This window comes from Collinsella sp. AM31-2AC (genome assembly GCF_003469285.1).
Taxonomy (GTDB): domain Bacteria; phylum Actinomycetota; class Coriobacteriia; order Coriobacteriales; family Coriobacteriaceae; genus Collinsella; species Collinsella aerofaciens_AT.
Genome location: NZ_QSJB01000002.1, coordinates 1 through 115,343 on the forward strand (window position 1 = coordinate 1; position 115,343 = coordinate 115,343).

Sequence of the window (115,343 nt, forward strand, 5' to 3'; positions counted from 1 at the left end):
GTCCCGCGGGCCGCGAGGTGCGGTTCCGGAAGAGCTCGGGCGATTAGTGCGGCTCGGCTGAGGCTGTCGCCAGCCTTGCACCTGCCGTCTATCGACCAGGTAGTCTACCTGGGCCCTTACCGGAAGGAGAACTAATCCCTGGAACGGCTTCCCGCTTAGATGCCTTCAGCGGTTATCCGCGCCGCACGCGGCTACCCGGCCGTGCCGTTGGTCGACAACCGGTTCACCGGAGGTGCGTCCACCCCGGTCCTCTCGTACTGGGGGCAGCCTCCATCGATTCTCCTGCGCCCACGGAGGATAGGGACCGAACTGTCTCACGACGTTCTGAACCCAGCTCGCGTACCGCTTTAAACGGCGAACAGCCGTACCCTTGGGACCTGCTCCAGCCCCAGGATGCGATGAGCCGACATCGAGGTGCCAAACCTTGCCGTCGATGTGGACTCTTGGGCAAGATCAGCCTGTTATCCCCGGAGTACCTTTTATCCGTTGAGCGACGGCCCACCCACTCGGGGCCGCCGGATCACTAGAGCCTGCTTTCGCACCTGCTCGGCTTGTGGGCCTCGCAGTCAAGCCCGCTTGTACTCTTGCATTCAAAAGGACGGTTGCCGACCGTCCCGAGCGGACCTTCGCGCGCCTCCGTTACCCTTTAGGAGGCGACCGCCCCAGTCAAACTGCCCGCCTGGCACGGTCCCCGAGCCGGTTGACGGCCTCGGGTTAGGACGCCGGTCGCGCGAGGGCAGTATTCCAAGGGCGGCTCCCCGGGGGCTGGCGCCTCCGGATCTGTGCCTCCTGCCTATCCTCTACACGCGGGACCAGCGGCCAATGCCAAGCTGCAGTGAAGGTTCACGGGGTCTTTCCGTCCTTCCGCGGGTAAGTCGCATCTTCACGACCAGTGCAATTTCACCGGGTCCATGGTCGAGACAGCGCCCAAGTCGTTGCGCCTTTCGTGCAGGTCGGAACTTACCCGACAAGGAATTTCGCTACCTTAGGACCGTTATAGTTACGGCCGCCGTTTACCGGGGCTTGGCTTCGGGGCTTCGCGCGATGCGCTAACTCCTCCGCGTGACCTTCCGGCACCGGGCAGGCGTCAGACCCTATACGTCGCCTTGCGGCTTCTGCAGAGTCCTGTGTTTTTGGTAAACAGTCGCTTGGGCCTCTCCACTGCGGCCCGCCTCCGCTCCCGGAGCAAGTCCGTTCACGTACGCGCGGGCACCCCTTCTCCCGAAGTTACGGGGCCATTGTGCCGAGTTCCTTGACCATGGTTGACCCGATCGCCTCGGTATGTTCTACCCACCCACCTGTGTCGGTTTGCGGTACGGGCGCGCACGCGCCTGCCTAGGGGTTTTTCTAGGGACCTCGGGCTCACTCGCTTCGCTTGATCGCTTCGTCCGGAGCCTCGCCCTCGTGCGGACCGGATTTCCCTGGTCCGCGGGCCGCGCTCCATCACGGGGACGTCCAGAACCCCGCCGAGCCACCCCCATCCGTCGCCCCGTCGGTCGTAGCGCCGCGTGCGCGGTGCAGGAATGTCTGCCTGCTGCGCGTCGGCTACGCCTTCCGGCCTCGCCTTAGCCCCCGACTGACCCTGGGAGGATTAGCCTTGCCCAGGAAACCTCGGGTTCACGGCGGACGAGTTACTCTCTCGTCTCTCGCTACTCATGCCAGCATTCTCACTCCCATGCGCTCCACCGCCGGTCGCCCGGCGGCTTCACCGCCCATGGGAAGCTCCCCTACCGATTCTATATAGATAAAATCCCGCCGCTTCGGTGTCCAGCTTAGCCCCGTGTATTGTCGGCGCATGTCCACTCGACCAGTGAGCTGTTACGCACTCTTTGAATGCATGGCTGCTTCTAAGCCAACATCCTGGTTGTCTGGGCGGACGCACATCCTTTGCCACTCGGCTGGAACTTGGGGACCTTAGCGGGCGGTCCGGGCTGTTTCCCTCTCGAGCACACAGCTTAGCCCACATGCTCTGACTGCCGCGCTCTGGGCCGCCGGCATTCGGAGTTCGGTTGGATTCGGTAGGCGGCGAAGCCCCCTCGTCCATCCGGTGCTCTACCTCCGGCGGTGAACGCGCGACGCTAGCCCTAAAGCTATTTCGGGGAGAACGAGATATCTCCGGGTTTGATTGGCCTTTCACCCCTATCCGCAGGTCATCGCCGCCGTTTTCAACCGACGTGCGTTCGGCCCTCCACGGGGTCTTACCCCCGCTTCAGCCTGCCCACGGATAGCTCACCCGGCTTCGCGTCCGCGGCGCGGGACTCAAGTCGCCCTGTTAAGGCTCGCTTTCGCTACGGCTCCCTTTCGGTTAACCTCGCCCCGCGCCAGCGACTCGCTGGCTCATTCTACAAAAGGCACGCCGTCACACCATATAGGTGCTCCGACTGCTCGTGGGCGCACGGTTTCAGGTACTGTTTCACTCCCCTCCCGGGGTGCTTTTCACCTTTCCCTCACGGTACTGGTGCGCTATCGGTCACAGGGTAGTACTCAGGCTTGGATGGTGGTCCACCCAGGTTCGGACCGGGTTTCACGTGCCCGGCCCTACTCAGGGACCGCGTCGCGCCGTCCGGTCTGGGTTCGCGTACGGGGCTGTCACCCGCTGCGGCCGGCCCTCCCATGCCGTTCCGCTCCCCAGCCGGACCTGCGCCCGGGGGCGGCAGCCCCCGGATGCGCGGCCCTGCAACCCCGTCGGCGGAACCCCTGCCGGGTATGCCCGCTCGACGGTTTGGCCATCGGTCCCCTTTCGCTCGCCGCTACTCGGGGAGTCTCGAGATTGATTTCCTCTCCTCCGGGTACTTAGATGTTTCAGTTCCCCGGGTTGTCCTCCCGGCCCCTATGTGTTCGGGGTGGGGATATCCACACTGCTGTGGATGGGTTCGCCCATTCGGAGACCCCCGGGTCGAAGGATGTGTGCTCCTCGCCGGGGATTATCGCAGCTTGCCGCGTCCTTCATCGGCTCCCTGTGCCAAGGCATCCGCCGTGCGCCCGTGGTATCTTGCGGGACCGCATCGGGCCCGCGGGATATCCACGTGTCGCTAATTAAGTTAAATTAATCGATATCATGAATAGCGCTCGTATGTCGCAATTCGGGTATCTCATACCGCGGCACAGTGTCTTCACTGTGCTCGCGATCAGATGCTCCTCACTCATTAATAAGTGAATTCTTCTTGTTTGGATCGGATGAATGATTGCTATCATTCTGTCTGATAAATCGCAGAAAAGAATCGAGTCTGGAAGAATGATCTTCCATCTCTCTCCTATCGCTATGCGGCTCTCAAGGTACGCGGGTGCGACCCCGGGGACCGGGTGCTGCGGGGACTTCCCCCGGGCGACATCCACCGGACGGGCTCCTGCCCTCTATTCGAGTTAAAGTTTGTCTCTCTAAGAACTTATCTCCCTAGAAAGGAGGTGATCCAGCCGCACCTTCCGGTACGGCTACCTTGTTACGACTTCACCCCCCTCACCCTCCACACCTTCGGCGCCTCCCCCCTTGACGGTTGGGCCGGCGACTTCGGGTGCAGACGACTCGGGTGGTGTGACGGGCGGTGTGTACAAGGCCCGGGAACGCATTCACCGCGGCATGCTGATCCGCGATTACTAGCAACTCCGACTTCATGGGGGCGGGTTGCAGCCCCCAATCCGAACTGGGGCCGGCTTTCCGGGATCCGCTCCCCCTCGCGGGGTGGCATCCCTCTGTACCGGCCATTGTAGCACGTGTGCAGCCCAGGGCATAAGGGGCATGATGACTTGACGTCGTCCCCGCCCTCCTCCGCCTTGACGGCGGCGGTCCCGCGTGGGTTCCCGGCATCACCCGATGGCAACACGCGGCGGGGGTTGCGCTCGTTGCGGGACTTAACCCAACATCTCACGACACGAGCTGACGACAGCCATGCACCACCTGTATGGGCTCCTCTCGGCCACGGGGTCTCCCCCGCTTCACCCATATGTCAAGCCCTGGTAAGGTTCTTCGCGTTGCTTCGAATTAAGCCACATGCTCCGCTGCTTGTGCGGGCCCCCGTCAATTCCTTTGAGTTTTAGCCTTGCGGCCGTACTCCCCAGGCGGGACGCTTAATGCGTTGGCTGCGGCACGGGGGGATCGTCCCCCCACACCTAGCGTCCATCGTTTACGGCTGGGACTACCAGGGTATCTAATCCTGTTCGCTCCCCCAGCTTTCGCGCCTCAGCGTCGGTCTCGGCCCAGAGGGCCGCCTTCGCCACCGGTGTTCCACCCGATATCTGCGCATTCCACCGCTACACCGGGTGTTCCACCCTCCCCTACCGGACCCAAGCCGCGGAGGTTCCGGGGGCTTCGGGGGGTTGAGCCCCCCGCTTCGACCCCCGGCCTGCCGGGCCGCCTACGCGCGCTTTACGCCCAATGAATCCGGATAACGCTCGCCCCCTACGTATTACCGCGGCTGCTGGCACGTAGTTAGCCGGGGCTTCTTCTGCAGGTACAGTCTTGACTCTTCCCTGCTGAAAGCGGTTTACGACCCGAAGGCCTCCGTCCCGCACGCGGCGTCGCTGCGTCAGGGTTCCCCCCATTGCGCAAGATTCCCCACTGCTGCCTCCCGTAGGAGTCTGGGCCGTGTCTCAGTCCCAATCTGGCCGGTCGGTCTCTCAACCCGGCTACCCGTTGTCGGCACGGTGGGCCGTCACCCCGCCGTCTACCTGATGGGCCGCGGAGCCATCCCCTCCCGTCGGGGCTTTAGCCGGGGTGCCATGCGGCACCCCGGGGTATCCGGTATTACCCGTCCTTTCGGGCGGCTATCCCGGGGGAGGGGGCAGGTTCTCCACGTGTTACTCAGCCGTTCGCCACTCGCTTCCACCCGGAGGTGGGTGCCGTTCGACTTGCATGTGTTAGGCGCGCCGCCAGCGTTCATCCTGAGCCAGGATCGAACTCTCCGTCCAAAATATCTGGGCTTCGAGCCCGTCCGGTCCTCTCAGTTCATCGCTGATCGGTTCCGTTCGATTCATATGGTTCTGTATAGGAAAAGGAATTTCTCGGGGCCGCCTCTCGGCGGCCTTGCGAAAAACAAATCCAAGTTAGACCATTTCAAATGGTTCGATGTCTGCCCGGATGCGACACAACTGGTGTGTCCATCCTCGCAGTATCCGGTTCTCAAGGTGCACGCCTGGCGGCTGATCCGGTCCGACCGGCCCGCGCGGCAAGGAGATATATTGCCAGACCGGAGGGGAGCCGGGGTCGGGAATCGCGCACTCCATATTTTGTTCACAAATGAATAGGTCCCTCAGTCGCATCACTGAGGTTAAAACTGAAGCATTGGCTTCTGATATTGGCGATGACCAGCTGGTTTATAGGTGTTAAGGCATCGGTCATCTCTGGAGCGCCACTTTACTCCAAAAGCATCAGCTGTTTGTTTCCCGTCGGTAAAAGGCAGGTTTTGTTCGCCAAGCGTTCTTATATATAGAGAAGTTCGGGTTCGAACCCGTGGCGCGGCAACAAAAAAGCGACCAGCCGGAGCCGATCGCTTTCTATTCTATGCTGGATCATCCAGAGGGCGCTTCCGAACTCATTTTCTCGCTGCCATTCATGCTTTCGAAGCATCTTTCTACAGCCCTCGTTGTCTATCCTCGTATCTCACAGGTCTTCCGGAAATTCACAAGCAGTCCTAGGGTCAATTTAGTTCTGCTTTCAGAGACTTGTTTGAGAGTTTTTAAAGACAGTTCAAAACAATAAGTGAGACACCATAAAGCAGAGCAAGATGTGCCGGATAGAAAATGTAGAAGAAGTATTTCAGCCTCAGCCCTCGCTTGCCATTATAAAAATTGATAAGCAGCAACGAAACAACCGCGGCAGCAACATCAGGATTAAGTACATTAGCCGCAGCAAGCTCAAATCCGCCGCCAACTATATGGCATGACGAAAGGAGCACTGCGCATACTGCAGCAAAGAACATCTTGCCCTTGCTGTCGTGGAATAAATAGAATGCAGCCACAAGCAGAATGCCATACACACCGCCATCTAGTTTAGTGTATTCAGCTGCCAGTGCTGTCAAAACAATCAGAGCAATTTCTGCGATGCATCTCTTCCATTTTGAAAGGCTTCGTATCTTTTCCAGAATAATCAAAAAGACCAAGGAAAGCAGGAGCTCACACATAACATTTTGTTGCCGAAGGTCGAATAGTTGCCCGGTTTGAACGAAATCGTATATGGGCTCCGCAATGATTGCGAAGACAAGCATATTTCGCAGGTACTTCTTTATGTCATGAGTATGCAAAAATCCCTCAACTATCAAAAAGCAAAATAAGGGAAATGCAATTCTGCCAAGAACATGAAGCACATCCGAAGCCTCGCTTAGAATCGCCCACTGTTCGTCTGATATCTGACTGTACGATGCGTGAGTCATGATTCCATTGGTCAGGACGATCCTGCTTACATGATCGAGAACCATCGAAATGGCTGCTATTATCTTTAATGTGCTGCCGCTAATTCCGTATCTATTTGTTTTCATTTCGTATTCCTTACTTTGGGTGGGCCGTCAGGGGTTCAGCCTGCTCCGCAGGCGGCCGCTGCGGCGCTTTCGCGCCTTGCGCGCTGCGCTGGCAAACGCTCACGCGTTTACTCAGCTCCGCGCCCCGACGGGTTCGAACCCGTGGCGCGGCAACAAAAAAGCGGCCGGCGTCCACCAGTCGCTTTTCTATTCTATGGTGGGCCGTCAGGGGTTCGAACCCTGGACCTTGGGATTAAAAGTCCCCTGCTCTGCCAGCTGAGCTAACGGCCCGCGGGTGGCATTGTACCACGGTCTGGGACTATTCCCAACTCCATTGGCCGTTCTGGAAAATCACAACTTCACGTCCATCAGGCGTAATGCCCGTAATATCGATGTCGTCCGTACCGATCATAAAATCGACGTGCGTGCTCGAGACGTTAACTCCATGCTCCAGGAGCTCCTCCTTGGACATGTCATACCCACCCTCGATACATTCGGGGAAACCGACACCTAGCGCGAGATGGCAACTAGCGTTCTCGTCATAGAGCGTATCGTAGAACAGAACGCCACTTTCGCGAATCGGCGTGTTCTTGGAGATGAGCGCGACCTCGCCCAGACGAGCGGCGCCTTCGTCGGTGTCAATGATGCTCGCAAGCGTCGCCTTGCCCACGCGGGCATCGTAGTCCACTACGCGGCCGGCCTCGAACTTAATCCAAAAATCATCAACCTTGTTACCGTGGTGAATGAGCGGCATGGCCGAGTACACGATACCGTCGGCGCGCATACGATCAGGCGAGGTGAAGACTTCCTCGGTGGGAATGTTGGGGAAGAATGGGTGCCCATCGGGCGTCTCGCCCTTGCCGCCGGCCCACTCGTGACCCTTCGTCATGCCAATCGTCAGATCGGTTCCATTTGCCGCGGTGTAATGCAGGCGGTCAAAACGATTGTCGTTCAGGAAACGCAGGTTCTTTTCGAACGCCGCGTCATGAAGCTCCCAGTCGCTCTCCGGGTCCTGGCCATCGGCACGAGCGGTGTGTAGAATCGCATTCCATAGCTTATAGATCGCAACCTCATCCGCATCGCCCGAGAACACCTCGCAAGCCCAGGCAACGACCGGCGCGCCGGCGATGCACCACGGGTTGATGTTGTAGTCCAGCCCACGGCGGAAGACCTTGCACTGCGTATTCCTTGCCTTGGAAGCCGCGGCGGGCTTGGCGGGGTCAATGCCCTTCAGAGCCGCTGGGTCCGCACCCTCGATAAAGATAAAGCAGGCACCGTCCTGGGCCAGGGAATCCAACTGCAGGCGCTTCCACTCGGGCGTCTGCTCAAAATAGCTTTTATCGACATGCTCGTACGTAAGCCTTGTCACGGCGTCATCGGCCCAAATGACTGTCACGTGACCGGCACCGGCGGCATAAGCCTCCGCGACCACCACGCGGGCAAATGGCGCGCACTCGACCGGAGACTGAACGACAACCTCCTGGCCGGGCTTGACGTTTACGCCCTTGCGGACAACCAGACGCGCATAGTTTTTAATCTTGGGCTCCAGGGCCTTCATGCCCTCCAGAGCTTCTTCGACCGTCAGGGCAGCTCGAATCATGTGCCACTCCATCTATCTATAGAACAGTAAAAAGGCGCGCCGCAAAAACGACGCGCCTTATATCTTAGCGATAAGTATGCATGCAAACGCTACTTCTTCTTGGAGTCCTTTTTGTCCTCCTCGGCAGCTGCGCGCTCGATAAGAGCGTTGAGCTTATTCTCGGACATGCCTTCGGCCTGCGCGCGGTACATGTTGCGCAAGGGACGAATACGAGCGAAGTCATAGATAAAGTCACCCAGGATGATGACATAGGACACAACGATGCCAACCATCTGAACGGGACTGGACACCGTGCCGCCGGGAACGAAGTAGAACGAAACCCAAATTGCCACGATGAACACCATGCCGATAGCGAGCACGGCCCACCAAATACGGCGGCGCTTGGTGTAGTCCTCATCCTGCTTGAGAAGGATATTCGACACCGTGTAGATGCGATCCTCGCGGGCGCGCTGCTTGGCCTTGCGGGCGCGCTTTTCCTCCTTGGAAAGGCCTTCCAGGTTTTCGCCCTTCTCGAGCTCTTTACGGCGTGCCTTGGATGATGCCGGCACGACGTGAACAGAGCTCGCTGCCTGACGGGCGGGCTTAGCGGATGCGGCGGACTTGCGCGCAACCCCGGTAACCTCGCGGGATTGCGTGCGCTTGTTCGTGGCGCTGCGGGTACTCACTTACGCGTTCTCCTTCATACTTGTGAACTGGGAGCCCGTGATGATTTGGAAGGCCTCGCGATAGCGCTCGGACGTGCCATCGATGACCTCGGCGGGCAGGTGCGGGGTCTCCCCCGTCATATCCCAGTTGGCCTTGAGCCAATTGCGGACAAATTGTTTGTCGTAGCTGGGCTGAATCTTGCCCTCCTCGTAGCTGGCGGCAGGCCAGAAACGGCTGGAGTCGGGCGTGAGGCACTCGTCGATCAGCGTAACCTTACCATCGATGACACCAAACTCGAACTTGGTGTCGGCGATGATGATGCCTCGAGTCGCGGCATACTCGGCAGCGGCCTTGTAAATCTTGAGGGACAGGTCGCGAATCTGCGCGGCGATGTCCTCGCCCACGATCTCGCAGCAACGCTCGAACGAAATGTTCTCGTCGTGGTCGCCGATCTCGGCCTTCGTGGACGGCGTGAACAGCGGCTCGGGAAGCTTGGAGGCCTCGGTCAGACCCTCGGGCAGCTGAATGCCGCAGACGGTACCGTTCTCGTCATAGGTCTTCTTGCCCGAACCGGTCAGATAGCCGCGGACGATGCACTCGATAGGAATCGTCTGGGCCTTCTTGACCAGCATGGCGCGGCCTGCGAGGTAGTCACGATACTCGGCAAACTCCTCGGGGAAATCCGCCGGGTCGATGGAAACGAGGTGGTTGGGAACGATGTCGGCAAACTTATCGAACCAGAATGCCGAGATGCGGTTGAGCACCTCTCCCTTAAACGGAATCTCGTCGGGAAGAATGAAGTCGAACGCAGAAATGCGGTCGGTGGCGACCATCAGCAGGTTTTCACCGGCATCGTAGATATCACGAACCTTGCCACGGGAATCCGGACGACGCTCCATCGTTGTCACGTGAGTCACTCCTTACCAAAATACGACAGTAATGCGGGTTCTTTCCCGCACGTTTTCGCAAACTCGGAGCGGCAGGGACGAAACCCCTCCTTCACCGAATAGCGAAAAGCTAGTGCTCCATTGTAGTAGATGCCGCGTCCGCCGTGTGCTCGCGAGGCAGATGAATCGTAAAAGTCGTACCCTTTCCAAGCTCCGACTCCACGGAAATGTAGCCATGATGGCGCTCGACGATCTGTTTAGTCACGGCGAGACCCACGCCCAGGCCACCCGCTTCGCGGGCGCGGCTGGCGTCGGCACGCCAAAAACGACCGAAGATGCGCGACAAATCATCCTTGGCGATACCGATGCCCGTATCCGAAACCGCGATATCGACGTGTTTGCGGTCACTGAGCACCGACACCACGACCCAACCCCCCTCGGGGGTATAGCGCATGGCGTTACTCAAAAGGTTGATGACGCATTGCGTGATCATGTCGGGATCTGCCTCGACAACGTCATCGTGGCCCTGCGTCTCATCCGCAAAGCGCAAGCGCAGGTCACGATCGGCAAACAGTCGCTCCTGGCCATTCACAATCGAACGCACAAACGGCACCATGTCCACCGGCTCCAGGTTGAGCGGCGCGGTACTGTTTTCCATGCGCGACAGGTCGAGCATCTGCTGCACCAGACGGGCCAGGCGGCGCGTCTCGGAAGCGACCGTCTCCAGATGCTCGTCGTCGGTGGGATACACACCGTCTTGCATGGCCTCGACCGTTGCAAGCATGGCCATGAGCGGCGTGCGCAGCTCATGAGCCACATCGGAAGTCAGGCGCTTCTCGTGCTTCATATCCTTTTCGAGTGAGGTGGCCATCTCGTCGAAGGTCTCTCCCAGCTGATCGATCTCATCATCGCCGCGCAAGCCCGTACGAGCGGACAGGTCTCCATCGCGGATCTGCTTGGCGGTGCTGGTAATACGATGAATCGGCTTGGTGAGCATGCGCGACACGAGTGATCCGATAACGACCGAGATGCAGATTGCAACAACCGCGGCGAGGGCCATGGCGTTAAAGGTCTTCTCCCTAAATGCAGAATCCGCCTTGGTGAGCAAGGCATCGGAGCCGATGGCCCATAGCTTTACCTGTCCGACATGCTCGCCCGAAGACGTTATGATTTCGACGTTGGCAACGCTATCGGAGTCGGTTGGAGCAGACGAGACCGGGCTATGCGATGCTTTTTTACCGCTCGAGCTGCTCGACGCCGATTCGCTCTCGCGCACATCGGCGGTCGCGCTTGCCGAAGGCCATGAGTCGTCATAGACGACAACGCCCTTCTTGTTGACGACCTGCATACTCAGGTCGTCGGATACCAAACTCGATGTCGCGACCGTGCGCAGCTCGCCCGCAGTCCAGTTGCCGTTTTCCTCATACGACGTCGCAAGCTTTTCGGCAGCAGAATTGGCGATCTCGACGATATTGGAGCGCGTGTAATCCGAAAAGACCGTGCCCCACACAACAGAGACCACGCCCACCAGCACCAATACCGTCATGAGCGATGTCAGAGCAAAAGCAAGTGCCATGCGCGAGGGATAGCTCATCGTTGGCCGTGAATCGGAACGAGGCGTGTTCCAACTAGCCTTGGAACCCGCCTCGCTCTCCTGCTTGTGCTTTTGTCCGATTTCAAAGCGCGCAGGTGTCATATATGATTTCCCTATTTCTCGTCCGACTTATCGGTCTTGGCCGGAGCCTCGAAGCGATAGCCGACACCGTGGACGGTGTAGAGCCACTTGGGCTTCTTGGGATCATCGCCCAGCTTGGCGCGAAGGTTCTTCACGTGGCTATCGATGGTGCGCTCATAGCCCTCAAAGTCATACCCGAGCACTTTCTCGACCAGCTCCATGCGGTTATACACACGGCCGGGATGGCGGGCGAGCGTGGTGAGCAGCTTGAACTCGGAAGCCGTCAAATCGACTTCCTTGCCCTCGACCAAGATCTTGTGGCCCGAGATATCGATGACCAGATCGCCGAAGTCGAGTACCTCGACGGCGGGCTCGTCGGCCTGATGGGCACGGCGGAACAGAGCGCGAACGCGGGCGACGAGCTCGCGCGGCGAGAACGGCTTGATCAGATAGTCGTCGGCGCCGAGCTCAAGACCGATAATACGGTCCTCGATCTCACCCTTGGCGGTAAGCATGATAATGGGCACATCCGAGGTATCGCGGATAGTGCGGCAAACGCGCTCACCGGGGATCTTGGGGAGCATAAGGTCGAGCACAACCAGGTCGAACTGGTGCTTCTCGAACTCCTCGATCGCGGACTGGCCGTCGCCGACGCCCACAACCCAGTAGCCTTCGCGCTCGAGATAGGCAGCGACGGCGTCACGGATTGCCTTCTCATCCTCGACCAGCAGAATCTTTTTTGCATCTGAAGCCATAACACGGCCCCCCTGTCTCAATTAGCTAAGAACAAGCCCATTTTAACGCACCTGAGCCCGCCGGATGCCGCTATGAGGCGGCAGCTCGGCGGGCGGTACTCACAATTACAACGCGTTTATTCCCCTGTTGGCGCCTTTTTAACCCCTCTAAGCTTAAAGAGAGAATAGGCGTGCAGTGACCGTCTCGGGTATACCCTGGCTGTTGCGCACCGTGGCGTACGTAAGGAATGAGTCCGATTTTCCCGCCGTAGCTGGATAATCGCCATACTCCAAAGCGCGGTCGGGCGACAGCAGCGAGCCATAGGTCTTGGCAGAGGTGTCGATCAGGAAATGCGACGCCTGCACCTTAACAAGGTATTTATTCTTCTTGCCAGCCGCACATGCAAGCGGCTCGCGTGACAGGAAGAGGTACGGCCCTCCCTCATTACCGATATACGTGCCCATGTTGCCCAAGCTGCCCACGCCACTATAGGTCGCCTCGATAGAAAACACGAAGGTATCGCCCATATATACGGCCTCGAAAGGCGAGACTGACGAGGGAAGGACTAGCTGGGCACGTTTGGTGTTGTTGCCGTCGGTCAGATCGATTGCCGTTATGCCGTAGTAGACGCCCTCGTCGTTGCGGACACGCGGCGAGATGGTCAAAATGCCGTCGCTCGCACGCGGGGCCGATGCAAAGCGGCCCGTCGATTTCCAAATTGTCTCGGCCTTAGATTCATCAAGCGAGCGACGATAGCAAAACGAATCACTACTCGTTTTATTGCCGCCTGCCGAAGGCATTTTATACCAGATGACTGATGACCCGAACGCCGTAAACAGTGGCGGATCATAGTCCTTGCCACCCCGATCGAGCTCAACCACGTCGCCAGAGAGCGAAGCGCCCGACAGATTTTGAGCGTAGAGCTTCCACGATGAATTGGCAAAGTTCATCTCAACCCACGCAAACACGCCATCGCCGGCGCGGACATCGTAAAAAGCATATCCCGTGCCCTCGATAGGATTCTCAATTAATGTGGTAAGCGAGCCATCGCCCAGGTTGAGCACACCGAGTGTGTTGGCGTGCAGTGCCGATGCGGGCGCCATCATTGCCGCAGCATAGTCACCATCGCAGTAGTACAGCAACGTGCCCAGCGGCAGCGTCCACGATGCCGCCGGCTCAAGATCGATGTCAACTGCCTCGTACTCATCAGTGATCGAGACAATCTTCGAATCGTCCTTGATAACCTGCGGCTCGCCGGCGGCATCGTCGCTGGTGCCCGTTTTTTTCGAGCAACCGGCAAGCACCGTGGCAGCGCTCGCGGCAGCTCCACCGAGCACAAAGCCGCGGCGCGATATTCCGTTCTTGATGTGGTCGGCGATACCCATTAGGCGATCTCGGCGCGAGCGGCCTCGATAGCGCGCGTAAGCTGATCTGCGCAAGAGGTCTTCTTCATGCCGCAGGTATTGCCGGCAAGAACCTCGATCACACGGTCGGCAGGAGCGCCCTCGACCAGTTTGGAGATGGCCTTGAGGTTGCCATCGCAGCCGCCGGTAAACTCAACGCCCAGCACCTTGCTGCCGTCATCGGAAAGGTCAAGGTGGATATTGCGAGTGCATACGCCCTGAGGCTTGTAATCAAAACTAATCATTGCGTTCCCCTCTCGTAAAGCAATTTCAGACGTCTATTATCCCCGTCCGAACCGATAAAGTATCGCGGGCACCGATTCAACATTCCCCAATGCGCAAATCGGCGGTAGCAATACTAGCAATCTGCTTCCCGAGCGTGGACTTTTCGTTTCTCTTGATACATGTTGTGGTCAGCGATGTGGTAAATCTCGGTCAGTGTATAACCGGGTGCCTCTGCCGTCGCGACGCCAAACGACGCACTGACTGTCAGCACCTCATCGCTCGCAGCAGCAAGGCTGAGGCGAAGATCTTGCACTACTTCACATGCGGATTCGCGATCGGTGTGAGGGCAAATCAGCAAGAACTCGTCGCCACCAATGCGCATAGGCACAAATTTCTCGCCTGCCGCCCGCCTCAATACAGACGCCGTACGCCGCAGCAGCTCATCGCCCATTTCGTGACCGTAGAGATCGTTGGTACGCTTGAGGAAATTGCAGTCCATCATGATCACACTCACGGGCAGGGACTCGTTCACCAGGTCGTCGCCAAGGGACTCAAGGTAATTTCTATTGCGAAGCCCCGTCAGCTTGTCCTGGAAAGAAAGCTCCTCGGCGCGCTTTGTCATCGAGATGTTATGCGTTGCCACGACGACCGATTCCAGTCGACCCCGCTCATCGCGGCGCTGTGGAACAACCTGCAGCGAATACCACGTACCTCGGCAGTCTCGTACCTCGGCATCCAAGTACGGCACGCCCTCCATACGATCCCGAAGCGTCTTTATATCTAAGAGCTCCATGACCGCCTCGCGACTTTCGGGACTCACAATGTCTCGGCAAACCGTTGCAAAAAAGTCATATGCCTCGGAGTGCTCGGCAAATATCTTCGCCACCGATGGCGACATGTTAATCCCCTCGATCTCAAGCGTGTCGAGATGCAACAGGAGGGTCGACTCATACGTGGTACTGATGGCATTGATGATGCCGAGCTGCTTGTCCTTTTCGGCCAAATTGCGACGATCGGCGACGATACGCACCAACAGCACTACAACCAAAAACACCAGGAACGCCAGTACGCCGGCAGTGATAAATGAAATCCTGCCCGACATGACCTCAGATTTGGGATAGAGCGCAAACAGGCGATAGTCCTTATACGCCGCACGCACGGCATACCAGGTACTTCCCCGATATTCGACACGTGATAAGCCTTCGTCTTTCCAATCAATTCCGCTATCGGCAAGAAGCCGGGCGAGAGCTATATCGACGGTCGAATCGTTTGAAGAAACGATTTGTGCACCGCGCATCACGAACACCGTTGGGCTCTGATGGAATGTGTTGTTCACGAGCACGTCGGCGATCGTATACGAATAATCATCGGCGGGCTCGGGCGCAAGCGATCGATACCCCAGCGCTACGCCATCACCGTACGGAACAACACTCACGGCAAAGTCGACATCTCGACGCTCTACGACCGTCGAGTAGGACACCTTGGAGCCTCGGTACATCGATGCGACCGACGAACAGGCAAGCTCCTCTCGCCATAGCATCAGCGGATCGCGACCGTCGATATCGTAATGAGCGGCCATATGACCGTCGGCGTCCATGACCAACATTCCCGAAAGGTGCTCGGTATGGACGTACTCCTCGACGAGGTCATCGTTGACTTCTACGCAATCAGGCGGCAAGAACGTCGAAAACGACTCGAGCGCGGCATCCAAATTGTGCGTCGCCTCGGTTTTTCTTCCCTGTTCATATCGGTCATATTTTTCGCAGGCGTTTTTTAAAAACACCATGGTTTCCTGGCCAAACCCAAGCGTTTTATTGAGACAGCGATGCGTACCGACCACATACAGCAGACCCAACAAAACAGCGCTGGCCACAACGCAGATAGCCGCGGTGACTAATGCCTTTCGGCGCAAGCGGCGCTCATCATTTGTCATGATTCCGCTCCTTGCCCGTCCGTCGTCGCCCTTGCCTTGTACTTGCCCACAATGCGCTCAATCGTGCCATCTCGATCCATCTCGAACAGCACGGTATCGAGGTTTTTGACGTACTCCCCCTCATAGCCGTCCTTAAACGCGACGCCAAGGTCAACCGTCATAACGTTGTCGGCAAACACACGATAAACACCGGGATACTGCGCGACGAGCCGGTCGAGCGATTGGACGTCCGCCATCCAACAGTCAACATAACCTTTGACCAGGGCAGCTTTGCAGAGTTCGGCAGAGCCATATGATTTGATGTGCACATCCGGCGAGATCCCTAGGTCCCCGGCAAACAATCGGCGTTCACTCACCGAACCGGCAATCACCGCAACAGTCTTGCTGCCATCGAGATACGCCAAGGACTTGATACCACTCGTTTTCTTGGTGGCAACCGAAACCGTTATGGTTAGATACGGCTCAGTCCAGTAATACTCGTCTTCGCGATAACAGGGCGAGTAGTCGCACCACAGACAATCGATATCGCCATTTTTGAGCAGGCGGTCACGATCATTCCAAGATATGTCGATGAATTGCGGCTTGATTCCCGCGCGCTTGCAAGCCTCGCGAGCGATATCGATATCGATACCAGCGTAGTCGCCCGTGGTATCGATATACACATAGGGATCGTTATCCGTAACGCCGATTTTGAGCACCGGGAGATCCTTGTCGGCTTCACTCGAGGAGGAAGAACCGCTTCGAACGGTATACGTCAGGGCGCCCGCACAGACGGCAACAAGGAGGATGAGCGTAAACGAGACGATGGTGGCTCGTTTGATACGTCTGGGCACACGGCTCTTTTCATCGAAACAGCAGATGAGGTTCATTTTATTACCAGGGGGCAAGTACGACAGCGAAAAAAGCGCCTTGCCCAAGACGGGCAAGGCGCCAATGGTTGAAATGCATCCGCAGGCGGTCGAATTAGGTCAACCCTACTCGAAGCTCAGCTGCTCCAGACGATCGAAGACCGTGTCGATGCGGGTGAGGAAGTCCCACGGATCAAAGATCTCGTCGAGCTTCTCCTGGCTGACGGTGCAGCGCGGATCAGCCTCGAGACGCTCCTTAAAGGTGGGACCGGAGACGCAGTCCTGCACCTCGTGCCAGGTAGCCATGGCGTTTTCCTGCACGATCGCATAGGCATCCTCGCGGGTGATGCCCGTATCGACGAGGGCCAGCAGGACCTTAGAGGAGAAGATGAGACCGCGAGTCTTGTTGAGGTTGGCCATCATGCGAGCCGGATACAGCTGCAGGCCGTCGATAACGCGGATGAGACACTGGAACATGTGGTCGAGTGCGATAAAGCTATCGGCCTGGGCGACGCGCTCGGCAGAGGAGTGCGAAATGTCGCGCTCATGCCACAGGGCGACATTGTCGAAAGCGACCTGGGCATTGGACTTCACGATGCGCGACAGGCCACAGACCTTCTCCATGGTGATCGGGTTGCGCTTGTGCGGCATGGCGGAGCTGCCCTTTTGACCCTTGCGGAACGGCTCCTCGGCCTCGAGCGTATCGGTCTTCTGCAGATTGCGAACCTCGGTAGCGATGCGCTCGCAGGTGGCCGCCGTGGTGGCGAGGACTCCGGCGAGGTAGGCATGATGGTCGCGGGAGATGACCTGCGTGGACAGCGGGTCGTGGACCAGACCCAGGTGCTCGCAGACATATTCCTCGACAAACGGCTCGATGGAACTGTACGTGCCGACCGCGCCCGAGATGGCACCGAAGGCAACGTTCTTGCGGGCATCCTCAAGACGATCCAGATCGCGCTTGAGCTCCCAGGCCCAAGAGCCAAACTTCATGCCGAAGGTCATCGGCTCGGCATGGATGCCATGGGTGCGGCCAGCGCAAAGCGTGTTGCGCTCCTCGAAGGCGCGGCGCTTGCAGATCTCGCCGAGCTTCTTGACGTCCTCGATGATCAGATCGCAGGCCTGGGTGAGCTGGTAGCACAGAGCCGTATCGCCCAGATCGGAGCTGGTCATGCCATAGTGAACCCAGCGGCTGGGCTTGGGGTCGCCCTCGGGAACATCGGCGTCGATGTACTCCTTCATGTTGGTCAGGAAGGCAATAACGTCGTGGCGCGTGACTTCCTCGATCTCGTCGACCTTTGCCTTCTCAAAGTTGGCGTGGTCGCGGATCCACTGGGCTTCGTCTTTAGAAATGCCGATCTTGCCGAGCTCCGCCTGGGCCTCGCAGGCCAGGACCTCGATCTCCTGCCAAATGGCGTACTTGTTCTCGAGGGAGAAGATGTGTCCCATCTCCGGGCGGGTATAGCGATCGATCATAGCGGCTCCTTTTTGGTTATTGGCACGTTGGTCGTAACCCAACCATTGTACCGTGCGCAGGTGCAAGTATGGGCAGTAGGCATGAACCTAACATTTTGGAATTGGAGCGGGCAACGGGACGTCCGCGTATTTGCTTCGCAAATCCGCACCGGCTGCGGTCGCCTATCGGCGACCTTGCCTGCTCGCTATAAACGCTTCGCGTTTATTTACGCTCGCACCCTGTCGGGTTCGAGTCCCGGCACTTTATTGAAAAAAGCACGGCACCGTGATGGTGCCGTGCTTGTGCTCTTAACTGGAGCGGGCAACGGGACTCGAACCCGCGAGTGTCAGCTTGGGAAGCTGATGCCTTACCACTTGGCGATGCCCGCTTATGTGTTGGCTAGTATAACGCGGTTGTCTTGTTCGATACAAGGGTGGTGATGCTTGTTTTAGCTGTGGAGATTCGTTTGAAAATCGCGTCAATTGTGGAGATGAGGACCTTTGACCTCCTGTTCTCCCTATCTTCTACCTGCGCTTTTGCTTGGTTGTTGTATTTGAGCTCAATTTGTCAGGAATTGGGCAAGCTTTTGGTCAGGCTCCGGTACTTACCCGCATGAACCTCGGGGGTAGCCTCATCCTACGCGTCGCAACCTCCCCATGCGGCGCACGAGGGATAAGGAGCAGCCATGTCCAACGCACCCACGCACTCTGTCCACAGCGCAATCGCAACAGGTCCGCTGCTCCTGCTCCTCTTCCTGCTTTTCGGCTGCCTGGCTCCGGGAGTCGCATTTGCCATCGATGGCTACGACCAGCTCGGCTTCCGCACCATTAGCGATGATTGTGGACCCTTCTTCATCGGCAAATATGAAGCTCAGGACGCCTCGATTGCCTACTGCATGAACCAGGAACGCCCCGGGCCCACCAAGCCGGGCGGCCCATGGCTCAACTTTGATCAAGGCTGGGTGTGGCTCGACGACGAGTTCGCGGCAATCGTTTGTCACGGATATCCTACCGCCACGTCGTTTGGCGGTTACCATCTTTCACCCGATCGCGCCCGCGCCGCCACCCAGCTTGCCGTATGGATGCTCAACGGCACTACCCATGTCGACGGCACCTACTCCTACACGACCGCTCAGGGCAAAACCAAGAGCGGGCACTTTACCGCCGACAATGAAGTCGTGGCGGCTGCGCGGTGGCTCCACGACAGCGCAAAATCAGGAAGCATCAAAGCCGCTCCGCACCGCGCGCGGCGCTATCTAGGAACCGTATCGGGCGGCAGCAGACGTCAAGACATGCTCTATGTACTGCCGGCGGTCTCTGTTTCCTTCCAAAAGCAGTCTGCGAACACTGTTATTACCAGCGGAAACAATACCTATCAGTTTACCGGGGCAACATTCGATATTTTTGAGAGCGCCAGCGACGCACGTGTCGGCACCATCCAGATGGACGGCAACGGTCGAGCACAGGCAACACTCCTACCCAACACGGCATACTACCTAGTTGAAACGAAGGCGCCGGCCGGCTATGTCCCCCGCCCCGATCGCGTTGCCTTTACCACGGGGAATGACGGCGGGCAGGTCGCCATCGATGAACAACCCGGCGCCATCACCCTGCATGTCGTAAAACTCGATGCCGCGACGAATGCCGGCCCCCAGGTGGGATCTTCACTCGCAGGAGCAGAGTTCACGTGTGTGTCGCAATCAACCCCTGGATGGTCGCAAATTCTCACGACTGACGAAAGCGGTCGGGCCACCCTCACCGATGTCCCCCTGGGAACTTTTACCATCTATGAGTCAAAAGCCCCCGAGGGCTACCTGCCAACCAACGACAGCTGGTCCTATACCGTTGGAGCCGACCAGCTCGGTGATTCAGGCGTGGTCGAGATCGAATCGCGCGTTTCCGATATCCCCATTGCGTTTGACCTTGAGATTTCCAAATTCAAGGACTACGGCAATAGCGATCAATCCGGCCTGGAGCAGCCGGCAGGAGGTGTTGTCTTTGAGGTTGTCAGCAACAGCTCTCAGCAGGTTGTTGGCACACTGACCACAAACATCTATGGCTTTGCCTCCACCAAAGATCAGCCCGAAGCATGGTTCGGCACAGGCAAGCGACCCGCCGGTGTCCACGGAGCCGTCCCATACGACCGTGCCGGCTACACGGTTCGCGAGGTTCCGGAAACCGTCCCCGAGGGTTTTAAACGTGCGGGGGAATGGACCGTCGAGGCCAATCAGATTTCCGACGGCGCCGAGCTTCAATATATCGTGGACAACCACGCTCTGTCGACGCATCTCCAGATTGTAAAACGCGATGCCCAAACAGGCGCTTCTGTTCCCCTAGCCGGATTCACCTTCCAACTCCTCGACAGCAATCACAAACCTGTCTCACAAACATGCTGGTATCCAGCACATAACGTAATGGACACCTTTACGACTGACGCGACCGGCACCGTCACACTGCCCGAATCGCTCGTGCCGGGCACCTATTATGTACGCGAAACCTCGGCCAAAGAGCCCTATCTTGTCGGCGGAGAGATCGAGGTAAACATACCCGCCGATATAAACCTAACGCCCGTTGCAATCGCCTCGTATTATGACCACGCCGCGACCGGAAACATCAGGATCGTTAAAACCGATGCCGTAGACGGCAGCAGCCTCGCGGGCGCCATCTTTGAGATCCGTGCCTCAGGTGATATCGTGCGCCCCGACGGTAGCATTGCCGCGCTCGACGGTGAGACTGTCGCTACCGTCACGACGGATGAAACTGGAGAAGCACGCGCGGACGACCTCCCGTTGGGATCTGGCACCGCACGCTACGAGGTCGTCGAGACTCAGGCGCCGACTGGCTTCTTACTCGACCGAACGCACCATATCGTCGACCTTACCTATGCCGACCAGAAAACACCCGTTGTGGAAGCACGGCTTAACGTATCCGACGATTACACCAAGGTTGATATCTCCAAGGTCGATGCAAGCGGAGAGCAGGAAGTGAAAGGCGCACAGCTCACCTTATATGGTCCCGATAAAACCGAAATAGACTCCTGGACCTCATCCGACAAGCCGCACCGCATCGAACATCTTGCACCCGGCACCTACTCGTTGCGCGAAACGATGTCTCCGCGGACCTATGACCTTGCCGAGGAGATAACGTTTGAAATAAAGGATACGGGAGAAGTCCAATCCGTCGCGATGAAGGATGCGCCCATCGAGATCAAAGGGCAGGTCGACAAGCGTCAGGAACTTGTCCAACCTATCGGGAAGGATCTGTTGGCTAACGGCGATGGAAAAAACCGCGCCGCGATGCAAACCAATACGGATGGGCTTTTCTCCTATACCATCGATGCTCGAAACGATTCCGCTACTTGGGTTGATGAGTTTACGATTACCGATGATCTTGAGTGCGCCAAAGACGGCACGGCGAGATTCGTCTCAATCGAAACCCCCGTCGCCATCGGCGACCTCAACGGTCTGTGCAACGTGTGGTATCGCACGACGCCGTTGGACTCGACAGACGTCGATGAGCCGGCAAACGCGACGCTTGACGATGGGCACGAAAATCCTTGGCTTGAGTCCGACGAAGTAAAAGAGAGTCTGGGTGAAGATTGCCGCCTCGTCGATTACGACGGCTGGCACCTCTGGAAGGCGGATGTCTCGACCACGGAATCCGCCACACTCGAGGCGAAAGAACTCGACCTTGCATCCAATACCGTCGTGACGGGCATTCGCATTGAATACGGTGCGGTAGCCGCCGACTTTACGACTCGAAGCGATACGGATTCTTGGACCCGTGATGATCTCAAAGATGAGCACGACGACCTTGACGATGCCAAAGCAATCCTTGGCACAGATGCTCGGGGCGCAGTCGTGCACATGCAGGCAACGTCGGCTTACACACCCCAAACTGCACTCACCAACAGCGCACGCGTCGATCTTTGCCGCAACGGCGGCGGCGATAAACTTGAGTCACACGACGAGGACAGTGTCATTCAACGCTGTACCCTACCGCAGGACCTACCGGCAACAGGATCAGCTCCCATCGCCGCTTGCATCACCGCGCTCCTGACCTCGGGTGCCGCAGCCCTATGGTTCGCTCGCCTTAGGTCAATCCCAAAGAAGCGCTAGCGCGATGAAAAAGCGGGCGAGCCAGTCCCCCGGCTCGCCCGCTTTCAATCATTTAAATCGCCGCATCTACTCTGCAGACGAAGATCCACCATCAACGATTGCTTGCTCGGACTCAGGAATCCCATCGGCACCCGTGCTCTGTTCTTGCTCCACCTCTTCGCTGATTGCGGAGGCGGGGGTCGAGCCCTTCGCGCCCACGATGTAGGCAGCTCCAAACCCTAACGCAATGGCAATCAAGGTCAAAATCACGTAGACAGGCCAATGGCGCTTAATATACGAAAACACGTTGACTCCTTAGAGCTCCGTCTACGAACGGCGGATAACCTCGGTCACGACCTCGGATACCGTGGCAATGTTCGTCGGGTTGACATTGTGGGGCAGGTCGTCCTCGGTACGAGCGCAAGCCAGACGCGTGCCGTCCACGCCGGCGATGGTGAGGGCTCGGCGGCTCGCCTCGAGCGCGGCGTAGGCATCGGTCTTGGCATAGGGCATCTCGAGCGCGCCACAATCGACATGGAACGACTTGCACACCTTGCTGACCAGGTTCATGATGCGGCGATCGCCCTTGAGCAGCTGCTGTTCGCCCTCAACCGTCACCACCGAAAGCCTACCGGCGCCGACGGATTCAAGATTGATGAAGAAGACGCCGCGGAGCTTATCGCGATGCGAAGCCAAGAAGGCCTTCATACCGGAGCCATCACAATCCGAGGCGCCCGTTGCCACAAACCAGATATCGTGACCGAGCAGCTCATCGTCGCCCATAGAAGCGACAGCCGAGAGCATATCTTCGGAAGAAGCGCCGTCGGAAGACGTAGCGCCGCCCTTCCAGCCATCGTTATCGTCCTCGAAATTATCCCACGAACCGATGCCGCGACCGGACTTCTTGGCATCGTAATCGTCTTCGACGCCCAGCCAGTCACTCATGCTGTCCTGTTCGTTTTTCTTTTTACGACCGAACAGGCCGCCCAGGCCGCGCTTGCGAGACTTAGGTGCCGCAGGGGCGGGAGCCGAAATGGTCTCGATCGGCTGTGCGCCCGACGCAACGGGCCTAGGAGGCGCAACGGGTGCCGATGTGGGTTCGGGACCCTGAGCGGTAGCAAAGGGGTCGTTGACCTGTGCGGAGGGATCGGGAAGGTCGAACAGCGACGTGCGAGACGCAACGTTTGTCTGCTTCATCGACGGCAGCGACGGATCGGGGACCGAAGCCAGCGGAGACGAGGAGGGTGCAGGCGACGGTGCCGACGCCGGATCGGGAACATTCATCTGCGGACGCGGCGATGCTTGGGAGGAAATCTGGGCCATAAGGGAATCGACCGTTTCGTCCTGAGTGGGAGCGACATCGGCAACCGTGGCACCGGAACCACTCGGGATCGGCATGGTGAAAATCTGCGTGGAGTAAGGCCTCGACCCATCTGTCTCGGGAGCCTCGGAAACCGCAGGCACTTCCTCCTGCTCGACCTCGGTCGAATCACCTTGATCGGCTGCCGCGTATTGCTCTTCGTCACAGTTGACCTCGACGGGCTCGTGCCCGGCGACATCTTGGATTTCGGCAGCATCAATAGGCTCGTCATCGTCTGCCGCGTCGCCCTGCTCATCGGAAACAGGAAGGGGCTCGGCAATCGCGGTGCCTTGCTTTTCAAACGTTATCGTGGAATCGAACTGCGTGGCATCAAACGACATGGTGCTATCGACGTGCTGCTGAGCCTCAAAGGACGTTGTAGCTTCGGCGGCGTCGACAGGCACGGACCGCATAGCCTCGTTCTGCTCGAACTCTTGCGCCGCGCGCTCACGTGCCGCCTCGGCTGCCTGCTGCTGAGCGATAGCCTCCTGCTCGGCAGCCTCGCGTGCGGCAGTGCGCTTCCCCTCGAAATCGTCGACAAATTTCCTGCCCTTTGCAAGCGCACCCTTAAAGAAGTTGGAAGCGCTGGCGCCAATCGAAGAGAACGCGGATGCAATATCGGCATGGGGCGTTGCCGCGGGAATCTCGGCCGAGAAATCAGTATCGCTCTCGTAAGACACGCGCCTCGGCTGTTCAGCGTAATCGTCGTCAGGCTCGTCCGTAACGTCTTGCGCCGGCGCGGCGGGAGCCAAAATGTCCAGTCCTGCCGCGGGATCGATCGCGGACACCGCCTCGGGCTCGGCAACGGCAGCGGCAACCGCGGCAGACTCATCATCCACGGCGACAACGGGCGCAGATGCAGTCACGACGGGGGCAGGCTCGGGCTCAAACGTCGGCTCCTCGCCTTCCTCGTAATCGAGCGTGCAGGACTCGGGAAGCATTCCGAGCGCACGGATGGCATCCGAACCAAAGCGGATGTTGCCGGCGGCATTGCGATAGAGCCTGGGCTCGGGCTCGGCCGCGACAGGCTCCTCCGCCGGCTCGGCAGTGGGAACCTCGTCATTGAACTCTTCGGCCTGGACAGCCTGATTCTGATCCTCGGGCACGATGGCGCCAATCAGCGTCTCGTCGGCAGACGCACCCTCAAAGCCCTCGATCTGCTCGTCGAAAGCCTCGCCCTGTTCGGGCTCGGTCTGAGCGTCGGGAGCAATCGGCTGACCGAACTCGTCCTCGGCGTAGGTAGGCTCTTCATACTCGATGGTGTTGCCGTAGTCGTTTTGCTGTTGGGCCGCGGCATACTCCGCTGCTGCGCGCGCCATCTCCTCGGCACGACGCTTCTGCTCCCCAAAATAGGTATCGAACGGAACATCGTCGGGAAACTCGTTTTCGCCCTGGAAGGGAGCAACGTTGTCCATAACGCCGAGCATAGCGGCGACAGAAGACTTGTTGCACACTGCGCCGGACGTATAGGGAAGCACAAAACGGTTAGAAATGATGTTTGCCGCGTTGGCGAGCGCAACGAGGGAAGCGAGGATCGCGACAATCCACAGCAGAACCTTGAGCGCGCCGGGGAGCGGCAGGATACGCAAGATGGCAACGGCAGCAGGGGCAACCGTGGCAACGGGCAACAGCTTGGCGATGAGCGCACGATACGAAGCATAGGGCTCGCGGGCGAGCAGCTCAGCACGGGGAGAGTCGTAGTGTGCGACAACGACCACCGGGCGGTTGCGCGGAGACGCGAGCGGGCCCGAGGCCCTGTGGTAGGCGATGACATTTTGGCTCACGCCCGTCTTGCCCAGGCGCGAAACCACGGGATGGCCCGTGCGCTCGAGCACGTAAAGAACGGCACCGACAATGGCCAGCAAGGTGCCGACCAAGCCGATGCCGCCGCCGATGCCCATCAGCAGGGCGCCGGCAAACGCAAGAATACCGGTAACGGCAAATGCCAACCTGCTGGGCGCCGGGGCATTGAACTCCTGAACCTCGGGATCAAAGCCGTGGTTGCGGAAGATCTGAGCGATATCCTCGGCAGCCAAGCGCTCTTCTTCGCTGCATGCCGGCGTGATGCCGGTGTTCTGCAGCAGGTGGTTAATATAGTTCTGGGTGTTCGCCATGTGCGCTCCACATCCATAATCCGACAAATAGGCCCAATGCATGCACATTAGAACCGTATATAGTCGAAAGTATACCCCGAGCGAGCGCAAACGACCGAATTCGGGCCATCTTAACGCCCCGAGCGGACAAGGATATAGCCTAATCTCCATATCGGACTAAAATCATGGCAGCAAACCACCTTCTCATGCGAGGACTCTATGACGGCAAGCGACGCGACCGCGACAATTAAAAAGGGGAATTCGGAGCCCAGTTTCGATAAAACGGCTCAGCGCATCCTCAATCTTTTCTTTGTGCTCAACAGCTCCCCCGAACCGCTGACGACCGAGCAGATCGTCTTGGATTCTGACCTGGGATATGGCTCGGGCAATATCGACTCGGATAAGCGCAAGTTTCGGCGCGATCGTGACAAACTGCTCGAACGCGGCATCTTAATCAAGGAGGTTCGCCCCGCCGGCGCGCAGGAGACCGAGGAAAGCTCATGGACAATCGACCGCGAGCACACGTTTGCGGCAGGCGGCCTCATCACCGCAGACGACGCCGATATCCTGCTCAACGCTATCGACCAGACAATAGCGGCCGGCTCATCCACTTTTGCCGCGCCGCTTGCCGATATTCGTTCCAAGATTGCCTACCTCACCGGCAGGACGACGGCGGACGAAGCACCGATCCGCCGCTCTCCCACCGTCGATGCGGTATGGAGCGCCTTTGCCGAGCGATGCGCACTGCGATTTTTATATCAGAACGGACGCGGTGAGCAGAAAGAGCGTACCGTCTGCGTCTACGGCATGTTCGAGCGCGAGGGCGTTGCGTACTTCTGCGGCCTCGACAATGCCACCGACGACATCAGGACATTCCGCTGCGACCGTATCGTTCGCGCTTGGCGTCCTTCGAAGGCCTACGCCATCCCTGCAGACTTCAATCTCAACGACTACCTGTTCTTTGAATTCGATTTTGCCGCCCGCCCGCCCGTTGCGGCTACGTTCTCGTTCGCCCCGCAGACGCAGATCGATATGATCAACGGCCTCACGCGCGGGCGAGGTGAGCTCGCACACACCGATTCGGGATGGACTTGGACCGTTGACGTGCGCGATCTTGAAGCCGCCGCCTCATTTTGCATGGCCCACGCCATGGACGGCATGAGGCCCATGGCCCCCAAATCGCTCAAGCAGGCGTGGAACCACCTCATTGAAAGGACGGTGCACGAGCATGCCCGTGCGTAAACTCACCAGCGAGCAGAGGCTCTCGCGCGCCCTCGACATCATGGAGGCCCTCTACGCCGCCGGCGAGAGCGGCATGACACGAACCGAGATTTGCAGTCGCTTTGACATCACGGGGGCGTCGCTCGACGAGATTCTCGAGATCGTCTCGACGCTCGCGGACCGAGAATCGGGTGCGCGTATCATCTGCGAATGCCACGGCGAGCGCGTGGTCCTCACCGGTGACGCCGGGCGTGTACTACCGCTGCGCCTGAGTGCCGCCGAGGGCGCTGTGCTCAACCACGAACTTGAATCGTTGGGGATCGAGCCCCAGGCGGCGGCTCGAATTCGACATGCTCTTCTACCCGAAGAGCTCGGCTATAACCAGCACGTCTTTGACACCGTCAACCACGGGTCGCACTGGCAGCAGCTGAGCTGCGCCATTCAGGACGGCGTTCGCTGTCGTATCTCGTATCGCTCGATGGACGATGCGCGGCCACGCGAGCGTCTGGTCGACCCCTTGCGCATTACAGCAAACGGCGACCAAACATATCTGATTGCCTGGGACATCGCGGTCGATGAGCAGCGCACCTATCGCATGGATAAAATCGAGGGACTCGCCTTGACGGAAGACTCCGTCGTGCCTCACGCACCGGACGTTGCATCCCTCCACGATTCCCTTGCCCGGACGCAGCGTAGCGCAAAGCTCTTGATGCCATTCGATATGGCGGAGCATCTGGACTGGGCCGGCATCACCCTAATCGAGCGCAGCGGGACAGACATGGCAACGGTAACCGTACATTACGGCTCCGAGCGTTGGCTGCTGAGCCAGATAATCGCAGCGGGCGGAGCCATCCGCATCTTGGATGACCCCGCCCTGTCAAAGCGTCTGTGCGATATGGCAAAAACCCTCGTCTGTCCGCTTTAGCGCCGCCGCTCGTGGCGTGCACGCCACAGCTGTAGATAGTGCCCGATCTGCGCCGATTCGATGCGCTGGTAGGAGCTCGTGGGCAGCGACGTTAAGAACTTCTTGCCATAGCCCTTCGTCACCAGGCGAGGATCCGCCAAGATCAGCACGCCGCTATCGGTCGACGAGCGAATCAAACGCCCCGCGGCCTGCTTAACCTCGAGCACCGCCTCGGGCAGCGAATAGCGCGCCCATGCGCGGTCTTCGCGCAGGTTGCGCTCGCACGAGAGCGGGTCCGTGGGGCTCGAGAACGGCAACTTGGGAATGATGACGCAGCGCAGCGTCTCGCCGCTGGCATCAAACCCCTCCCAGAAGGCCTTGAGCGCAAAAAGCGACGAGGTCGGTTCGTTGATAAACCGGTCGCGCAGGCGACGAGGAGATGAGTTGCGCTGCTGGCAGTTGAGCTCCAGACCCGCACGGGCCATCTTGGGCTCAACGCGGGCGTATAGGTCCTCCATGTCGCGCCGATTGGTGAACAACGTGAGCACCGATCCGCCCATGGCAAGATGGGCGTCGACCAGTACGCGCTCGAGCGCCGTAAGATAGCTCTCACGATCGCGCGGATCGGGGATATCGCCCGCAACGACTACAGCCATGTTCGAATCGAAGTCGTAGCTCGAATCCAAGTGCAGCGATGACGACGTTGAAGCACCGATGCGATCAAGGCCGACCGCATGGTTAAAGTGCTCAAAGCTTTTGGACACCGTCATGGTCGCCGAGGCAAAGATAGCCGTGTGAACCTCGGGCAGCCACTCGGTTGCCAAGGCCTCGCCAATGTCGATGCGCTCTGCGGTCATTGACTCTCCGCCGGCACGCAGCCTGCGATTGACCTGCAGCGAATACACGTAGTGTTCATCGGTACCATCAATGATGAGTTTTAGGTTCTCGGCCAGCTCGTGCAGGCGGCGCGAGATATCACCCAGGTCGACAACAACCTCTGGCTTGTCGGCGGCGACGGCTTGCACCAGCGCGTCGACGCTCTTGTCAGCTTGTTCCAATGCGTCGATGCCAGTATAGGCCGACTGTAAGAAATCATGCCAGTCGTCAGATTCGCGCAGCTCGGGGCCAATCCATAGATTGGCATTGTCATAACCCCCACGCGCACGGCGGCCGAGCTCGCGAACGCCATCGAACACGCCGGCGATCGCCATGCTCGCGCGCGCAACTGTCGACGTCGCCTTGGCAGTAAGGCCCAGATAGAGCGTAGAGCCCTCGGAGGTTGCCAAATCACGGGAAACCTGGCTTAGCGCGCCGGTGCTCGAGCCACCCAGACGCTCAAACAGAACGCGTGATTCGTCCGCCGACACCACGCGCGCCCATTGACGGCGCGCCTCGCGCTCGATGGAATGGGCCTCGTCGATTACCCAATGACGAATCGGGGGCAAGATTCTGCCCTCGGCCGCAACATTGCGGAACAGCAGGGAATGGTTGGTGACCACCACATCGGCATGCGCCGCGCGACGGCGGGCGCCGTGGACTAGGCATTTATCGGGGAAAAACGGGCATAGGCGACGGGCGCACTCGCGCGACGCCGTCGTAAAGTCGGGACGGTTGACGCTGCGCCAGCGAATGCCGAGCGAGTCGAGGTCGCCATCGGCCGACTGACACACGTACGCCATGATGACCGCGACTGCCGTAAGCGTGTCGGCAGGATCACGCTTAGTCGTAATTTCGACTTGGCCGCGGCTCATGCGCTCAAGCTTGCGCAAGCATGGATAGTGGTCATAGCCCTTGAGGGCGCAAAACGATAGACCTCCGTCCAGCTGCTCAGCAAGTTTGGGCAGCTCGTGATACATGAGCTGGTCGGCAAGATTATTCGATTTAGTCGCGATACCCACCGTGATGTTGTTGCGGCGCGCGGCCTCGGCAAAAGGCACCAGGTAAGCCATCGATTTGCCGACGCCCGTCCCCGCCTCAATCACGCGATGCGTTCCCGTAACGAGCGCGTCACGGACCTCGAGCGCCATCGCGATCTGCTCATCGCGCGGCTCGTAGGTGGGATACATGCGATTGACCAGGCCGCCCGGGGCATAGTCCGCCTCGATTTCCTCGCGGCTCGGCATCTTAAGGACCGGTAGCTCGTCCGCATCAACGCGATCATCGGCCCGATCGGCCTTGAGAACGTCGGCGCGGGCGGCGCTGAGAGAGAAGATGGAACCGGGGTTCTGTCCCGCCAAGAAGGAGAAGATGGGACGATAGGACCAGGGTACGTCGGGGTACATGTCGGCCAGGCGCGCCATCAAGCCCTGAGGCAAGTCGGTGAGCGCCACGAGTAACACGCGCCACACACCACACAAGGCGTCGACATCGGCGTTGGCGCGATGCGACACCGAGTCGCAGCCAAACAGGTCGGCCATGAAAGACAGCTTATGCGAGGCCAGGCGCGGAAGCGCGATGCGCGACAGTGCCAACGAATCGATCCAGATGTCACTGACGTTGACGCCGCCCTTGACCGACTCGATAAACGAGCGGTCGAAGGTGGCGTTATGTGCGATCACCGGGCAGCCGCCGACAAAATCGGCGAGAGCGGCGACAGCCTCAACGGCCGACGGGGCATCTGCCACATCGGCGTTTGTAATGCTCGTGAGCTCGGTAATCTCGGCGGGAATCAGCTGCTTGGGATGCACGAAGGTATCGAAGCGATCGACAACCTCGCGGCCCGAAAGGCGAGCCGCCGATATCTCGATAAGCTCGTTGTCCTGCACCGAAAGACCCGTGGTCTCGGTATCGAGGACGATAACATCTTCCTCGATGAGACCAAACGCTTGGGTTTTGGCGCGCTCGGCAAGCGTGGCATAGGAATCGATGACAAACTGCGGCGTTCCCGACGAAACAGCGTCCTCGATTAGCATGCAACGCCCGCTCGACGAAGTCCCATGCGAATCAGGCTGTCACAGACCTGCGGGAACGTCATGTCATCGGTGTGGCGAATCTCATCCGGATACAGCGACGTATCGGTCATGCCGGGAATCGTGTTGGTCTCGAGGATAACGGGGCCGTCCTCGCTCACGATAAAATCGCTGCGCGAGATACCCAGGCAGCCGAGTGCCTTATGGGCAGCACAGGCAAGCTCCTGGGCACGAGCGTAGTTCTCGGGCGAAATCTGCGCCGGAATGCGATGGATGTCCGTAGGGTCGACATACTTCACGTCCAGATCGTAGAACTCGCAGTCCTCGGGCTTACGGATCTCGACAATCGGCAGGGCGCGCACGTCATCCTCGCCGTATACGCCGACGGTGATCTCGGTACCCTCGATACACTTCTCGACCAGCACTTTGTCGCCAAACTCAAACGCCTTGGCGATAGCCGCAGGCAGCTCGGAGGGCTCGTGGACCAGGGAAATGCCATAACTGGAACCGTTGACGGCCGGTTTCACAAAGCAACGCTCGCCACAGACCTCGACAACGTGATCGATATCGACTTCATCGCCCACTTCGAGCGCAAGGCCGGGGGCAATGGGAATGCCCGCCTTGGCGTACAGGAGCTTCGAGACCTCCTTGTCGGCACCGCAGGCGCTGGCAAGTACGCCCGAGGCCGTGTAGGGGATACCCAGGGTCTCCATGGCACCCTGCATGGCGCCATCCTCACCGCCGGCGCCGTGCATGGCGATAAATGCCACATCGAATCCGCCGGTCGCCATGGTTACCATAAAGTCATCAGCGGCCGTGTCAAGCAGCTCCACCGAGGTGTAGCCGGCTTCCTTCAGTGCCACCACAACGTTCTTTCCCGAATCGAGCGAGATCTCGCGCTCGGCGGAATGGCCGCCCGCCAAGACCGCTACGTGCATGTTCTCTAGGCTTTTACCCGGCATGGGCAGACTCCTCCTCTATAATTTCTGCAGCTGATACCATATTGTAGCGATACCCTCTACGTTTCCCCAAAATCGAAAGGCTTCCATGAATCCCAGGACTAAATCTCAGGACATTCGCGACTTGAGCCAAAACGATATTCGCGAGCTCGTGGCCGAACTTGGCCAGCCCGCCTTCCGCGCGAAGCAGCTCATCGAATGGGTCTTTGAGAAGAACGTTTGTTCGTTTGACGATATGACCAACCTTCCCAAGGCTTTCCGCGAGCAGCTTAAAGAGGCTTTTGCCTTTGATACGCCGACTGAACTCACCAAGCAGGTTTCCAAAGATGGCTCGCGCAAGTATCTTCTCGAGTACCACGATGGCATTTCCGTCGAGACTGTCGGCATGCCCCGTCGTAACAAGCTTTCCGTCTGCGTTTCCACCCAGGCAGGCTGCGGCATGGGCTGCGCCTTTTGCGCCACCGGTCTCAACGGCCTCAAGCGCTCTCTGACCGCTCAAGAGATCGTCGACCAGGTGCTTCATGTATCCAACGACTTTAGCGAGCGTGCCACAAGCGTTGTCTTCATGGGCCAGGGCGAGCCGTTTGCCAACTACGACGAGGTTCTCAAGGCACTGCGTATCCTCAACGACCCCGATGGCATCGGTATCGGCGCTCGTCACCTCACCGTCTCTACCAGCGGCGTTATTCCCGGTATTCGCAAATTTGCCGATATCCCCGAGCAGTTCACGCTTGCCGTTTCCCTGCATTCCGCCATCCAGTCGACGCGCAATAAGCTCATGCCCGGTGTTAAGAAATACACGCTGCTTCGCCTTCACGAAGCGCTTCAGCTCTACACCGAGAAGACTGGCCGCCGCCCGACCTATGAGTATGCCATGATCGAAGGCGTCAACGATACGAATCCCGAGATGCAGGCACTCTGCGACTTCTGCGAGGGAACGCTGTGCCACGTTAACCTGATTCAACTTAACGACATCGAGGGCAGCCCGCTCAAGCCGTCGCCGATTCATAAGGTTGAGGATCTTCAGCGTCGTCTTGAGTCCCGTGGCATCGAGACCACGATTCGTAACTCCCGTGGTAACGATATTGACGCCGCTTGCGGACAGCTGAAACAGCGCTTCAAAGTTCAGAAGAACGCATAGGGGAGTCGCACTCCAAAACGTTTCATGTGAAACATCGGACGGCCCCTGTTGCAGGATATGCAACAGGGGCCGTTTCATTTATTGACCTCAATTTTGGACCGCTGCTAGCTTCCCCATTGTTTACGGACAAAATAAGCGGCCCTTGTCTCATGAATCAGACAAGGGCCGCTCAAAATATGCAGGGTAATTGTTAGGTACCTAATAGCCTACATTTTCCCATTGGTTGCTAACCCAACCTTGATTAATCTTAGGATTTTTTGTTACCTGAGCAGTGCGCATGGCAACATCTTCTGTCATAACATCCATTTTCTTCTTGGAAGTATCGACAATATCTTGCGCACCACGAAGCAAACGACCTCGAAGTTCATCGTCTGTCGCGATCTTATAGCCAGCAAAGGCACCGGCCGCGACAGTCGTCACCAATGCAATCGCAGTTAAAATCTTATTCCTCATCTTGGCCTCCTTGATCAAACTGAATCATTTCACCAAGAATACGAGAGAGCTCTTCCTCGTCTTTAAACTCAATCTCAATCTTATTCTTTCCACGCGAGCTTTTCACGCGCACGTTGGTATTAAATACCTGACGAAGTACACGCGCAGCCTTTTTAAAAGACTGAGGCGTTGCAGGCCGCGGCGTCTTAGGTGTCTCTCCGGCAGAAAACAATGGAGCAAGATTTTCTGTCGCTCTTACAGAAAGGCCCTCCGCAACAACCTTCTCTGCAAGTCGAATTCGAGCATCCTCATAGGGAACTGCAAGAATCGCACGTGCGTGACCAGCAGTAAGTTTACCCTCAAAAATCATCTGCTGAACTACTTCGGGGAGATCGAGAAGGCGCAGCGAATTTGTAATTGCAGAGCGTGATTTGCTTACTGCCTTCGACAATGCCTCCTGGGTCATACCGCTAGCATCGATGAGCTGGCGATAGCCCTTAGCCTCTTCGACGGGATTCAGATCAGAACGCTGAAGGTTTTCGATAAGAGCAAGAGCCAGCATCTCTTCATCATTAACATCTTTAATGATGACAGGCAGCTCCTCAAGACCAGCAAGCTTTGACGCCTGGTAACGACGCTCACCAGCGATGATCTCATAGCCGTTTCCATGCTTGCGAACCAAAAGCGGCTGCAAAACGCCATGTTCTTGGATTGACTCGCTCAACTCGCGAAGTTCAGTTTCATTAAAGTGAATTCGCGGTTGATTAGGGTTGGGAACGATATCCTCAACCGGTAGTTTTGTTTCAGATGCTGTATTTGAAGCAGATGCAGCAGAACCACCGGTCTCATACTCAGCCTCTGAGACCAAAGCATTGAGTCCGCGTCCCAATCCACCGCGTTTCTTTGCACTAGGCACGCTTGATCACCTCTTTTGCAAGGTTCATATACGCTTTTGCACCCTTATTTTGAGGTGCATAGGTAATTACCGGTTCTCCAAAAGACGGAGCTTCAGAGATTTTAACCGTACGGGGGATCAGCGTCTTAAACGCCTTATCACCAAAGTACGATTGAACTTCCTCAACAACCTGATTCGACAAAGAAGTACGTGAGTCATACATGGTCATAAGCACGCCATAGGTGTCTAAGCCCTTGTTCAGACGTGATTTGACCATCTTCATTGACTCAAGCAGCTTCGTAACGCCCTCGAGTGCGTAATACTCACACTGGATTGGAATCAAAACGCTATCTGCTGCGGTCAAGGCATTGATTGTAAGCAGGCCGAGCGAAGGAGGACAGTCAATGAAAATAAAATCGAACTCGTCCTGAATCGGCTCAAGCAAGTCTTTGAGGCGGGTTTCACGAGCAATTGCGCTTACGAGCTCAATTTCGGCACCTGCAAGCTGAATCGTAGCTGGAATTACGAATACCTTTTTGCAATTTGTATCAAGAACAAGCGATTCTGCCGGCACATCATTCAACAATGCATCATAGATGCAGTGATCAAGGTCTTCTTTTTCAATTCCAAATCCACTGGTACTGTTTCCCTGCGGATCAAAATCGACAATCAGTGTCTTACGACCCTGCTCACCCAGTGCTGCCGCAAGGTTTACAGCCGTTGTTGACTTACCGACGCCGCCTTTTTGATTGATGATTGCAATGATACGCGTGTCTTTTGCGTTCTTAGAACGCTTAACGTCGCGAAATCCCACGGTCCCTCCTGGTGTGTATTAAAGCTGTCAAACGGAGGATGTTTCACGTGAAACATTCCGATTCGATATCAACTGCCATGTTTCACGTGAAACACTGCAAGTTGTTAGTATCCATTATGTTTCACGTGAAACATCTAGGCAAGCGGATTCTTCTTTGCCATGCCATTTGCACGAGGCAATGAAACAGATGCTGGATGACTCTTCTTAAGAACAATGAACTCCCTGTGGCCCAAGCCCTCAGGCAAATCGATTGCGTCATTCAGAAGCAAAGTGAAGCCACAAATCTTAGCTGCTGACATGCCAGAAGCAAGCTCCTCATCCGAAGGATTGCCCTTGGTGATAACAAATAGCCCTCCATCCTTGAGGAACGGAGCTGCATACTCAACAAGAATCGGTAGAGGAGCCAGTGCGCGGGCAGTTACGACAGAGAACTGCTTCTTATGGCTTCGAGCATATTCTTCAAGACGGTCATGGACCGCATGAGCATGTTTCAATCCAAGAGCATGAACAAAAGAATTGACAGCATCAACCTTCTTGCCAACAGAGTCAATATAAGTAGCTTTACGATGCGTGGTTATGGTTAAAGGAATACCTGGGAAGCCCGCACCTGTTCCCATATCGAGCAAAGCTCCCTCAGGAGCCTTATTGATATAGGGGAGCAACACAAGTGAGTCGAGGATATGAAGCACTGCAGCATCTTCTACGTTAAGAATACGTGTGAGATTGGTTGTCTTATTTGATTCCAGAACCAAATCCAAATGCTGAATACATTTCCTCAGCTCAACATCAGTTACGCTCAAGGAATACTCTTTGCAATAAGAAGTTAGACGACTCAACATCTTGTCAGCCTGCTGATCAGTAAGTACTAACAACGAAAGCTCCTTTCTGACAAAGATCAGTGTATCGAGAACTTTTGACAAAAAAAGGGGACGTGGAAACCACGTCCCCTTAGCATAAGCACGAGCAGATTATCGAGCAACAATCACCACATGGCGATCAGGGTCAGAACCCTCAGAATGAGTATCGACGGCATCATTGCCACGAAGTGCAATGTGAACCAGTCGACGCTCATAGGCATTCATGGGCGGAAGCGAAACACTCTTATGAGTGCGGATGGCACGCTCGGCTGCAGACTGAGCCATGGAGGCAACCTTGTCCTGACGGCGGCTCTTGTATCCCTCGACGTCCACTACAACCGGATACCTAAAGCCAAGCTTGCGGCTCACTAGCAAAGAGAACATAACCTGAAGGGCATCAAGGGTGCGACCATGACGGCCAATGAGAACAGCAAGGTCGGGAGCCGTTACATCCAGAATCAGCTCACCCTCGTCGCCCTCATACTCATCGATAGGAGAGTTGGCGGCATCGAAGTGCGAAAGGATGGAACGCAGGATGGAAATCGCGACATCGGCAATGGTGTCGAGCTCCTCGTCGGTCAGCTCTTCACCGGCCTTGTAGCGCTGTGCAATCTCGGGATAATCGCCCGCGACCTGCGGGGCAACCTCCTCAAGCATATCCTCGATGATCTCTTCAGACATAACGTACTCCAAAAGTTAGGTACCTAAATAAGATTGATATCCCGCTACTTCTTCTTGTGCGGGCGCGGCTTCTTCTCGCGACGAGTGACCTCAACCTGCAGCGGCGCGTTCTTAAGGCGCTCCTCCTCATCGGCCTTCGCCTTGTCGATGACCTTCTGCGTCACAAAAATCTGCTGGATAACCTGCCAAGCAGACGAGACGTCGTAGTACAGCAGAACACCAACGGGAAGGCTCCAGCCCATCCAAAGCATCATGACCGTCATGACAACGGCCATCATACGCATGCTCTGAGCCTGCTGGCCGGTCTGGTTGCGCGACATATAGAGTTGCGGAATCAGGGTCAGGACAGCGAACAGGATCAGGCAGACCAGCGCAGGCAGCGCGACCATAAAGCCATCGGCAAAGGAGGCACTCGGCGTGGTGGTCAGGTCGGGCAGAATATTAAAGAACGAGAACGTGCCGTCGTTAAAGTAGTCCGGCAGGTTACGCAGCAGCGTAAATAGGGCGAACAGGACAGGCATCTGAATCAACAGCGGCAGACAACCAGCCATCGGGTTGAACTTGTTCTCGCTGTAGAACTTCTGCATTTCCTCGGCCTGACGCTGGGGATCGTCGGCATAGCGCTCCTGGATCTCGAGCATCTTGGGCTGCAGCACCTGCATGCGTGCCGTCGACTTAGTCGACTTGAGCATAAGCGGCGTCAGCAGCAGACGGATGATGACCACCAGGATGATGATGGACAGGCCCCAGTCGACCGCAAAGGTCTGGATGAGCTTGAGCAGCTCGAAAAGGATGTTAACGATCCAATCCCACATGTAAGTTTTCCTCCGATAGCGAGTGCCCGCTAGGGCACAGGGTCATAACCGCCGACGTGCAGGGGATTGCAGCGAGCGATGCGCCTCACGGCAAGCCAGCAGCCTCTCAAAACACCGTACTTCTCAATCGCCTGGACGGCGTATTGCGAGCACGTTGGGTAATAAATGCAGGCGTCAGGCAATAAGGGCGAAATAACCTGTTGATATATGCGAATAGGAGCGATGGCAACACGTCGCAAAACGTGATTGCTCATCGCTCCTCCCCGGCAACGCCGGCGCGTTTCATAAGCGAACGCAATGCATTGTCCATCTCCTGAGGCGAAGAAACCCTCGTCTTGGGAGTTGCGAACAAGATGATGTCATAACCCGCAACGGGAAATCCACAGCTGCGGGCGGCCTCGCGCATCACACGCTTAGAACGGTTGCGCACGACAGCACAACCGAGCCGTTTAGCACCAACGAAGGCGACCCTTCCGGAGTCGCCTTCGCCAACCGATTCACATATGGTCATTCGAATCAGAGGGTGATTGAAACGACGCCCCTGACTGAACACATGCTCGAAATCTTGCCGAGACTTAATAGTCTTCATGCGAGATGTGTGTATCGCTGCTAGACAGTGAGACGCTTGCGGCCCTTGGCGCGACGACGGGCGAGCACGGCACGACCACCCTTAGTGGCCATACGGGCACGGAAGCCATGGGTCTTGGCACGCTTACGCTTATTAGGCTGATACGTACGCTTCATCTTAAGTTCCTCCTGCTGCATTTCGAGTGTCCGCGGGGGCGCGGACGCAGATATAGACACGTGAGCTTGAAGATTGTAGGGAAATCAATGTTCAAATGTCAAGAAATCAAAGGTAAAAGGTTGCAAAGAGTACACGGTTCCCCCATAAGCAGAACCGGCATTTGAGGCAGCAGGCAACTTTTCACGAAATTTCATCGAGTTTTCAACAGGTCGTGTTGGAAATGTTGAGAACTTTTCGTCCGTTTTCCAAAGTTTTCAACAGGTTTTGAAAACTTGTCGAAAGATGAGAAACATTGCGCGGTGAGCTACTATTTGTTCAAAACCTTTTGAAAGATTGCGAGCGGCATGTCTGACGACTTCTACACCATGGTCGATTCCGGTGATCCGGCACCCGACAACGAGCACATCACCGGCGTGCGCGAAAAACGCAACGAGGGTGAGCAGGTCATCGCACAAGCACCAAAGGCCATGTATGCAGCGCGCATCGCGGTCTACGACGACATGCTGTCGACACCGCGTGTCATCGTCATCGAACCGCAAGACGTCCGCACCTACTTGGAAGAGACAACCAACACCGTCTACCAGTGCATGAAAGAGCAGGGAGGACGCATCTCGCTGATGGTTATCCGCGAGATTGTCGAAAACTTCATCCACGCTCATTTTGCAGAGCCCATCATCTCGATTCTCGACGGTGGCGATACCATCCGCTTTGCCGATCAGGGTCCTGGCATCGACGACAAAGAGCGCGCCTTCGATTTTGGCGTAACCAGCGCAAACAGCAAGATGAAACGGTATATCCGCGGTACCGGCGCCGGGTTTCCCATGGTACAGGAGTACTTGGAAAACGCCGGCGGCGCCGTCTCCATCGAGGACAACATGGGCAACGGCACCGTCGTGACGGTAAGTCTGAACCCCAAGCGCGTGCAGGAAATCGAGCGTGCCGGCGGGCGCGGGGCAGCCGTGCGACCCGAAGCAGAGCAGCAGGCATATCCCCTAACCAACACGTTTGCACAGCAGCCTGCGGCGCAGCAGATGCAGCAGCCTGGAAGTTTCCCCATGCAAGACCCCCAGGCACCGCTGGGCAACGCAATGCAAAACATGCCGGAGAGCATAGGCTCGGCAGATCTGGACACAGGCACCGTGCAGCAGGCAGCGGCCATGCCAAACGCCCCGCAAATGGGCTATCAACCGTACCCGCAAGGGTATCCTCCCCAATATATGCCGCAGCAGGGATACGCCCAGCCGTATCCCCAACAGTATCCTCAGGGGTACCAGCAGCCGTACCAACAAATGCCCCAGGCGCAGTACAACCCATGGGCCCAGCAGATGCCTCCGCAGCCTTACCAACAGTGGCCGCAAAGTTTTCAACAACAGCCGCTGCCTATGCAGAGTTCTCAACAACCAGCAGCTCAAATGATGTATCCTAATGCGGCGAATCAATATGCACAGCCACAGCAAAACGTATTTGTGAGCGAGCGCGGCGAAGCGGCGCTGGGCTATCTGGCTCAAAACCAAGAGTGTGGCGCAACCGACCTGGCACGAGCGTTTGGAAACTCAGCGCCCACGTGGTCGCGAACGCTCAACGACTTGGCGCAGGCCGGCTTGGTAATCAAACATGGCCAGAAATATCATCTGACCGAAATAGGCAGCGCTCGCGTGCGAGCCCAAAGTTAAGGAACGGGAGAAACAGTGGACGAGGAAGCAAGCATCATCCTGGGAGATGCCATCGCCTTTTGTCAGCGCGACGGCCAAGATGCACGCCTCATCAATATGCTGGGACAATCGCACGCCGTGAGTTTAACCGAGGACACTCTGACGATTGAGGCCCCTTCGCGCTTTGCCATCGCTCAGCTCAAAAAGCATCAGCCGACCATCGAGGCCTATCTGGAAGAGATCGCCTTTGCACCGATTGCGCTCAATATCGTGGCACCGCAAGGTGCCTCGGCAAATACGGCCCCGGACACTCACCCGGTAGCGACCGCCACCGCAGCGGCGACGCCGGTGCCCGAGGCTCGACGCGACGATGTTTCCCGTGAAACCATGGCGCCGCAGCCGACCGCTTCGTTCGCACCGGCGGTAGAGTCAGCCCCCTCGCCCATCCCGACCGCAACGCATATGCCCGTCGCACACGAGGCGACACCCGGCGAGGAATCGGGCATTGCAATCAAAAACACGTTGTCCGCTGACGATTTCCGCCGCATGATGACCCAAATGAATGGCAGGCCACCGGCAAAAAGCGCGAGTTCGTCCGCAGCGCCGGCAGCACCTTCGGCGGCGGCACCGACGGCAGTCGAGAAAAACGCGGACGGGGCACCCCTCGCAGCGAATTCGAAATTCACGTTTGAAAACTTCGTCTTCGGACCGGAGAACAGCCTTGCCTACCGGTCGGCGCTCAAATTCGCCATGCTTGCAGACACGCCCGGTACCTGCACGTCGCTGTTCATCTACGGCAAATCGGGGCTGGGCAAGACACACCTGCTGCTCGCCATCAAAAATGAGCTGGCAGAGAAATCGCCCGAGATCAAGGTGAAGTACGCCAACTCGCAGGCATATCTGGACGACTTGATGACGGAATTCGACCGCCAAAAGAAGAGCAACGCCCCCATTATGCAGGCGTACCACGGCGTCGACGTGCTTATCATCGATGACATCCAGAACATCATCGGCAAGCGCGCGAGCGTGGATTACTTCTTCCAGTTGATGGACGAATTTATCCGTAACAACAAGAAGGTCGTGATTGCCGCCGACCGCGCTCCCAAGGACCTTAATATGGACGAGCGCCTGACCAGCCGCTTTAATGCCGGCCTGCTGTGCCTGGTGGCAGAGCCCAGCTACGAGATGAAGTACAAGATTTTGCAGCGTTATTACGAGAACACGATCGCCGCCGCACCCGAGGCGGGCAACGACTCGCTGCTGGCGGCCTACGGGGGCGACGGCGGACATCTGACCGACGCGCACTTTAAACACATGGCCGAGGTCTCGGGCACCAACATTCGCGAGCTCGAGAGCTTTTGCGAGCGTTGCGCCGGTGAAGCGGGCGATCGCGAACGCGAGGGCGGGGAGCTCACCTTTGACGACATCGACGCCATCGCCAACCAGTACTTCGACACATCGGCCAAGAAGATCAACGTGCAGACGGTCCAGTCCGTCATCGAGGAGCAATACGGTGTGACGCACGAGGAACTCATCGGGCCTCGCCGCAACGCCAATATCGCCAAGGCGCGCCATATCGCTATCTACCTGGCGATTGAGATGTGCGAGATGACGACGACGGCCGTGGGCGCCGAGTTTGGCAACCGCAACCACTCGACCGTCAGTACGAGCTATAAAAAGGTTCAGAAGATGATTCAGGAAGACCGGACTGTTACCGAAGACCTCAAGTCGCTGCGCGATAAAATTACACTGCGCTCGTAGGTAAATTGACACAGCTGTTGAAAACTTGTCGAAACGGCGGTTATAAGGTGTCGAAAACTCGAGCCGCGGTGATGAAAAGTTTTGCGCAGGTTTTGAACGTGGAAAACATACCCGATTGCACACAGGTTCCTGTCGATTCTCTTTTTAGGGCTGACCTGCACTTTTAGGAGTAATCAACAGTTTCGTCAGTACTATTACTATTATTAAGATATTTATATCTATAGAAAGGTATTAAAAGATGAAGTTCACCGTCAGCCAGAGCTCGCTTACGCAAGCCATCGGCGTCGTTATGAAAGGCGTCGCTTCGGCATCCACCCTTCCCATTCTGTCGGGCGTGCTCGTTAAGGCACAAGACGGCATCTTGGAATTCCAGACCTCCAACTACACCATCTCGATTCGTCACCGCATCGCGGCTCATGTCGAAGAGGAGGGCGAGATGGTGATTCCCTGTAAGATGCTCTCCAGCATCACCAAGACCCTTCCCGATGCACCGGTCACCTTTGAGCTGTCCGAGCGTCAGGTTTTGATTGGCTGCGAGAAGAGCTCTTTCCGCCTCAACACGCTCGATGCCAACGACTTTCCCGAGTTCCCGGCATACGCCATCGAGAGCGCCGTCGAGCTACCGACTGATATTCTGTCCGAAATGGTAAGTCGCGTATGGCGCGTCACCTCGACTGACAAGGCCCGCCCCATCCTGGGTGGCGTGCACATGAAGGTCGAGAACAACACCGTGCGCCTGGTCGCGACCGACTCCTTCCGACTGGCCGTGTGCGATACGCAGGTCGAGACCTCGACCCTCGAAGGTTCCTTTGAGCTCAACGTGCCTGCCGACGCCTTCAACGACGCGCTGAGCATCATGGCGAGTCAGGCTACCATCATGATCGGCGCCACCGACACCCAGGTTGTCTTTGAGGCCGGCAACACCACCTACGTGTCGCGCCGCATCGAGGGCGTATATCCCAATTACAAGCAGCTCATCCCCGATTCGTGCGTGACGAGCGTCAAGATCGACGTGGCCGCCTTTAACGCCGCCCTTAAGCGTGTGGCCGTTATCGCGAGCGCCAACCCCGCTGTCAAGTTTGAGATTGACGTCGAGAACGGCCAGATGGGCCTGTCCTCCATTTCCAACGACCAGGATCTGGCGCAGGAGACGATCGATGTCGAGGCCGAGGGCGAGTCGGGCACCATCGCCTTCAACTACCACTACATCTTTGGCTGCCTCAATGCCCTGTCCAAGGAGAAGGAGATCACGCTGGAGCTCAAGAGCTATTCGCAGGCTGGCATCTTCAAGTCCTATGACAAGATCAACTACCTGTACCTGGTCATGCCGGTACGCATCTAGCACTACCCATGACCATGTTCGCACGTGATCTTTCCGTTGCGCGCTATCGCAGCTTCGACAGTTACCGCCTTGCCCTGAGCGACGGTGTGACGGTGCTCGCAGGCCCCAATGCGGCGGGAAAGACCAACCTCATAGAGGCGCTGCAGCTGCTGACGAGTGGCGCCTCGTTTAGGCATCCGACCGCAACCGAGCTCGTGCACGACGGCGTGGGCTCATGCAAGGTCGAGCTGAGGCTCGAAGGTGATGGACGCGTGCTGGACATGGGTCTGAGCGTGGAAGATGGCAAGCGTTCGTTTAGCCGCAACGGCAAGCGCTGCGCTGCGTCCGGCGTGCGCGGGGTGCTGCCGAGCGTTCTGTTTTGCCCGGACCACTTGGATATGGTCAAGCGCGGTGCCAGCGTGCGCCGCACCGCGCTTGATGACTTTGGCGTTCAGCTGAGTGCGCGCTATGCCGATCTGGCTAGTGCCTACGGGCGCTGCGTGACCCAGCGCAATGCCTTGCTCAAGGAGACCTGGTGCTGCCGCGAGATGCTCGGCGCCTGGAACGAATCTATCGCCCGCGCCGGTTCGGCCCTGCTCGTGCATCGTCTGGCCCTGCTCGACCGGCTGTCGGGCCATGTGCGCGACGCCTATGGCCGCGTGGCATCTGGCGAGCCCGCCGGTGTGTCCTATGTGTCCACGCTTGGCGACCTGCCTGGCACCGAGGATCGCGACGAGCTCAGGGGCTGGGCGTATGAGCACATGCTCTCGGCGCTCGACGAGCGCGCCGACGAAGAGATCCGCCGCGGCGTGACGCTCGTGGGCCCGCATCGCGACGAGATCGAGTTTTCCGTCGCGGGTCGATCGGCCCGTTCATTTGCCAGCCAGGGCCAGCAGCGAACGCTGGTGCTTGCCTGGAAGGTGGCAGAAGTGGCCGTGGCGCGCGATATCCTGGGCACCGCGCCGCTGCTGCTTTTGGACGACGTGATGAGCGAGCTCGACGCCGGGCGCCGAGGCGCTTTTCTGCAGCTGATCGGTGATGATATCCAGACGGTCATAACCACCACCAATCTGGGGTATTTTACCGATGACCTGCTTGATCGAGCCAAGGTGGTGAGCATGGATGGGACGTGCTAATTACGAGCGCGAGAACGGAACGGTGGCCTTTGGCGGCTTTTTGGATGCCGAGCGTCAGCGCATCCTGGCGTCCGCGACACCTGAGCGCCGCGCGCAGATGGAGGCTGCAGAGGAGTCTCGTGCGGTCTATCGCGCCTGGAATGCGGTGTGCTCGGGCACGCGCGAGGGACGCCATGTGACGGGCCTGCGTTACCTGCCCGAGTCCAACGAACTGCTGGTGTACCTCGATTCGCCCTCATGGACGCAGGAAATGACACTTTTGCGCGAGATTATCCGCGCGCGCATGGAGCGCGCCGGCGCGCACGTCGACGGGCTGGTGTTCAAGACATCCGCACCCGGTCACACACCGCCCGCCGCCAAGGAGCGCCTGCGCCCGGCGACGACCGAGCGCCCGCCGGCCCCGCACGCCGACCTAAGTGAGGCCGAGCGCACCGAGATTGAGCGCCAAGTGGCGCCCATCGAAGACCAAAAACTTCGCGAGGCCCTCGAGAACGCCATGAGAGCCAGTGCCGAGTGGGCCAAGGGCGTGCAGGGCAAAAAAGAGCCTTAAATCGCATCTGGTGGCCTTGTAGAGCCAAATACCCTCGTTCCCGAGGGTATTTTTTTACGATAAACTAGTAAGGCTATACACATTTTCTTAACTGAAGGAGGACGTGTGGCAAACGAAAACGATTACGATGGCGGCGAGATTAAGATTCTCGAAGGTCTCGAGGCCGTTCGTAAGCGCCCGGGCATGTACATTGGCTCGACGAGCGCCAGCGGTCTTCATCACCTGGTGTGGGAGATCGTTGACAACTCCGTCGACGAGGCCATGGCCGGTTTCTGCACCGAGATTCAGGTGACGGTCCACGCCGACAACTCCATCACGGTCGTCGACAACGGGCGCGGCATCCCCGTCGACGAGCATCCTATCAAAAAGATCCCGACGCTCGAGGTCGTCATGACGATCCTGCACGCCGGCGGTAAGTTCGATAACTCGGCCTACAAGGTCTCGGGCGGCCTGCACGGCGTGGGCATCTCCGTCGTCAATGCCCTGTCCAAGCGTGTGGTCGTACAGGTATGCCGCGATGGCAACATCTACGAGATGGAGTTTTCGCGCGGCAAGACCGTCAAAAAGATGGAAGTCGTGGGCACTTCGGTGACGACGGGTACCACTGTCAGCTTCTGGCCCGACGACGAGATCTTCGAGACCTGCATCTACGATTTCGACACGCTGCACAACCGTCTGCAGGAGACGGCATTCCTCAACAAGAACCTCAAGATCGTGCTGACCGACGAGCGCGAGGCGACTCCCCATGTGGAGGAGTTTTGCTACGAGGGCGGCATCATCGACTTCGTCAAGTTCCTCAATGAGGGCAAGGATGTCCCCGAGGCCTTTAAGGAGCCCATCTACATCGAGGGCAAGTCGGACCCGGATGCTCCCGTGACCAAGATGGGCGAGGTCGAGGTGTCCCTGCAGTGGAATAGCGGCTACGGCGAGAACGTCATGTCGTTTGCCAACGACATCTACACCCCCGAGGGCGGCATGCACCTCGAGGGCTTCCGCACCGCGCTCACCCGCGTGATTAACGATTACGCTCGCAAGCAGAACCTGCTCAAGGAAAAAGACGCCAACCTGACCGGCGACGATGTGCGCGAGGGCCTTTCGGCCGTTATCTCGGTCAAACTGCCCGATCCGCAGTTTGAGGGCCAGACCAAGGCCAAGCTCGGCAGCTCCTATATGCGCGCGCTGACGCTCAAGATCGTGACCGACGGCCTTGCCGATTACCTCGAGGAGCATCCCAAGCCCGCTCGTGAGATCGTCAAGAAGGCCCAGCAGGCCTGCAAGGCGCGCAACGCCGCCCGCAAGGCGCGCGAGGCGACCCGCCGCAAGAGCCTGCTCGAGACGGCGTCGCTGCCCGGTAAGCTCGCTGACTGCTCGGTGCGCGATGCCGAGCTGACCGAGCTCTTCATCGTAGAGGGCGACTCGGCAGGCGGTTCGGCCAAGGACGGCCGTCGCCGAGACATCCAGGCGATTCTGCCCCTGCGCGGCAAGATTTTGAACGTCGAGCGCGTGGGCGATCATCGTGCGTTCTCGAGCGACACCATCCAGTCCCTCATCACCGCGATCGGCTGCGGCGTCACGACGAGCGCCGGCGACGGCGGCGACTTTGATATCACCAAGGCCCGCTACCACAAGATCATCATCATGACCGATGCAGATGTCGACGGTGCGCATATCCGCATTCTGCTGCTGACGTTCTTCTACAAGTACATGCGCCCGCTGATTGACGCCGGCTACGTGTACGTCGCGTGCCCGCCCATCTTTGGCATTAAGGTGCGCAACAAGATCCACTACGTGTATCCCAACGGCCGCCAGCCCGAAGACGAGATCCTGCGCGACACCATCCAGAGTCTGGGCCTGAACCCCGACGACAACGACGAGGACGGCAAGGCCAAGGACGGCAAGATCACCAAGAAGCGCAAGGGCTACACCGTCCAGCGCTACAAGGGCCTGGGCGAGATGGACCCCAAGCAGCTTGCCTCGACGACGATGGACCCCAAGACCCGCATTCTGCAGCGTGTGTCGATCGAGGACGCCGTGGTGGCGGACCGCGCCGTGCGCGAGCTGATGGGTTCCGAGGTCGGCTATCGCCGCGAATATATCGAGAAGCACGCCCACGACGCGCGTTTCCTTGACGCCTAGCTTTCCCAGGCACCCCATCTTGCCCTTCAGGATTTCGGGCGCCGCACGCAAGGCGTGCGCCCTCATCCTTCAGGGCAACCTGGGGCACCTGGAAAACCTAGGAGGGTTATCCGGCATTCCCGGTAATCCGTCTCCGTGGTAGGGAACTAATGGACCACGCAAACCATGAGGAGGTAACGTGGCAGACGATATCAACAATAACGAGGGTATGGACGAGGCCGGCGACGCCGGCATGCCCGATGATCTGAAGCGCCTGCTTGCCCGTGCTGAGCAGGGCGAGGACGGCGATCCGGACGCCTATAACCCCGATGCCGATGATGAGGAAGAGGACGACGACGCCGAGCTCGAGGAGAGCTTTGGCGAAGTCGACCGTGGCGCCTCGGCCGGCGAGGATATCAACGGCGGTCAGCTCCAGATTTCGGAGTTCGGCCGCGAGATGAAGCAGTCGTTCATCGAGTACTCGATGTCGGTCATCACGGCGCGCGCCCTGCCGGACGTGCGCGATGGCTTAAAGCCGGTGCACCGTCGCATCCTGTACGCCATGAACGAGAGCGGCATCTACCCCAACCGTCCGCACAAGAAGTCCGCTTGGACGGTCGGCGAAGTTATCGGTAAGTACCATCCGCACGGCGACTCCGCGGTCTATGAGGCAATGGTTCGCCTGGCACAGTGGTTCTCCATGCGCACGCCGCTCATTGACGGTCACGGCAACTTCGGCAATATCGACGGCGACGGCGCCGCCGCCATGCGTTACACCGAGAGCCGCCTGGCAAAGCCCGCCATGGAGCTCCTGCGCGACCTGCAGAAGGACACCGTCGACTGGCAGCCCAACTACGACGAGTCGCTCGCCGAGCCCCAGGCGCTGCCCGCGCGTTTCCCCAACCTGCTGGTCAACGGCAGCCAGGGCATCGCCGTCGGCATGGCCACCAACATCGCCCCGCACAACCTTACCGAGGCGATCGAAGCCACGTGCTACCTGATCGACAACCCCGACGCCAACGTCGACGAGCTCATGCAGATCATGCCCGGTCCGGACTTCCCCACCGGTGCCATCATCATGGGCAGTGCCGGCATTAGGCAGAGCTACGAGACCGGCCGCGGCTCCATCACCGTGCGCGCCAAGGCTCATGTGGAGTCCACCAAGACCGGCCGTAGCCGCCTGGTCTTTACCGAGATTCCCTACATGGTCAACAAAGGCACTCTGCAGGAGAAGATCGCCCAGCTCGTCAACGACAAGCGCATCGAGGGCATCTCGGATATGCGCGATGAGTCCAACCAGAAGGGTATCCGTCTGGTCATCGAACTCAAGAAGGGCGTCATTCCGCAGGTCGTGCTCAACAATCTGTATAAGTACACCTCGCTGCAGACGACCTTTGGCGCCAACAACCTGGCACTTGTCAACGGCGTTCCCAAATGTCTGAGCCTGCGCGAGATGCTGCAGCACTACATCGACCACCAGGTCGACGTAGTCACCCGCCGCACCCGCTTTGATCTCAAGAAGGCCCAGGCGCGTGCCCATATCCTCGAGGGCTACCTGATGGCTCTCGACCATATCGACGAGGTCATCAGCATCATTCGCTCCTCGCAGACCGACTCTGAGGCCAGCAGTCGCCTAATCGAGCGCTTCGGTTTTACGCCCGAGCAGACTACGGCCATCCTCGAGATGAAGCTGCGCCGCCTGACCGGCCTGGAGCGCGACAAGATTCAGGAAGAGCTGGACGGCTTGCGCCGCGCCATCGCCTACTACGAGGACCTGTTGGCGCACGAGGAGAAGATTCTGGGCGTCATCAAGGAAGAGATGCGCGAGATTTCCAAGAAGTTCGGCGACAAGCGCCGCACCGAGATCAGCCATGTCGAGAAGGACCTGGACGTCGAAGACCTGATTGCCGACGAGGACATGGTCGTGACCATCACCCACACCGGCTACGTCAAGCGCATCCCGGTGGCCGCCTATCGCGCCCAGAAGCGCGGCGGCAAGGGCGTATCGGGCGTCAACCTCAAAGAGGACGACGTTATCGACGAGATGTTTATCGCGTCCACGCACGAGTACGTGCTGTTCTTCTCGAGTAAGGGCAAGGTCTATCGCCTGAAGGTGCACGAGCTGCCGGTCGGCACGCGCCAGGCGCGCGGCACCGCGATCGTCAACCTGCTGCCCTTTGAGGAGGGCGAGAAGATCGCGAGCGTCATCAGCTGCCGCGAGTTCCCCGCCGACGAGTATCTGATGTTTGCCACCAAGAGCGGCATGGTCAAGAAGACCGTGATGAGCGCCTACGACCGTAGCCGCCGCGATGGCCTGATCGCCATCAACCTGAGGGACGACGACGCGCTGCTCGCTGTACGCCGCGTGCGCGAGGGTGACAAGATCATCATGGCAACCACCGCGGGCAAGGCGATTATGTTCCCCGAGGACCAGGTGCGCGCCACCGGTCGCGATACCAGCGGCGTCCGCGGCATTGGCATGAAGGATGGCGTGAGCGTTTTGGGTATGGAGGTTACCAACGGCAATGGTGACCTGTTTGTCATTACCGAGCGCGGCTACGGCAAGCGCACGCCGGTCGCGGACTACCCGGAGCAGAACCGCGGCGGCCAGGGCGTCTACACCATCCAGATGACCGAACGCAAGGGTAACCTCGCAGCCATGAAGACGGTGGGCCCGCAGCATGAGCTGTTCATCGTGACGGAGGGCGCGACGGTCATTCGCGTCAAGACCGACGAGATCAGCCAGACCGGCCGCGCCACCCAGGGTGTCAAGATGATGACCGTCGACGACAACGACCGCGTATGCGCCGTAGCCCGCATGACAGCAGCCAAGGAAAAGCCCGAAGGCGAAGGCGCAGAAGACAGCTATGTCCCCGAAGAAACCCCAGTCGACCTAGGCGACGGCAACGACATACCAGAAGATCTCCTAGACGAGTAAGAGGAACTAGCTGGTAGAAAATATCAGACCCCATATATCGGCGGTCGGCGCACTGCGCGCCGACCGCTTTTTTGACAATCTTGGGACCCCATGGTCGCTGGGCTGGCGGGGCGCTTTTGGTTTGTCGCGAGTTCCGCACGCAAAGAAGGCCACTTAATGTGGCCTTCGTCTTGCGCAGGACTGTCCGAGCAGCAAACCAAAACCATCCCGCCAGCCCAGCGACCACTCTCCCAAAGATTTTCAAAAAAGTTGTTGACGCGCGCGTAACGACTCGTCTAATATATCCCTTGCGCGATGGACCTGTAGCTCAGTTGGTTAGAGCGTCCGGCTGATAACCGGGAGGTCACAAGTTCGAATCTTGTCAGGTCCACCACTTTCTTTCGCAATAAACACCCCAGCGAGAGCCGAGTCGCCGCTGGGGTGTTTATTACTTTCTCCGTGGGGGTTTAGCTCAGCTGGGAGAGCGCGGGCTTTGCAAGCCTGAGGTCAGGGGTTCGATCCCCCTAACCTCCACCATGATGGACCTGTAGCTCAGTTGGTTAGAGCGTCCGGCTGATAACCGGGAGGTCACAAGTTCGAATCTTGTCAGGTCCACCATCAAAACGTTAAGAGCCCTGGGGCATTGCCTCGGGGCTTTTTTCTTATCCAACAAAAAGTAGTCAAAATAGCCCCGTCCCAAATTAACTACTTTGATTTTGTGTGCTGTGCGAAAGTTTGGGTAGTATAGCTATTCAATGCGGCGGGCTGCCGCGTGTTAACCGCTACGTACCGGAGGTGTTCCATGGTTCGTGTCGACATAGAGACCATCGTCATGGCCGCCGGTCCCGTGCCATCGCTTATCGTGCTTCGTGAGCGCAGCAGCAAATCGGACTCGCCCGCGCCGCTGCGTTCCCTTTCCATTCAGACTGGTTCGTTTGAAGCTGCTGCCATCAGCCGCGGCATCGATAGCGGTCGCGCCGAGCGCCCGATTACCCATGACCTGCTGCTCGATACCGTTGACGCCTTGGGCTCCAAGCTCGAGCGCATCGAGATCGTTCGCGCCGAGCCGCCGGTGTTCTACGCGACGATCGTCGTACTGGCCGATGGCGAGGAGCGCAAGATCGACGCCCGTCCCAGTGATGCCATTGCCCTTGCCGTGCGCAGCAATGCCCCCATGTTTGTGGAGGACGACATCATGAATCGCCTGGGCACTGTTTCTACCCACGCCGAGGAAGTCGACGACGAGCAGGAGTTCGAGAAGTTCGACGAGTTCGTCCATACGCTCTCCCCCGATGACTTCTAAATGCGGGGCGGCAGGGTTGCGGAGTGTTCGCTGATGGCCAGCGGTATGTCGGCTGAGGCGGCGGCCATTGCGCGCGAGGCCCAGATGCGCTCGGAGGCTTCTGAGGCGGCTCGCATTGCCTATGTGACGCAGGCCCGCACGCTTCGCGAGCGCCGCGGCTCGTTTATCAAGATGGTTGTCGTCTCCGCCCTTGTCGCGGCAATCTGCTCGCGCCTTCGTGGTACAGTTGGTGCGCTTGGGTTTTCGATTTCAACAGGCTTGGTAATCTGGGGTGTGGTCGATGCAGTAATGCTGACCAACCAGATCAAGGTACTCGACAAGCGCGCGATGGATATGATGCGCGTCCGCGACGCTGCCGCCAAGATCGCTGCCGAGGCACAAGAACTGTAACGACGCCAGACTCGATGGGAAGGTCTAAAGATGGTACAGGATATGCAGGACGCCGGTAACGTCTCCGCCGAGCTCGACGCCATGGTGTGTGACCTGATTGGTGCGTTCTTGGACGACCTTGCCGCCGGCGAGAACCCGGGCGTAGTTGTGGCGATCGAGGACGCTGCTTCCAACCGATATCTGGCGGCGCTCGACGAGGACGGCGAAGAGGCATGCCTCGAGGCGGCCACCAACTTTATCTCCGAGCACAAGATGGGTCTTAAGGACGAGGGCCTGGGCCGCATCGCCCGCTATGCCATCGGCTACACCGGTTGTGTCGAAATTGACGGCGGCTATCACGACGCCCTGCTCGTGAGCTTCTTCGAAACCACGCTCGAGAGCGGTTTTTCGGCATACGTGCTGTATGAGGGCATGGGTGCCGGCGATGGTTTTATGTGGAGCGACCCTGAACCTGCAGGTGAGGAAACCCCTCTTATCTAAAATCGCTAAAATAAACGAGTTTTCGGTAAAAGGCTCAATATTCCCGCTGAGCGTTGTATCGCTGGGCGGGCCGCATACGCGTGCCGTTTGTATATGGATAGAAGATAGGGGAACTACATGCGCGTAGACAATCTGAGGAACATCGCCATCATCGCCCACGTCGACCACGGCAAGACGACGATGGTCGACAAGCTCCTGCGTGCCACGGACGCCTTCCGTGCCAACCAGCAGGTCGAGGACCGCGTCCTGGACTCTAACGACCAGGAGCGCGAGCGCGGCATTACGATTCTCGCCAAGAACATCTCTATCGAGTACAAGGACGTCAAGATCAACGTCATCGACACCCCGGGCCACGCCGACTTTGGCGGTGAGGTCGAGCGCGTGCTGCGTATGGCCGACGGCGCCCTGCTGCTGGTCGACGCTTTTGAGGGCCCCATGCCCCAGACCCGCTTCGTGCTGCGTCACGCTATCGACACCGGCCTCAAGATCATGATCGTTATCAACAAGATCGATCGTCCGGGCGCCAACCCCGAGAAGGCCTACAACGACTGCCTGGACCTTATGGCCGACCTGGGTGCCACCGACGACCAGCTCGAGTTCGCCATGGAGCACGTGGTCTACGCCAGCGCCATGAATGGCTTTGCCCGTCTTGACCCCAACGACGGCAACATGGACATGTATCCGCTGCTCGATATGATCATCGACGACATGCCCGCTCCCGAGGTTGACGAGAATGCCCCGCTGGCCATGCAGTGCGTGACCATTGACCACTCCAACTTCGTTGGCCGCATCGGCATCGGTCGCGTGTACTCCGGCACCATCCATCAGGGCGATCAGATCCTGGTCGTCAAGAACGACGGCTCCAGCGCCACCGCTACCGTCAAGCAGCTCTTTACCTTCGACTACTTGGGCCGCACCGAATGCCAGGAAGTCGGCGCCGGCGACATCGCTGCCGTCGTGGGCATCGACCGCACCGATATCGGCGATGTCTACACCGATCCCGAGAACCCCGTTGAGCTCGAGCCCATCGAGATCGACCCGCCGACTCTGTCCATCGTCTTTGAGGCTTCGACCTCCCCGCTCGTCGGTCGCGACGGCGACATCGTGGGCGCCCGTCAGCTCAAGGAGCGCCTGTTCAATGAGGCCGAGAACAACGTGACGATGAAGATCGAGGAGCTCGAGGACAAGAGCGGCGTCGAGGTCTCGGGCCGCGGCATCCTGCACCTGTCCGTTCTGATGGAGTCCATGCGTCGCGAGGGCTTTGAGTTCCAGGTTGGCCGTCCCCGCGTTCTGTTTAAGAAGGACGAGAACGGCAACAAGATGGAGCCCGTCGAGCAGGCCGTCGTCGAGTGCCCGGACGAGTACTCGGGCAAGGTCGTTGAGGTCTTCGGTACCTCCGGCGGCATCATGACGAGCATGGATACCTCGGGTATCGTGACGCACCTCGAGTTTAAGATCCCGACCCGCGGCATCATGGGTCTTAAGAACCGCATTATGAACGTCACCCACGGCGAGGGCGTGTTCTACCACACCTTCTTGGAGTATGGCCCCTACGCCGGCGAGATCGGTAACCGTCAGAACGGCGCCATGATCTCCATGACCACCGAGAAGGCCGTTGCCTACGCTCTGGGTACGCTGCAGGAGCGCGGCCAGCTGTTCGTTGAGCCGGGTACCGAGTGCTACGAGGGCATGATCGTGGGCGAGCGCAGCAAGGCCGGCGACATGGTCGTCAACATCGCTCGTACCAAGAACCTGGGCAACCAGCGTTCCTCGACTTCCGATATCTCCGTCCAGCTGGTGCCGCCTCGCACCTTCTCGCTGGAGGAGGCGCTGGAGTACATTGCCGACGACGAGCTGGTGGAGATCACTCCCAAGAACATCCGCCTGCGCAAGCGTCTGCTCAACGCTACCGACCGTAAGAAGGCTGCTGTCCGCGCCGGTCAGGTCAACAAATAAGCACTGGGGCTTATAACCGCCAATAAGAAAGGGCGTCGACCGCAATGGTCGGCGCCCTTTTTGGTGCAAGGGGACAGGTTACTTTGCATCACGGTGGAGGAGGTTATCCCCCGAGTGGCTTTTCAGGCAAAGTTAAGTTGTTTAAACATATACATAATTCCACAGAATATAACTGCTTTAATGCAAAACCGTTAACAGGTAAATATCAACTGGTATTAAATTAAAAGACCTCTTTACCTGCGGTTTACATGATTGGTATCTATATTGTATTTTATGCATTGTGGCATAGACGAACCGTCTTAGAAGTTGCTCCCCAATGGGTTCTTGCAATGCGCTAGGTAGGTTCTCGTTGATGTTGGGGTTTGTGGTCGATCCGACGATTCGCCGTATTCCACACTGTGTTGTAGGAATTAGGGGACAACTATGGACGCACACCGTTCGCGGTCGCTGGGTATGGCGGCCCTGATTTCATTTTAATTAGCCTCACCGCCGCAGTTTTTCACGGCGCAGCTCCAGTGCGCGCCGAGGATGCGACGACGCCGACGCCGATTGTGATCGATGAGAAGACGGCGAAGGTTGATGTCAAGCTGTTTACCGACGAGAACCATACTCAAGACCTCAATGGTGCCGTAACGTCTACTTCGAAGCTCTATGGGGCTTTTTCGGCACAATTCAAAAGCGGCGAGGCGCCTTCGCCCGAGAACTATATCGCTGTCTATGAGCTTCCCGGCACCATCGTCGTTGACGATAACGCCGGTGGCAACCTCATGGAGGGCCCGGAGGCGACCGCTGACAAGGCTGGCACGTGGAAAATCGAGGACAATAAGATCATCTTTACGTTTGATAAGAGCTGGCTTGACAAAAACCCTGCGGAAATTTTTGTCGGAGCCAATTTTTCATTTGAGTTAGCAAATAAGAACGCTGGCTCGGACAGCAGTACACCTATCAAGTTCCCCGGTGCGGGATCAATCAATATTCCAACTACGGATGGCGCCGTCAAAGGGGAGAAATCGGGAGCCTTCTCCCAGGGAGCCGACGGCGTGGCCAAGGTCACCTGGTCTGTTAAGCTCACCGTCGAGTCGTACGCTACGAACGTCAAGTTTACTGACAGCCTAGGCGACAACTTTGAGTTTGTGGACGGCAGCTTCACGCTCGATGGCAAGAAGCTCGGCCCGCAGCCAACGATCAACGGTCAGATTGCGACTCTCGACACCTTAGGCAACGTTTCCCAGGGGGAGCACACGATTGCCTATGAGACGAAGCTAAAGAGCGGCGTTTCAGCAAGCAACGGCGAGTGGATAAACGACCAAGAAGCATCCAAGAACACGGCAACGTGGGAGTGGGGCGGCTTGAGCAATCGCCAGAGCGGCTCCATGACTGCTGCTCCCAGCAAGTTTCGTTACGACATGATCAACAAGTCCAACGGCTCGGGTACACCGTCCGACATCACGTGGACGGTCACGCTCAACCAAGGCGAGATCAAGGCCGACATGAGCGGCTACAAGTTCACCGATACGCTTGACGATAAGCAGGCCTATATGGGGAGCTACACGGTTTACAAGGGCAGCTCGGGGTCGGAGGTTCTTCCGGGCGGCGTGCTTGACTCGTCGCAGAGCTCGTTTACCTACACATTCCCGACCGATCTTGTCGACAAGTACGCCACCTACCGCATCGTCTATCACGCAAAGATGAACGATACGAGCTCGTACGATACCGTGCATAACGACGCGGCCATCGAGCGCGAAGGCTCCGTTTCCGGTGCCGATGAAGGCAGTTTCACGCCGCAGCTGACGGGTGTTGTGCCGATCACCAAGAGGCTCGTGAGATCCGATGAGGCGGCGACGACGGGCAGGGCGACATGGGAGACGAAGGTCGCGCTGAAGGCGATCGTCAATGCGGTCCATCCAGGCGAGGTGACGGTGAAGGACACGTTTCAGTCGGCATGGTCGCAGAAACTCGGTGTCGACGAAAGCTCCATTACCATTAAAATCGGCAATACCGAGCTGGTTCCGGGCACCGACTGGAGACCAACGACCAGCTATCCGGGTAATGAAACAAAGAAAAACTACGACCTCAAAATCATCGTTACCGACAAAGTGAAAGCCGCTCTCGAGAACGAGGACTACGCCGTTATCACCTACAACACCACATCAGAAGCGCTGTCGGGCTGGTACTCAAACTTTGCGTCGGTCAGCGCGCCGGGCCTGAAATTACAGCGGTCGTTCACCGAACCCGTCAAGTACGTTGTCAACCAAGAAACGAAGCCTGCGGTCGAGAAGCCGAAAGCGGAGTCGAAGGTGTCTTGGGTTGAGAACTTCGATTGGCATACCGTTAACGGCTCGGATGAGAAGGGCGCCTGGATCGTCGACTGGACGGTGTATGCAAACCGCCAAAAGGGTAATAAGGGCGCAAATGGCGAGTTCGAATGCTTTGGAGCTGGAAAGCTGGGCGGGAAACCGCTGAATATCGTTGATAGCCTTCCGGATGGTATGAGCTATGTCGCGAATTCCGCAAAGTTCACGCTCGTGCAGAATCCCTACGAAGAGCATACGGGGCTTGGTCGCGGAAGTGAGGCCAAGACGGTCGTTGACAATCAACAGCTTGCCACCGACAACGTCAGCAGCGCCGGCAATACGGTCACTTTCTCCATCCCCACAACTGGGCTTGGCGACTATGCCGGCTATGCGAAGCTCACATACAAAACAGCGGTCAAGCGCAGCGAGCTCGATGTCTCTAAGAATGAGGTGAAGTTCACCAACTCGGCAAGCGCCGAGTCGGGAGACAAGAAATTCGATACCGGTAGCGGCACCGTCACCATTAAGAACAACGTCATCAAAAAGACTGGTGAGCAAGTCAGTAATAGCAACCGTATTAAGTACACCATTCTTGTTAACGAGTCTGGCGTTGCCCTTAAGAATGGCACTGACTTCCTCGAGCTCGTCGATACCATGGATGCCAAGTGCACGCTGGTGCCGTCGACGCTTAAGGTCTATGAGTGCGTGAACGGTGCCTGGTCACCGCTGACTGATAAGGACTATTCGTCGAAGATGGAACAAGTCAAGGATGAATCTGGCTCGCGTACGAAGTTGACTCTTGAGGTGCCCGACGAGAAATACCTCAAGGTCGAGTACGAAGTTATCCCGACCGGAAACCCCGGTGAAGAGGTGTCTCTTTCCAATACCGCCGAGCTTACGGGTGTGACGGAAGGCTCGGCGATCGACGAGCAAAAATGGACCATCCAGAGCGCTTCTGCCAGTGCGGGCGGCAACGGCTACGATATCACGATGACCAAATACGATGCGCAGCAGGTCGGTGCTACGCTCAAAGGGGCGGAGTTCACGCTCTACAGCGTGAATATGGACCAGGTTGCGGATGACGGAAATGTAGAGAACGCCAGAACGCCGTTTTACGAGGCCGCGACCGACGACAACGGCAAAATCTCGTTCGGCACAAGCGACAAGAAGATGAGTAATTGCGTGCTCTACCAGCTCGTGGAGACCAAGGCGCCTGTTGGCTATGCCAAGGCCGATCCCACGTGGATCATGCTCAAGGGCAGCGCGAGCGAAGAGGATTATCAGGCTGCGCTAACTAAGGCAAAGGACATCGTCGACGGTGCGGAGATCATCGACGATACAAAGAAGGACGAGATCTGGGTCTACGACAACCGCATGACGGGCAAGGCGGTCATTAACGCAAAGAAGGTGCTCAAAGGTGGAACGTTCAAGGAGGGGCAGTTCTCGTTTGCGCTTAAGGATGGCGACGACAGGGTGCTCCAGACGGTGACCAATGATGCCGCGGGCAACGTCTCCTTCAACGTCGACTACAACAAGGCCGGCACCTATACTTACACCATCTCCGAGGTTGTTCCCGAGGGCGCCGACGAGAACAACGTCAAGGACCACATCACCTACGACACAGTCGGGCACAATGTCACGGTTAATGTGACTATCGACAATAAAAATGAGCAGCTCGACACCGTCGTCAAGTATGATGATGACTCCCAGGTGCCGCCGACTTTTATCAACAAGTATTCGACCACGCTTCCTGAGGCGGGCGGGGCTGGCTTGACTATGACGTATCTGGCTGGTGCATCGCTGCTGTGTTTTGCTGCGACATGGATGCATGCTCGTCGCCATCGCGATCGGGATCGAGGTGGTAGCCGTGAGTAGGCTTAACCGCCGCTTGTTAGCTGCCGCGACGATAATCATGGTCGCTATTCTGTCTTTCGCGATTGCCCCTGGGACGGTTCATGCTGCCGATACTGGTGCCATTACGGTGGACGGTACGGTTGCGACGCGGTATGACGCGTACCGGCTCTTTTTGGCGACCGTTGCCGACGATGACGATGCTGGCCAAAAAATTGCAACTGACGTAACGTGGGCGAATGACACGGTTCGTCAAACTGCTCTTTCGGTGCTACATGATGCGGGGCTCGATAGCTCGACATCGACGGCGCAAGAGGCTGCCGAATGGATGAATGCCGACGGGCACATGACGACCACGCTGACAGCAAAACTTGCCAGAGCAATTTGCAAAGTCGGCGTCCCTTCTGTGACCCTTAACGCGGGCACGACGGCCGAGCTGCCCTGCGGCTACTGGCTCATCGTCGCCGACGACGAGGCCATTTCCCAGAACGAGGCCGGCACCGCGCCGATCATGGCCCTGGTCGGCGGCGCCGCCGTCACCGTCAAGCCCAAGGCGGCGACCCCCAAGGTGTCCAAGCATGTGCTGGAGGACAGCACCGCCGCTTGGCAGAAGGCCGCCGACGCCACGGTCGCCGACGACCTGTACTGGCGCCTCTCTGCCACGGTCCCGGCGGGCCTTGCCGCCTACGACACCTATACGGTGCGGTTCGTCGACACCATGGGCGCGGGGCTCGACCCCTCCAAGGTGGCCGCGAGCATGCGCGTGTACGCGGCGGCGGGCACGGACGGCGGCTTCGACGCCGTCTCGGCCGGTAAGGACGACCGTGTCGGCACCGAGCCCGCGAAGGGCTGGACCGATATCACGGCCCAGTGCGCCACCAAGGTAGCGGCGGACGGTAAGACCTTCACCGTGCGCACCGGCGACCTGATCGCCGCGCTCGGCGGGGCCGACGCCTTCACCGCGGGCGCCCGCGTGGTTGCTGTCTACAATGCGCCGTTGGGGGCCAACTGCAATCGAGGCGCCACCAAGGGCAACCCCAACGAGGTCTACCTGCGCTACCCGCGCTCTCCCCTCGCCGACCAGTCCGGCGACGTCGGATTCACCCGCACGCCGAGCGATGACGCGTGCGCCTACACCTGGGGTCTCAGTCTGATCAAGCGCTCAAGCTCGGACGATAAACCGATCGCGGGCGCCAAGCTGCGCATCATCGATGACCGCGGGCGCATCCTAACGACTGACGGCTCGTGGTCGACGGATGCCGACGCTTGTGTCACCACGGGCGCGGACGGCCATGTGGAATTGACCGGTGCGGACGCGGACGTCTACACCGTCGAGGAAATCGCGGCACCCAAGGGCTACACCGCCTTTGGGGGCAAGCGTACGGTGACGGTTACGGCCGAGGGTCTGGACGTTAAACAGGTGGCGGCCGCGAAGCCCAAGGTGACTGTATCGGTCGAAAGCCCTCTGCGGGTTGATGCAGCCGATGCCGGGACGGGTTCGATTGAACTGTCAGTGCTCAACACCCCAAGCAAAGAAGTTAGTCGAGGCTTTATGCCCTCGACGGGAGATAGAACGTTGGTGCTGGTGGCGGCTTTGGCTGCCATCGGAGTGGCGGCTATTGTCGCCGCGTTCGTCATCAAGCGAGGAGGAGGTCGCCGTGAAAAATAATTGTCCCCCCCCCTTGCTCAATGGCGTACTGCCTCCGTAGCGAGTGACGAGCAGGTCTACCGACCTGATGATCATTGGTTTTGAAAAAGTTACTAGAGAACCCTCCAAGAAAGAGGACCAAACATGAAGATAACCAAGAACATCGCCCGCCTGGCAGTAACCGCCGGCCTCACAGCAGCGCTGAGCTTCGGCTGCGTGATGGCCCCGGTGACCATGGCGTTCGCGGTTGAGGGTGCGACGACTGCGAACGGTTCGGTGACTATCGAGAACGTTGAGGGTAACACTACCGAGTTCAAGGGCTATCAGATTTTCAGGGCCGATGTTGCCACCAATGGAACCGTCAGCAACATTACGTGGGCAAACATTAATGTGCAGAATGCTGTCGAGAGCTTTATCCAGGTGGAGGACGAGTCCTATGCGGGAAGGACCGCCCAAGACGCCGCGGACTGGATCACGAAAAAGGTAGAGGGAGCCGGTAAGACAACCCGCGTTGAGTTCGGTTCCATTCCATACAAGATTGCCGACAGAGTGGACGGTCTTACCGAAAGCGTGACGACGACCGGCAAAACCGTTTCCGGTCTTGAACATGGTTACTGGCTCTTCGTAACCGATCCCGGCACCATCGAGACTGGTGACGCGGGTACGTCCCCCATCTTCACTGTCGTGGGAAGCGCGCCTGTTAAAATTACCGAGAAAACGGGCGTCCCCACTGTCGAGAAGAAGATCGTGAGCGACGCCGACGGTATGGAGCACGACGCTGCTGACTCTCAGATCGGCCAGGACGTGACGTACAACCTTTATGGCACCGTCGCCGAGAACTTCGACAAGTACGGCACGTATTTCTACCAGTTCTCCGACCAGATCTCCAAGGGTCTGACGCTGCAGGAGGGCGCCAAGGTCTATCTGTATAAGAACAGGAACGACGCTAAGGCCGATCTCGCCCGCAAGAAGGGTACGGATATTACTACCAACTTCATTAAATCGACCGACACGGCCGCCGAGGATGGCAGCATGACGACGAAGTGGACCTGCGATAACCTGAAGACCGTCAAGGGCGTCACTAAGGACTCCTATATCGTTGTCTCTTATACGGCACGGATTAACGAGCACGCTATTGTTGCTGGCACTGAGAGTAACAACAACGCCGTGATACTTAAGTACTCCAACAATCCCATGGACAAGGATAGCAAAGGCCAGACCCCGCCCGATACGGTCAAGGACTACACCTACGGTCTCAGGATCAATAAGGTCGACCTGGGTACCGAGACGAAACTTCCAAATGCTCAGTTCACCATTACGACCAATGGAGACGAGAAAAACGAACAAGTAAAGTATGTCGATGATAAGGGCAAATTGAGCACCAACGAGGTTATTCTTAAGACGAACGGCGATGGTGTCATTACGCTTACCGGTCTCGATGCTGGCGTCTACACCGTCAAGGAGGTTTCTGCTCCCGATGGCTACACCGCAGTCGACCCCTTCACCTTCGAGATCAGGCCGACCATGACCGACGATGGCCCGGCCGCTGGCCTCACCAGAGTCACTGGTGAGCTTAAAACCAGCCAGGAAACCAAGGTCATCGCTGGCCTCAACGATACAAGTGCCAGAAAGGTTGGCGATAATAAGCTTGATTTCAAAGAAGGCACCCTTATTAACACCGATGATGGCACCTTCAACATCACCGTCGGCGATACCAAGCAGATTAACCTCCCGCTGACCGGTCTTAACGGTGTGACTTTCACTTGGATCGCTGGTGGCGCGGTGCTGTGCATTGGCGTGGCGCACCTCATCCGTAGTCGTAAGCGCGACGACGGCTCTGAGGAGTAATTGCTCGTCTCGAATATCAACACGAGATATGAAAAAGCGGGGCACCCGGTTGATGCGATCGGGTGCCCCGCCTCGTTTGTTGGTGCAAAGAAACCTGATCCTCTTGCACCACCATAAAGGTGCCTGTCCCCTTTGTGGTGGTTGGCGGCTAAGCGGTGGGGAGTCCTGGCGTGTTAGCCGGCTGCTGCGGCTTGAGGCGGGCGTTTCGCCAGATGATCTGGATAACGTAGCCGAGCATAAAGACAAAGGCCACGCCGCTGATGAAGTCACCTACGAGGGGAAGCCCCGTGAGCGCGCCTGCGATTATGCCGCCCACGGCTGCCATAGCGTAGCGGTTCTGGTTGTGTCCGACCATGCGGGCGAGCGCGCACCCCGCAAAGGCACTCGACACCAATGCGATGCCGATAACGCCGCATAAGAGGGTTCCGGCAAGCGGCAGGCCAGCGATAGAGATAATTAGCAGTAGGACGGCGGGGACGATAGCAATCGTGCCCAGAAGACCGCTCACCCACAGGGGCATGGGGCGCTGGTGGAGCATACCGGCGGCGCTGGCAGTCGCACGCGGAAAGACGAGCTCGAGCAGCAGGGCGACAAAGCAGGTCGAGAGTGCCGCGGCGACGATACCGCCGATGACATCGTTAACGGTGGAAGTATCCTCGTTCTCGGTGCGGTCGATCTTGAGTGCGCCGACCTCGGCTCCCGCGGCGCGCTCGGGGTCCTCGGAGACGTGCGCGTTCACGGTGCCGGTGATGTGGGCGTTCTTGCCCAGGATGAGCTTGTCGGCCCAAACCTCGACATCGCCATCGACGGTGCCGTCGATGGTTACCGTATCGCCCGCGAGCGCTGCCGACTTGGTGGAGCCTCGCAAGGCGACCGTCTCGCCTATCGCGTAGAAACAGTTGGCGGTGCTGTCGGAATTGAGAACGACATGCTGGCCAGCAACGGTCACGCTGCCATCAACCGTGGTCTTGGCAATGTCGATGGTGCGTGCCGCCAGACGGACGGCGCCGCCCACCGTGCAGTCGCGAATTGAGAGGGTATCGCCCGCGGCAATGATATCGCGGTCGATGGAGACATCGTCCAGTTCGAGACTCTGACCGGCCCAATACAGGTCGCCCTCGACACCGGACGGATTAGAGTCGTTGTCGGTTGCAAGTACGTTGCCTGCCGTGTCCGTGCCGGCAAATGACGCCGTGGGAAGTGCGGTGAGCGCCAGCGCGATGAGCGCGAATAGGATGGTGATGCGGCCCCACGCTTTACGGCGCTGGGTCGACGGGAATTGATTGCGGGACATAGTGAATCCTTCGTCAGATGCTCGATATGTACTTAACAGGGTACCCAACGCGCGGGCGCTCTAAAAGAACCTCTCGGTTGCATTTCGAAGGATGAGCCCGCGCTACCTACTTTTTGCGATGCAAAAAGCGCGCGATGTCCTCTTCGGTGGGGCTTTTGATGTCAAAGCGCAGCGAGAGCCAGCGCAGACCCATGGTCACGACAACGCATACGATCAGCGCGGCGACATTGCTCATGATGCCGCTCATAACGAGACACACGTAGCTTGTCGATCCGGCGATGGCCGCGATGGCATAAAAGTTAGTGCGTTGAAAAATGCCCGGAACCACGCCCATAAAGCCGTCGCGCAGCATGCCGCCACCTACTGCGGTGAAGAAGCCCATCATGATGCAAACGACGGGCGCAAAGCCGTAGACCAGCGCCTTGTCTGCGCCGGTTGCCGCATAGATGCCGACCGAGATGATATCGAGCAAGGGGATGAGTTTTTCGGGCTTGTCGACGATTGCCGGGAAAATGTAGATGATGGCTGCCGTGGCGATGGAAAGTGGGAGTGCCATCGGCTGGTTGAGGATGTAGACGTTGCCCACCTGCAGCGTCATGTCGCGCAAGAGACCGCCGCCCAGGCCACAGACCACGGCGAGTGCGACCGCGCCCACCAGGTCGAGCTTATGCTCGCGCGCGACCAACACGCCCGAGATCGATGCAGCGACAACAGCGAACATCTCGAGCCAAAACGGAATGGCGACCATAGCATCCGATGCATGTGAGGTAATGGTCATAGCGGCGACGACGGGCAAGATGGGGTCCTTTGGATCGTGGGTTTAGACAATGCCCGTACATAGTACATGCTTGACGGGCGTGGCGACCCTATTGCTCGGTAAACGGTCGGGACTGGGCACGGTCATAAGTTCCAAACATGTACATCAGCCTCCAAAGATGTTGAAAAATGTCGGTTTTGGAGGGTGATGTACATGTTTTGGCGCGGGGTGTGCGGGTCGACGTTACTCGGAGGGCGTCTCAATGTCCTTCATGCCCTTCCAGTTGCGGATAAGCGTCTTGCGCAGTTCGTTTTGCTTTCGCTGATACTCGGCATCAGTGCAGCGAGGCATACCGAGGGCTTCGCGAATGCTATTCATGGCACGGTGAAAGGCGAGCTGGTTCGCAAACTGTGCCGAGGTGAGCGTAACGATTCGATATCCCATTTGGGCGAGCGCGGCCTCTCGTTCCGCGTCCGCTCCCTTGCGTTCGACCTCGTCGTGGAAGCCGCCCTTATATTCGATGCCGAGTTCCTTGCGCTTATAGGTAATGAGGGCATCGATTTTGAGTGTTCGGGCTTTTGTGCAATGCCAGAGACGTTGAGGGATCTCGAGTGGTTGGTTGAGCTCGATACCTCGAATGCCAACGCCGCCTTCGCTCGCTGGGAGCGAAAGGGCAATTGCCGATGCAGTCTCCATGGGCGAGGCCGAGTGGTCGTAGATGTGTCTGAGCGCGAGACGTGCGCGCGTGGCGCCGGGTTTGCCAGGGTGCCGATCGAGTAGCTCGACAATTTCGTCCTTGGAGGTGGTTGCTGATTGCTCGGTATAAGGGTCAGAGGGATTGGGGCCCATGCGATAGTTGCCGCAAACTTCGTAGCCATACTCGAGGTATTCGATCCTATCCATCCATTCGGCAGCGAGCACGAAGGTGAAGGCTTCGTCGGTGATAAAGATGCCGGGCGTCAACTCGTCAATGTGGTTGTAGGGTAGGTTTTGGCCGAGAACATGGCAAGTGACACCGTTGGTGCGAATTCGCTCGAAAGCAAATACTACGGAGATGTCGATAGTCTTGAGCATATCGGGCGGAATGCCGCAGTCGGTGAGGGCCTGTCGTATGCGAGCGATGCGTTGCTGGGTGGAGAGGCCTCGCGCACCTATCTGGTAGTCGCGTTGTGCGACGGCTTGCACCAAGTCCCACGGAGCATGATGGACAAGCCACGCAGTTTTATGCGAAACGAGAACAGGGGTATCCATTGGGGGCCTCTCACTCTGAGTCGATACCCAACTCTTATGTCCGTTGAGGTGGGGAAATATACCGGATGCGAGTAAGTCGACTCGTGCACAGTGTGTGTCATATGCAAACGTGTACATCACCCTCCAAAAACGACATTTTTTGACATCTTTGGAGGGTGGTGTACGCGTTTGAGATTTGGGCTGGAATCGACCGCGATGGGGGCGTGGCTGAATAGGAGGGATGTCCAAATTTTGAGCGGAGCTCAAAATTTATGCGGTCGGCTTGCACCGACCGCACTGCGCTAAAAACGCGCCACTGGCGCGTTTTCTTTACGCTCCGCGTCCTGACGGGTTCGAATCCCTCCTCCTCCGCCGTATTTGCTTGTAAGGGACTCTAAACAAAAAAAGCCCCCGTTTTCGGGAGCTTTCTCAACCAAAATGGCGGAGGAGGAGGGATTCGAACCCTCGTGACCTTATACAGGCCAAACGGTTTTCGAGACCGCCGCATTCAACCACTCTGCCACCCCTCCGCGTGGGGTAAAAACAAAGCAGGCTCGAAGGCCTGCTTTGGAATTAACTGGCGGAGAGTCAGGGATTTGAACCCTGGAGACGCTTTTGACGCCTACACGATTTCCAATCGTGCTCCTTCGGCCACTCGGACAACTCTCCGTTAAATGCGAGAGTCAGTATACACGAGGAATCGCAAAGTGCAAACAGAAAAGTTGGCATTTTTTAAAACGCCTTGCCGCGCTTGACGTTGCAGTGGGGTTTAAGGTGCCAAAAAACGGCTTCCGACCAGCGTGGTTGATCAACTCAATTGTTCAAAAAAGGGTATTCATAAGCGACTTGGCAATGAATTTAAAAATCTTTGGGTGGTGCTGTGGGCCACTGGTATGCATTTTGCGACCACAGCCTTGTGCCCGTTGACCTGCGGCTTGGCTCAGCTTGTCCCCACGGCACCGTATCTTGTCAACAGATCCGTCAAGCTTTTGGTCAGCATTTGGTTGGAATGCGCATGAAACGTCGTGTGAGTATGGGCATATGTGGAGGTCATGAGGTTGTAGCTGCATATTCTTGCAGCCTAGGAGGTTGAAAGATATTATTACCAAGTCTTTTCCTGCTTCAGGCGCACCTTCACGACCTGAAGCCACATTTGCCCAGAGGAGGTGACAATATGAAGGCTTATGAACTGCTGTTCTTTGTTGACCCGTCGCTCGACCCCGAGACTCGTCTCGCTGTTATGAAGCGTATCGATACCACGATCGCTGAGGGCGCTGGCAAGGTCGACTCCGTTGACGAGTGGGGCAAGCGCAAGCTCGCCTACGAGATCAACGACCTCACCGATGGTGACTACACCCTCATCAACTTCCACGCAGATCCTACCCAGATCGCCGAGCTTGATCGCGTCCTGCGCATCACCGACGCTGTGGTCCGCCACATGATCGTCCGTCGCGACGACCAGGAGTAAGACTGTCGTTTTGGACTGGGCTTGTGCCCCAAGAGGAAGTAGTGAGTTATGAGCATCAATCGAGTGAACATCACCGGTAACCTCACCCGCGATCCCGAGCTGCGCGCCACCGCCGGCGGAACCCAGGTTCTGTCCTTTGGCGTCGCCGTGAACGATCGTCGCCGCAACGCGCAGACTGGCGAGTGGGAGGACTATCCCAACTTTGTCGACTGCACCATGTTCGGCACCCGCGCCGAGGCCGTGAGCCGTTTCCTGGCAAAGGGAAACAAGGTCGCGATCGAGGGCAAGCTGCGCTACAGCTCTTGGGAGCGCGACGGCCAGCGCCGGAGCAAGCTTGAGGTCATCGTCGATGAGATCGAGTTTATGAGCTCCCGTGGTGGCCAGGGTGGCTACGATCAGGGTGGTTACGCCCCCGCAGCTCCCGCGCCCGCAGCACGTCCTGCCGCACCGGTGGCTACGCCGCCCGCGGTCGACGTCTACGATGAGGACATCCCGTTCTAAGGGTTGTTCACCTATTTTTGAGTGAGAGGCGGCTTCGGTTCGCCGAAGTTGCCAAATGAAAGGTATTTTGACATGGCTAATGATTTTTCTGCACGTCAGCCGCGTCGTAAGTACTGCCAGTTCTGCAAGGAGAACACTGAGTTCATCGACTATAAGGACACTCAGCTTCTCCGTAAGTACATGACCGACCGTGGCAAGATCAAGCCCCGTCGCGTCACTGGCGCTTGCACGCAGCATCAGCATGACATCGCCAATGCCATCAAGCGCGCCCGCGAGATGGCACTCCTGCCGTACACCGTCCCCGTGGTTTCCTCTCGTGGCAACCGCGACCGCGGCTAAGAAGGGAGACGCATCATGAAGGTTATTCTTCTCGATGAGATCAAGGGCAAGGGCGGCGAGGGTGACGTCGTAGAGGTCGCTCAGGGTTACGCTGAGAACTTCCTGTTCCCCAAGAAGCTCGCTGTTGCCGCCACCAAGGGCAACCTCAAGCAGCTTGACGAGCGTCGCAACAACATCGCCAAGCGCGAGGCCGTCCGTCTGGCTACCGCCAACGAGACCAAGGCTGCCTTCGAGGGCAAGACGGTCACCGTTGACGTCAAGGTCGGCGACGAGGGCATCCTCTTTGGCTCCGTTACCGCCGCTATGATCGCTGACGCCATCAAGGCTCAGCTCGGTATGGACATCGACCGCAAGCGCGTCGAGCTCGGTAAGCCCATCAAGGTTGCCGGTGCCCACACCGTTGCCATCTCGCTGTACCGCGAGATCAAGGCCGAGGTTGTCGTTCTCGTCGGCGTTACCGCCGAGGAGCTCGCTGCCGAGGCTGAGGTCGAGGAGGCCGCTGAGGTCGCCGAGGCCGAGACCGCCGAGGTCGAGACTGAGGCTGCTGCCGAGTAGCATTTGCTGCAACGCAACAATCTTGTTCTAAGAAGGGCGCTCTGGGAAACCAGGGCGCCCTTTTGTTTTTTGCGCTGAGTGAGTTTCATGGTGAACGTTGCGTCGAAGTCCTATATACAGGACCGTTCATCCGTTTGGTTCGGTGATGATTGGCGGCGCGCGGCGCGTTTTGGGACCGTGGCTGATACTATGGATGCTCGCAAGCGATATGAATGAGGATGCTCATGGCATATGACGATAGGGAGACCGGGCTGACGGTTGAGGACCGCGGCTCCAAGTTGGGTCTTCCCCAAAACCAAGATGCAGAGGCCAATGTACTGGCCGCTATGCTGCTATCGCCCGAGGTGGTCGAAGAGGCCCAGGTCGAGCTGCAGCCCGATGACTTCTACCGGCCCATTCATAAGACCATCTATACCGCGATGGTCGATATGTACAACAGCCGCATTCCCATCGACTCCATCTCGCTGATCGATTACCTGCGAAGCATCAATAAGCTCGATGCCGTGGGCGGCGAAGCGTACATTTTGGAGTTGATGGGTCAGACCCTGTCGCTCGTCAACTGGCAGCATCATGCCGCCATCGTTCGCCGCGATTCGATGCTGCGCGAGCTGATCGGCGCCACCAACGAGATCAACGCGCTGGCATATAACGCCCCCACCGATACCAAAGAGGTCGTGGAGCTGGCCGAGAGTAAGCTGCTCAAGGTCACGGCACGCGAGGTCAAGTCGAGCTACAAGACGCTGACCGAGTTTATGGTCGAGGCCTATAACGAGGCCGAGGAAGTGTGCCAGGCCGGTGGCCAGGCTGCGGGCGTGCCCACGGGCTTCCCGTCGCTCGACCGCATGCTCATGGGTTTTCGCGAGGGCCAGCTCATCATCATCGGCGCCCGCCCTGCTGTGGGTAAGACGTCGTTCGCTCTGAATCTGGCGCTCAACGCTGCCGCTGCCGGTTATACCGTCGGCTTCTTCTCGCTGGAGATGTCGGGCAAGGAAATTGCCCAGCGCCTGATTTGCGCCTACGCCATGATCTCGATCAGTGACTTCCGCATGGGCCGCATTAGCCCCGAGCAGTGGGCCAATATCAACGAGGCCACGCAGACCTTGTCCAAGCTCGATATTCTGATTGACGATACGCCCGGCACCACGGTGACCGAGATTCGCGCCAAGAGCCGCCGCATGCTCCACAACAAGGAGAAGGCCATCATCATCCTGGACTACCTGCAGCTGGTGAGTCCTCCGCCGGGACGCCGCTCCGAGAGCCGTACCGTCGAGGTCTCCGAGATGTCGCGTGGTCTGAAGATCATGGCCAAGGAGCTCAAGATCCCGCTCATCGCGCTATCGCAGCTCTCGCGTCAGGTCGAATCCCGTACCGGCAAGCGCCCGCAGCTGTCCGACCTGCGTGAATCGGGCTCCATCGAGCAGGACGCCGATATCGTTATGTTCTTGGACCGATCCGCCGACGAGGCCGAGGCCTCGCGCGACGATCGACCCGACGAGGGCGTTACGCGTATCGTCGTGGCCAAGAACCGTTCGGGCCCGATCGGCGACGTCGACCTGATGTTCCTGCCGGCATCCACCAAGTTCTATGAGCTTGATGGGGCACATGCCGAGGAGTAGGACAGGCGCCCGTTGCACGGGTATACTGGGAATGTTTTGTGCTTCTGCGTGCCGGCGTGGCGCGTAGACAGTCCATGAATGTAAGGAGTAAACATGCCGTCAACCGTTTTGGTCGGTGCCCAGTGGGGCGATGAGGGCAAGGGTAAGATCTGCGACCTGGTCGCCGGTGACTTCGATGCCGTCGTGCGCTACTCGGGCGGCAACAACGCCGGCCACACCATCGTCGTCAACGGCAAGAAGTACGGCCTGCACCAGGTGCCCTCCGGCATCATGTATTCCGACCATGTGTCGGTGATCGGTAACGGCTGCGTCGTCAACCCCAAGGTTGTCCTTGAGGAGATCGACATGTTCGAGGCCGACGGCATCACCACCAAGAACCTCAAGATTAGCGGCAACGCGCATGTCATCATGCCGTACCACATCGACCTGGATGGCGCCTTTGAGCAGAAGCTCGGCAAGAAGAACATCGGTACCACCAAGCGCGGTATCGGTCCGTGCTATCAGGACAAGATGGCCCGCATTGGCCTGCGCATGCAGGATATGCTGGACGAGGCGCTGTTCCGCGACAAGCTGGAGACCGCTCTCGCCCGCGTGAACCCCGAGCTTGAGCTCATCTACAACCTGCCCACCTACACCGTGGACCAGATTTGCGACGAGTACCTGCCCATGGCCGAGCGCCTGCGTCCCTACATCACCGAGACGAGCCTGCTGCTCAACAACATGATCGATGAGGACAAGGACCTGCTGTTTGAGGGCGCCCAGGCGACGTTGCTCGACATCGACCACGGCACCTATCCGTACGTGACGTCTTCCAACTGCACCGCCGGCGGCGCCATCACCGGCTCCGGCGTGGGCATGAAGAACGTCGACCGCGTGCTGGGCGTCATGAAGGCCTATATCACCCGCGTCGGTTCGGGCCCCATGCCCACCGAGCTTTCCTATGAGTCCGAGGCCGGCCACACGCTGACCGAGGAGGGCTATGAGTACGGTGTGACCACCGGTCGCCGTCGTCGCTGCGGCTGGTTCGACGGCCCCATCGCCAACTACGCCTCACGCGTCAACGGCCTCACCGATATCGCCCTGACTAAGCTCGACGTGCTTTCGGCCTTCGACACCATCAAGGTGTGCGTGGCCTACGACGTCGATGGCGAGCGCTACACCAGCGTGCCCGAGCATCAGGTGCGCTTTGAGCATGCCAAGCCCATCTACGAGGAGCTCCCCGGCTGGAAGTGCGACATCACCGGTTGCCGCAGCTTTGATGAGCTGCCGCAGGAGGCTCAGGACTACGTGGCGTTTATCGAGGATCTGGCACACACCCGCGTGACGTTCATTGGCGTCGGCGCCGGTCGCGAGCAGATCATCAACCGATTCTGGAAGTAATCGGGACTATTTGGTTATTGCGATATACCCCTTTGCAGCCCAAGCGGGCGGCCGAGGGGTATATTTGCTTGCAAAGGGCTCGCGCGGAGCGGGCCATTCATCCATAGAGGAGGCACCCTTGAAGGCGGACACTCAAACCATCGACATCCTGTTGTTGGGCAGCGGCGGCCGTGAGCATGCTTTGGCAGCTAAGCTCGCAGCATCACCGCGCGCCGGCAAGCTCTACATCGCGCCGGGCAACGGCGGCACCGCGAGCTGCGGCGAGAACGTTGTTCTCGACGACTGCGATCCTGCGGCCGTGGCGGCGTTTGCGCAGAGCCACGGATGCGGACTCGTGGTAATTGGCCCCGAGGCTCCGCTCGTGGCGGGCGTGGCCGACGCCGTGCGCGCGGCGGGTATTCCCTGCTTTGGCCCGGGTGCCGAGGGTGCCCAGATGGAGGGCTCCAAGCTGTTCTCCAAGCAGCTCATGGAGCGCGCCGGTATCCCGACGGCAGCCTACGGCTCGTTCACCGACGAGGCTTCGGCTCTCGCCTACGTGCGCGAGCAGGGCGCCCCGCTGGTCGTCAAGGCCGACGGCCTTGCCGCGGGCAAGGGCGTCATCGTGGCGATCGAACTTGAGCAGGCCGAGGAGGCCGTGCGCGAGTGCTTTGGCGGCACCTTTGGCGATGCCGGCAATACTGTGGTCATCGAGGAGATGCTCGTTGGTCCCGAGTGCTCGCTGCTCGCCTTTACCGACGGCAAGACCGTGCGCCCCATGGCCACCTCGCAGGACCACAAGCGCGCCCTCGAGGGCGACAAGGGCCCCAACACCGGCGGCATGGGCGTCTACAGCCCGGTGCCCATCGTGACCGACGAGGAACACGCCACCATGGTGGCGGTCATGGAGCAGACCGTTGCCGAGCTTGCTGCCGAGGGCATCGACTACCGCGGCTGCCTGTATGGCGGCTTTATGCTCACGCCTGCCGGCCCCAAGGTGCTGGAGTTCAATGCCCGCTTTGGCGACCCCGAGACGCAGGTCGTGCTGCCGCGCCTTAAGAACGACCTGGTTGAGGTCATGCTCGCCTGCGCCAACTGCGAGCTCGATCAGATTGAGCTCGACTGGCGTGACGAGTGGGCTGTGGCCGTTGTCCTGACGAGCGCGGGCTATCCCGGCAGCTACGAGAAGGGCAAGGTCATCACCGGTATCGCCGACGCCGAGGCCATGGAGAACGTGACCGTGTACCACGCGGGCACCGCCGTGGTGGACGGCCAGCTCGTGACCAATGGTGGCCGCGTGCTTGCCGTGACCGCTCTGGGCGACACGTTCGAGAACGCTCGCAACCTTGCCTACGAGGCCTGCGAGAAGATTGATTTTGAAGGCAAGACCCTGCGCCACGACATCGGCCTGCGCGCGCTGCGCGGCCGCGACGCCTGGGATGCCTAAAATCCGAGAGGAATGAGACGGATGGACGAGAAGAACGAAGAGCTCGTGGACGCACAGATCGTCGAGGAGGACAGCCGCATGTATGGGCACGCCGAGGGCGAACCTGGTGGCGAGGTCGCTGACGAGCCGGCGCTGGTGCTGGGCGACGACGACCCGCACGATGCCGAGCTGCACGAGAAGATTCTTTCGGAGGAGTGCGCCTGGAAGGGCAAGATCCTCGACGTCCACCGTCTTGAGGTTGAGCTGCCTAACGGTCGCCGCAGCGCCCGCGATATCGTTCGCCATCCGGGTGCGGCGGCCGTTGTGGCGCTGACCGAGAGCGGCAAGATTGTGCTGGTGCGTCAGTACCGCACCGCCATCGACCGTGTGACGGTCGAGATTCCCGCCGGCAAGCTCGATCCAGGCGAGGACCCGCTCGATTGCGCCAAACGCGAGCTGCATGAGGAGACGGGCTTTAGGGCTGGTCGCATTCGCTTTTTGACGTCGATTGTCACGTCCTGTGGTTTTTGCGACGAGATCATTCACATCTACTTGGCTACCAAGCTGGAGTTTGATGCGCCCAACCCCGATGATGACGAGTTTGTCAACGTGGACCTGGTGCCGCTGCCCGAGTTGATCGACGCCGTACTCGACGGCAAGATCGAAGACGCCAAGACCGTCGTGGGCGCGCTTGCTTGCGACAGCATCGCGCACCGACTAGGCGGGGCCGATCTTTAACGAGCGGGAATGATCCCGCAGGTTTGTATAAGTCAGCGAAAGTGCTCCATTTGAGACAAGGTGGCCTAAAAGAGGAGGGAAGCGTATGGATATACGCGACCGACGATTGAAGGCCAGATTGTCCAAATGGAGCACTTGCAGCGTCGAGACGAAACGCGGTTTGGTAAAACCGCGTAAGGTGATTATGTTTAAAAGGTTTCTCTCGTATTACGAGCCCCAGATGGGGCTTTTTGTTGCCGATACTGTTTGCGCTCTGGTGCTTGCTGCCATTGACCTTGCGTTTCCTATTATTCTGCGCAATCTGACCGGCGGGTTGTTTACCCAGGGTCAGGCTGCCATTATGCAGGCGCTCGGTATGATCGCGGTGGGTTTGGTGCTGATGTATATCATCCGTTGCGCCTGCCGCTACTTTGTGAGCTACTGGGGCCACGTGATGGGCGCGCGCATGGAGTCCAAGATGCGCGAGGACCTGTTTGACCAGTACGAGCGCTTTAGCTTTGCGTACTTCGACCGTAACAGCTCGGGTGACATGATGAGTCGCGTGGTCAACGACCTGTTCGATATCTGCGAGGCGGCGCATCACGTGCCCGAGTGGATCATCATCTGCGGCATCGAGATTATCGGCTCGTTTGTGATCCTCTTTACCATCGCCCCGGTGCTGGCGCTTGCCATGGCTGTGGTGACAGCAGCGTTTGCGGTCATCATGTTTTGGCAGAACATGCGCATGCGCGAGGTTTTTAGCGACAACCGCAAAAAGATCAGCGGCATCAATGCGCAGCTGCAGGATTCGCTGGCGGGCATGCGCGTGGTCAAGAGCTTTGCCAATGAGGAGACCGAACGCTTCAAGTTCCGCGCCTCAAACAATCGCTATCTTTCGTCCAAGGAGAACATGTATCACGCCATGGGCGTCTATACCGCGACATATGGCCTGCTTTCGGGTGTGCTCTATGTGATCGTGGTGCTGCTGGGCGGCTGGCTGGTCGCCCAGGGGCAGCTGCAGGCGGTCGATATGGCGACCTTTGCACTCTATATTTCGCTGTTCTGCACGCCGCTCGAGACACTCGTCAATTCGGCCGAAACGTATCAGAAGGCTATCGCCGGCTTTAAGCGTATGGACGAGGTGCTCTCGACCGCGCCGGATATCCAGGACAAGCCGGGCGCCACGGATCTGCAGGTGACCGCCGGCGCCGTGGATTATCACGACGTGTGCTTTAACTACGAGGACGTTGAGCTGGGCGAGGGCGATGCCGAAGAGCGTCCCGTTATCGACCATATGAATCTGTCCATCAAGCCCGGGCAGACCATCGCTTTGGTTGGCCCTTCGGGCGGTGGCAAGTCCACGACCTGTTCGCTGCTGCCGCGCTTTTATGACGTGGCTGCCGGATCCATTAGCATCGACGGCCAGGACGTGCGCGATGTGACGCAGCAGAGCCTGCGCCGCGCCATCGGCCTGGTGCAGCAGGATGTCTACCTGTTTGACGGAACAATCGGCGAGAACATCGCCTACGGCAAGCCGGGCGCTACGACAGAGGAGATCGCCGAGGCCGCCCGTCGCGCCAACATCGATGCCTTTATCGAGTCGCTTCCACAGGGCTATGACACGGTCGTGGGCGAGCGCGGCAGCCGTCTTTCGGGCGGACAGAAACAGCGCGTTGCCATCGCGCGCGTGTTTCTCAAGAACCCCAAGATCCTGATTTTGGACGAGGCAACGAGTGCTTTGGATAACGAGAGCGAGGAGGCGGTGCAGGAGTCACTCGAAGAGCTGGCACGCGGCCGCACCACGATTATCATCGCCCATCGTCTTTCGACCATTAAGCATGCCGATGAGATTGCGACCGTTGAGCATGGTCGCGTTGTGGAGCGTGGCACGCACGAGGAGCTTCTCGCCCGTGGCGGCACCTATGCCCGTTACTATCGAATGCAGTTCGAAGGTGCGCGTGCGCACGAGCTCGACTGATTGATATGACAGGAAGTTTATGGCTGACAAGAACCCTTTGACTCCGGAAGAAGTGACGGAGTTATTCTCCGAAATCGATGCATCCGGTGTCTTGGATCCCACGCTTGCCAAAAAGCGAACCGAGCGCATGCGTGAGAAGGAGGCTGCGGCCAAGCGCGGTGACAAAGCGGCGCTAGCGCAGCTGCGCAGTGAGGACCGCGCGAGCCAGGCAAAACATATCGACCCGCTGTCCGAGGACGATCCTTCGGGCTCGCAGGTGAGCCATACCATTACGAAGACCGCGATGGCCGTGGTCATCGGTATTCTGGTGCTGATCGTGGGCATGCAGATCGGCTACGGCGTGATGCGCCGTCTGAATACCGCCAACCTGTCCGAGAGCGTTTCGGTGGATACCGTCTCGACCGCGCTCAAGGGCGGCCTTGAGTGGGGTAACGGCTTTACGCAGTTCCCGCTCGACTTTACCGTCGATGAAGCTGATGAGCGTACGGGCACGGTCGAGGTGACGGTGTTGGACACATCGTCTGCCAATGAGCTCGAGCTGCTGTCCAACGGGCAGATCCAGGCCGCGGCGCTTGCGACCAACGCCCTGCTCAACGACAAGATTGACCGCGTGGTGTATAACGTTCACGCCTATATCGACGAGGATAGCAACATTCAGCACGATTCCTTTTTTGGCATGTTTCCCGCGCGGGGTCATCAGAGCGCCATTTTGACGTTCGTGTGGACCAAGAGCTCATCCAACGCCACGAGTATCGACTGGAAGATGCGCATCGTAAGCATGGACGACACCATTGCCGAGCGCATTCAAAAACAGGTGAACTCGGTGTCGTCGTTGATTGAGGACCCGGTGGTGAGCCAGACCAAGATTGACGAGGAAAAGGCCGAACGTGACCTGGAGCATCGTCTGCATGGCCGCGAGATTTTCCGCGGCGGCAAGCCCGATCGCACACCGTCCGAACTGCTGGAGCAGGACAAGATAAAATAAGACGCCATCATCCCGCGTGAGCCACAAGCCCCGCGGGATGATTTTTCCGGGACGGGGATTAAAAAATCATTATGCATAGAAAGTCATAATTATCATTTCGTAAACATTTCGATGAAATTAACGCCATGAGGCATGCTTGCGGTTACAATACCGCGAGGCCTAACTACACACCTTTAAGCCGGTCCTGTGAGACCGGGAAGGAGAATTATGGCGAACAACCATACCGCGGGCGCTGCCGCCCGCACCTTCGCGCCCAGCGAGCTTTGCCAGCGTATGCTGGCCAAAACCAGCAAGGGCACCTGCGGTCCCTGTATCCTGTATCTTGAGGATGGGACCATTTTTTATGGACGTGCATGCGGCGCCGAGGGCACCGCGACCGGCGAAGTCTGCTTCAACACCTCGCTCGAGGGCTACTTTGAGGTCATGACCGACCCGAGTTATGCCGGCCAAATTGTAACCATGACCTATCCGCAGATCGGCAATTACGGTATCGACGAGACCGATGTCCAGTCGGCCTTCCCCGGCGACGCCGTGCGCCCTGCGAGCGCTCCGGCTATGCGCGGCATGATCGTTCGCGACATGTGCGCCACGCCTTCTAACTGGCGCTCGGCCGTCAGCGTGCCGGAGTACCTGCGCGCTCACGGCATCGTCGCTATCGAGGGTGTCGACACCCGCGCTCTGGTGCGCCATCTGCGCGACAATGGTTCCAAGATGGGCATTATCTCGACAGAGATCTTCGACGTCGACGAGCTCGCCGAGCGTCTGGACGCAGCGCCCACGCTGGTGGGCGAGAACCTGGTCAAGACCGTGAGCTGTCCCGCGCCTCACGAGTTTGTGGCCGCCGACCTGCCTGCCACGCATGGCTTTGCGCTTGTGGCTGCCGCTCCTGCCCGTCACAAAGCGGTCGCCTACGACTGCGGTGTGAAGCGCGGTATTCTGGAGGGCCTGGTCCGTGCCGGCTGCGACCTCACCGTCGTGCCGTGGGATACGCCCGCCCAGCAGGTGCTCGACATGAATCCTGATGGCGTCTTTTTGTCCAACGGCCCCGGCGACCCCGATGCCGTGGTGGAGACCTACGAGCAGGTGCAGCAGCTGATCGGCAAGGTGCCGGTCTTTGGTATTTGCCTGGGTCACCAGATGATCAGCTTGGCCTGCGGCGCCCAAATGGAAAAGCTTAAATTCGGTCACCGTGGCGGTAACCAGCCGGTTATGAATCTGGTGAGCCGTCGCGTGGAGATCACCGCGCAAAACCACGGCTTTGGCCTGCTGTTCCCCAGTCTGGGCAAACTGATTCCGGAGCTTTCCGGCGGCGAAACCGAGCATGCGGCCGATGGCGACCTGCGCGCCTGGGTGCGTCGCGGCGTCGCGCCGGTCGTGATGAACGAGCGCTTTGGTCGCATTCGCCTGACACATGTGAACCTCAACGACGGCACCGCCGAGGGCATCCAGCTGCTCGACGCCCCGTGTTTCTCGGTCCAGTACCACCCCGAGGCTTCGCCCGGCCCCACCGATGCCCACTATCTCTTTACCGCCTTTACGCGACTCATGGACGGCGAGGAGAACTACCTGGACATCGACACCGCGAAGGACCGCCTCGCCGGCTGGAATTTCGCCGAGTCCGAGAACGCTGCGACCGAGGAGAACTAACATGCCTAAACGTACTGACATCAAGCGCATCCTCGTTATTGGTTCGGGCCCCATCGTTATTGGCCAGGCCTGCGAGTTCGACTACTCCGGCGCCCAGGCCTGCAAGGTGCTCAAGGAGGATGGCTTTGAGGTCATCCTGGTCAACTCCAATCCGGCGACCATCATGACCGACCCGGGCTTGGCCGACCGCACCTATGTTGAGCCTATCACCGCCGAGTTTATCGAGCGCGTGATCAAGAAAGAGCGCCCGGACGCGCTGCTGCCCACGCTGGGCGGCCAGACCGGTCTGAACGCCGCCGTCGAGCTGGCAAAGGACGGCACGCTCGACAAGTACGGCGTCGAGATGATCGGCTGCGACCTGGCCGCTATCGAGCGCGGCGAGGACCGCAAACTCTTTAACGAGGCCATGGCCGAGATCGGCCTGGAGGTCGCGCGCTCGGGCTATGCCTACAGCGTGGCCGACGCCGAGGCTATCGCCGAGCGCGTGGGATATCCCTGCGTACTGCGCCCGAGCTTTACCCTCGGTGGCGCCGGCGGCGGCATCGCGCATACCCACGAGGAGCTCGTCTCCATCGTGAGCCAGGGCCTTGAGCTCTCGCCTGCCCATGAGGTGCTGGTCGAGGAGTCCATCGAGGGTTGGAAAGAGTATGAGATGGAGGTCATGCGCGACCACGCCGGCAACGGCATCATCGTGTGCTCCATCGAGAACCTCGACCCCATGGGCGTGCACACCGGCGACTCCATCACCGTGGCGCCAGCGCAGACCCTCTCCGACCTTGAGTACCAGCGCATGCGTGTCGCGTCGCTCGCCATTCTGGAGAAGATTGGCGTCGAGACCGGCGGCTCCAACGTGCAGTTTGCCGTGAACCCCCAGACCGGCCGTCTGATCGTCATCGAGATGAACCCGCGCGTGAGCCGTTCGTCCGCACTGGCCTCCAAGGCCACGGGCTTCCCCATCGCCAAGGCCGCCGCTCGCCTGGCCGTGGGCTACACGCTCGACGAGATCGTCAACGACATCACCAAGGCAACGCCCGCCTGCTTTGAGCCCACGATCGACTACTGTGTGGTCAAGGTGCCGCGCTTTGCCTTCGAGAAGTTTAAGGGTACCGACCCCACGCTCACCACGCGCATGAAGGCCGTGGGCGAGATTATGGCGATCGGCCGCACCTTTGAGGAGGCCTTCGGCAAGGCCATGCGTTCGCTGGAGGACGGGCATCAGGGCATTTGTGCCGGTGGCAAGGAAGGTGCCGACAAGCTGAGTGACGACGAGCTCGCCCAGGCCGTGGGCACCCCGACCGAGCACCGCATCTGCTTTGTGGTCGAGGCCCTGCGCCGTGGCTGGGACATCGCCCGCATCCATGCCATCTGCGGTATCGATCCGTGGTACCTCAACCGTATCAACGATATGGTGCAGGTTCAGGAGAGCATCCGCGGCCTGCGCGTGGAGGACATCGACGCCGACGCGATGCGCCTGCTCAAGCAGTATGGCACGAGCGACGCCGAGATCGCCGCGCTGACCGGCTCGGACGAGCGCTTTGTGCGCGCTTACCGCAAGGGCCTGGGCGTGGTCCCCAGCATGAAGACGGTCGATACCTGCGCTGCGGAGTTCTCGAGCGCCACGGAGTACCACTACAAGACCTACGAGAACATCTACCGCACGAGCCCGGATGCCAAGAAGTGCGTGGCTCCCGACGAGACCACGCCGGCGGACAAGCCCAAGGCGATGATCCTGGGCGCCGGCCCCAACCGTATCGGCCAGGGTATCGAGTTCGATTACTGCTGCGTGCACGCGAGCTACGCGCTGGCGGCCCGCGGCTTCGAGACCATCATGGTCAACTGCAACCCCGAGACAGTCTCGACTGACTACGACACCTCGGACCGCTTGTACTTTGAGCCGCTCACCTATGAGGACGTCATGGACGTTATTGATGTTGAGCGTCCCGACGGCGTCGTGGTGACGCTCGGTGGCCAGACCCCGCTTAAGCTGGCGCGCATGCTCGAGGAGAGCGGCGTGAACATTATGGGCACCAAGCCCGATGCCATCGACTTTGCCGAGGACCGCGAGCGCTTTGCCGCCCTGCTCGACAAGCTGGGCATTATGTATCCGCCGGCGGGCCAGGCAACCTCGTTTGAGGAGGCCGAGGCCGTGGCCGCGCACATTGGCTACCCGCTGCTGGTGCGTCCGAGCTACGTGCTGGGCGGCCGCGGCATGATGATCGCCTACGATGCCGAGCATCTGCGCGATTACATGGCCGAGGCTGCGCGCATTAGCCCCGACTACCCGGTATACCTGGACCGCTTCCTGGAGGGTGCGATCGAGTCCGATGTCGACGCCCTGTGCGATGGCGAAGAGGTTTACATCGGCGGCATCCTGGAGCATATCGAGGAGGCCGGTATTCACTCCGGCGACTCCGCGACCTGCATTCCGCCGTTTAGCTTTAGCGAGAGCCTGCAGGCAAAGCTTCGCGAGACCACGCGCCGCATCGCGATGGCGCTGGGCGTGCGCGGCTTGGTCAACGTGCAGTACGCCATTAAGGGCGAGACCGTTTACGTGATCGAGGCCAACCCGCGCGCAAGCCGTACCGTGCCGTTTATCTCCAAGGCCACCGGTGTGCCGCTCGCCAAGTGTGCCGCACGTATCATGGCGGGCGATTCCATCGCGAGCTTGGGCCTGCCGAGCGACGAGCGTCAGCTGGACTGGTTCTGCATGAAGGAAGCCGTTATGCCCTGGGGCCGTTTCCCGGGAGCCGACGTTATCCTGGGGCCCGAGATGAAGTCGACCGGCGAGGTCATGGGTATCGCCAAGAGCTATCCCGAGGCATACGCCAAGACGCAGCTGGCGATTGACTACAAGCTACCCGACCCGAGCGCCGGCAAGGTGTTCATCAGCGTGTGCGACCGCGACAAGCGCCATATCCTTTCGGTCGCCCGCATCCTGCGCTACCTGGGCTTTGATATCTGCTCCACCGAAGGTACGGCGCGCGTGCTGCGCGGCGGCAACGTGACCTGCGAGATCGTGGAAAAGATCAGCGGCCCACATGATGGCGAGCGCCCCAACATCGGCGACCTCATCGCCGATGGCAAGATCGCGGTGATCATCAACACGCCGTACGGTCCGGGCTCGCGCGGCGACGGCTATCTGCTGCGCACCGAGGCAGTGCGACGCGGTGTGACCTGCGTGACCGCGATGTCTGCCGCCAACACGTACGTGAGTGCCATCGAGGCGGTGCGTGAGGACCAGCAGGGTCACGGCAGCGCCAACGACATGGGCATGGACGTCATCGCCCTGCAGGACCTGCCGCAGCACACGGTGTAATGTGACCTGGTCGGCCGGGGCGGCAGCCGGACACTTTCTCTCGGAAACTGGGCTTCGCGAAGTTTTCCGAGAGAAAGGACCGCCTCCCGCCCCGGCCTACGGTGACTCGGTTGCACCGTGTGCTGCCGAAGGGGCTTTGTGCGATGACTAGGGCTGAATAGAAAATGAGTGTGGGCGCCGTCGTTCGTTTGAACGACGGCGCCCACGTTTTGGATTTATTGGGCTGTGGCGGTGAAGGTTGTTTTGTCGGCGGCGATGTGCACGTGCAGCTTTGCCTGACCGTCGCAGCTGATGAGCACGCCTACCTCGAACGGGGTTCCCGTCTTGTCGTAGGTCGAACGCACGATGCGCATCGCCGCCTTACCGGTGTTCTGTCCCAAAAGACGCGCCTCATGCTTGTCGAGGTTGACCGTCTCGTAGACGGCATCGACGCTTGCGGGCAGGATGCCGGTCTTTTCCGCGATGTAGGCGTAGAGCGAGCCATCCACGTCTTTGCGCGTGAGCTCGGGGCAAAGTGACACGGGGATATAGACGTAGTTGAGCTCCATGGGTTTGTCGTTGGCGAGACGCAGGCGGCGAATCTCCCAGACGGGTGTCCCTTCGGGCACTTTGAGCCCGGAGGCGATGCCGCGGACGGCCGGTATGCTTGAAAAGGCGAGAATCTGCGAGCTCGGAACCCGTCCCGCTTCGCGCATCCGCGCGCTGAAATTCAGGGCCAGGTCGATGCCGGGTGCTGAAGTTTGGGGCTTGATGAACGTGCCCTGGCCGCGCTTGCGCACCACGCGCCCCTCGATGACGAGATCTTGGAAGCAACGGCGCACGGTCGCGCGCGATAACTCCAGCCGCTCACAGATTTCGAGCTCGCGTGGCAGCGGCGTCTTGGTGTCGAACGCCTGGCTGGCGATAAGCAGAGCGATTCGATGTTTAAGCTGGACATAGAGCGGCGTATCACCGCTGCGGTCGAAGGGTTCGGAGGCGAGAAACGAGATCATATCCATGGGGTACCTCCATGTCGTGGGCGTACGTGACATGGTCTGACACTGCGGGGCAAACCGGAGATGCCAGGCCCGATTCTTGCTGGTATGTATGGTGCATAAGGAACATAAAACATTTATCAGGCAATCTACCTGCTATTTTAAAAATAATTAGAAGAAAAAATAATTTAGGCACAAAAATAGTTGCTACCGTTAACCGATGAATAGTTACCGTTCGCAACTATTTTCTTGTACCGAACATGCCCCGGCGCAACAATAATCTCAGCAAAAAGCAAAGCCGTGCGACACACGGCAGGTCGAGAGGAGACCGCATGCGGTATCTGGTAATGGTCAGTCACGGAACGCTCGCTCCCGGACTGCACAGTGTCCTCAAGATGCTCGGCAATGACGCCCCGAACATCTTGTCGACGAGTCTCGTGGACGGCATGGGCGCTGACGAGTATGTCGAGAACGTCAAGGCGATGCTCGCTCCCGTTACCGCCGATGACGAGGTTGTCCTGCTTGGTGACATCCTGGGCGGATCGCCGCTCACCAATGCCATGAACACGCTGGCCGAGAAGGGTTTGCTCGCCCACACCATTGCCTTCGGCGGTATGAATCTGCCCATGGCTATGACCGCCATGATGGGGCTTGCCACCATGGACCTGGATTCCCTCAAGCAGATGATGCTGCAGGAGGGCAAGAACGGTATGTCCGAGCTCGTTGTCCCGACCGATGACGCCGACAACGAGGACGACGACATCTAGGCAGCGCATCCGCCCAAATTTTCGTGATGGAGCGGGGGTTAAGAGGAAAGACCCCCGGTGATAAAGAAAGGGAGAACGCATGATTTCGTTCATCCGTATTGATGACCGTATGATCCATGGACAGACCGTTACCCGTTGGGCCCTCGAGTATCCCTGCGACGGTCTTATCGCCGTCAACGACGCTGCAGCGTCCAACCCCGTGCTCAAGGAGGCCTACAAGAGTGCCTCGGGCAAGAAGACGTTCGTGTGGACCAAGGAGCACTTCAAGGAGGTCTCCGAGAAGGTTCTCAAGTCCGACACCAAGTACTTCCTGATCACCAAGAACCCGCTCGACATGAAGGAACTTCTCGTCGATTTTGGCTTTAAGCCCGGCATGGACCGCATCATCGTCGGTCCCTGCAACGATCGTCCCGGCACCACCAAGCTTGGCAACAACCAGTCGATCACGCAGGAAGAGGCCCAGGCGCTCGAGGATCTCACCAACGCCGGCTACACGGTCGAGTTCGCCCTTATCAAGGAGAAGTCCATCGGTGAGTGGCCCAAGTTCCGCGGTCAGTTTGGCTTCTAGTTAGGTGCCAGCCGCATTTTGGTATCTACAGCCCTTGGTGAAAGGGGCTGAGGAATAAAGAAAGGGGAAAGCATGGCAATCAATGCATTCCAAGCCGCGCTGTTCGGCCTGTTCGCCTGCCTGGCATCACTGCCTGGCATGGGCGGCACGACGATCGGCAACTACACTCTGGGTCGTCCTCTGGTCGCCGGCCTCATCGTCGGCATCATCATGGGCGATATGCAGACGGGTATCCTCGTCGGCGCTGCCATCCAGGTTGTCTACATCGCTCTCGTGACCCCCGGCGGAACCGTCTCCGCCGACGTCCGCGCCGTGTCCTATATCGGCATCCCGCTGGCGATCCTCGCCATCAAGAACTCGGGCATCGATCCCGCCTCCGCTGAGGCTGCCGGCATGGCCGCATCCCTCGGTGCCGCCGTCGGCACGCTCGGCACTGTGCTCTTCTATGGCACCGCCACCATCAACCTGGTGTGGCAGGGCATGGGCTGGAAGTGGCTCGAGAAGGGCGATCTCCACAAGCTCTACCTGGTCAACAACGTTCTGCCTTGGATCGGTCACATCGTCTGCTCGTTCCTCCCGACGTTCATCATCACCATGGGCGGCACCGCCATGGTCGACCTCATGAAGACCTACATGCCCATGGACGGCATCGCGATGAAGACGCTGTTTACCGTCGGCTCGCTGCTGCCTACCGTCGGTATCGCCATCCTACTCAAGCAGGTCATCTCTAAGCCCACGGACTTCCTGACGTTCTTCTTCGGCTTCACCCTGTCCGCTGTTATGGGCTGCAACCTGATCGCCGCTGCCGGCATCGGCTGCTTCTTCGCCCTGATCAACTATGAGATCGCTTCGCTCAAGATCGACCTCGCAAACGCTCCCAAGGCAGCTATCGCCTCGGGCTCAGATGATGAGGAAGAGGAGGACATCTAATGGCAGAGAAGAAAAAGCTCTCTAAGAAAACGCTTGCCAAGTCGTTCCGTAACTGGTCCTATGGCAACCTGACCTGCTTCTCGCAGGAGCACATGCAGACCTTCGGTTACCTGTGCGCCATGCTTCCGATTGTCGAGGAGCTCTACGACACGCCCGAGGAGCAGAAGCAGGCCCTCCAGACCTACTCCGCGTTCTTCAACACCGAGCCGCAGATCGGCACCATGATTGTCGGCGTCACCGCCGGCCTCGAGGAGGCTCGCGCAAACGGCGAGGCCATCGACGACGACGCCATCAACGGCATCCGCGCCGGCCTCATGGGCCCGCTCGCCGGCCTTGGCGACTCGCTGATCGTCGGTACCCTGATCCCGATCCTGCTCGGTATTGCCCTCGGTCTCTCGACCGGCGGCTCCCCGCTCGGCGCCATCTTCTATATTGTCGTGTGGAACCTGCTCATGTTCCTTGGCATGCGCTTTGCCTACAACCAGGGCTATGAGCTCGGCGGCAAGGCGGTCGAGGCCCTCGTCGGCCCCAAGGCCAAGGCTCTGCGTGATTCCATCGTGATGGTCGGTACCATGGTCATCGGTGCAGTCGGTGCTACCTGGGTCTCCATCACCTGCAGCCCCAACCTGGTGCTGCCCGGTGGCGGTAAGTTCCAGGACACGCTCGATGGCATCTATCCGCACCTGCTGCCGATGATCTTCATCATCTTCTGCTGGTACATGATGACCAAGAAGAAGGTCAACCCCATCGTTATGATGCTGATCCTCGTTGTGATCGCATTTGTGGGCGTTCTCATTGGCTTCTTCGACCCGGCACTGAGCTACTAGTCATCATCCCCTGGCCCCCTGTAAGGCCGTGCGGCCTCAACCGCACGGCCTTCTGATTTTGCGCCGCCCTTCAAGGGCAATATGGCCAGCGACCTCCATCGCCTACACGACACCCGCTATATTGCTCTTGAAAGATGACGTATTCGACAAACGATGCACTTGCGCATGATGCACACTTTGCACGAGGAGGACCATATGCACGAGAAACATGGACACGACCTTTCGCGCGACGACTTGATTCGCGAGGCAAAGATGCAGACCGATGCTATTCAGCGGCTCAATGTTTGGCTGCGCCTGGGCTATTCGCTCGTGGCGATTGGCTTTTTGATGGGGATGTGGGGTATGCAGGGCGGCCCCGGCTGGGGTGTCCCCGTGGGCATCGTGTGCCTGGTGGTGGGCACTCCGCTTTCGATCGTGCTTAAGGTCGGCACGACCAACGCCAAAAAGAATGTCGAGCGCATGCTCGAGGCCGCTGGTGTCGACGTTGAGGAGCTTATGCGACGCAAGAAGGACGAGCAATAGACTTCCGCGTTGGGGTATCATAAATAATTGTTGCGAATGTTAACTAATGTACGGCAAATGACGGTTTTATGGCCCTTCTAGAGTTGCAAAGGACAATATCCCCAGTGGATTACGATGACGTCGCTCGAAAACTGATTGTGTACTCACGTTCCCTTGCCAAGGGATCCTTGAGTGCTGCCGGCGGCGCCAGTGTGGGCGAGGCACCGGTTTTACAGTATCTATCGGGTATTGACGGTGATGTCATTCCCTCCGAGATTGCCAAGAAGCTGAAATTCTCCCGTGCGCGCATGTCGCATATCTTGGATTCACTCGAGAGTAAGGGTTACGTTCAGCGCAGGACTGATCCAAACGATCGTCGGCGTGTGCTGGTGAGCATTACCGAGGAAGGCCGTGATTTCGCGGCGAAAAAAAATGCCGAGAGTGTGGCATCGCTCTCGAAACAACTCTCAGCGCTCGGCGAGCACGATGCCCAGGAGCTCGTGCGCATCCTGAATAAAGCTTACAGCCTTACCTATGATGCCGACGACTACCTGGACAATCTATAAGGATAAAGACAGACATTTAGGTGCATCTTGAAATGCACCCGGGACAGTTGTGCCCACCAGCCACCGTCAACATCTCATTCCAAACCAAATCAGCCAACGTACGTCATGGCAATCCCCGGTAGGTTGCAGGATGGCGGCTGAGCCTTTCCCTCGGGAAACTTCGCGAAGCCCAGTTCCCGAGGGAAAGGTATGGTCTGTGTAATACCAGACAAACAGTACATTTTTGCTAGATTGGTATTTGACTGAAGAACCAATTGGTATGGCTTATTAAGCCCACCTTGCCGTTGACGCTTATTTTGCTGCCGCTAGGAGAATTCCGAACTTGGGTGCGCAAGTGCTCCCATATGTTAATATGACCTAGTAGGTGGCTATCTGGTTACTACCAGTTGGCCCCTTGGTAACGGGTGGCCCCCATTGTGCGGAATGTACCGAACATCTCCGTTTGATACGTTTTCCCATGCTGCCGGGGGGGGGCGTCCTCGGCACCTCAGCATGTCGGAAGAAAGGAGACCAGATGCGCAGGAATTCCATTTTTACGAAACGGTGGGTGAAGGGAAGCGCGGTCCTCGTTGCCACTGCAGCGACGCTCGTGTTTGCCAATCCCCAGCAGGCGATTGCCACGCCACTCAAGGGCGTCGACTCGGCGACCGTGTCCCAGTCTGCCTCGAATGTCGTCGACATCGATTTCGCTGACGGCATCAAGGGCCGTATTACGTTCCTCGAGGACGGTATTTTCCGTTATAACGTCGACCCCAAGGGTGAGTTTTCCGAGTACGCCACGCCGCGTAGTAAGTCCCACACGGCTAAGATCCAGGCTCAGCCCGATACCTCGGACACCTACAGCAAGCCGAGTGCGACGGTTGCCGACAAGGGCGACACTATCGAGATCACCGGCGGAAAGGCGACCGTGATCCTGGACAAGGCGACTGGCAAGATGAGTATCAAGTCAGGCGACCGTGTCGTGGTTTCCGAGTCCGCGTCCCTCGACCTTGATAAGAAGGGTACCGTCCAGACGCTCGCCAAGGAGAAGTCCGAGAACTTCTTTGGCGGCGGCACCCAGAACGGACGCTTCCTGCACACCAACCAGACCATCGCCATCTCCAACACGAACAACTGGACCGATGGCGGCGTTGCCTCGCCCAACCCGTTTTATTGGACGAGTGACGGCTACGGCGTACTCCGAAACACGTTTGCAGAGGGTTCCTACGACTTCGGTTCCACGGACTCATCGACGGTCACGACTTTGCACAGCGAGAATGAGTTTGATGCCTACTACTTCGTGGCGACCAACGAGGGCGCTTCGAACGTGGCAACCGAGATGCTGCAGGACTACTACAAGGTGACCGGTAACCCGGTACTGCTGCCCGAGTACGGGTTCTACCTTGGTCATCTTAATGCCTATAACCGTGATGGCTGGTCAACGACCTCGGGTCAAAAGAAGTGGGAGACCAAGGGCAGCAAGTCCTCGAGCGAGAAGGGCGACGTTAAGTACGAGTCTGGCATGTCGACGGGCTACAAGCTCGACGGCACACTTGCGGCCGAGACGCTCAACGGTGAGGGCCCTACGGTTGATACCGAGAACATGAAAGCGACCGATTTCGACCGCCAGTTCTCTGCTCGGCAGGTTATCGATGACTACGAGGACAACGACATGCCGCTCGGCTGGTTCCTGCCGAACGACGGTTACGGCGCCGGCTATGGCCAGAACGGTTACTACAAGACCGGCGGCGTCAACTCCGACGGAGCGAGCTCGGCCGACCGTCTTAACGCTGTGCGTGCCAATGTCGACAACCTTAAGAAGTTCACCGAGTATGCCAACTCCAAGGGTGTGAGCACGGGCTTGTGGACCCAGTCCAACCTTGAGCCCGACAGCAACCCTGAGACCCCGTGGCATCTGCTTCGCGACTTCGACGCCGAGGTCAAGACGGGAGGCATCACTACCCTTAAGACCGACGTTGCCTGGGTTGGATCTGGCTACTCCTTTGGTCTTAATGGCATCAAGACAGCTTATGACACGGTGACGACCGGCGCTAACAAGCGCCCCAACATCATCACGCTCGATGGTTGGGCCGGCACGCAGCGCTTTGGTGGCATTTGGACCGGCGACCAGTACGGCGGTAACTGGGAGTACATTCGCTTCCATATCCCCACGTATATCGGTCAGAGTCTTTCGGGCAACCCCAACATCGGCTCCGACATGGATGGCATCTTTGGCGGCGACCCCATCATCTCTGCGCGTGACTACCAGTGGAAGACGTTCACGCCCTCTATGCTTGACATGGACGGTTGGGGCACCTACCGTAAATCGCCCATGACGCACGGCGATCCCTACACAGGCATCTCGCGCTTCTACCTCAAGCTCAAGGCGCAGCTCATGCCCTATATCTACACGAGCGCGGCCTCGGCGGCCAACATCGACACGGGTAACGGCGATGCCGGCCTGCCCATGATCCGCGCCATGCTGCTTTCCGACAACTCCGAGTACGCCGCAAGCACTTCGACGCAGTACCAGTATATGTTCGGTGAGAACTTCCTAGTGGCACCGGTGTATCAGGATACCCAGGCAGACGAGAACGGCAACGACATTCGCAATGGGATTTACCTCCCCAACTACGGCACCGACGAGAATCCCACCATCTGGATCGATTACTTCTCGGGTAAGCAGTATCGCGGCGGCCAGGTTCTCAACAACTACGAGGCTCCGCTTTGGAAGCTGCCGCTGTTTGTGAAGGCCAACGCTATCGTGCCGATGTACGCCGAGAACAACAACCCCGAGGCCGTGAGCGACACCAACGCCAAGGGTACCGACCGCAGCCAGCGTATCGTCGAGTTCTTCGCCACCGAGGGCGACGGCACCTTTACGCAGTACGAGGACGACGGCTCCTCCATCGAGAACAACACGACTGAGGACGATTCCTACGGCACGATCGACAATATCTCCTACGGTGAGCATGTGAGCACCGTCTACAGCTCCAAGGCCGCAGGCGGCACCGCGACCTTTACCGCCGAGGCCTCGCAGGGCGGCTACAACGGCTACGACTCCAACCGCACCACGACCTTCGTGGCCAATGTGTCCGCCAAGCCCACGAGCGTTGTCGCCAAGAACGGCGGATCCGCACTCAACGTGGTTGAGGTCGACTCGCAGGAGATCTTTGACGCCGCGACCCCCGAGGCCGGCCAGGCGGTCTACTTCTACAGCGAGACCCCCAACCTCAACCACTACGGCAGCGATGCGGACGGCACCGAGGCCGAGCAGGGCGAGAGCTTCAACAACACCAAGATCACCACGAACCCCAAGGTCTACGTCAAGTTCGCGAAGACCGATGTTGCTGCAGCGGCGCAGACGCTTGAGCTGGGCGGTTTCGTGAACGCCGACGCCACGCTCACAGCCGATCGCCTCAACGAGAACCTCTCCGCACCCACGAACCTTGCTGCCCCCGAGGACGCCACGACCCCAACGAGCATCAAGCTCACCTGGGGAAAGGTCGATGGTGCTACCTCCTACGACCTTAAGGTCGACGGCACTGTGTTTGCCGTGGGTGATGCGGCCGAGTTCACGCACACCGACCTCGCCTACAATAGCAAGCACACCTACCAGATTCGTTCGCGCAACGCCGAAGGTTACTCCGCCTGGAGCGATGTGCTCGAGGCGAACTCCGCACTCGATCCGTGGCGGAACGTCCCCGACGCCGAGGAAATCACCTGGGAGGGCTCACTTTACGGCAGCCATAAGGCCGAGCTCGCCTTCGACCATGAGTTCCAGTCGGGCGACGGCGGTTTCCACTCCGGTGGCAACGATCTGGGCAAGGCGCTTACCGTTGACTATGGACGCGCTTACAAGCTCGATAAGCTCGAGTACTATCCGCGCGATGACGCCGGCAACGGCACCGTGACCAAGATGCGTGTTGAGACGAGTCTCGATGGCGTCCACTGGACGAGCCAGGAGGTCGATTGGGCACGTTCCGCTGATTGTAAGACGGTAGCGTTTGACGGCACCGTGGCCGCCCGTTACGTGCGCATGACACCGCTCGCCTCGGTCGGCAATTTCTTCTCCGCGTCCGAGATTGCCATCTACAAGACCGACGGCACGGATGGCTTCGCCGTGGGCTCCAACCTCAACAAGGCCACGATCTCCGACGGAGACTACTCCAACATGAAGAACTATCTGGGCCTCGAGAATCGCGAGCCCGATACCCCGACGTTCGGTTCGCAGATCCGCGACCACTTCGCCGACCTCAACGATAACGGCGTTTACGACGTCTACGATTACTCGTTCACCATGGCGGGTCTTGACGGCGGCACTAAACAAAAGGGCAAGGTCGCAGGTTCGCTCGCGGTGATTCCGAGCAAGACCGAGGTCGAGGCCGGTGATGAGATCACCGTTGATGTCTATGCGGCCGACGCCAAGAACGTCAACGCCCTGGGCGCTCTCGTCAACTTCAAGAGCGACCAGTTCGAGTTTGTGTCCGAGAGCATCGCGCAGGACGGCTCGACTGCCGGCATGGAGAACCTGTCTCGCGAGAAGGTCCAGTTCGCGGACAGAACGCAGACTATCAATCTCGCCTTTGCCAACCGCGGCGATGGCAAGCTCTACAACGGTACCGGCGCGGTGGCGAGTTTCAAGCTCAAGGCCAAGACCGCCGGCAAGGTCGAACTGCCCTCGACATCTTGGCTCATCGGTCCGGCATGCGACGCACTTGAGTTTGCGAGCGACGGCACGGTGACGATGCCGGATGTTCCTCAGCCAACGGTCGCCGAGTACGGTCAGGATGCCTTCAACATCACGATGACCAACGATGAGCTCACGACCGACGACGGAACCAACGTCGAGAAACTTATCCAGCAGAAGAGCTATAACGCGCTGTTCGATAATAACGAGGGCGACAACGGCTTTGAGTTCCTATGGAACTGGAGCGGCAACTGGGACAGCGAGGGTAAGCTTCCGAGTTACGTGAAGCTTCCCACCACGATGACATTCGCATTTAAGACGCCGTCGAAACTCGATAGTGTCGAGGTCGTTAACCGCAACGGTGGCAACGGAACCGTGCAGAAGATCAAGGCTGTCGTGACGTTCGAGGATGGCTCGACCCAAGAGTTCGCGGGCGGGGAGTACGATTCCTTCCGGGCTCGCTACGCCTTTGGCCTCTCTGCCGAGAACAAGGGCAAGAAGGCGACCAAGGTCGAGGTCACGCCGCTTGAGGCATCGGGTGACCAGATGCTCACACTGCGTGAGGTCAACTTCAACTACACGCAGGGTGTCGAGGCCATCGAGGGTGTCGAGCTAGGCAAGAACCAGACCGAGTTCTTTGAAGGCGACGTTACGCTCGTCGACGCCAAGGCCACGCCTGAGAGCGCCGGCTACCCCTATGTGACGGTCGAGAGCTCCGACCCCTCTGTGGTAAGCGTCTCCGCTGTTCAGGCTGGCGATAGCGTGAGCTACTACCTGCGTGCCAACAAGGCCGGCAAGGCAAAGATCACGGTGGCGTCGGTACTCGACCCCTCCAAGGCCGCATCCTATGAGGTCGAGGTCAAGGCTGGTGTCGATACCTCTGCGCTCGTGGCAGCGCTTTCCAAGGCCGCGGGCTACAGCGAGTCCGTCTACACTAAGGATTCCTATGCAGCTCTCACCGCTGCGGTCGAGGCGGCTCAGAAGCTCCTCGACGGCGGCCAAGGCAGCTATAGCAAGAAGGATGTCGCAGACGCCACAGCCAAGATCGAGAAGGCAATCGACGGCCTCAAGATGCGCCCTGTCGATGAGAAGATTCTTATCAACACGCCCGAGAACCGCAAGAACGTCAAGGTGGCCGGCTTCTCGAGTGAGGCCGACTACGAGGGCAGCAACGCCGTCAATGCTCTCGACGGCGACGAGCGGACGCTTTGGCACAGCGACTGGGCCCATGGGACCGGTATGCCCCAGTATCTGAGTGTCGACCTGGGCCGCGACTACGATCTCACCGACGTTACATTCCTGCCGCGCCAGGACGGCGGCACTAACGGCGATATCTTCGAGGCCGAGATACTGGTCTCCGACACTGCCGACGGTTATGAGACGGGCACCGCCGCGTCGATGGGTACGTTCGCCTTCGACAACGACGGCCGCGTGCTCACCGACCGTGGCGACTGGAAACAGATGAGCTTTGGCGCCGCGCGCGGTCGCTACGTGACCGTCAAGGTGATTCACGCCGGCGGTGGCAACGTTGATGCCTACTGCAGCATGGCGGAGCTCAAGTTCTACGGTACGGCCGTCCCCGATCCGGTGGCGAAGGATGATCTCGCTACCGCGATCGAAAAGGTTGATGCCGAGGTTGCTGCCGGCGACCTCAAGGCCGGTGACTACACCGAGGCCTCCTGGACGGCGCTCGAGAACGCCCTGGCGAGCGCCCGCGCCATCTTGAGCGACGAGAACGCCACGCAGGACGAGGTCGACCAGGCGCTCAGGGCGCTCGAGAGCGCCCGCGGCGCGCTCGAGAAGACCCCGGTGGCCCCGGTCGAGAATCCGACTAAGAAGCAGCTCAAGGCCCTGGTCAAGCAGGCGAAGGAGACTGACACCAGGGGCAAGACGGCCGAGTCTGTCAAGGCCCTGACGGATGCCATTACCTACGCCGAGGACGTCTTGGGTGATGAGAATGCTTCCGACACCCAGCTCCAGGCGGCCTATGACCAGCTCAAGCTGGCTATTGAGAGCCTCAAGGATGCCGATTCCGGCAATCAGGGCGGCTCGGGCAACCAGGGTTCCGGCAATGGCTCGAACGGCGGCAACCAGGCGGGCAAGCCCGCAGGCGACAAGGCCCAGGGCAGCAAGAAGAACGGTTCGGCGATTCCCAATACCGGAGACCAGACGGCGGCGACCGTCGCGACCGTCGGTGGTCTTGGCGCCATCATCGCCGCGATCGGCGCTTTCTTCCATCGTCGCAGCAAGGCTAAGTAGCCCCAGCAACAGCTAAGCAAGCGTGCCCGCCGTCCCACCCAAGGACGGTGGGCACGCTTTTTGAATGTAGGCGGAAAGCTCCGACCCTTCGGCCTTAATCTCGCAAAGCGTTCCATCTCCCGCCGAACACATCAGCATCGGCGGCTATACTTGAATTATTTGCAGTTAAGGGTCGCGGATTCGCCGCGTCACCGCTCTCAACAGGAGGTCTTTGTTTATGGCAGATCAGAAGCCGGTTGTCGGGATCATCATGGGCTCCAAGTCCGATCTGGGCGTTATGGAAGGCTGCACCGCCGAGCTCGAGGCGCTTGGTGTGCCCTATGAGCTCGTCATTGCGAGCGCACACCGCACGCCGGCAAAGGTCCACGAGTGGGCCTCGACTGCTGCTGACCGCGGCATCAAGGTGATTATCGCTGCTGCCGGCAAGGCTGCTCACCTGGGCGGTGTCGTGGCGGCCTTTACGCCGCTGCCGGTCATCGGCGTGCCTATGAAGACGAGTGACCTGGGCGGTATGGATTCGCTGCTGTCGATGGTGCAGATGCCTTCGGGCGTGCCCGTGGCCTGCGTTGCCATCAACGGCGCCAAGAATGCCGCCATCTATGCCACTCAGATTCTGGGTGCTTGCGACCCCGAGTACCGCAGGGTTATCGAGAAGATGAAGCAGGAGATGGCCGACGCCTAGGCGTTCCGCCGTTTCACCGCAGTATAAGGAGAGCCATGTCCGACTATCAGGGAAAACGATTCAAGGCTTCCCAGATTCCCGATCCGTCGAAGCCGGGTACTGCCCATGCGGCGCAGCAAGGTCGGACATCCTCTCCTCAGCAGCCGCGCGCGCCGCGTTCCGTAACGCCGACGTCCCATCGCCGCCAGGATACGCCGGCTGCGTATCGCCCTTCATCATATGGCACGGCAAAGAAGCAGGCTCAGACGACGAGGCAGCTGAGTGACGCGCCGTCCAACTATGCCGAGCAGCCGCGTAAGAAACGCCGATCCATCATTCCCATCTTGCTCATCATCGTGGGCATCGGCCTGATTGTCGCCGCCGCCGCTATCTTTATTAATGCCCAGATTGGCTATAAGCAGGCGAGCGATTCGTATCAGAAAATCGAGAAGCAATATGTAAGCGATAAGGACGCCAGTGGCGTGCCGATTATCGACTTTGATGCGCTTGCTCAGACGAACCCCGAGATTGTGGGTTGGATTTACGTGCCGGGAACCAACATCAACTACCCCGTGGTACAGACCAACAACAACTCCAAGTACCTCAACACGCTGTTTGATGGCACGTCTAACGCCTCGGGTGCCATCTTCTTGGATAGCGATGACACCGCGCCGGGAATGGTCGACCAGCAGACCACGATCTACGGCCACCATATGAACGATGGGTCGATGTTCAACGTGATTTCGGATACGACTGACCAGGCAACGTTCGATAGCGTTGAATATGTGTACTACATCACGCGCGATGCGACGTATAAGTTGCGTCCGCTGGCGACCAAGGTGGTCGAGGACACGTATGCCAAGGCGCGCACGACCAATTTTGAGGGCGACGACGGACTCAAGAACTACCTGTCCGAGATGCTCGACGGCGCTTCTGCCGTGGCGAGTGATGCCACCGATCGTGCCGCTTCGGCAACTAAGGTTGTAACGCTTGTGACCTGTCGTTCGCTGTCGCTGAGCAACACACGCGCCGTCATGGTGCTCACGCCGGTCGAGGAATAAGTTGTTCGAGAGTAGCTAAAAAGGCCCCGTCCCAAATTGGCTACTCGACGACGGTAAGGGAGAAATGATGCTCGAGAGTGGCAAATTGATGCCTTCGATTGATGCTTGGCTGCGCGAGGCCAAGGCTGATGCTTCGGCGGCAGGCTGTGGGATGTATCTGACGCATAACGGTGTGGTGCGCGCGACGCCCAAGGCTGAGGTGCGCGGAGTCGAGACCGATGGCGTGGCGCCTGGGCATAAGGTGGGCGGCATGGTGTTTGGCTTCGATGCTCAGAAGGTGCAGGCTGCTATCGAGGCGACGCGTGCGATGCCGGGTATCGGCTATGTGCGTGTGTGGCTGGCAAGCGGCGAGCTTGCCGTAGGTGACGACATCATGCTCGTGCTCATCGGCGGGGACATTCGCCCGCACGTGGTCGATGCGCTGCAGGCGCTCGTTGGCACCATTAAGAACGAATGCGTGAGTGAGGTCGAGCGCGAGGCGTAGAGGCTTGCGTCGATAGAAGGATCGTTTATAAAAACGCCCGCCGGTACGTGTGATACCGGCGGGCGTTTTGCGTTTTGGGTGCGGTGGGTGCTACACGCGCGTCGCATCCTTGGGGCTCATGGTCATGCTCTGGAAGCGATTCTCCATAAAGTCATTATCGAAGTACTTGCCGTAGAACTGCGCAACGGGAATATCCGGTTCCGTGCCGTTAACGCGCTGGTACCAGTAGTCGAGCGACTGCAGCGTCATAACGCCATCGACCAGCATAATGATGGTGAAGATGACAGTAGCCGAGTAGCGGCTCTTCCACGGAATCATGTTGATGAGCTTGAGCAGCCTCGGCAGCAGCAGCTTGATCCAGATGAGGCCACCCAGACCCCACAGGCAGGCGAAGCCTGTGCAGGTACGTCCGCCGGTAAGGACGGCGAGCGGATCGGGCATGCCAAAGAGCTTCATATGCGAGTAGCTCCACGAGACCACGCCAAACGAGGTCTGCATAAACCAGCCCACGAACACCTCAAAGCTTGCACCGAGCAGTGCGCTCACCAAAAAGATAATGATGGGGTTCTTTTTGTAGAAGCGGTTGAGCACCATGGTCATGAGCACAGCGCCAAATCCGTAGATGGGGCTGAAGGGGCCAAACAGCATGCCGGCGCGGTTCTGGTAGACGCCCGGGTCGTCGACCGTCATGTGCCAGATGTCCTCGGCGATCAGGCCGAGTATGCAGCAGACAAAGAATACCCAGAACAGGTTGAAGTAGTTGAGCTTGATGTAGCCTTCGCCGGTTTCATCGCGCCCGAGCATGCCCTCGGCGGCGGCGTCGCGATCGAGCATCTCCTGCAGGCGGCGCTGCAGCTCGCGCTCCTGGCGCAGCGTGGGGTCGACGGTTGCCGAAAGTGCAACAAGGATGCCGAGCTGGATCGCGGGACGCAGCAGGAAGGGCCCGATGCCCTGGAGCATCACGTCGACCAAAAGCTCGACGACGGTGAATGCAATAAGGATGTAGGACAGGCGGGCGGCGTTGCGGCGCTGGTTTTTGATAAGGTCCAGGCCAAAGATGATTAGGATGACGGCACTTGCCGCAGAGAGCATGATGCCGGCGACGATAAGGCCGACTGCGACGAGCGTGTTGTCGCCGAGCTTTTCGGTGGCGTTGCCGTTAACAAGTGCCGTGATGACCTGCCACATAAAGGCAGCGACCGACGGGAGCGTGCCCACGCCGGAAAGGATGCACAGGACGGCGTACACCTTAATGATGAGGGGAATCTTCTTGACCTCTGTGGCGCTGGGGACGCTGGGGTCGAGTTCGTTTCGATCCATACAGAACCTTTCTCGCTTTGTTGTAGGTTATAAGGATACGCCGCCGACCTGCCAAAAGACAGGACGAACGTCCCAATTGCAACTTTGTAATCCCCAACGGCGGACGCGGCGGCCATCTGGGGGCGCGGGCACTTACACTGGACAGACCGATAAAATGTTTGGCAACAAAACTGATTATTAGCTCGGTGGGCTTTTAAAAAGCGCTGCTCATGCGCTGGGGAGCACGTCGCGCCGTGCGTATAATAAGGCGGGTAACGCCAAAAATACGAGGCTCTGAGGGGATACCATGTCTCAAGAAACCATCCGCGCGGCCGAGCGTGCCGCGGGACAGGTGAACACCATGTCGACGTATGATCCGGACTCCGACCAGCTGCATGAGGAATGTGGCATTTTCGGCGTATGGGCGCCCGATCGCGACGTGGCTCGACTGACGTACTTTGGCCTGCGTGCGCTGCAGCACCGTGGCCAGGAATCGGCTGGAATCGCCGTGGGTGACGGCGGCACGGTTATGGTCCGCAAAGATCTGGGCCTGCTCGACCGCGTGTTCTCCAACGCCGACCTGTCGACGCTCTCCGGCCAGCTGGCCGTGGGCCACGTGCGCTATGGCACCGCCGGCGCCAAGAGCTGGGAAGCCTCGCAGCCGCATCTTTCCACCATCAACAGCGTCATTATCGCGCTTGCTCACAACGGCACTCTGGTCAACACCGACGAGTTGCGCCGTCAGCTGATCGAGCTGGGCGTGCCGTTCCTCTCCAATTCGGATTCCGAGGTCGCGACCAAGCTTATCGGCTACTTTACCCAGCGTACGGGCCACCTGCGCGAGGGTATTCGCAAGACCATGGAGCTCGTGCGCGGCGGCTACGCCATGACGCTCATCAACGAGCAGGCGCTCTACGCATTCCGCGATCCACACGGCATTCGCCCGCTCGTGCTGGGCAAGCTGGTGGACGAGGGTCTGGACCAGGCCGATGCCGCAGCCGTTTCGCAGCTGCCGTCGCAGGACGGCGCCGCGACGGTCGACTCCGCCGTCCGTGTCACGCGCGCCGGCGGCTGGGTCGTTGCTTCCGAGACCTGCGCACTCGACATCGTGGGTGCCGAGTACGTCCGTGACGTCCGTCCCGGCGAGATCTTGCGCATCAGCGCCGAGGGCCTGGTATCCGAGCAGGGCGTGCCTGCAGCCGAAGAGCCCGCCAACTGCATCTTTGAGCAGGTCTACTTTGCCCGCCCCGACTCCATCATGAACGGCAAGAGCGTCTATGCCTGCCGTTACGACATGGGTCGTCAGCTGGCACATGAGGAGCCCGTCGAGGCCGACCTGGTCATCGGCGTGCCCGACTCCGGCCTGCCGCCCGCGGAGGGCTATTCGCACGAGAGTGGCATTCCCTTTGGCGAGGGCCTTATCAAGAACCGCTACGTGGGCCGTACGTTTATCGAGCCTACGCAGGAGCTGCGTGCCATGGGCGTGCGTATGAAACTCAACCCGCTGCGCGACAACATCGAGGGTAAGCGCCTGGTCGTTATCGACGACTCCATTGTGCGCGGCACCACCATGGTGCAGCTCGTCAAGATGCTGCGCAACGCCGGCGCCAAGGAGATTCACATCCGCATCAACTCGCCCGAGGTCATCTGGCCGTGCTTCTACGGTATCGATACCGACGTGCAGTCGCAGCTTATCAGCGCCAACAAGACGGTCGACGAGATTTGCGAGTATATCGGCGCCGATTCGCTGGCCTTCCTTTCGGTCGAGGGCCTGCTTAAGGTCATGCCCAAGGGCGGCTACTGCGATGCGTGCTTTACCGGCCGCTACCCCGTGGCGATTCCCGAGAGCTTTGGCCGCGACAAGTTTATGGAGGGCTTTAAGCCCCGCAACCTGGACAAGCCGCTGTACTTTGACGACGACGCCGTGATCGAGAAATACGACGACCGCAGCTGGGAAGAGGAGCACGGCGAGGCATAAAACCTGCCATATGGGGACAGGTTTATTTTGGTAGGTTTTACCTGCTGTTTTGTTGATATGACGGCGCGTGCTGTTATGGCGCGCGCCGAAATGAACGCAACTATGAGCACCGTTTGGCGCCCGTGCGGCGCCATGGTAGTGGGAGAGGAAGGCTCAGATGAGCGACAGCAAGCATGTGACGTACGAGGACGCCGGCGTCGATACCGCCGAGGGCGGCCGCGCCGTCGACGCGATTAAGCAGATGGTCAAGGACACTAACCGTTCCGAGGTTATCGGTGGCATCGGCGGCTTTGGCGGCCTGTTCTCGGCTGCCGCGCTCAAGGATATGGAAGACCCGATCCTGATCAGCGGTACCGACGGCGTGGGCACCAAGCTCGTGCTCGCCCAGATCATGGACCGTCACGAGACGGTTGGCCAGGACCTGGTCGCTATGTGCGTCAACGATATTCTGGCTTCGGGCGCCGAGCCGCTGTTCTTCCTGGACTACGTTGCCATCGGTCACATCGAGGCCGAGCACATGGCAAAGATTATCAAGGGTGTGGCCGACGGCTGCAAGCTCGCGGGCTGCGCGCTCGTGGGCGGTGAGATGGCCGAGCACCCGGGCGTCATGGCTCCTGCCGACTACGACCTTGCCGGATTTACCGTGGGCGTCGTCGACCGTCCCAAGATGCTCGACCCCGCAAACGTCCGCCCGGGCGATGTGATCCTGGGCCTGCCTTCCACCGGCGTGCACTCCAACGGCTACTCGCTCGTGCGTAAGGTCATTGGCGTCGACGGCGTTAAGCCGGGCACGCCCGAGGCCGTCGCTAAGGCCGAGGAGCTGAGCCGTCCGCTCGAGGAACTCGGCGGTGCATCGCTGGCAGACGCTCTGTTGGCCCCCACGCGCATCTACGTCAAGCCGATCCTGGAGCTGCTGCGCGGCGGCGCCAACGTGCACGCCATCGCCCACATCACTGGCGGCGGTATTACCGAGAACCTCAACCGTGCGCTCGCCGATGACGTCGACGCCGTGGTCACCCGCAACGGTGCCGAGATGGGTTGGGACGTTCCGCCCGTCATCACCTACGTGTCGCGCCAGGCCGAGCTTGCGCCCAACGAGGCATGCAAGACCTTCAACATGGGCGTCGGCCTGTGTCTGATCGTCGCCCCCGAGGACGAGGCCGCCGTGACCGAGGCACTGGTCGCGCTGGGCGAGAAGCCGTTCCGCGTGGGCGAGTGCGTCGAGGGTTCCGGTGAGGTCGTGTACTCCGATGAGCGCTAACGAGCAGATGGCTGCCGCCGAGGGCCTGGACTTTGTGCCCTATACCCGTCCGACCGGCACCGATACGGCCGAGCCGCTTAAGATCGGTGTGCTCATCAGCGGTTCGGGTACCAACCTGCAAGCGCTGATCGATCTGATTGCCGCCGGCAAGCTTAACGCTTCGATTGAGCTTGTGGTGTCGAGCCGTCCTTCGGCTAAGGGTTTGCAGCGCGCTGAGCGCGCGGGCATCCAGACGCTCACGCTGTCCAAGGATGTCTATGCCGACCCCATCGCCGCCGACGAGATCATCGCGCACGAGCTGCTCGAGCGCGGCTGCGAGTATGTGGTCATGGCCGGCTACATGCGCATGGTGCATACACCGCTGCTGGCGGCGTTTCCCAACCGCGTGGTCAACTTGCATCCGGCGCTGCTGCCGAGCTTTACCGGTGCGCATGCGATTGACGATGCCTTTGTGCGCGGCGTCAAGGTAACTGGCGTGACCGTGCATTTTGCCAACGAGGTCTACGACAACGGTCCCATCATCGCCCAGCGTGCGCTGGCTGTCGAGGAGGGCTGGGATGTCGACACGCTCGAGGAGCACATCCACGCGATTGAGCACGTGCTGTATCCCGAGGTCGTGCAAATGCTCGCCGACGGCCGCGTCCACGTGCTGAAGAGCGGCAAGGTCGCAATTGACCCGGCGCGCTAGTCGTTGGTTCGTGTTGGCGGTTAAGCGTTAGAGGTGCGCTTAGCCGCCATTTTTTATGCATTGCGATCTACGTTGTTTGAGGCAAACAATCGCTACAGCTTGATGTTCATAGTCCAATTGCTTCGCCAAGAGGCGCGCTCCGGCAAGAGATTAATTTAGCCTAATAGAGCCATTTGCTCTTCTTTGTGCTCGGGATACGCCGGACCATAATCAAATGATAATGCGCTAAATAATCTTATGGGGATAATCAAATTATCTTTTGTACGGGTGCTGTCTGTTGGGAGCAAAGATGGGTGCACAATTATTTTCGAGACGAACAGCAATTAAAATGGCCGTTGCCGCGGCTTCTGTCCCGCTGATTGGTCTAGTTGGATGTGGTGAGAAGTCGATTGTTGGAACTTGGGCAAACGACGACGGAGACGAAATTCTCCAATTTGATGAGAATGGTGATTGTTCGGTTCCTTTTACCTATAACGGTGCGTGGCTGGAAAGCTGCGATCGCTATACGATTCAAGAAGACGAGACATTGGTTCTAAGTAGCAGTCAAGGAAATATCAGCTCTCAACATTGGAAGAAAGCCAGCAGCAAAGAGGAAGCTGAAGAGGCGGATGATAGGCTCTATTTTCTCAATGGGGATGAGCTTGTTATCAACAACGAAACGTACACGAGAGAATGAGAGCTAAGGCACGCCGACCGTGTGAAGATGGGGAATGCCATAGATGAATACCGTGCCGGGCTCGTGACAAACATCATTGTCACGAGCCCGGCACACATTAAAGTAAAAATTGTTCACCAGTCCGCATCCTCTTTTTGCTCAGATTGAGCCGTTTGCTGCTAGTGCGGTTGTTGCTCAGATGCCGATTGAGTCCGATGCTGACTTCGCGCACGAGACAGGGTTACCGGAGTCATTCGAGAAATCGATGCTATTCCTATGGGGAATAGCATCGATCAGTCCAGGATATTCCCTCAGAAACCATTCATATCGATTCTTTGCGCTGAGGTGCCCGATGACGTTTTCGACTTTCCAGTGATTGTGTCATGCACTCTCAAGCAACGAATTATAAATGGACAAAAGTTGAGGGATGCTTTCTACTGCTCTGCAGAAATCCGATATTTTAAGCTTAATGAGAGTGCAATCCGTTAAAGCTTCGAAACATTCAGGAGAGGGCATTGTTGTGTCTGCGCTTGGCATAACCGGAGTGCCGGGAACGAAGACGAGACAATCGGTTACTTCATCTCCGTCGGCTGAGAGGCCATACGCTCTGGCTATGCCCTTTTCTAATAAGTGAAAACAAGTTTGTTTTGGCCGAAATCAATTATTTTCGATCCTTTTTCGCGGGCAGCTTGTGGAACTTCAAAGCGGTTCTTCCGTCGACAATTATGGTGCTTCGACTGCGGTCTGTCACAGGGGCGTTATCAAATGCTAATGCCTGTTTGTTGCCAGCGTGGATAATAAAATCCGTCTAAAAAATTTCGTGTTTGATTTCGAGCCCAAACGAGGGCTATGGCATTAAAGCCACCATGTTTTCTAGAAATTTGAACGGTGGGGCCATATCGATTGCGAGATTTTGAAGGGTTAATTGTCTCGTTGGAGGGTGGGGCTAATGAAACCAAAAAAGGAAACCGTTGCATTGCTGTCATTTGGCTTGGGTCTTTTTGCGCTGGTCTACGGGCTAATAACAAAAGCGATGTTATCTCATCGTTATACGTTTAAAGCCCCTCTTACCAGCATGGAGCTTTCGGTTTTAGCAATTATTGGAATCGGATTCGTTCTATTGATTGTCGGTGCGCTTCTATTTCTAAGTGTGCGCTATGCATCCAAGAATGTGGTTGATATTGATTCGACGCGGAATAAAGGCAAAGTATGTCCTTATTGCCAAACCCGGATTATAGGAGATGCAAAACATTGTCCGAACTGTGGTCAAGAGTTGGGTCAATAAGAAGGGGCTTGAGATGCCGAGGACAACGATAACGATTTGTGCGCACGGTCAAATTGATACGCCAAGGGTCTTAGAGATTTGGAAGAGCATTATTGAGGGCGCCGGTTTTCAACAGAAACTAATTAAGGGTGAACCTTGTTGGTCGAAGGGCGACGGCGTGTTAATGCTGCAGCGTAATTTTACGATCGCTTTTGGCGAAAGGGAAATTGTGCTTGAGGGATGGATGGGCGATGCTCTCTTGGGCGAATCCGATTTAACGGGCGTTAATGGCTGGATGCAAAAGAAAAAGATGAAAGGGCTCCTGTCCCAAGCGGAGGGTGCAATCAGGAGCATAGTCTAGACTGCATTAGATAGCGATATAGCGTTTATTGATGACTGAAATGCATAGCTGGGCCAGAAATATAAGAATACTGGTAGCCGGGTGCCCGATTTAATTTGGACACCCGGTGATTTGGTTTATCTTGCCAACAAGCTTTAAGTCAACGATGTTCGGCCGCCATTGGCTTCTGGAAAGACTTAGGTTAAGTGGCAAGTGATCGATGTTAAAGGTCAAGCGAAGAATATGGATATGCCACCATCTTCGGTTGGCCGTGATTCATCTTGGCTTGATACGGGCATGCAATTTTTGTCGCGAGTGACGTCAGGGCATGGCTTTTTTATTGCGTGATGCCAAGATGGATCGGATCCAAGAAACGTTGGATGACATTAAATACTGGGAAATTCGGAACGGAGGCCGCAAGTAGCTGTGTCGAGATTGCGCGGTTGAAACGAAAGGCCTTAATGCGTGGCGCAAGACAGATGATGTCATTGTGCCGCAGCGACATGTTATGTCTGCTGGGGTGCTGTATGTTGGGGACCAGACCGCCATCGCCTTTTGCGACAATGGCTGGTTAGTAATTGATTGCGATAGTTAACAGGCGGGCTATGAGGAGGATATATGCCACTGCTGCCAGTTGATCATGAGCCATTCCATCTTGATGCAGGTGAACGATCCACGCCGCGCATTGAGTTGATTTATGATCTTGAAGAAGAAGCGCGAAGACTTGAAGATGACTATCAGGTTCTAGTGGATGCGTTATGCGACGATATCGTTAAAAGCGAGGGCGAAGATGAAATACGGTCGAGTATCGAGCATCGAATCGGCATGCTGATAAACATCAAAGAGAGCCAGCGCCTCTGCTATGCCCAAATTGAAGACTTGGTGCCAAGACGTCATCCTTGTCCGATCCCTCCAATGAAAAAACGTCCCAATTGCTGCGATGAGATCGAATGCCAATGCTGCGGTACAAAAAACGAGATAGATGCTCAATTCTGTAAAGTATGCGCTAGCCCTATTGATATGGGCGACATATGGCGTTATTGCAAGAAGTGTGGGGTTGCATACAGTAGAGAGATTAACTTTTGTCCTGAATGCGGCTCAGCAATAACCGTCGAGATAAAACGTAAAAGGAAATAGCGTTTCGCTGCTATATGTTTGCCCTTACGCGCGAAAGCGTGATCGGCGACATACCCAAAAATGATGAGATGCGCGAATGGGGGACCCTATCGATAACCCCCGGATACTCTTCGAGGAACCATTTGTAGCGGTCGCGAGCCGGCAGCAGCCTAAGCGCGGATTCGGTTTTATAATGATCGTGCCAAGCCCTTGATAGATATCGGTTAATGAGAGTTGCAAGTCCTGGATTATATTGGGCTTTATTTTGAACATCGCTTATCTTAAGAAGAACGAGCGTGCAGTCTGTTAAAGCTTCAATATAAGTCGGAGATGGAATGTCAAACTCGGGGCTAGGCATTACAGGCATGCCCGGTTCCGCCATTATGCAGTCAGTGATTTCCGAACCATCGCTTTGTAGAGAATACGAACAGGCTACCCCCTGTTTTAAAAGGTAAAACCATTTTTGCTGGGTACCCATTTCAAGGATAATTTCCCTTTTTTGAAATTGCTGGATTGAAGCCATTGCCACTAGCTCGGCTAATAGGTTTTGGTTGTCGCAAGGGGCGTACTGACAGAAAAAATTCGGATCTAGGGACACGGAATCGCTCCAACGGGCACATATCGTTAACAAATGCTAACCAAGAATAAGATACGTCGTCGGGGGGGGGCATTATCAAATGCTAATGAGATTCTGGCTTTTTCGGAAATTTCAGAAATACATAAAAATGGAGTGCCGCTGCGCCACTATTTGCCAGCTGTGTTTTTCGTTGCTGTGCCGCTGCCGCTCGATTTGTTCGAAGGACATGATGCTGGATAAGGACAACGCCCATTTACTTGGCGATAGTCACTAGTTTAATCACATTCCCTGCTGCTTGAGTTCCTTTTGACGCCGGGGCCATATCTTCTTGCCTGTCAATTACGGTAGTCGACTCTTTCGCAGAGAACAAAGCTTCCAGCATTGAGATTATCTGGGAAAACGATCAGAAAACTTGGCCTTCAGCTTCAAATTGCGCAGAATTCTATTTATCATCTATTTATCATTTTGTTATCAAAATGAGCGCAAGGAGGTAGGCTCAATGGGTGAAGCAGATGGCATGGAGCTGATTTATTCACTTATCGGCTATCCTGATGAAACCGAGTGGCTTGAGTTTAAAGAGAGTAATAGCGACCCCATTAGAACGGGGCGTGACATCTCTGCGCTTGCCAACGCCGCCGCTTACTGCGGCCGTGCATATGCCTATAAGATCTGGGGCGTGAGCGACGATACTCATGAGCTTGTGGGTACCCAGTTCAACCCATATCACGCAAAGGGCAAGGGAAACCAAGAGCTTTTGATGTGGCTCAAGCTTGCGCTCTCAAACAATGCGAATTACGAGTTTGCGGTTATTGACCATGAGACAAAGCACTTTGTGGTGCTGAAAGTGCACGCCGCGAATGCTCAGCCGGTCTATTTTGATAAGACCGCCTACATCCGAGAGGGATCTTCGACGGCAGAACTGCTTCCTGGTAGTGCGCGAGAGGCGGAGCTGTGGCGTCGCTTGCAGGCGGGGAACGCGGAGCTTGCTGTAGTTGAGAGCGATCTGACGCCTCAAGAGGTCGCCGAGATTCTGGATATTGATGCATATTTTGAGCTGTGCAGATTGAGGAGACCCGTCGATCTGGACGGAGTAATTCTTGCTCTCTGTGAGCAAGAGCTGATTCATCGCCAAGACAACGGCCGTTATAGCATGACGCGCTTGGGGGTGCTTCTGGTGGGAAAGAGGCTCTCTCGCTATCCGGAGCTCAGAAAACGCATGCTGCGAATTGTGCGATATGCGGGAAAAGGCAGCTTTGACATTATTGGTGATACTGAAATCGATAAGGGTTACGCTTTAGCGCTCCCGCAGGCTGAGCAACTGATCATGTCGATGATTCCGGCTGTTGAGACGTTGGATGGCGCATTTCGACGCATCCAGACGGCCTACCCCCAAAGGGCGATTCGCGAACTGCTATCAAATGCCGTGATCCATCAAGACATTGCTGACAATACGGCGGGGCCTCTTGTTGCGATTTACGACAATCGCATCGAGTTTTCTAATCCCGGGACAACGCTTATTCCGGCAGAACGCGTGCTCAACGCGCAGCCGAAAACGCGCAATTCGATGATGGCGTCCCTCATGCGCCAAATGGATCTTTGCGAAGAAGGCGGTACGGGCTGGGATTTAATCGTAGATTCGCTCGAAAAAGCCGGCATGCCTTCACCGGTTATCAAGAGTGAGGGCGGGCTGGGAACACTCGTGGCGCTCTATTGCGATTGCCCATATACTCGAATGAAAAAAAGCGAACGAAAAAATGCTGTGTACTGGCATGCTTGTCTTTTGTACGCCCAAGGCGAGTCGATGAGCAATCAGTCACTGCGAGAGCGTTTTGGACTTTCCGATGAAAAGAAAAACACGGTGGCGATGTCTCGTCTAATCAGAGAGTGCCTGGAAGAGACATTGATAAAGGAAGAGGACGAGGATGCGGGCGCCAAATATCGAAGGTATATTCCGTATTGGGCCTAAAGGGCAGAAGTGGGAAAATGAGACAGCTTGTGTTTGTTAATGACGAAGCGCTTTTGTGACTTAAATATCGAAAAAGCTGAGGGGGCATATGGAATCACATGTGCCCCCTCAGCTTTTATTGCCTTTTTGATTTTGGACCCTGGATAACGTGACGGGTGTTATTTGCATCCCAAGAAATCCGATAGGGCTCCGTCCGTGTGCGGGCGGGGTCCTTTTGCGTGGCCTTTCATGTTTGCTATACTGCTAGCAGGTAGAGAGGAGCCGCTATGGGTACGGCAACGGTGCAGCTCAACACGCGAATCGATCCTATGCTCAAAGCTGGTGGCGACGCGGTCCTGGCTCGCAATGGATTGGGGGCGAGCGATGCCATTCGCGCGCTGTGGGTCTATCTTGTCGAGCATCAAACGTTGCCGGGATTTATGGTGGCGGATAAGCGCGAGGCGCCCCGTGCGGAGAGCCTGGCCGAGCAGGGGTGTGGCCTAGTTTTTTCCTCGTTGGGGCTAAGCGCTTCGGATTTTGCGCCAGCTGAATCGTCTGTGGAAGACTGGGATGCCGTACGCGATGATATGTATGACGCGATGATTGCCGACATGGAGGCGAATTGCCGATGATCGAGGCAAAGCACCTGCTTGTGGATACGAATGTGTGGCTTGATTATTACCTGCAAGAGGGGGCATTCCACGAAGCGAAGCGCCTGGTGGAGCTTGCCGAGGCGGGAAAGATTGACCTTCTGTACGCGCCGACGACGGCAAAGGATGTGTTCTACATTTTGCCTCGGCGCCTAGCCCGGCGGAATGCGAATGGGATTAACGTGTCGTTTGCCTCGGCGTCGTGGGCCTGCATTGAGCACATGATGCAGGTGGCGACGGCCTCTCCGCTTTCGTTGGCAGAGTGCGAAATGGCGCGCATGCTTGGCAAGCACATGCCGGATCTTGAAGACAACCTCATCATCGCTTCGGGCGAGACGGCAGATGTTGACTACGTAGTCACGAGTGACCGACGCATGCTGGAGGCAATGCCCGAGGTTTGCCTGACGCCCGTGCGTGCACTCGAGATGATCGAGATCCTCGACTAACCTTGCCTGCCTCGTTTCGCTATCATATGGGGCAATGTGAACCTCATGCAACTTTGGAGGACGGTATGGCGGATAACGCCGAGATGCTATTCTCGCCCGAGCTGGTGTTTTTTGATTGGGAGTGTGCGACGCCGGATGAGGTGTTTGCGCAGCTCGAGGACGAGCTCGCTCCGCGCGGCTACATTGCCGAGGGTTGGCTCGACGCCGTCCGCACGCGCGAGGACGCCTATCCCACGGGTCTCGCTATGCCGGCGGCAAACATCGCCATTCCGCATACCGATCCGGGATTTGTGGCCAAGCCCTATATCGCGGTGGTGAAGCCCGCCGCACCTGTGATGTTCAACGCGATGGCGGGCATGGGCGCCCCGGTGCCGGCGCAGATCGTCATCAACCTGGGCATTGCCGAGCCGGGCGGCCAGGTCGAGGCCCTGCAAGCGCTTATGAATATCTTTATGGATGCCGACGCTGCAGCCGATGTACTCGGCCAGACCACGCCGCAGGGCATGGTCGACGCCATCCGCCGCCACTTCTAAAGCGGCACTCGGGGACGTTCCTTTTCTGCCGGCAGAAAAGGAACGTCCCTAGCTGCCAACTGCCAGACCTGTCCCCTTTGCACCAAAATGGTGCAGATTAACCCGTCTCCCATGCACCAGGTGTGTCGCGGGGGCTGCGTTGTGACACAATGGCGTTTGTTCGATTCGTGATGCGAAAGGCCAAACATGGCAAACAAGAAAAAGAACCCCGAGGTCGCGCCGACGTCCGAGCAACGGTCCCGCGCCGCCTCCAGCTCTCGCAAGAAGCAGCGCAAGACCTATGTGTCCAAGACCGTCAAGATTGTCCTGGTGGTCATCGGCGTGCTGGCAATGTTGCTTTCCGTCTCGGCCATGGCGTGCTCCGGTCTTATGTCGCAGACCGAGGACACCTCGGGCTACAAGCTCACCGGCGGCGTTGCCGCCACCATCAACGGCACCAACCTCACCGAGGATACCGTGACCAAGCAGATCATGAGCATGCGCACGTCCTATGGTTATACCAAGGACAAGGATTGGGCGCAGTACCTGGTCAACAACGACCTTACGCCCAAGAAGTACCGCAAGCAGCTCATCGATTCCTACACGCAGCAGATTCTGCTTCAGCAGGCGCAGAAGGAAAACGGCGTGACGGTGTCGGATGAGGAAGTCGAGAAGGCTTGGAAGGACGCGTGCAAGAGCGCGGGCGGCGCCAAGACCTTTAAGAAGACCCTTAAGACTTACGGCTACACCGAGGACACCTATAAGAGCTCGCTCAAGGAGAGCCTGGCGCAGCAAAAGCTCAAGGAAGCCGTGGCGCCCACCAGCAAGCCCAAGGACAGCGAGATCGTCGATTACATCAACGAGAACCTGTCGAAGTACAACGATGCCCGCCGCTCGTCGAACATCCTGATCAAGGTCGATTCCGACGCATCCGACGAGGACAAGGCTGCCGCCAAGGCCAAGGCGCAGGAGTGCCTGGACAAGATTAACTCCGGCGAGCTGAGCTTCGAAGACGCCGTGAAGCAGTACTCCGACGATACCGGCTCCAAGGATAAGAAGGGCGACGTGGGCTGGGACAAGCTCACCACCTTCGTCGACAGCTATCAGGCGGCGCTCGAAGGCCTTAACAAGGGCGACGTGAGCGACGTCGTCGAGTCGACGTATGGTTACCACATCATCAAGTGCACCGACTACTTCCATGTCGATAGCCAGGTCGATGACATTAAACAGGTGCCCAAGGACATCAAGAAGTACGTCTCCAACGTGGTGAAGACGCAGGCGGCCAGCACTGCATATAGCGAGTGGCTTGAGCAGTACAAGAAGGACGCCGACATCACCGTTAACCCCATGCCCAAGGACGTGCCGTACAACGTCAGCCTGAAGGGCGTCACCAAGAGTTCGACCGACAATTCGTCGACGACTGAGTAATCATGGGGCGGCGCTCGTGTGAGTGCCGCCCGCACTATTGAGGAGGATTTGCAGATGACCAACGAAGAGCTGCAGAAGGAAATGATCGCGGCCATGAAGGCCAAGGACAAGGTTCGCCTGTCCATCATTCGCCAGGTTAAGGCCGAAGTGAAGAACATCGAGGTCAACGAGCGCCGCGATGTGACCGAGGAAGACGTCAACAGCATGATCAAGCGTCTGATTAAGCAGACGAGCGAGACGCTGGAGATGTCCATCAAGGCCGGCACCGACCAAGAGCGTACCGACAACCTGACCGAGCAGGTCAAGATTCTGGAGAGCCTGCTGCCCGCGCAGGTTTCGGGCGAGGAGCTCGAGGCTCTGATTGAGCAAGTTATCGCCGAGCTGGGTGCCACGTCCAAGAAGCAGATGGGCCAGGTCATGGGCGCTCTGGGTAAGGCCACCGGCGGCAACTTCGACAAGCCTGCCGCGGCAAAGATCGTCGGTGCCAAACTCGCGTAATTTGTTACGCGGTTTTACCAAACCGCGTAACGGCTCGACGCTGCAAACCCGTACACGCGGCAATCTGACGTTCAATTTCAAGGGCGCGACCGTAAGGTCTGCGCCCTTTCATTTCACGTCACCTTGCTCGCGTGTACGGGTTTTCGCTGACTTATGCTCAACAAGGACGGTTGGGCGCTCACTGGGGACAGACTTAAATGAGTGCCCAATGAGTGGGCGGAAGGTTGCGGGTTCTTTACGGGGATGTAGCGTGGGCTGCGGAAACGTGGTTCTTTCCGTACAATAGTTCAACTCGTGTAAACGCAGGGAAGGGACATTCATGGCAGACATGATCGAGATCAAGCATCTCAACAAGTACTTTGGCGACCTGCATGTGCTCAAAGATATCAACCTCACCGTCAAGCGCGGCGAGAAGCTCGTAATGATCGGGCCTTCCGGTTCGGGTAAGTCGACACTCATCCGTTGCGTCGATTATCTGGAGGAGCCCACGTCGGGCGAAGTCATCATCGACGGTACGCCGCTCACCAAAAAGAATCACCTGGAGATGGCTCGCAAGTATAGTTCCATGGTGTTCCAGCAGTTCAACCTGTATCCCAACATGACGGTGCTGGGCAACCTGACACTCGCGCCCATCAAGCTGCAAAAGAAGAGCAAGGAGGAGGCGACCGAGATCGCCATCGCCGCACTCAAGCGCGTCGGCATGGCGCATAAGGCCGGCGAGTATCCGCAGAATCTCTCGGGTGGTCAGCAGCAGCGCATCGCCATCGCCCGCGCCCTGTGTACCAAGCAGCCCATCATCCTGTTTGACGAGCCGACCTCGGCGCTCGACCCCGAGATGGTCCAGGAGGTTCTGGACGTTATGATTGAGCTCGCGCAGGAGGACATCACCATGATCTGCGTGACGCACGAGATGGGCTTTGCGCGCCAGGTGGCCGACCGCGTCATCTTTATGGAGGACGGCCGCATTCTGGAGGAGGGCACGCCCGAGCACTTCTTCGATAACCCCGAGAACCCGCGCTGCCGCGAGTTCCTGTCCAAGATTCTGCACTAGGCGCGGTGATGGACATGACGGATATGACGAGGGCGGCCGTGTCGCGCCGTCACTTTTTGCAGCTGGCGGGCGCCGGCATGCTTGCGCTGACGGGGACCGCGCTTACCGGTTGCGGCAACTCCACCAGCGGCGAGGGCTCCGACAAGGGGTCCAAGCTTGCGGCCATTAAGTCGCGTGGACATCTGAATGCCGGCGTCAAGAAGGACGTTCCCGGCTATGGCTATTACGACACCGCCAAGGGCCGCTTTGAGGGCATGGAAGTCGATTTGTGCTACCAGATCGCCGCTGCCGTCTTTGGCGTGAGCTACAAGGAGGCCCGCGCCCAGGAGCTTGTCGAGTTTACCGACGTAACGCCCAAGACGCGCGGCCCGCTGATCGATAACGGCCAACTCGACGTGGTCGCGGCGACCTACACCATCACCGACGAGCGCAAGAAGAGCTGGGATTTCTCGACGCCGTACCGCACCGACTACGTGGGACTCATGGTCAAGAAGCGTTCGGGCTTTACCTCGATTGAGGACTTGGACGGCAAGGTCATTGGCGTGAGCCAGGGTGCCACCACGCAGGGCCTGATCGAGCAGATGATCAAGGACAACGGCTTTAGCTGTAAGCCCGAGTTTAGGGCCTTTAGCGGCTATCCCATCATCAAGAGTTCCCTCGACGCCGGCAATATCGACGTCTTTGCCATGGACCGCTCCACGCTGGCCGGTTACATGAACGAGACCGTTGAGCTGTTGCAGCCCGAGGTCAAGTTTGGCGAGCAGGGCTACGGCGTGGCGACCAAGAAGGGCTGCGACCTTTCGGCCGTGGTCGATCAGGTGATTTGCGATCGTCTGGCCGACGGCTGGCTCGACCAAGAGGTCAAGACCTGGGGTCTTGTATAGGCGCATCGTCCAAGGAAGGAATCAAATGCTCGAAGGATTATTTGACGCCGACCGTTGGTCGACGACATTTCAAAACATGGGGCCCTTCTGGGAGGGCTTTGGCGTGACGCTACAGGTGGTCGTTGCCGGTCTGCTGCTGTCGCTGGTGCTGGGCACGCTGCTGGGTGTGTTCTCTACCACCCGTTCGCGCGTGCTGCGTGCAATCAGCCGCGTGTACGTGGAGTTTTACCAGAACACCCCGTTGCCCGTGCAGGTGCTCTTTATGTACATGGCTGGTCCGCAGTTTTTGCAGGCCATAACCGGTGCCGACCAGCCGGTGCGCATCGCGCCGTTCGTGCTGGGCTTCTTGGGCGTGGGCCTGTATCACGCGGCCTACATCTCGGAGGTCATCCGCACCGGTATCGAGGCGGTTCCGCGCGGTCAGATGGAGGCGGCGCAGAGCCAGGGCTTCACCCGTGCGCAGGCGTACTGGTACATCGTGCTGCCCCAGACATTCAAGATCATTCTGCCGCCGCTGTGCAACCAGGCACTCAACCTAGTCAAGAACACGTCGGTGCTGGCGCTTGTGGCCGGCGGCGACCTTATGTACCGTTCCGACAACTTTGTGAGTCTGTACGGTTACCTGCAGGGATACATCGTCTGCTGCCTTATGTACTTCATCATCTGCTTTCCGCTCGCCATGCTGGTGCAGTGGCTCGAGCGCCGCTCCAAGGAGCGTCCGCGCGGCGTGAGCCTCGCCGAGCTGGGGCTCGACAACGTAGAGGAGGCCTAGCGCATGGAAATCTTCAACGCGACCAACCTGCTCTACATTTGGGGCGGCTTTGTTAAAACCATCGAGATCTCGGCGCTGTCGATCTTTTTCTCGCTCATCTTTGGCACGGTGCTGGCGCTTGTTAAAAGCTATGCGCCCCGCCCGTTCCGTATTTTGGTGAGCGCCTATATCGAGCTGTTCCGCTGCACGCCGAACCTGCTGTGGATTCTGTTTATCTACTTTACGGTGCAGGGTTTGGATATTGTGATTTCGACCATCGCCTTTACGCTCTTTACCAGCGCTGTTATGGCCGAGATTGTGCGCGGCGGTCTCAACTCGATTCCGCGCGGCCAGTTTGAGGCAGCGCAGAGCCAGGGCTTTGGCTTCTTTGCCACTATGCGCTACATCATTCTGCCGCAGACGTTTAAGACGATCATTCCGGCGCTGTTTAGCCAATGCACGACCGTCATTAAGGACAGCTCGTATCTTTCGGGCATTAACGTGGCCGAGCTCATGTACACGGCAAACGTCGTGATGGCCCATGCGATCGACCTGTCGCAGGTGCTTATGCTCTACGGCCTGGTGTTTGCGATGTACTTCGTGCTCAACTTTGGTATCTCGCTGCTGGTCCGAGCTTACCAACGCCGCATCGTAGCCGCATAGCCTGGCTTTCCTTGGCACCCAACCTTGGCCTTCAAACCGTCGCTCGCGTACCAAAGTACGCGTCGCTCCTCTTTCAGGCCAATCTTGGGCACCAGGAAAACCCAGGTACGGTATCGTGGGAATAAGAGATAAACAGCCCTTTTCTCATTTGTTAGAAAGGAATCGCGATGAGCGATCTGGAGAACAAGAAGAGTCCTGTGGTCATTACCATTGCGCGCGACTTTGGTGCCGAGGGCCACGAGATCGGACGCATCCTCGCCAACGAGTTGGGGATTCCTCTGTACGACAACGAGCTGCTGGTGCGCGCGTCGCTGCGTGCGGGCGAGTCACTCGATAAGATGGCCGCCTATGACGAGCGTCTGGCTGTGGAGAACATGGCGTTTCTGCCCGACCGCTACGACGCGCGCTCGTACTCGGACAAGTTGTTCCAAAAGATGAGCCAGGTGATTTTGGACTTGGGCGAGACTGAGAGCTGCATTATCGAAGGCCGTCTGTCCGATTACCTGCTGCGTAACAACCCCAACCACATTGCCGTGTTGGTGACCGCACCCTTTGAGGACCGCGTCGAGATCGTACGCAAGAAGCGTGGCCTTAATAAAAAGAAGGGCGCCAAGCTGGTCAAGCAGCAGCAGAAGGCGCGCGAGGCGTTCTACAAGCGCTACAGCGCCGGAAAGTGGAAGATGACGAGCGGTAAAGACATCGTCGTCAACCGCGCCAAGCTGGGCCGCGAAGGCTGCAAAGACGTCATAGCCGCTGCCTACCGCTACAAAGTAGCGCAGCTCGAAGACTAACCGACCAAAACCACCACAAAGGGGACAGGCACCTTTGTGGTGGTTTTTGTTTTAGGCCGAGGGAAAGGCCTTGGCGGCAGTGCCTATCCTCGGCTTTTGCAAAATCTCGATCTGTAACACCAAGCCAGCGAAAAAGGCTCTAACTGTTACAGATTTAGATGAACCGTTCGGCCGTCAGCCCAACGTCTTGATCTGTAACACCAGGCGGCATATTTGGTCTCTTACTGTTACAGATTGAGATGCGGCGTGGGCGGCTGGCGCAATATCTCGATCTGTAACAACTACAAGGCTCAACGGGCTCCAGGTGTTACAGATCGAGATAAAGCGACCGGGCAAGTCCCCAACCACCACAAAGGTGCCTGTTCCCATCGTGGTGGTTTGGACGGTCGGCATAGAAAAAGTCCCCGCCGGGCGTGTGCTCGACGGGGACTTTGCCGTTTGGTGGCTAGCACTGCAGGTGATTACTCGCCCAGCAGGTTCTTGGTGATGGAAGCGGCGGCCTTCTTGCCGGCGCCCATCGCCAGAATGACCGTAGCGGCACCGGTGACGATGTCGCCGCCGGCCCAGATGCGGGGATCGGTGGTCTGGCCGGTCTCCTCGTCGGCGACGATGTAGCCCCACTTGTTGAGCTCCATCTTGCCGCCGATTTTGGCAGCGAAGGGGTTGGCGTTGGTGCCGATAGCCGAGATCGCGACGTCGCAGGGAATCTCCTCGATGGCGCCCTCGATGGGCACCGGGCGACGACGGCCGGACTCGTCAGGCTCGCCGAGCTCCATCTTCTGGACCTTGACGGCGCACACGGAGCCGTCCTCGCCAGCGACAAACTCGAGCGGGGAGACGAGCGGCAGAACCTCGACGCCCTCGGCCTTGGCGTGGTGCAGCTCGGCGCGACGGCAGGGCATCTCGTCCTCGGTACGGCGGTAAGCGATGATGGCGTGCTCGGCGCCCAGGCGCTTGGCGGTACGGACAGCGTCCATAGCCACGTTGCCGCCACCAAAGACGACGACGTTCTTGCCGTGCTTGGTGGGGGTGTCGTACTCGGGGAACTTGTTGGCCTTCATCAAGTTCACGCGGGTGAGGTACTCGTTCGCGAAGAAGACGTTGGGCAGGTTCTCGCCGGGGACGTTGAGGAACTTGGGCAGGCCAGCGCCGGTCGCCACGTAGATGGCGTCGAAGCCCTGCTCGAACAGCTCCTCGGCCGTGGCCATGTTGCCCACGACGGAGTTGTACTCAAACTTGACGCCCATGTCCTCCAGGCCGTCAATCTCGCGTTTGACGACCGCCTTGGGCAGACGGAACTCGGGGATGCCGTAGACCAGCACGCCGCCGCCGGTGAAGAAGGCCTCAAAGACGGTAACGTCAAAGCCGTTACGGGCGAGCTCGCCGGCGCAGGTGATGCCGGACGGGCCGGAGCCGACGACAGCGACCTTCTTGCCGTTCTTGGGGGCCATCTTGGGCGTGGAGGCGAGCTCGGGGCGGTCACCCAGGAAGCGCTCGAGCTGGCCGATGGCCACGGGCTCGGACTTCTTGCCACGGATGCACTTGCCCTCGCACTGGTTCTCCTGCGGGCAGACGCGGCCGCAGATGGCGGGAAGCATGGAGTCCTCGCGAATGGTATCGAGAGCGCCGCCGAAGTCCTTCGCGCGGATCTGCTCGATAAAGCGGGGAATGTTGATGTTGACGGGGCAGCCCTCAACACAGAACGGCTTCTTGCAGTTGAGGCAGCGCTCGGCCTCGGCCAGCGCCATCTCTTCGGTGAAGCCCTTGTCGACGGGGCGGAAGTCGCAGGCGCGCTCGGCAGCCGGCTCCTCGTTATCGGGGGTGCGGGGCGACTTCATATCGGCAACGAAACGACCGTTAACTAGTGGCATGCGCAGCTCTTTTCCTCATAGGCCTTGAGGGACTCGCCCTCTTCGGAACGGTAAGCGGCCTGGCGGGCACGAAGGTCATCCCAGTCGACCAGGGTGGCATCGAAGTCGGGGCCGTCGACGCAAGCGAACTTGGTCACGCCGCCCACCTCGACGCGGCAGCAGCCGCACATGCCGGTGCCGTCAACCATGATGGGGTTGAGGGACGCGGTGATGGGGGTGTCGTACT

The 115,343-nt window shown here is 58.3% G+C and carries 90 protein-coding genes, 7 tRNA genes and 2 rRNA genes (1 of these 99 running past the window's edge); 61 read left to right on the forward strand and 38 right to left on the reverse strand.

Features of this window, described 5'->3' with window-relative positions; translation table 11 throughout:
• Positions 1-23: 23 nt before the first annotated feature.
• From DW796_RS01010 to DW796_RS01080, 15 genes are all read right to left on the reverse strand, one after another.
• A 23S ribosomal RNA gene (locus tag DW796_RS01010) occupies positions 24-2,998 on the reverse strand.
• Between the two features lie 400 nt (positions 2,999-3,398).
• Positions 3,399-4,905, reverse strand: a 16S ribosomal RNA gene (locus DW796_RS01015).
• The 16S and 23S rRNA genes sit together here, the layout of an rRNA operon.
• A gap of 767 nt (positions 4,906-5,672) precedes the next feature.
• Positions 5,673-6,470, reverse strand: a complete 798-nt coding sequence (locus DW796_RS01020) for a TraX family protein (RefSeq protein ID WP_117803424.1) — start codon at positions 6,468-6,470, stop codon at positions 5,673-5,675.
• Between the two features lie 194 nt (positions 6,471-6,664).
• A tRNA-Lys gene (locus DW796_RS01025) sits at positions 6,665-6,740 on the reverse strand.
• A 28-nt stretch (positions 6,741-6,768) separates the two neighbouring features.
• Complete coding sequence (locus DW796_RS01030; protein WP_118093998.1) at positions 6,769-8,049, reverse strand: aminopeptidase; 1,281 nt, start codon at positions 8,047-8,049, stop codon at positions 6,769-6,771.
• An 89-nt stretch (positions 8,050-8,138) separates the two neighbouring features.
• Entirely contained in the window at positions 8,139-8,714 is a 576-nt protein-coding gene (locus tag DW796_RS01035; RefSeq protein WP_117855538.1) for a hypothetical protein, read from the reverse strand.
• Positions 8,715-9,593: a phosphoribosylaminoimidazolesuccinocarboxamide synthase gene (locus DW796_RS01040; RefSeq protein ID WP_117743382.1), complete on the reverse strand. Its 879-nt coding sequence runs from the start codon at positions 9,591-9,593 to the stop codon at positions 8,715-8,717.
• A gap of 118 nt (positions 9,594-9,711) precedes the next feature.
• Positions 9,712-11,277, reverse strand: a complete 1,566-nt coding sequence (locus DW796_RS01045; protein ID WP_089572558.1) for a cell wall metabolism sensor histidine kinase WalK — start codon at positions 11,275-11,277, stop codon at positions 9,712-9,714.
• Between the two features lie 11 nt (positions 11,278-11,288).
• Positions 11,289-12,011 (reverse strand): response regulator transcription factor, encoded by a 723-nt coding sequence (locus DW796_RS01050; RefSeq protein WP_006236208.1) that lies wholly within the window; start codon positions 12,009-12,011, stop codon positions 11,289-11,291.
• Between the two features lie 153 nt (positions 12,012-12,164).
• On the reverse strand, positions 12,165-13,376 hold the full coding sequence (locus tag DW796_RS01055; protein WP_118093999.1) for a hypothetical protein: 1,212 nt from the start codon (positions 13,374-13,376) through the stop codon (positions 12,165-12,167).
• Positions 13,376-13,639: a TIGR03905 family TSCPD domain-containing protein gene (locus DW796_RS01060; RefSeq protein WP_118094000.1), complete on the reverse strand. Its 264-nt coding sequence runs from the start codon at positions 13,637-13,639 to the stop codon at positions 13,376-13,378. The genes DW796_RS01055 and DW796_RS01060 overlap by 1 nt, the downstream gene beginning before the upstream one ends.
• 113 nt (positions 13,640-13,752) lie before the next feature.
• The gene (locus DW796_RS01065; RefSeq protein ID WP_118094001.1) at positions 13,753-15,552 is read right to left on the reverse strand and encodes a diguanylate cyclase; all 1,800 of its coding nucleotides are present in this window, start codon (positions 15,550-15,552) and stop codon (positions 13,753-13,755) included.
• Entirely contained in the window at positions 15,549-16,385 is an 837-nt protein-coding gene (locus DW796_RS01070; protein ID WP_158567661.1) for an ABC transporter substrate-binding protein, read from the reverse strand. Before DW796_RS01070 ends, DW796_RS01065 begins: the two co-directional genes overlap by 4 nt.
• A gap of 141 nt (positions 16,386-16,526) precedes the next feature.
• Positions 16,527-17,873, reverse strand: a complete 1,347-nt coding sequence (gene purB / locus DW796_RS01075) for an adenylosuccinate lyase (RefSeq protein ID WP_118079996.1) — start codon at positions 17,871-17,873, stop codon at positions 16,527-16,529.
• A gap of 293 nt (positions 17,874-18,166) precedes the next feature.
• Positions 18,167-18,241 (reverse strand) — tRNA-Gly (locus DW796_RS01080).
• A gap of 297 nt (positions 18,242-18,538) precedes the next feature.
• Between DW796_RS01080 and DW796_RS01085 the strand changes: the two genes are divergently transcribed.
• A complete protein-coding gene (locus DW796_RS01085) occupies positions 18,539-21,970 on the forward strand; it encodes a SpaA isopeptide-forming pilin-related protein (RefSeq protein ID WP_118094003.1) in 3,432 nt (1,143 codons plus the stop codon).
• 66 nt (positions 21,971-22,036) lie between these two features.
• On the opposite strand, the gene DW796_RS01090 is transcribed toward DW796_RS01085, so the two are convergent.
• Together DW796_RS01090 and DW796_RS01095 are read right to left on the reverse strand one after the other, a co-directional pair.
• Positions 22,037-22,255: a hypothetical protein gene (locus DW796_RS01090; protein ID WP_022094153.1), complete on the reverse strand. Its 219-nt coding sequence runs from the start codon at positions 22,253-22,255 to the stop codon at positions 22,037-22,039.
• A gap of 21 nt (positions 22,256-22,276) precedes the next feature.
• On the reverse strand, positions 22,277-25,423 hold the full coding sequence (locus DW796_RS01095; RefSeq protein WP_118094004.1) for a hypothetical protein: 3,147 nt from the start codon (positions 25,421-25,423) through the stop codon (positions 22,277-22,279).
• 198 nt (positions 25,424-25,621) lie between these two features.
• Here DW796_RS01095 and DW796_RS01100 point away from each other — a divergent pair, with 198 nt between their 5' ends.
• On the forward strand, positions 25,622-26,644 hold the full coding sequence (locus DW796_RS01100; protein ID WP_118094005.1) for a YafY family protein: 1,023 nt from the start codon (positions 25,622-25,624) through the stop codon (positions 26,642-26,644).
• On the forward strand, positions 26,631-27,548 hold the full coding sequence (locus tag DW796_RS01105; protein ID WP_118094006.1) for a YafY family protein: 918 nt from the start codon (positions 26,631-26,633) through the stop codon (positions 27,546-27,548). Before DW796_RS01100 ends, DW796_RS01105 begins: the two co-directional genes overlap by 14 nt.
• Here DW796_RS01105 and DW796_RS01110 read toward each other — a convergent pair.
• Positions 27,545-30,439 (reverse strand): helicase C-terminal domain-containing protein, encoded by a 2,895-nt coding sequence (locus DW796_RS01110; RefSeq protein ID WP_118094007.1) that lies wholly within the window; start codon positions 30,437-30,439, stop codon positions 27,545-27,547. The genes DW796_RS01105 and DW796_RS01110 overlap by 4 nt on opposite strands.
• Entirely contained in the window at positions 30,433-31,398 is a 966-nt protein-coding gene (locus tag DW796_RS01115; RefSeq protein WP_117843531.1) for a D-alanine--D-alanine ligase, read from the reverse strand. Before DW796_RS01115 ends, DW796_RS01110 begins: the two co-directional genes overlap by 7 nt.
• 85 nt (positions 31,399-31,483) lie before the next feature.
• Between DW796_RS01115 and rlmN the strand changes: the two genes are divergently transcribed.
• Entirely contained in the window at positions 31,484-32,536 is a 1,053-nt protein-coding gene (gene rlmN, locus DW796_RS01120) for a 23S rRNA (adenine(2503)-C(2))-methyltransferase RlmN (protein WP_118094008.1), read from the forward strand.
• A gap of 198 nt (positions 32,537-32,734) precedes the next feature.
• On the opposite strand, the gene DW796_RS01125 is transcribed toward rlmN, so the two are convergent.
• The 9 genes from DW796_RS01125 to rpmH form a co-directional block, all read right to left on the reverse strand.
• Entirely contained in the window at positions 32,735-32,989 is a 255-nt protein-coding gene (locus DW796_RS01125; protein WP_117564012.1) for a hypothetical protein, read from the reverse strand.
• Positions 32,979-33,884 carry a ParB/RepB/Spo0J family partition protein gene (locus tag DW796_RS01130; protein WP_187362344.1) on the reverse strand — a complete coding sequence of 302 codons (906 nt, stop codon included), beginning with the start codon at positions 33,882-33,884 and terminating at the stop codon, positions 32,979-32,981. The genes DW796_RS01125 and DW796_RS01130 overlap by 11 nt, the downstream gene beginning before the upstream one ends.
• Positions 33,877-34,677 carry a ParA family protein gene (locus DW796_RS01135; protein WP_055251322.1) on the reverse strand — a complete coding sequence of 267 codons (801 nt, stop codon included), beginning with the start codon at positions 34,675-34,677 and terminating at the stop codon, positions 33,877-33,879. The genes DW796_RS01130 and DW796_RS01135 overlap by 8 nt, the downstream gene beginning before the upstream one ends.
• A gap of 134 nt (positions 34,678-34,811) precedes the next feature.
• Positions 34,812-35,477, reverse strand: a complete 666-nt coding sequence (gene rsmG, locus DW796_RS01140) for a 16S rRNA (guanine(527)-N(7))-methyltransferase RsmG (RefSeq protein ID WP_233539628.1) — start codon at positions 35,475-35,477, stop codon at positions 34,812-34,814.
• Between the two features lie 168 nt (positions 35,478-35,645).
• Positions 35,646-36,215, reverse strand: coding sequence for a R3H domain-containing nucleic acid-binding protein (locus DW796_RS01145; protein WP_022093802.1), 570 nt, complete (start codon positions 36,213-36,215; stop codon positions 35,646-35,648).
• Positions 36,216-36,259: 44 nt separating this feature from the next.
• Positions 36,260-37,030 carry a YidC/Oxa1 family membrane protein insertase gene (locus DW796_RS01150; protein WP_055251326.1) on the reverse strand — a complete coding sequence of 257 codons (771 nt, stop codon included), beginning with the start codon at positions 37,028-37,030 and terminating at the stop codon, positions 36,260-36,262.
• Between the two features lie 29 nt (positions 37,031-37,059).
• Positions 37,060-37,284 carry a membrane protein insertion efficiency factor YidD gene (gene yidD / locus DW796_RS01155; RefSeq protein ID WP_022093804.1) on the reverse strand — a complete coding sequence of 75 codons (225 nt, stop codon included), beginning with the start codon at positions 37,282-37,284 and terminating at the stop codon, positions 37,060-37,062.
• A complete protein-coding gene (gene rnpA / locus DW796_RS01160; protein WP_082435526.1) occupies positions 37,281-37,619 on the reverse strand; it encodes a ribonuclease P protein component in 339 nt (112 codons plus the stop codon). The genes yidD and rnpA overlap by 4 nt, the downstream gene beginning before the upstream one ends.
• Before the next feature lie 20 nt (positions 37,620-37,639).
• The gene (gene rpmH, locus DW796_RS01165) at positions 37,640-37,774 is read right to left on the reverse strand and encodes a 50S ribosomal protein L34 (protein ID WP_019127408.1); all 135 of its coding nucleotides are present in this window, start codon (positions 37,772-37,774) and stop codon (positions 37,640-37,642) included.
• Between the two features lie 345 nt (positions 37,775-38,119).
• On the opposite strand from rpmH, the gene DW796_RS01170 reads away from it, so the two are divergent.
• The 17 genes from DW796_RS01170 to DW796_RS01250 all read left to right on the forward strand — a co-directional run bounded on the left by DW796_RS01170 (position 38,120) and on the right by DW796_RS01250 (position 60,997).
• Positions 38,120-39,448, forward strand: a complete 1,329-nt coding sequence (locus DW796_RS01170) for an ATP-binding protein (protein ID WP_118094010.1) — start codon at positions 38,120-38,122, stop codon at positions 39,446-39,448.
• Between the two features lie 15 nt (positions 39,449-39,463).
• The gene (locus tag DW796_RS01175; protein WP_118094011.1) at positions 39,464-41,188 is read left to right on the forward strand and encodes a DnaA ATPase domain-containing protein; all 1,725 of its coding nucleotides are present in this window, start codon (positions 39,464-39,466) and stop codon (positions 41,186-41,188) included.
• 238 nt (positions 41,189-41,426) lie between these two features.
• The gene (gene dnaN / locus DW796_RS01180) at positions 41,427-42,530 is read left to right on the forward strand and encodes a DNA polymerase III subunit beta (protein ID WP_118094012.1); all 1,104 of its coding nucleotides are present in this window, start codon (positions 41,427-41,429) and stop codon (positions 42,528-42,530) included.
• An 8-nt stretch (positions 42,531-42,538) separates the two neighbouring features.
• Entirely contained in the window at positions 42,539-43,645 is a 1,107-nt protein-coding gene (locus DW796_RS01185; protein WP_118094013.1) for a DNA replication/repair protein RecF, read from the forward strand.
• Complete coding sequence (locus tag DW796_RS01190; RefSeq protein ID WP_118094014.1) at positions 43,632-44,195, forward strand: DciA family protein; 564 nt, start codon at positions 43,632-43,634, stop codon at positions 44,193-44,195. Before DW796_RS01185 ends, DW796_RS01190 begins: the two co-directional genes overlap by 14 nt.
• A gap of 105 nt (positions 44,196-44,300) precedes the next feature.
• Positions 44,301-46,331, forward strand: a complete 2,031-nt coding sequence (gyrB, locus tag DW796_RS01195) for a DNA topoisomerase (ATP-hydrolyzing) subunit B (RefSeq protein WP_118094015.1) — start codon at positions 44,301-44,303, stop codon at positions 46,329-46,331.
• A gap of 208 nt (positions 46,332-46,539) precedes the next feature.
• Positions 46,540-49,248 (forward strand): DNA gyrase subunit A, encoded by a 2,709-nt coding sequence (gene gyrA / locus DW796_RS01200; RefSeq protein ID WP_118094070.1) that lies wholly within the window; start codon positions 46,540-46,542, stop codon positions 49,246-49,248.
• A gap of 296 nt (positions 49,249-49,544) precedes the next feature.
• A tRNA-Ile gene (locus DW796_RS01205) sits at positions 49,545-49,621 on the forward strand.
• A 67-nt stretch (positions 49,622-49,688) separates the two neighbouring features.
• Positions 49,689-49,764: transfer RNA gene (locus DW796_RS01210), tRNA-Ala, on the forward strand.
• 4 nt (positions 49,765-49,768) lie between these two features.
• A tRNA-Ile gene (locus DW796_RS01215) sits at positions 49,769-49,845 on the forward strand.
• Positions 49,846-50,029: 184 nt separating this feature from the next.
• The gene (locus DW796_RS01220) at positions 50,030-50,530 is read left to right on the forward strand and encodes a bifunctional nuclease family protein (RefSeq protein WP_118094016.1); all 501 of its coding nucleotides are present in this window, start codon (positions 50,030-50,032) and stop codon (positions 50,528-50,530) included.
• 33 nt (positions 50,531-50,563) lie between these two features.
• The gene (locus DW796_RS01225; protein ID WP_147351001.1) at positions 50,564-50,920 is read left to right on the forward strand and encodes a hypothetical protein; all 357 of its coding nucleotides are present in this window, start codon (positions 50,564-50,566) and stop codon (positions 50,918-50,920) included.
• 30 nt (positions 50,921-50,950) lie between these two features.
• A complete protein-coding gene (locus DW796_RS01230) occupies positions 50,951-51,400 on the forward strand; it encodes a hypothetical protein (RefSeq protein ID WP_118094018.1) in 450 nt (149 codons plus the stop codon).
• Positions 51,401-51,517: 117 nt separating this feature from the next.
• Positions 51,518-53,356, forward strand: a complete 1,839-nt coding sequence (gene typA / locus DW796_RS01235) for a translational GTPase TypA (RefSeq protein ID WP_006235837.1) — start codon at positions 51,518-51,520, stop codon at positions 53,354-53,356.
• Between the two features lie 515 nt (positions 53,357-53,871).
• The gene (locus tag DW796_RS01240; RefSeq protein WP_118094019.1) at positions 53,872-57,525 is read left to right on the forward strand and encodes a Spy0128 family protein; all 3,654 of its coding nucleotides are present in this window, start codon (positions 53,872-53,874) and stop codon (positions 57,523-57,525) included.
• A complete protein-coding gene (locus tag DW796_RS01245) occupies positions 57,518-59,170 on the forward strand; it encodes an isopeptide-forming domain-containing fimbrial protein (protein ID WP_158567662.1) in 1,653 nt (550 codons plus the stop codon). The genes DW796_RS01240 and DW796_RS01245 overlap by 8 nt, the downstream gene beginning before the upstream one ends.
• A 123-nt stretch (positions 59,171-59,293) precedes the next feature.
• The gene (locus tag DW796_RS01250) at positions 59,294-60,997 is read left to right on the forward strand and encodes an isopeptide-forming domain-containing fimbrial protein (protein WP_118094021.1); all 1,704 of its coding nucleotides are present in this window, start codon (positions 59,294-59,296) and stop codon (positions 60,995-60,997) included.
• A 148-nt stretch (positions 60,998-61,145) separates the two neighbouring features.
• Here DW796_RS01250 and DW796_RS01255 read toward each other — a convergent pair whose 3' ends face one another.
• The 5 genes from DW796_RS01255 to DW796_RS01275 all read right to left on the reverse strand — a co-directional run bounded on the left by DW796_RS01255 (position 61,146) and on the right by DW796_RS01275 (position 64,947).
• Positions 61,146-62,291 (reverse strand): polymer-forming cytoskeletal protein, encoded by a 1,146-nt coding sequence (locus DW796_RS01255; RefSeq protein ID WP_118094022.1) that lies wholly within the window; start codon positions 62,289-62,291, stop codon positions 61,146-61,148.
• Between the two features lie 106 nt (positions 62,292-62,397).
• Positions 62,398-63,087, reverse strand: a complete 690-nt coding sequence (locus DW796_RS01260) for a trimeric intracellular cation channel family protein (RefSeq protein ID WP_233539629.1) — start codon at positions 63,085-63,087, stop codon at positions 62,398-62,400.
• 204 nt (positions 63,088-63,291) lie between these two features.
• Positions 63,292-64,299: a hypothetical protein gene (locus tag DW796_RS01265; RefSeq protein WP_118094023.1), complete on the reverse strand. Its 1,008-nt coding sequence runs from the start codon at positions 64,297-64,299 to the stop codon at positions 63,292-63,294.
• A 418-nt stretch (positions 64,300-64,717) separates the two neighbouring features.
• A tRNA-Ser gene (locus DW796_RS01270) sits at positions 64,718-64,808 on the reverse strand.
• 48 nt (positions 64,809-64,856) lie between these two features.
• A tRNA-Ser gene (locus DW796_RS01275) sits at positions 64,857-64,947 on the reverse strand.
• 505 nt (positions 64,948-65,452) lie between these two features.
• Here DW796_RS01275 and rpsF point away from each other — a divergent pair.
• The 12 genes from rpsF to carB all read left to right on the forward strand — a co-directional run bounded on the left by rpsF (position 65,453) and on the right by carB (position 80,182).
• Complete coding sequence (rpsF, locus tag DW796_RS01280) at positions 65,453-65,746, forward strand: 30S ribosomal protein S6 (RefSeq protein ID WP_006235831.1); 294 nt, start codon at positions 65,453-65,455, stop codon at positions 65,744-65,746.
• Positions 65,747-65,794: 48 nt separating this feature from the next.
• Entirely contained in the window at positions 65,795-66,247 is a 453-nt protein-coding gene (locus tag DW796_RS01285) for a single-stranded DNA-binding protein (protein ID WP_006235830.1), read from the forward strand.
• A gap of 72 nt (positions 66,248-66,319) precedes the next feature.
• Positions 66,320-66,586 (forward strand): 30S ribosomal protein S18, encoded by a 267-nt coding sequence (gene rpsR, locus DW796_RS01290; RefSeq protein WP_006235829.1) that lies wholly within the window; start codon positions 66,320-66,322, stop codon positions 66,584-66,586.
• Between the two features lie 15 nt (positions 66,587-66,601).
• Positions 66,602-67,141: a 50S ribosomal protein L9 gene (rplI, locus tag DW796_RS01295; protein ID WP_022094073.1), complete on the forward strand. Its 540-nt coding sequence runs from the start codon at positions 66,602-66,604 to the stop codon at positions 67,139-67,141.
• Between the two features lie 218 nt (positions 67,142-67,359).
• Positions 67,360-68,757, forward strand: a complete 1,398-nt coding sequence (gene dnaB, locus DW796_RS01300) for a replicative DNA helicase (protein WP_006235827.1) — start codon at positions 67,360-67,362, stop codon at positions 68,755-68,757.
• Positions 68,758-68,850: 93 nt separating this feature from the next.
• Positions 68,851-70,137 carry an adenylosuccinate synthase gene (locus DW796_RS01305; protein ID WP_118094024.1) on the forward strand — a complete coding sequence of 429 codons (1,287 nt, stop codon included), beginning with the start codon at positions 68,851-68,853 and terminating at the stop codon, positions 70,135-70,137.
• 118 nt (positions 70,138-70,255) lie between these two features.
• Entirely contained in the window at positions 70,256-71,560 is a 1,305-nt protein-coding gene (gene purD / locus DW796_RS01310; RefSeq protein ID WP_118094025.1) for a phosphoribosylamine--glycine ligase, read from the forward strand.
• Positions 71,561-71,581: 21 nt separating this feature from the next.
• Positions 71,582-72,277 (forward strand): NUDIX domain-containing protein, encoded by a 696-nt coding sequence (locus tag DW796_RS01315; protein WP_187362345.1) that lies wholly within the window; start codon positions 71,582-71,584, stop codon positions 72,275-72,277.
• A 184-nt stretch (positions 72,278-72,461) separates the two neighbouring features.
• Positions 72,462-74,234 carry an ABC transporter ATP-binding protein gene (locus tag DW796_RS01320; protein WP_118094026.1) on the forward strand — a complete coding sequence of 591 codons (1,773 nt, stop codon included), beginning with the start codon at positions 72,462-72,464 and terminating at the stop codon, positions 74,232-74,234.
• 19 nt (positions 74,235-74,253) lie between these two features.
• Positions 74,254-75,219 (forward strand): hypothetical protein, encoded by a 966-nt coding sequence (locus DW796_RS01325; RefSeq protein ID WP_118094027.1) that lies wholly within the window; start codon positions 74,254-74,256, stop codon positions 75,217-75,219.
• Positions 75,220-75,426: 207 nt separating this feature from the next.
• Positions 75,427-76,866, forward strand: coding sequence for a glutamine-hydrolyzing carbamoyl-phosphate synthase small subunit (gene carA / locus DW796_RS01330; RefSeq protein WP_118094028.1), 1,440 nt, complete (start codon positions 75,427-75,429; stop codon positions 76,864-76,866).
• A gap of 1 nt (position 76,867) precedes the next feature.
• Positions 76,868-80,182, forward strand: a complete 3,315-nt coding sequence (gene carB / locus DW796_RS01335) for a carbamoyl-phosphate synthase large subunit (protein ID WP_118094029.1) — start codon at positions 76,868-76,870, stop codon at positions 80,180-80,182.
• Positions 80,183-80,397: 215 nt separating this feature from the next.
• Here carB and DW796_RS01340 read toward each other — a convergent pair whose 3' ends face one another.
• Positions 80,398-81,180, reverse strand: coding sequence for a GntR family transcriptional regulator (locus tag DW796_RS01340; RefSeq protein ID WP_158551165.1), 783 nt, complete (start codon positions 81,178-81,180; stop codon positions 80,398-80,400).
• A gap of 308 nt (positions 81,181-81,488) precedes the next feature.
• On the opposite strand from DW796_RS01340, the gene DW796_RS01345 reads away from it, so the two are divergent.
• From DW796_RS01345 to DW796_RS01390, 10 genes are all read left to right on the forward strand, one after another.
• The gene (locus DW796_RS01345; RefSeq protein ID WP_118094030.1) at positions 81,489-81,923 is read left to right on the forward strand and encodes a PTS sugar transporter subunit IIA; all 435 of its coding nucleotides are present in this window, start codon (positions 81,489-81,491) and stop codon (positions 81,921-81,923) included.
• A 79-nt stretch (positions 81,924-82,002) separates the two neighbouring features.
• The gene (locus DW796_RS01350) at positions 82,003-82,491 is read left to right on the forward strand and encodes a PTS sugar transporter subunit IIB (protein ID WP_089572604.1); all 489 of its coding nucleotides are present in this window, start codon (positions 82,003-82,005) and stop codon (positions 82,489-82,491) included.
• A 72-nt stretch (positions 82,492-82,563) separates the two neighbouring features.
• A complete protein-coding gene (locus DW796_RS01355; protein WP_089572605.1) occupies positions 82,564-83,421 on the forward strand; it encodes a PTS sugar transporter subunit IIC in 858 nt (285 codons plus the stop codon).
• Entirely contained in the window at positions 83,421-84,248 is an 828-nt protein-coding gene (locus DW796_RS01360) for a PTS system mannose/fructose/sorbose family transporter subunit IID (protein WP_117646152.1), read from the forward strand. Before DW796_RS01355 ends, DW796_RS01360 begins: the two co-directional genes overlap by 1 nt.
• Before the next feature lie 195 nt (positions 84,249-84,443).
• Complete coding sequence (locus DW796_RS01365) at positions 84,444-84,770, forward strand: hypothetical protein (protein WP_117646153.1); 327 nt, start codon at positions 84,444-84,446, stop codon at positions 84,768-84,770.
• A 104-nt stretch (positions 84,771-84,874) separates the two neighbouring features.
• The gene (locus tag DW796_RS01370; protein ID WP_158550938.1) at positions 84,875-85,315 is read left to right on the forward strand and encodes a MarR family winged helix-turn-helix transcriptional regulator; all 441 of its coding nucleotides are present in this window, start codon (positions 84,875-84,877) and stop codon (positions 85,313-85,315) included.
• Positions 85,316-85,829: 514 nt separating this feature from the next.
• Entirely contained in the window at positions 85,830-92,243 is a 6,414-nt protein-coding gene (locus DW796_RS01375) for a discoidin domain-containing protein (protein ID WP_158567663.1), read from the forward strand.
• A gap of 217 nt (positions 92,244-92,460) precedes the next feature.
• On the forward strand, positions 92,461-92,925 hold the full coding sequence (gene purE, locus DW796_RS01380) for a 5-(carboxyamino)imidazole ribonucleotide mutase (protein WP_118094032.1): 465 nt from the start codon (positions 92,461-92,463) through the stop codon (positions 92,923-92,925).
• Positions 92,926-92,960: 35 nt separating this feature from the next.
• Positions 92,961-93,965: a class B sortase gene (locus DW796_RS01385; protein ID WP_118094033.1), complete on the forward strand. Its 1,005-nt coding sequence runs from the start codon at positions 92,961-92,963 to the stop codon at positions 93,963-93,965.
• A gap of 67 nt (positions 93,966-94,032) precedes the next feature.
• Entirely contained in the window at positions 94,033-94,449 is a 417-nt protein-coding gene (locus tag DW796_RS01390; RefSeq protein ID WP_117564036.1) for a molybdenum cofactor biosynthesis protein MoaE, read from the forward strand.
• Positions 94,450-94,539: 90 nt separating this feature from the next.
• Here the strand turns inward: DW796_RS01390 and DW796_RS01395 are convergent, their stop codons facing one another.
• Positions 94,540-95,769, reverse strand: a complete 1,230-nt coding sequence (locus DW796_RS01395; RefSeq protein ID WP_118094034.1) for a putative ABC transporter permease — start codon at positions 95,767-95,769, stop codon at positions 94,540-94,542.
• 286 nt (positions 95,770-96,055) lie between these two features.
• Here DW796_RS01395 and purF point away from each other — a divergent pair, with 286 nt between their 5' ends.
• The 7 genes from purF (at position 96,056) to DW796_RS01425 (ending at position 103,071) form a co-directional block, all read left to right on the forward strand.
• Complete coding sequence (gene purF, locus DW796_RS01400) at positions 96,056-97,726, forward strand: amidophosphoribosyltransferase (RefSeq protein ID WP_118094035.1); 1,671 nt, start codon at positions 96,056-96,058, stop codon at positions 97,724-97,726.
• A gap of 157 nt (positions 97,727-97,883) precedes the next feature.
• Positions 97,884-98,987 (forward strand): phosphoribosylformylglycinamidine cyclo-ligase, encoded by a 1,104-nt coding sequence (gene purM, locus DW796_RS01405; RefSeq protein WP_118094036.1) that lies wholly within the window; start codon positions 97,884-97,886, stop codon positions 98,985-98,987.
• Complete coding sequence (gene purN / locus DW796_RS01410) at positions 98,977-99,675, forward strand: phosphoribosylglycinamide formyltransferase (protein ID WP_118094037.1); 699 nt, start codon at positions 98,977-98,979, stop codon at positions 99,673-99,675. The genes purM and purN overlap by 11 nt, the downstream gene beginning before the upstream one ends.
• A gap of 289 nt (positions 99,676-99,964) precedes the next feature.
• Positions 99,965-100,351, forward strand: coding sequence for a hypothetical protein (locus DW796_RS01415; protein WP_117803467.1), 387 nt, complete (start codon positions 99,965-99,967; stop codon positions 100,349-100,351).
• Positions 100,352-101,279: 928 nt separating this feature from the next.
• Complete coding sequence (locus DW796_RS10360) at positions 101,280-101,615, forward strand: zinc-ribbon domain-containing protein (protein WP_147347894.1); 336 nt, start codon at positions 101,280-101,282, stop codon at positions 101,613-101,615.
• Between the two features lie 13 nt (positions 101,616-101,628).
• Entirely contained in the window at positions 101,629-101,955 is a 327-nt protein-coding gene (locus DW796_RS01420) for a hypothetical protein (RefSeq protein ID WP_118094038.1), read from the forward strand.
• A 597-nt stretch (positions 101,956-102,552) separates the two neighbouring features.
• Entirely contained in the window at positions 102,553-103,071 is a 519-nt protein-coding gene (locus DW796_RS01425; RefSeq protein WP_118094039.1) for a zinc ribbon domain-containing protein, read from the forward strand.
• Between the two features lie 10 nt (positions 103,072-103,081).
• Here the strand turns inward: DW796_RS01425 and DW796_RS10365 are convergent, their stop codons facing one another.
• Entirely contained in the window at positions 103,082-103,648 is a 567-nt protein-coding gene (locus DW796_RS10365) for a Crp/Fnr family transcriptional regulator (protein ID WP_117803470.1), read from the reverse strand.
• A 478-nt stretch (positions 103,649-104,126) separates the two neighbouring features.
• Here DW796_RS10365 and DW796_RS01430 point away from each other — a divergent pair, with 478 nt between their 5' ends.
• The 11 genes from DW796_RS01430 to DW796_RS01480 all read left to right on the forward strand — a co-directional run bounded on the left by DW796_RS01430 (position 104,127) and on the right by DW796_RS01480 (position 113,246).
• A complete protein-coding gene (locus DW796_RS01430) occupies positions 104,127-105,593 on the forward strand; it encodes an ATP-binding protein (protein WP_118094040.1) in 1,467 nt (488 codons plus the stop codon).
• A gap of 266 nt (positions 105,594-105,859) precedes the next feature.
• Positions 105,860-106,204, forward strand: a complete 345-nt coding sequence (locus tag DW796_RS01435) for a type II toxin-antitoxin system RelB/DinJ family antitoxin (RefSeq protein ID WP_117803472.1) — start codon at positions 105,860-105,862, stop codon at positions 106,202-106,204.
• On the forward strand, positions 106,201-106,668 hold the full coding sequence (locus DW796_RS01440) for a PIN domain-containing protein (protein ID WP_199579817.1): 468 nt from the start codon (positions 106,201-106,203) through the stop codon (positions 106,666-106,668). Before DW796_RS01435 ends, DW796_RS01440 begins: the two co-directional genes overlap by 4 nt.
• A gap of 65 nt (positions 106,669-106,733) precedes the next feature.
• Positions 106,734-107,201 carry a PTS sugar transporter subunit IIA gene (locus DW796_RS01445; RefSeq protein ID WP_118094042.1) on the forward strand — a complete coding sequence of 156 codons (468 nt, stop codon included), beginning with the start codon at positions 106,734-106,736 and terminating at the stop codon, positions 107,199-107,201.
• A 186-nt stretch (positions 107,202-107,387) separates the two neighbouring features.
• The gene (locus tag DW796_RS01450; protein ID WP_118094043.1) at positions 107,388-108,608 is read left to right on the forward strand and encodes a peptidylprolyl isomerase; all 1,221 of its coding nucleotides are present in this window, start codon (positions 107,388-107,390) and stop codon (positions 108,606-108,608) included.
• A 54-nt stretch (positions 108,609-108,662) separates the two neighbouring features.
• Positions 108,663-109,106: a GatB/YqeY domain-containing protein gene (locus DW796_RS01455; RefSeq protein WP_006235801.1), complete on the forward strand. Its 444-nt coding sequence runs from the start codon at positions 108,663-108,665 to the stop codon at positions 109,104-109,106.
• A 319-nt stretch (positions 109,107-109,425) separates the two neighbouring features.
• On the forward strand, positions 109,426-110,157 hold the full coding sequence (locus tag DW796_RS01460; RefSeq protein WP_055251548.1) for an amino acid ABC transporter ATP-binding protein: 732 nt from the start codon (positions 109,426-109,428) through the stop codon (positions 110,155-110,157).
• Positions 110,158-110,165: 8 nt separating this feature from the next.
• A complete protein-coding gene (locus tag DW796_RS01465) occupies positions 110,166-111,041 on the forward strand; it encodes a transporter substrate-binding domain-containing protein (protein WP_082435536.1) in 876 nt (291 codons plus the stop codon).
• A 25-nt stretch (positions 111,042-111,066) separates the two neighbouring features.
• Positions 111,067-111,813, forward strand: coding sequence for an amino acid ABC transporter permease (locus DW796_RS01470; protein WP_035136546.1), 747 nt, complete (start codon positions 111,067-111,069; stop codon positions 111,811-111,813).
• A 3-nt stretch (positions 111,814-111,816) separates the two neighbouring features.
• Positions 111,817-112,455 (forward strand): amino acid ABC transporter permease, encoded by a 639-nt coding sequence (locus DW796_RS01475; RefSeq protein WP_055285379.1) that lies wholly within the window; start codon positions 111,817-111,819, stop codon positions 112,453-112,455.
• Positions 112,456-112,622: 167 nt separating this feature from the next.
• Entirely contained in the window at positions 112,623-113,246 is a 624-nt protein-coding gene (locus tag DW796_RS01480) for an AAA family ATPase (protein WP_118094044.1), read from the forward strand.
• 461 nt (positions 113,247-113,707) lie between these two features.
• On the opposite strand, the gene gltA is transcribed toward DW796_RS01480, so the two are convergent.
• Together gltA and DW796_RS01490 are read right to left on the reverse strand one after the other, a co-directional pair.
• The gene (gene gltA / locus DW796_RS01485; RefSeq protein ID WP_118094045.1) at positions 113,708-115,117 is read right to left on the reverse strand and encodes an NADPH-dependent glutamate synthase; all 1,410 of its coding nucleotides are present in this window, start codon (positions 115,115-115,117) and stop codon (positions 113,708-113,710) included.
• Positions 115,108-115,343: the end of a sulfide/dihydroorotate dehydrogenase-like FAD/NAD-binding protein gene (locus DW796_RS01490; protein WP_006235793.1), read on the reverse strand. The gene runs 604 nt beyond the window's last position; the window shows 236 of its 840 coding nt (coding positions 605-840); the start codon falls outside the window, past its right edge; the stop codon is at positions 115,108-115,110. The genes gltA and DW796_RS01490 overlap by 10 nt, the downstream gene beginning before the upstream one ends.

Excerpts from the sequence above, each read along its gene's own strand:
- DW796_RS01360 (WP_117646152.1), top strand. The coding sequence starts at position 83,421 with ATGGCAGAGAAGAAAAAGCTCTCTAAGAAAACGCTTGCCAAGTCGTTC.
- DW796_RS01100 (WP_118094005.1), top strand. The coding sequence starts at position 25,622 with ATGACGGCAAGCGACGCGACCGCGACAATTAAAAAGGGGAATTCGGAG.
- rnpA (WP_082435526.1), bottom strand. The coding sequence starts at position 37,619 with ATGAAGACTATTAAGTCTCGGCAAGATTTCGAGCATGTGTTCAGTCAG.
- DW796_RS01475 (WP_055285379.1), top strand. The coding sequence starts at position 111,817 with ATGGAAATCTTCAACGCGACCAACCTGCTCTACATTTGGGGCGGCTTT.
- carB (WP_118094029.1), top strand. The coding sequence starts at position 76,868 with ATGCCTAAACGTACTGACATCAAGCGCATCCTCGTTATTGGTTCGGGC.
- yidD (WP_022093804.1), bottom strand. The coding sequence starts at position 37,284 with ATGAGCAATCACGTTTTGCGACGTGTTGCCATCGCTCCTATTCGCATA.
- DW796_RS01255 (WP_118094022.1), bottom strand. The coding sequence starts at position 62,291 with ATGTCCCGCAATCAATTCCCGTCGACCCAGCGCCGTAAAGCGTGGGGC.
- DW796_RS01425 (WP_118094039.1), top strand. The coding sequence starts at position 102,553 with ATGCCACTGCTGCCAGTTGATCATGAGCCATTCCATCTTGATGCAGGT.
- DW796_RS01225 (WP_147351001.1), top strand. The coding sequence starts at position 50,564 with ATGGCCAGCGGTATGTCGGCTGAGGCGGCGGCCATTGCGCGCGAGGCC.
- DW796_RS01460 (WP_055251548.1), top strand. The coding sequence starts at position 109,426 with ATGGCAGACATGATCGAGATCAAGCATCTCAACAAGTACTTTGGCGAC.
- carA (WP_118094028.1), top strand. The coding sequence starts at position 75,427 with ATGGCGAACAACCATACCGCGGGCGCTGCCGCCCGCACCTTCGCGCCC.
- gltA (WP_118094045.1), bottom strand. The coding sequence starts at position 115,117 with ATGCCACTAGTTAACGGTCGTTTCGTTGCCGATATGAAGTCGCCCCGC.
- DW796_RS01390 (WP_117564036.1), top strand. The coding sequence starts at position 94,033 with ATGCTCGAGAGTGGCAAATTGATGCCTTCGATTGATGCTTGGCTGCGC.
- DW796_RS01440 (WP_199579817.1), top strand. The coding sequence starts at position 106,201 with ATGATCGAGGCAAAGCACCTGCTTGTGGATACGAATGTGTGGCTTGAT.
- purM (WP_118094036.1), top strand. The coding sequence starts at position 97,884 with ATGAGCGACAGCAAGCATGTGACGTACGAGGACGCCGGCGTCGATACC.
- DW796_RS01450 (WP_118094043.1), top strand. The coding sequence starts at position 107,388 with ATGGCAAACAAGAAAAAGAACCCCGAGGTCGCGCCGACGTCCGAGCAA.
- DW796_RS01435 (WP_117803472.1), top strand. The coding sequence starts at position 105,860 with ATGGGTACGGCAACGGTGCAGCTCAACACGCGAATCGATCCTATGCTC.
- DW796_RS01340 (WP_158551165.1), bottom strand. The coding sequence starts at position 81,180 with ATGGATATGATCTCGTTTCTCGCCTCCGAACCCTTCGACCGCAGCGGT.
- rpsF (WP_006235831.1), top strand. The coding sequence starts at position 65,453 with ATGAAGGCTTATGAACTGCTGTTCTTTGTTGACCCGTCGCTCGACCCC.
- DW796_RS01050 (WP_006236208.1), bottom strand. The coding sequence starts at position 12,011 with ATGGCTTCAGATGCAAAAAAGATTCTGCTGGTCGAGGATGAGAAGGCA.
- DW796_RS01315 (WP_187362345.1), top strand. The coding sequence starts at position 71,582 with ATGGACGAGAAGAACGAAGAGCTCGTGGACGCACAGATCGTCGAGGAG.
- DW796_RS01470 (WP_035136546.1), top strand. The coding sequence starts at position 111,067 with ATGCTCGAAGGATTATTTGACGCCGACCGTTGGTCGACGACATTTCAA.
- DW796_RS01020 (WP_117803424.1), bottom strand. The coding sequence starts at position 6,470 with ATGAAAACAAATAGATACGGAATTAGCGGCAGCACATTAAAGATAATA.
- DW796_RS01325 (WP_118094027.1), top strand. The coding sequence starts at position 74,254 with ATGGCTGACAAGAACCCTTTGACTCCGGAAGAAGTGACGGAGTTATTC.
- DW796_RS01230 (WP_118094018.1), top strand. The coding sequence starts at position 50,951 with ATGGTACAGGATATGCAGGACGCCGGTAACGTCTCCGCCGAGCTCGAC.
- DW796_RS01465 (WP_082435536.1), top strand. The coding sequence starts at position 110,166 with ATGGACATGACGGATATGACGAGGGCGGCCGTGTCGCGCCGTCACTTT.
- DW796_RS01395 (WP_118094034.1), bottom strand. The coding sequence starts at position 95,769 with ATGGATCGAAACGAACTCGACCCCAGCGTCCCCAGCGCCACAGAGGTC.
- rpmH (WP_019127408.1), bottom strand. The coding sequence starts at position 37,774 with ATGAAGCGTACGTATCAGCCTAATAAGCGTAAGCGTGCCAAGACCCAT.
- DW796_RS01115 (WP_117843531.1), bottom strand. The coding sequence starts at position 31,398 with ATGCCGGGTAAAAGCCTAGAGAACATGCACGTAGCGGTCTTGGCGGGC.
- DW796_RS01350 (WP_089572604.1), top strand. The coding sequence starts at position 82,003 with ATGATTTCGTTCATCCGTATTGATGACCGTATGATCCATGGACAGACC.
- DW796_RS01185 (WP_118094013.1), top strand. The coding sequence starts at position 42,539 with ATGACCATGTTCGCACGTGATCTTTCCGTTGCGCGCTATCGCAGCTTC.
- DW796_RS01320 (WP_118094026.1), top strand. The coding sequence starts at position 72,462 with ATGTTTAAAAGGTTTCTCTCGTATTACGAGCCCCAGATGGGGCTTTTT.
- DW796_RS01055 (WP_118093999.1), bottom strand. The coding sequence starts at position 13,376 with ATGGGTATCGCCGACCACATCAAGAACGGAATATCGCGCCGCGGCTTT.
- DW796_RS01345 (WP_118094030.1), top strand. The coding sequence starts at position 81,489 with ATGCGGTATCTGGTAATGGTCAGTCACGGAACGCTCGCTCCCGGACTG.
- purE (WP_118094032.1), top strand. The coding sequence starts at position 92,461 with ATGGCAGATCAGAAGCCGGTTGTCGGGATCATCATGGGCTCCAAGTCC.
- DW796_RS01190 (WP_118094014.1), top strand. The coding sequence starts at position 43,632 with ATGGGACGTGCTAATTACGAGCGCGAGAACGGAACGGTGGCCTTTGGC.
- DW796_RS01420 (WP_118094038.1), top strand. The coding sequence starts at position 101,629 with ATGCCGAGGACAACGATAACGATTTGTGCGCACGGTCAAATTGATACG.
- DW796_RS01265 (WP_118094023.1), bottom strand. The coding sequence starts at position 64,299 with ATGGATACCCCTGTTCTCGTTTCGCATAAAACTGCGTGGCTTGTCCAT.
- DW796_RS01415 (WP_117803467.1), top strand. The coding sequence starts at position 99,965 with ATGGGTGCACAATTATTTTCGAGACGAACAGCAATTAAAATGGCCGTT.
- DW796_RS01220 (WP_118094016.1), top strand. The coding sequence starts at position 50,030 with ATGGTTCGTGTCGACATAGAGACCATCGTCATGGCCGCCGGTCCCGTG.
- dnaN (WP_118094012.1), top strand. The coding sequence starts at position 41,427 with ATGAAGTTCACCGTCAGCCAGAGCTCGCTTACGCAAGCCATCGGCGTC.
- DW796_RS01375 (WP_158567663.1), top strand. The coding sequence starts at position 85,830 with ATGCGCAGGAATTCCATTTTTACGAAACGGTGGGTGAAGGGAAGCGCG.
- DW796_RS01040 (WP_117743382.1), bottom strand. The coding sequence starts at position 9,593 with ATGGAGCGTCGTCCGGATTCCCGTGGCAAGGTTCGTGATATCTACGAT.
- DW796_RS01305 (WP_118094024.1), top strand. The coding sequence starts at position 68,851 with ATGCCGTCAACCGTTTTGGTCGGTGCCCAGTGGGGCGATGAGGGCAAG.
- DW796_RS01355 (WP_089572605.1), top strand. The coding sequence starts at position 82,564 with ATGGCAATCAATGCATTCCAAGCCGCGCTGTTCGGCCTGTTCGCCTGC.
- DW796_RS01445 (WP_118094042.1), top strand. The coding sequence starts at position 106,734 with ATGGCGGATAACGCCGAGATGCTATTCTCGCCCGAGCTGGTGTTTTTT.
- DW796_RS01455 (WP_006235801.1), top strand. The coding sequence starts at position 108,663 with ATGACCAACGAAGAGCTGCAGAAGGAAATGATCGCGGCCATGAAGGCC.
- DW796_RS01285 (WP_006235830.1), top strand. The coding sequence starts at position 65,795 with ATGAGCATCAATCGAGTGAACATCACCGGTAACCTCACCCGCGATCCC.
- DW796_RS10360 (WP_147347894.1), top strand. The coding sequence starts at position 101,280 with ATGAAACCAAAAAAGGAAACCGTTGCATTGCTGTCATTTGGCTTGGGT.
- DW796_RS01250 (WP_118094021.1), top strand. The coding sequence starts at position 59,294 with ATGAAGATAACCAAGAACATCGCCCGCCTGGCAGTAACCGCCGGCCTC.
- DW796_RS01170 (WP_118094010.1), top strand. The coding sequence starts at position 38,120 with ATGTCTGACGACTTCTACACCATGGTCGATTCCGGTGATCCGGCACCC.
- DW796_RS01110 (WP_118094007.1), bottom strand. The coding sequence starts at position 30,439 with ATGCTAATCGAGGACGCTGTTTCGTCGGGAACGCCGCAGTTTGTCATC.
- DW796_RS01150 (WP_055251326.1), bottom strand. The coding sequence starts at position 37,030 with ATGTGGGATTGGATCGTTAACATCCTTTTCGAGCTGCTCAAGCTCATC.
- DW796_RS01045 (WP_089572558.1), bottom strand. The coding sequence starts at position 11,277 with ATGACACCTGCGCGCTTTGAAATCGGACAAAAGCACAAGCAGGAGAGC.
- DW796_RS01145 (WP_022093802.1), bottom strand. The coding sequence starts at position 36,215 with ATGTCTGAAGAGATCATCGAGGATATGCTTGAGGAGGTTGCCCCGCAG.
- DW796_RS01480 (WP_118094044.1), top strand. The coding sequence starts at position 112,623 with ATGAGCGATCTGGAGAACAAGAAGAGTCCTGTGGTCATTACCATTGCG.
- DW796_RS01060 (WP_118094000.1), bottom strand. The coding sequence starts at position 13,639 with ATGATTAGTTTTGATTACAAGCCTCAGGGCGTATGCACTCGCAATATC.
- rpsR (WP_006235829.1), top strand. The coding sequence starts at position 66,320 with ATGGCTAATGATTTTTCTGCACGTCAGCCGCGTCGTAAGTACTGCCAG.
- DW796_RS01065 (WP_118094001.1), bottom strand. The coding sequence starts at position 15,552 with ATGACAAATGATGAGCGCCGCTTGCGCCGAAAGGCATTAGTCACCGCG.
- rlmN (WP_118094008.1), top strand. The coding sequence starts at position 31,484 with ATGAATCCCAGGACTAAATCTCAGGACATTCGCGACTTGAGCCAAAAC.
- purF (WP_118094035.1), top strand. The coding sequence starts at position 96,056 with ATGTCTCAAGAAACCATCCGCGCGGCCGAGCGTGCCGCGGGACAGGTG.
- DW796_RS01125 (WP_117564012.1), bottom strand. The coding sequence starts at position 32,989 with ATGAGGAATAAGATTTTAACTGCGATTGCATTGGTGACGACTGTCGCG.
- DW796_RS01105 (WP_118094006.1), top strand. The coding sequence starts at position 26,631 with ATGCCCGTGCGTAAACTCACCAGCGAGCAGAGGCTCTCGCGCGCCCTC.
- purN (WP_118094037.1), top strand. The coding sequence starts at position 98,977 with ATGAGCGCTAACGAGCAGATGGCTGCCGCCGAGGGCCTGGACTTTGTG.
- typA (WP_006235837.1), top strand. The coding sequence starts at position 51,518 with ATGCGCGTAGACAATCTGAGGAACATCGCCATCATCGCCCACGTCGAC.
- dnaB (WP_006235827.1), top strand. The coding sequence starts at position 67,360 with ATGCTCATGGCATATGACGATAGGGAGACCGGGCTGACGGTTGAGGAC.
- DW796_RS01095 (WP_118094004.1), bottom strand. The coding sequence starts at position 25,423 with ATGGCGAACACCCAGAACTATATTAACCACCTGCTGCAGAACACCGGC.
- DW796_RS01385 (WP_118094033.1), top strand. The coding sequence starts at position 92,961 with ATGTCCGACTATCAGGGAAAACGATTCAAGGCTTCCCAGATTCCCGAT.
- DW796_RS01430 (WP_118094040.1), top strand. The coding sequence starts at position 104,127 with ATGGGTGAAGCAGATGGCATGGAGCTGATTTATTCACTTATCGGCTAT.
- DW796_RS01365 (WP_117646153.1), top strand. The coding sequence starts at position 84,444 with ATGCACGAGAAACATGGACACGACCTTTCGCGCGACGACTTGATTCGC.
- gyrA (WP_118094070.1), top strand. The coding sequence starts at position 46,540 with ATGGACGAGGCCGGCGACGCCGGCATGCCCGATGATCTGAAGCGCCTG.
- purB (WP_118079996.1), bottom strand. The coding sequence starts at position 17,873 with ATGATCGATCGCTATACCCGCCCGGAGATGGGACACATCTTCTCCCTC.
- DW796_RS01030 (WP_118093998.1), bottom strand. The coding sequence starts at position 8,049 with ATGATTCGAGCTGCCCTGACGGTCGAAGAAGCTCTGGAGGGCATGAAG.
- rplI (WP_022094073.1), top strand. The coding sequence starts at position 66,602 with ATGAAGGTTATTCTTCTCGATGAGATCAAGGGCAAGGGCGGCGAGGGT.
- DW796_RS01085 (WP_118094003.1), top strand. The coding sequence starts at position 18,539 with ATGTCCAACGCACCCACGCACTCTGTCCACAGCGCAATCGCAACAGGT.